We start from the raw sequence: 114,934 nt of genomic DNA on the forward strand, positions 1-114,934 counted from the left end.
ATCAACCCCCAAGGCTCAGGAACGGATCTCCCCAAACGAATCCCCACGCCCAACGGCGGTCCCGGGCTCAATATCAGCACGGGAGAAAGCACCCGCACGGTGTGCACGGACAGTGGTCTCCATCTTCATGGCCTCCAGTACCGCCACGGGATCGCCTTCGGCCAGCTCCGCACCGTCGTCGGCGACCCACTTCACCAGGTTTCCGGCCATGGGAGAGGCGAGCACGGCGTCGTCGACCCCCGTAGCGCCTGCCGAACCCGCCCCAGCACCAGCACCAGAACCACCCGCGCGCAACGCATTCAAAAGCGCAGCCGGAACCCCAACCCGCACAGCCCGGCCGTCGACGTCGATGGTCACCGTTTCCCGCTCGGCACCGGACACCGACGCAGCAATTTCCGGCGAAGCAGCCAACGGTTCGGCAAATTCCGACTCAATCCACGTGGTGTAGACGCCCAACCGATCGGCACGGGTAAACGCTTCAGAGCGGACGACAGCACGATGGAAGGGAACAACCGTAGGTACGCCACGGATCACCAGCTCGTCCAGCGCAGCCCGGGCACGACGCAAAGCCTGCGGCCGGTCCTCGCCCCAGACGATCAGCTTGGCCATCAACGAGTCATACTCGGCAGGCACCACAGAGCCGGACCGCACACCGGAATCCATCCGGATCCCGGGACCGGTCGGCGGCTCGAACGCCTCCACAAGACCCGGTCCAGGCAGGAAGCCCCGCGCGGGATCCTCGGCGTTGAGCCGGAACTCGAACGCATGCCCGTACGGAACGGGATCTTCAGTGAGGGACAGTGGCAGCCCGTCAGCAATCCGGAACTGCTCCCGGACCAGGTCGACGCCGGTGGTCTCCTCGGTGACCGGATGCTCGACCTGCAGCCGGGTGTTGACTTCCAGGAAACTGATCAGCCCGTCCGGGGAGACCAGGTATTCGACCGTCCCGGCACCGGTATAGCCGGTCTCCCGGCAGATGGCTTTGGCCGATTCGTGGATGGTCGCGCGCTGCTCGGAACTCAGAAACGGTGCGGGCGCTTCCTCCACAAGTTTCTGGTTCCGCCGCTGCAGCGAACAGTCGCGGGTGCCGACGACGACGACGTTCCCGTGCGTGTCGGCCAGCACCTGCGCCTCCACGTGCCGGGGCCTGTCGAGGAACCGTTCCGCAAAACACTCGCCGCGGCCAAACGCGGAAACAGCTTCACGCACCGCGGATTCGAACGCGTCCTCCACATCCTCCATCCGCCGGACGATTTTCATGCCGCGTCCACCGCCGCCGAACGCCGCCTTGATCGCCACCGGCAGCCCGTGCTCCTCGGCAAACGCGCGGACCTCTTCAGCACTGGAAGCCGGGCCCTCGGTGCCCGGAACCAGCGGTGCGCCGGCCCGGACAGCAATCTCCCGCGCAGTGACCTTATTGCCCAGGTCGCGGATGGCCTGCGGTGACGGACCGATCCAGGTCAACCCGGCGTCGAGCACCGCCTGCGCAAAGTCCGCATTCTCCGAAAGAAACCCGTAACCGGGATGCACCGCGTCGGCCCCTGCCCGGCGCGCGGCGTCGATCAGCTTCGGAATATTCAGATATGTGTCCGCACCGGAGGCACCGCCCAATGCATAGGCCTCATCGGCGATCCGTACGTGCAGCGCGTCGGCGTCGGGCTCCGAGTACACGGCCGCCGAGACGATTCCGGCGTCCGAGCAGGCACGGGCCACACGCACCGCAATCTCGCCGCGGTTGGCGATCAGGACCTTTTTCATGGGGTTCCTTCCGGAAACAGGGCGGCCGTGTCCTCAGCGCCGAGCGGTGTCAGGGTATCGGGATCAACAAAAACAAAGCGCACCGGGTGCCCGGGCGGCAGCTGCGCGGCCACGGGCAGGTCCTGCGGAACGACGACGGCGATCACGGGGTAGCCGCCGGTGACCGGATGGTCGGCCAGGAAGAGGACGGGCAGGCCCGACGGCGGCACCTGCAGCGAGCCGGCAACCACACCTTCACTGGCCAGTTCCCCGTTCCCGGCGCGGTGCAGCGGCTGCGCCGCGGCGTCCTCCGGGTCGGTCGCCAGCCGCACGCCGATCCGGTTGGACTCGTTGGTAGTGAACCAGACGGAGCGGGTCAGGGCCGCGGCGGCGTCGGGCCCGAACCAGTCCTGCCGCGGGCCGGCGGTGATCCGCAGGAGGGTCGGGGTGGTTCCGTCACCGAGAGCGCCCACGCCGCCGGGCGCACCCAACGACGACGGCTCGGGCGCCCCGACCGGAACCACACCGGACACCGCGCCCACCGGTAGCCGTGCCCCGGTGTCCAACGCCGGCGGACCGATGCCGCTCATGGTGTCCGTGCTCCGGCTGCCAAGGACCGGCGCCACCGCAATCCCGCCGCGCACCGCGACATAGCTGCGTACTCCGCGGAAGGGAGAGCCAAGGGTCAGGATCTCGCCGTCGAGCAAGGCAAAGGGAGCGTTCAGCGGTGCAGGACGGTCCCGGGCACCGTCGGGGGAGACGACGGCGGCGGGCAGCTCCGCGCCGGCAAGGGCCAGGACGGCATCGCCGCGGGCCACCAGTTCCAGTCCGCCGAAAAGGTTCTCGATTATGGCGGCGTCGGGAGGGTTGCCGACCAGCCGGTTGGCCTGCCGCGCGGAACGGAGGTCTGCGGCACCGGACACGGAGACGCCGAGATCGGCATACCCGGGGCGGCCCAGATCCTCGATGAGGGACTGGAGGCCGGGGCTGCGGACCTCCAGCGAGGTGCCGGAGGCAGCAGGTGCGGCAGACGGTTCGGCAGCAGGTGCTTCGGCCGGCTCGTCCGAAACGACAGCGGTCTGCACCAATTCCCGAACCGGCTTAAACCAGACCGAATCGCCGGGCCGGATGAGTGCCGGTGAATCCCGAGCCAGGTCCCACATCACAGCATTCGTGCGGCCGATCAGCTGCCAGCCGCCGGGGGATTCGCGCGGATAGACCGCCGAATAGTCGCCCGCGAGCGCCACCGACCCGGCCGGCACCGCAGTGCGGGGAGTACTGCGGCGGGGAACCTTCAGCACCGGGTCGCCGCCCACCAGATAGGTGAACCCGGGCGCAAATCCGCCGAATCCGCCGGTCCAGGCGGTACCGGTGTGTGCCTTGATCACTGCGTCTTCGGACAGGCCGGTGAGCCGGGCAACCTCGGCGAGGTCCCCGCCGTCGTACACCGTCTCGATGGTCACCGTCCGCGCATCCGGCACCTCGCCGTGCGTGAGGTCCAGCGCCTCAATGAGTCCTTCAGCGGCAACTGTTTCCCGCCGGCCGGCAAACCGGACGAGGACGGTGGCGGCGGCAGCCAGCACATCCACCTGCCCGGGCAGCGGCCTGGCGCGGAGCTCGGCGGAGAGGGCGACGACGTCGGACAGCGACTCGAGCTCGACCAGCAGCGCGCGCGTCCCGGCCGGCCGGATGCCCCGGATGCGCGTGCCCCCGCCCCCGCTCACACGAAACTCGAAATACTCACGCCGGCGTCTTCCAGCCCGGCGCGGACCGCCTTCGCCATCGCGACCGCTCCGGCAGTATCGCCGTGGACGCAGATCGATTCGGCGGACATCGGAATCTCGGTGCCGTCGATAGCGGTGATAGTGCCCTGCGTGGCGAGGCGGACCATGTTGGCGGTGACCGTACCGGCGTCGGAAATCACCGCGTTGGACTCGCGGCGGGAGACGAGCGTGCCGTCGGGGTTGTAGTTGCGGTCAGCGAAGGCTTCAGCCACGCCGCGCAGGCCGGAGTCGGCAGCCATCTCCAGGGCAACGGCGCCGGGCAGCAGCAGGACGGGCAGGTCCTTATTGAAGGTCCGGACCGCGTCGACGACGGCACGGGCGTGCACCTCGTGGCGGACGATGGTGTTGTAGAGGGCGCCGTGCGGCTTCACGTAGCGGACCTCGGATCCCGCTGCGCGGGCCAGACCCTGCAGGGCACCGAGCTGGTACAGCACGTCGTTGAACAGTTCGGTGTAGGAGCAGTCCAGGAATCGGCGGCCGAACCCGGCCAGGTCCCGGTAGGCCACGTGCGCGCCGATGGTGACTCCGGCGGCGACCGCGTCGCGGCAGGTCTGCGCAATGGTGGACGGATCGCCGGCATGGAAGCCGCAGGCCACGTTGGCGCTGGAAACGGACTCAAAGATCGCGGCGTCGTCGCCCATGGTCCAGTTGCCGAAGGATTCGCCCACGTCGCTGTTCAGGTCGATGACCGGCATGGTGGAACCTCCGCGCTGATGGGGAACGCCGAATGGGGAGCATGGTGGGGAGCGTCCGGTATTAGTCTGCCCGGTCGGGTCCGTGTGTTCAATAATCTGCGGGCAGGCTCTGCAGGTTCGTAATTTTATTGATTCGGGGTGGAAATAGCGGTTAATCCAATCGAACAAAGCAGTGCATGGGTTGTTCGGCCCATTCCCGTCTAAGTTCTTTTCCCCTAGGGTTTCTCCACAAGGGGGAATTGGAATGAGGGTAAAGCCGTTAGCTGTGTTGCTGTGCAGCTCAGTATTGCTGTCGGTCGGAATATCAGGCTGTACCGCATGGACCAAGGGTCCTCACAGCCCCGCGGCCGAGGACGTTACGGAGCAAACGTCCCGGGAGTCGTACGACGAGTTCGTGGCGCAGATGGACGAGATTCTGGCGGTGACCGGAGAACCCACGGGATGGACCACGGAATTCGGCAGACCGTGGCCGCTGGAACCCGGCAATGTTCTGACCCCCGACGCCTGCGATCCAGAAAACTGGAGGACTTCGCCGTACCAGATATCGCTGCAGGTCCTTGGACCGGGCACTGACGACCTGCAGGCCGACCGCGATGCCATGATCCGCTATATGGAGGACCAGGGGATGCAGATCAGCGGGGTATTCGGGGATCCTTCGTATCCTGAAGGCGTGGCTTGGACCGTCTTTGGCCGTGCTGCGGACGGACGAACGATCCACTACGGAACAGGCACAGAGCGCCGGTCGGTCATCCTGCACGGAGAGTGCTCCAGCCATCCGTCCATGCGGGACGGCGTTTCGCAGGAAGCACCCTAATCATGGAACGTCTCCGGAAGAGCGGGCGGCTAACGCTTGTGCTGTCGTGCATGCTGACTTCTGTCGCCGCCGGCCTTTCAGGGTGCGCGGGCGGAACGGAGCAGCTCGGGGACCGTTCTGCGCCGCCTTCCACGGACCAAACGTCCCGGGAGTCCTACGACGAGTTCGTAGCGCAGATGGACGAGATTCTGGCGGTGACCGGAGAACCCACGGGATGGACCACGGAATTCGGCAAGCCATGGGGTGCTGACATGGATACCGTCCTGTTGCCGCGGGTCTGCGATCCGGACAACTGGGAGGACTCGCCTCATCGGATACAGCTGACGGTGGTCGGACCGGGTACTAAGGACCCTCAGGCCGACCGGGCTGCGATGATCGAGTACATGAAGGATCAGGGGATGGAAATCACCGGTCTCTTCGGGGACCCTTCCTACCCGGACGGCGTGTCCTGGGACGCTTCCGGCATAGGTCAGAATGGCTTGGAGATCACCTATGGCACGAGTTCCCAGTCACGGGTGGTGACTCTGCACGGAGAGTGCTCCAGTGATCCGTCCATGCAGGAGTCCGTCTCCCGGGAAGCACCCTGAAGCCCAGCTACCCGGTCGGCACAATGTTGTGGTTGCGCCGGAAGAGGTTCTGCGGATCGTAGGCGGTCTTCAGAGCGGTGAGCCGGGCCAGCTTGTCCGGGCCGTAGACGGACGGGGCGGTGCCCTGCGCCACCGGATCCTCGGCGCCCATAAAGTTCACGTACTGCGCGCCGGAGGAAAACGGTTCCACCGCCTTCGCCAGCCCGCGGACAAAAGCCGTGCGGGCGGCGTCGTCCGCCGGGTCCTGCCAGAAGCCGTAAATGTTCAGCCAGTAGGGGGCATCCCGGGTGGGAAAAGCGGTGGCGTCGTCCGCGACCCGGCCGTAGGCGCCGCCCAGATGGTGGATGTCAAAGCCGGTCCCGTGCCAGGTCTGCTCACAGCCGGCACGGACCAGGGCATCAATGGCGGCGTCATCCAGCCGGTCGATGGAGGCGTTTTTCCAGTAGGCGCGGGAGCCTGGCGGGAACGTTGAATCCATGGCCGTCTGCCAGTCCGACCAGGGCACCGCCTCCACTGCCTCCATGTCAGGGGGAGCGGCCGCGGCAAGCTGCCGGATCAGCGCTGCCCCGGCCTCCTGATCCGGGTCCGCCCAGGCGAGTCCGATCACCAGCAGCGGTTGGTCACCCATGTCCCATTCCTCGGTCGGTACCAGGCAGCTGATGATGGTGGTCATCTCGTCGGGCAGGCCGGGCGTCCACGCGTCATAGGCGCGCAGCGCCTGGCGCCAGTGCACATTGCCGTACGCCAGGTTCCCGGTGAGGACCTGCGCTGGCAGCGGATGCGCCCGGAAGGTAAAAGACGACACAACGCCGAAGTTCCCGCCGCCGCCGCGAAGCCCCCAGAACAGTTCCGAATGATCGTCGGCGGACGCGTGGACCTCCTCGCCGCCTGGGGTGACGACGTCGGCAGCCTCCAAGTTGTCGATGCTCAGCCCATGTGCGCGGGTCAGCCAGCCGACACCCCCGCCGAGGGTCAGCCCGGCCACCCCCGTGCCGGAAACGACGCCCATGGGAACGGCCAGGCCGTAGGGCTCGGTGGCGGCGTCGACGTCGCCCATGGTGGCTCCCGCCTGCACGGTGACGGTGCCGCTGTCCGCGTCTACGCTGACGTCCCGCAGGCTCCCCATATCCAGCACGACGCCGTCGGCGACCGTGCCGTTGCCGGCCACATTGTGCCCGCCGCCGCGGACCGCCAGCGGCAGGTCCCACTGCTGCGCAAAGGCGAGGACCGCGGCAATATCCTCGACGGAAGCAACACGCACCACCATCGCCGGCAGGACGTCGATCATGCCGTTCCAGACGCGGCGGGCGTCGTCGTACGTCTCGTCCTGGGGCAGGACAACGGAACCGGACAGGGACGTTCGCAGGGCGGCTACGGCGTCAGGGGAGAGTTCGGGGACCATGGGGTCCACCACCTTTGGGCGGCCAACCGCCGGACGCCCGGATGGTGTTCGGTCACTGTGGTTTCCTGCCGCTCTAAGAATTCTTCGCCTGCCGGCCGGGGGAATCAAGGGGCCGCCCGCTCCCACCCGTGCCGGCGGAGCGCCGCTCCTCCTGCTCCGACTTGAGAGCCAGCAGCACCACCGTCAGTGGAAAACAAAAGGCCTCCCGGAACGATCTTTCGTCCGGGAGACCTCAATGTTGGTGCGGCTCGTTTCTAGCAGGGACGCCAGGATTGGCCGCCGGGCGCGTAGCAGCGCGGCCCGGTGTAACCCGGAGGGCCGCTCTGCGCCGGCGGAGCCACATATTCCGGCGCGGGCGGTGCCACATACTGCGGCGTGGCAGCGCGCCGGTTCGCCTCGGCCTGTTCAGCCGCGATTCGGTTGGCCTCGGCCTGTTCGGCAGCAACGCGGTTCGCTTCAGCCTGCGCGGCTTCCGCTGCCTTCCGGTCTTCCTCGGCCTGGGCCGCCGCTGCCCGCTCCGCTTCAGCTTCGGCAGCCACCCGCTGAGCCTCATCCTCAACGGCCTGACGCTCATTCTGGATGCTGACCAGCGTCTCGTGACGTTCGTGCACCTGCGTCTTGGCAGCGGCGGCACGCTCTTTGAAGGCTGTCTTTTCCGCGTCGGAAAGCGCGGCCCACATCATCGACGTGCCTGCTTTCGCACCGGCGTCGAGCACGTCAAAGGCAGTGTCCGCCGTCCTCGCCAGGGCCAGGACGGCGGCCGCGGCGCTAGCTGCGGTCGCCACCGAAGAACCTTCGGCCTGAGCCGCAGCCTGTTCTGCGGTCTGCTCCAACGCGTCGACCATGGCAGGCACGGTGCAGGCGACGTCGGCGTCGTACATCCCGGCCTGGTTGTCCCGGGCTTCCTCGTAGGCTGCATCCACCGGAGGCCGGAACTTGGCGTTCGGTTCATACGTGACAGGAATGCCAAGACCCTGCCGCGCCACTTCAGCGTTGATGAGACGGTCATCTGCGTCGTAGACACCGGCAAGGGTGCGTCCGTAGCGGTCCTCGCGCTCGACGTCGAACTCCAGGGTCACCGTACTTCCGGGCGGCAGGGCGTCTTCGATGAAGTCGGTTGCTTCCGGGCCCAGGCATTCCACGGGCTTATTGGGGTCCTTGGTTTCCGGAGTGTCAACGTTCAGGAGCCGAACGGTGAGTTCCTGGTCCTCGAAGTTCACCACGAGGGTGTCGCCGTCGATGACGCGGACAACTTCCCCTTGATTCTTGTTCGACGAATCCGCGGTCGAGGCGGAGGTGCACCCCGCCGTAGAGGCGGCAACGACGACGACGGCGGCTGCGGCCAGCGCTGCTTTGCGGCTGATCATAAATTTTCCCCAACTATTGAATTGTCCGAAAGAAATCTATCGGCCGGGTTCAGCTGCCGGGTAGCGGTGGGCAGGTGTTTTGGGTCACAGGTGCGGGGTGTGCCGGGCATCACGGGCCGGGTTCCGTCGTTACACAGTTGGTGCCTCGGGAGGCCCGAAACCGGGTCAATCCGGGGACCGCGGCTGAAATAATAGGAAAGGCGGCTTACTTCCTCGGGGCCGCCCGTGCCACCAGAGTCTCGTGCCCAGGAATGGAGCCCCCCCAAGTGTCTTCCGAATCAGCCCAGCCGTTTGAACTTTCCGCAACGGACCGCGTCACCGTTTACGGTGCCAAGAACTTCCCCGAGGTGGCCGGGCTGCTGCCGGCGTCCGCGTTCCTGGCTGAGGATGACGGGCGTTTCCCGGCCGACGTCGTGCTCCTGTTCGTCGCCTCCGCGGCGGACCTGGCCCATGACCTGGCCACCGCCGCTGCCGCCGTCGAACCCGGCGGAGCCCTGTGGGTCTGCTATCCGACGGCGCAGGTCGACGGCGGAGCCCCGGATCTGAACCGGGACACGGTGGCTTCCCTTTTCGAAACCAATGACTGGGAGCCGGTGGGCGACACCGTGCTCAGCAGCGAATGGTCGGCAGTGCGCGGACAGCCTGCGGGGAAGTAAGACAGGGGAGTAGGGCCGGGTAAGCAGGGCGGAATTAGGTTCGACGGCTTCCGCCGGCACGGCCACCGGCGCATACTCGGGTGCATCCGAACCCTTTTCCCGTAAGGAGACCGCCATGCCCTCGAACATGAATCCGTACCTGAACTTCCGGGACAATGCCGCCCAAGCGATGGCGTTCTACCGGGACGTCTTCGGCGGAACGTTGGAAAGCTCCACGTTCGCGGAAATGAATATGTCCGATGACCCCTCCGAGGCCAACAAGATCATGCATTCCACGCTGACCACGGACAGCGGTTTTGTGCTGATGGCCGCGGATACGCCCAACAGTATGGCCGGCCCGGAAAGCGTGGCACCTGATTCCAGCAACGGGTATGCCATTGCTTTGAGCGGCGACAACAGCGACGAGCTGCGCGGCTACTGGGACAAGCTGCTCGACGGCGGCCAGATGACCCTGCCGCTGGAAAAGGCACCCTGGGGCGACGTGTTCGGCATGGTAACCGACAGGTTCGGGACCAGCTGGATGATCAGCATCGAGGGGGAGGACTCCTAGGATCCGAGATGCCTGGCACTTCAGCCGCCGCCGCGACGACGGCGGCCCGCATGACGGCGGCTCAGTTGTCTCCGCCGGACTGCGTTGCCGCCCACTCCGCGACCCGGCGGGCGCTCTCCTCCTCGGAAAGGTCCTCCACCCGGGACATCACTGACCAGCGGACTCCGAAGGGGTCACGGATACTGGCGAAGCGGTCGCCCGAGACAAAGGTTGTCAGCGGTTCACGGATAACGGCACCGGCCGCCACCGCCCGCGCCACTGTCTGGTCCACATCAGCGCAGTAGAGCCCGAGCGAGTAGCAGTCGCTGTCCCCTTCAGGGGGAAGCACCAGCCCGAACGCGGGATTGGGTTCGCCCAGCTGAAGCCGGCCCATCCCGAAGTCGAGATCGGCGTGCACCACCACCCCGTCCATCTCGGTTACGTCCACCACCCGCGCATCGAACACATCACGGTAAAACGCGATGGCGTTACGGGCCTCCGGAACGGCCAGGAACGGGGTCAGGCTGGTGGCGCCGTGCGGAACCCCGCCGGTGGTGTGTTCGCCGGTGAGCCCGGCAGCGCTTTTGTCTGAAGCGGTGTTGTCTGTGAACGTCATGCTGCAAGGCTAGGCAGCAGCACCAGGGTGGCGCTTGAAGATTCGCGACAATAAGATCTCCGACCGCCAGCAATACACGAATAACCGGAGAAATGAGCAGACTATGGAGGACCAGTGGCGCGGGCTGCTCTACCCCGCCCGGCTGCCTGCGTTTCACCGTCTGCTGCCGCCGGACCCGCTCCGGGACCGCCTGCGCTGGGTGTGGATTCCGGAATGGGATCTGGCACCCGGCAAGGTCTCCCGGCAGGAGGTCCTGCCCTTCCCCGCCCTGAACCTGGTGGTGCAGGAGGACGGTGTCAGTCTTTCCGGTCCCGCCACGCGGCGCTCCTTCCGCGACTTGGCGGGGCGGGGCTGGGCTGTCGGAATGCTGCTGCGTCCCGCCGCCGTACCAGTCTTCACCGACAACCCGGGCAGCCTCCGCGACACGGAAATCCCGTTCCACGCCCCGGACCTGCATGCCGCGGTGACGGCAGCTATGAGTAGCGGCGCCGGCGATGGTGAGGACGGCGGCGCCCTCCGCCGGCAGCGCGCAGCGGAGACGGCAACCGCGTGGCTGGATGCCCGCGTCCCGGTACCAACAGCCGAAGCCGACGCAGCCAACAGGTTGGAGAACCTGATCTCCTCCGACCGGGAGCTGGCCCGGGTCGACCAGGCAGCTCAACAGCTCGGCGTCTCCGTCCGAACCCTGCAGCGCCTGGCGCGCCGGTTTGTCGGCCTGCCGCCGCTGGCGATGATCCGCCGTTACCGGTTGCAGGAGGCAGCGGAACGGCTGCGCGGAAACAGCGGAATCTCCATTGCCGATGTCGCCGTCGACCTCGGCTACGCCGACCACGCCCACCTGACCAACGCATTCCGGGAGGTCCTGGGCTTCACCCCGAGCGGCTACCGGGACTCCGCAGCCCCGTAGGCGCCGCGGATGCTGCGCGGTCTCGATCCTGTAACTTTTCGAGTCTGGCTTGTGATGGAAGACACTTCAGGGATATGTTGTCTTCGCCTACAAATCGTTGATGCCATGCGTCGACAGGGCGCTACAGCGTTGTATCCGCTCGATCCGGCCCGCAGCGGACCCGTGGCCGTTTCCGTCAACAGCGGGCGGAACGGCTCCGCCCCGGCAGGATCCTTTTCGAAGGTTTTCCAGCATGACCAGAATTAAGAATGTTTCGGCCGTTTTCCTGGCCGTTGGCCTGGCGGCAGGCATGTCGGCCTGTGCACCCGCGGGCTCGACCGAAGCTGAAGGCGAGGCCGGCTCCTGCAACGTCGGGATCTCCATGCCCACGCGCAGCCTCGAACGCTGGATCAATGACGGTGAGGGGCTCAAGGAGAAACTCGAAGCCCAGGACTGCACCGTTGACCTGCAGTACGCGGATGACAAGACAGACCAGCAGATCAGCCAGATCCAGAACCAGGTTGCCGGCGGTGCGAAGATCCTTGTGGTCGCGGCCATCGACGGCGAAACCCTCGGCCCGGCACTCGAAGACGCGAAGGACCAGGACGTACAGGTCATCGCCTATGACCGCCTGATCAACGGCACCGAAGCCGTGGACTACTACGCCACGTTCGACAACTACAAGGTGGGCCAGCTCCAGGGCGAGTTCATCGAAGAGCAGCTCGGCCTGGCCGAGGGCAAGGGCCCGTTCAACCTGGAGCCCTTCGCCGGCAGCCCCGATGACAACAACGCCTCGTTCTTCTTCTCCGGAGCCTGGGATGTACTGCTTCCCTACGTGGAAAGCGGCCAGCTGGTGGTTCCCTCCGGGAAGTCCCCGGCGAGCAACGACGAGTGGGCGTCCATCGGCATCCTCGGCTGGCAGTCCGCCGATGCGCAGGCCGAAATGGATAACCGCCTGCAGTCCTTCTACACCGGAGGCGAGAAGGTCGACGTCGTACTGTCCCCGAATGACAGCCTGGCGCTGGGTATCGAGGCCTCGCTGGACTCCGCCGGGTACAAGCCGGGCTCGGACTGGCCGCTCATCACCGGTCAGGACGCCGACGTCGCGAACGTCAAGGCCATGCTGGCAGACCAGCAGTCCATGACCGTCTGGAAGGACACCCGCGAGCTCGGTGCCCAGGTGGAGACCATGATCATGGCCCTCGTCAACGAGGAGGACGTGGAGGTCAACGACACCGACACCTACAACAACGAGGTCAAGGTGGTCCCCACCTACATCCTCGATCCGCAGGTGGTCACCAAGGACACCGTCCAGTCCGCGCTGGTGGAGTCCGGCTTCCTCGAAGCCGGCGACGTCGGTCTCTAACCCCCGGGCGTTACTTTCGACGGGCAATAGCAGCGGCGTGCGACGGCGGAAAACCGCCGCACGCCGCTGCCGCCTGTATTGAAGCTACTGAAGCGAGAACGACATGACTGACGTCATCCTGTCCATGGACGGCATTGTGAAGGAGTTCAACGGCATCCGGGCCCTCGACGAGGTGTCCGTGAACGTTGAACGCGGCGAAGTCCACGCCGTCTGCGGCGAAAACGGTGCCGGTAAATCCACCCTGATGAAGGTGCTCAGCGGGGTCTACCCGCACGGCAGCTTCGCGGGAACCATCACCCTTGACGGCAAGCCCGTCAGCTACAGCTCGATCAACGACAGCGAGCGCGACGGTATTGTGATCATCCACCAGGAACTGGCGCTGAGCCCGTACCTGTCCATCGCGGAGAACATCTTCCTCGGCAACGAGGTGGCGCGCGGCGGAGTGATCGACTGGAATAAGACGAATCTGTTGGCCGCCGCCCTGCTGGAGCGGGTGGGGCTGGACGAGAATCCGGCCACCAAGATCCTCGAGCTCGGCGTGGGTAAGCAGCAGCTGGTGGAGATTGCCAAGGCACTCTCCAAAGAGGTGAAGATCCTGATCCTCGACGAGCCCACTGCCGCACTGAACGACGACGACTCCGCCCACCTGCTGGGCCTGATCGACCAGCTGCGCGGGCAGGGGATCACCTCGATCATTATTTCCCACAAGCTCAAGGAAATCCGCTCGATTGCCGATACCGTCACGGTGATCCGCGACGGGAAGACCATTGAAGATTTTCCGGTGGAGGACACCGACGAGATTGAAACCCGGATCATCCGCGCCATGGTCGGCCGCCCGCTGGACCACCAGTTCCCGCCCCGGGAACCGGACATCGGCGAGGAGAAGTTCCGCGTGGAGGACTGGACGGTGCACCACCCGGTGGATCCGGACCGCGTGGTGGTGAAGGACGCGTCCTTCAACGTCCGTGCCGGGGAGATCATCGGGTTCGCCGGCCTGATGGGCGCCGGCCGCACGGAGCTGGCCATGAGCATCTTCGGCCGCTCCTACGGCACCGGAATTTCCGGGCGGGTCTACAAGGACGGCGTCGAAATCGGCACCCGTACGGTGGGCGAGGCAATCCGCAACGGCCTGGCCTACGTCAGCGAGGACCGCAAGCGCTACGGCCTGAACCTCATCGGCAACGTGACCGTCAACGTCTCCGCTGCCGCACTCGGCAAACTGGCCCGGCTGGGTGTCATTGACCGGCACCGGGAATACGCCGTGGCGGACGACTACCGGCAGCGGATGAACATCCGCACCCCCAGCGTCACCTCGACCGTCGGCAACCTCTCCGGCGGAAACCAGCAGAAAGTAGTCCTCAGCAAGTGGATCTACTCCGGCCCGGAGGTGCTGATCCTCGATGAACCCACCCGCGGGATCGACGTCGGCGCCAAGTACGAAATTTACGGAATCATCAACGAGATGGCGGCCCAGGGCAAAGCCGTAATCGTCATCTCCAGCGAACTGCCCGAACTGATCGGGCTCTGTGACCGCATCTACACCATCGCCGAGGGACGGCTCACTGCAGAAGTGGACCGTGCCGACGCCACCCAGGAAGAACTGATGCGACACATGACCGCCGCCAGGACCCAAGGAGTACAAGTCCAGTGACCACCACAACCCCAGAACAGGCGAAGGCACCGCTGCCGCCGCAAGCCGCGGCTTCGAAGAAGCGCCGCCGGGTAGACCTGCGCCAATACGGCATCCTGGCCGCACTTGTTGTGATCATCCTGCTGTTCCAGGTGCTCACCGGCGGCCGGCTGCTCTACCCGGGCAATATCAGCAACCTCATCCAGCAAAACGCCTATGTGCTGATCCTGGCCATCGGCATGGTCATGGTGATCATTGCCGGACACATCGACCTCTCCGTGGGCTCCGTGGTGGCCGCGGTGGGAGCCATTGCCGCCCTGGCCATGAATGACTGGGGAATGCCCTGGTGGGCCGCCGTAGTGCTTTCGCTGGTGGCCGGTGCGCTGATCGGAGCCTGGCAGGGCTTCTGGGTGGCGTTCGTGGGGATACCCGCCTTCATTGTCACGCTGGCCGGGATGCTCGTCTTCCGCGGCGTCGCCCTGGTCCTGCTGACCGGCGGCACAGTCAGCGGCCTGCCGCGGCCGTTCAACGCCATCGGCTCCGGCGCCCTGCCCTCCACCGGCACTCCGGACCTGCTCACCCTGGGCATCGGCGCCCTGGCATCGATTGCCCTGGTGGTGCAGCAGCTGAAGGGCCGGGCGGACCTGCGCCGGCTCGACCTGCCGCGGGAACGGATGGGCTCGTTCGTGTTCAAGAACGCCGTAGCCGTGTTCGCCATCATGTACCTCTGCTACCTGCTGGCCTACAGCCGCGGCCTGCCGATCATCCTGATCCTCCTGGCCGGGCTGGTGATGGCCTACTCGTTCCTGCTGGGCCGCACGGTGTTCGGTCGCCACATCTACGCCATGGGCGGGAACCTGAACGCTGCCATGATGTCCGGCGTGAAGACCCGGTGGGTTAACTTCCTGGTGTTCGTGAACATGGGCTTCCTCGCCGGACTTGCCGCTGTGGTCAGCACCGCCCGCGCCGGCGGAGCAGTGGCCTCGGCCGGTGAAGGGTTTGAGCTGGACGCCATTGCCGCCGTGTTCATCGGCGGCGCTTCGGTGCAGGGCGGCGTGGGCACCGTGGTGGGCGCCGTGATCGGCGGCCTGGTAATGGGTGTGCTGAACCAGGGCCTGTCCATCCTGTCCGTGGACGCCGCGTGGCAGCAGATCATCAAGGGCCTCGTGCTGCTGCTGGCCGTTGTCTTCGGTCTCAGCCGGAAGCGCAACGCCCGGTAGGTTTTCTCGCAGCGAACGACGACGGCGGCTTACCTCCCGATGGAGGGGCCGCCGTCGTTGTTTATTGCCCGGCTGCGTTTATTGCCCAGCTGCCGAGCGGTGCTGCCCTTACTTGAGGCTGCCCAGGGAGAGCCCGCCCTGCCAGTACTTCTGCAGCAAGAGGAACGAGATGATGAGCGGGATGACCGAGACCAGCGACCCGCTGGTGACCAGGTTCCAGACGAGGCTGTTCGCCGTGGCGGAGTTCGACTGAACCTGCCAGGCATTGAGCCCCACCGTCACCGGAAGCAGCGTCTGGTCCGAGATCATGGCCAGCGGCAGGAAATAGTTGTTCCATCCGCCCACCACGGACAGCAGCAGCACGGTGACAACGGCCGGGCGCATCAGCGGCAGGGCGATGGTGAAGAACGTCCGGATTTCCCCTGAGCCGTCCACCCGGGCGGCATCAAGAAGCTCGTCCGGAATAGCGTCCTGGACATAGACACGCATGAGGTAGACACCGAACGGGCTCAGCAGCGACGGGAGGATGACAGCCCAGATCGTGTTCGTGAGGCCGAGGTTGTTGAACAGCACGTACGTCGGAATGACGAGGGCCGTGGCGGGCACCATGACCGATGCCAGGAGGATCATGAAGCTGATGGTCCGGCCCCGGAAGCGGTACTTCGCGAACGCGTACCCGGCGAGCACAGCAAGGATGGTGGCCCCGAGGCCGCCGGCCGTTGCGTACAGGAACGAGTTGCCCAGCCAGCGCAGGTAGATGCCGTTGTTGTAGGTTGCCAGCTGCTGCAGGTTGTCAAAGAGGGCGAAGTTCTTATCGAACCACAGCGGCCCGCCGCTTCCGGTGAACAGTCCCTGGGTGCTCTTGGTCCCCGCGACGATGAGCCACCACAGCGGAAGAAGGAAGTACAGGGACGCCACCGCCAGGAGGATGTGCAGGCCGACGGACCGCTCACCCTTCGCTTTCCGGTTGACGCGTTGCTTCGTCCGCCCGGAGGCGGTGACGGCCTCGTCGAGAAGCGGTGCAGGTGAAGTTGTCATCAGTTGAGTCCGCTCTTCTTGCGGGTGGCGATCAGGAAAATAATGGAGGCCAGGAAGACCATGAGTCCGAGCGCGAAGGAGATGGCCGAGGCGTAGTTGAACTGCTGGTAGGAGAACGCCAGATTGTACGCATACAGGTTGGGGGTATACGCGGCGTCGATGGCGTTGCCGGCCAGCGGAGCCAGCACCTGCGGTTCGGTAAAGAACTGCAGCGTCCCGATCAGCGCGAACACCATGGTCAGCACGAGTGATGACGTGACAATCGGTACCTTGACCTGCAGGGCGGTCTGGAGCTTGGATGCTCCGTCGATCCTGGCCGCTTCATAGATGGACGGGTCGATCGACTGCAGGGACGCGTAGATGATGATCATGTAGTAGCCGGTCCACTGCCAGGTCACGATGTTGGTCAGCGACCAGAAGATCGAATCCCGGTTGAGCAGGTCGGGCGCCTGCAGGTGCAGGAAATCGAAGAAGGACACCAGCGGACCGAAGGACGGGCTGTAGAGGAACCCCCACATCAGGGCTCCGATCACCCCGGGGATGGCGTAGGGCGCGAAGATGAGCAGGCGGGAGAACCGGGACAGACGGGTTCTGACATCGTCGAGGATCAGCGCGAAGACCAGCGCCAGCCCGATCTGGAGCGGAACGAAGACGAGGGCGAACCCCGCGACCCGCGCCATCCCTGACAGGAAGCGCTGGTCGCTGAAGGCTTTGGTGTAGTTCTCCAGCCCGGCGAACTGCTCGCCTCCCGCGAGGGTATTGGTGTGGAGGCTCATCCAGAACGCATAACAGAGCGGAAGGACGAGGAAGACGAGGAACACGACCGCGAAGGGGGCGAGAAACACCCAGCCGAACCGGGCGTTCTTCCGCTCCAAGGTGCTCTTCCGCTTTACCGGGGCCGGGCGGCCAGCTGGTTTTTGTAGCTGTGAGGTGGCTGAAGTGGCTGACATGTGTCTCTTCCTTGGGGCGCCTATGTGATGACCTCCGGACGGGCGGAGCACAGCTCCACCCGCCCGGAGTTACTCATTTCAGGGTGAAACCCTGCTCGGTGGCGTAGGCCTCCAACGACGCCTGGAGTTCATCCGCCGCTTCATCTGCCGACATGCTGCCATCGATCGCTTCCGAGAGCAGGCGCTGGGACTCGTCGTAGTAGAACTGCGTGAACGGCGAGAACGTCACGCCCTTGTACTCAAGGGCGGCGGGGCCGAACACTTCCTTGTTCAGCTGCTGTCCGCCGTAGAAGTCGTAGGGGCGGTCCTGGAAGTATGCGGATTCGATCATCTCGGGGTCGGCCAGGAAGAGTCCGCCCACCTCGACCCCTAGTTCCTTGTTTTCCTGAGGCTCGTAGAGTTCAGCCGCAACCTTCGTGGCAAGTTCGGCGTCGTCGGCCTGCACGGTCACGCCCAGCGTGCTGCCGCCCCAGTTCACCTGCTTCGGGTTGGCGGCGTCCCACTGCGGAATCGGGGCTGCACGCCAGACAGCGTCCGTGTCAGCACCTTCCAACGCCGGAATGTGGATGTTGTACCAGACCGGATAGATCGCCGTGGCGTACCGGCCGCTGCCCAGGGCGGTGCTGAACTCGGGGGTCCAGGCCTGGTCCGTACCCACAAGGTCCCGATCAACGAGATCGATCCAGTAGTCGAACACCTTCTTGCTGGCATCGTCATTGTGGTTGATGCTGATTTCGGTGGGATTGCCGTTGTCGAAGTCGAACGGTACGGCGCCTGCCTGATCGAGGAAGGCGTAATGCTGGCCCTGTCCGTTCGGTGCGAAGTTGCCGATCAGGGTTTCTCCGCCGGATGCCGCGGCCAGCTGCTCGGCTGCGGCTGCGTACTCATCCCAGGTGGTCGGAATCGGGATGGAGTATTTTTCGAAGAGGTCCTGCCGGTACCACAGGCCCACCGGTCCCAGGTCGACCGGTACGGCATAGACACCGTCACCGCTGGAGACGTCGCGCCATGCACCTTCGGTGTAGTTGTCCTTGTACTCCTCGATGCCGTACTCGGTCATGTCCACGAGTCCGTCCTGGAGGAGGAAACTGTTCAGCCAGTCGTACTCGATCTGGACGATGTCGGGCGCCCCGGATTTGGACTGGAGCGAGGTCGAGAGCTTGGTATACGCATCAGCTCCCTGGCCGGCGTTCGACCAGCAGATCTGCACATCGTCATGGCTGTTGTTGAAGTTATCGACGGTCTGGGCGGTGTCTTCGAACCACGCCCAGTAAGTGACCACGGGGACGTCCTTCACCTTGATCTCGTTGGTGCAGTTCGTTTTGCTGGCGCCGTCCCCGCCTGCGCTGGAATTGCCGCCGCTGTCATTGGAACAGCCGACCATTGCTGCGGCCAATGCCGTTGTTATGCCTGCTGCGAGCAGGCCTTTTCCCTTGATCATTGTTAGCTAGTCCTTTCGCGGTGCAAAGACACCGTTGTCAGCAGCCCGGAATGAAAGCTTTCAACCCCGCTGCTGCTCCGCGGGATGGATGATGGTGCGTTTGGTGACTAGTTCAGCGCGAGTGCAGTCCACGACACCGGAGGAAGGGTCACCGTGACTGTTCCGTTGTCGACGTACGCGCTTTTGTTGGGTTCGGGGACCACACGGTCCTGGTCCTGGAGGGTGTTGGCGGCGTGGAAGTCCTCATGGTGCAGGGTCTCGGCGCTCTGGATGCCGTCGATGCCCAGCTGCCCGGCATCGATACTGATCGTGACGGCTTCGCTCAGGCTGCGGTTGACCAGGAAAACCGAGGTGTTGCCGGTGGCCTCGTCATGGGTGGCGACCGCATCGACCATGGGCACCTGCCCGTACGCGTCCGTGTGCATGCTCGGGGAATCGATTTTCGGATCCAGGACCGTTCCCCGGGCCAGGCGCGAGGTGATGGAAAACGGATAGAACGTGGTCTGCCGCCAGGCCGGGCCCTGCTGCTCGGTCATGATCGGAGCGATGACGTTGACAAGCTGTGCCAGGCTGGCTGCCGTCACCCGGTCCGCATGGCGGAGCAGGCTGATCAGGAGCCCGCCGACGACAACAGCGTCCATGGCCGAGTAGGCATTCTCCAGCAGGCGCGGCGCCTGGGGCCACACGGCGGCGTCGGTGATTTTCTCGCCGTCGTTGTACTGCGACTGGTACCAGACGTTCCACTCGTCGAAGGACAGGTACATGGTCTTGTCACTGCCGCGGACGGCTTTGACATGGTCAGCGCTTGCAACCACCGAATCGATGAAGCGGTCCATGCTCACGGCGGAGGCAAGGAAGCTGGAGAAATCACCGTCCTGCGGCTCGTAGTAGGCGTGGCAGGAAATGAAGTCGACGTCCTCGTACGTCTCCGTCAGGACCGTGCGTTCCCATTCTCCGAAGGTCGGCATGGCGGCACTTGAACTGCCGCAGACAACGAGTTCCAGGGCGGGATCCAGCTGGCGCATGGCCCGGGCCGTTTTGCCGGCCAGGCGGGCGTATTCGGTGGCGGTGCCGTGGCCGAGCTGCCACGGTCCGTCCATTTCGTTGCCCAGGCACCAGATCCGGATGTTGTGGGGGAGGGGGCTGCCGTTGGCAACCCGCCGGTCCGAGAGTGCGGTGCCGGCCGGGATGTTCGCGTATTCGAGGACGTCCAGGGCTTCCTGCACACCCCGGGTACCGAGGTTGACCGCGTACATCAGTTCGCCGCCGATTTCGGTGACCCACCGGGCAAACTCATCCAGCCCGACGTCGTTGCTTTCGATTGAGTGCCAGGCCAGGTCCAGTCTGCTGGGCCGGTCCTGGCGGGGGCCAACCCCGTCTTCCCACCGGTAGCCCGAGACAAAGTTTCCGCCCGGGTAGCGCACGGTGGAAATTCCCAGCTCACGCACGAGGTCAATAACGTCGCGGCGGAACCCGTCGTCATTCGCCGTGTAATGCTCCGGCTCGTAAATGCCGCCGTAAATACTGCGTCCCAGATGTTCCACAAAGGAACCGAAAACCCTGCGGCTGACCGGTCCCACAGAGAAATGGGGGTCAAGGGTAAGGCGGACATTGGGCATAAGGACTCCGTCGTCAAAATGTCACTGGTCGGTGAGGATCTCCGGCGTTGCGAATACCGCGGGAATGGTGCAGCCTAAGGCAGGTACAACGTTGTACCGGAACGCTAAACCGGTAATAGCGGGGCGTCAATAGCCTTTTCGTGGAAATGGAAAAAAGTTTTTGTAACTGGTCGGCCGGGGAAGTACGGGTGGAGGAGCGGGCGGAGGCGCATTTTCACAGGGCTAGGATTTGTACATTGCCCGGCCGGAGATGCTGGAGGGCAGGAGAGGGGCGCGGCGTAGGCATGAGTCCGACAATCCACGATGTTGCCCGGGCGGCCGGCGTGTCGATCAAGACGGTGTCCAACGTCCTCAACGACAGTCCCAAGGTGGGCTCGGCAACCCGGTCGCGGGTCCGCAGGATCATTGACGAACTGGGGTATCGGCCGAACCTCTCGGCCCGGGGACTGCGTTCCGGCAAGACCGGGGTGATCGGGCTGACCGTTCCCTCGCTGCGGGAAAACTACTTTGCCGAACTCGCCGACGCCGTGATCCGTGAAGCTGCCAAGCGGGGGCTGCGGGTGCTGATCGAACAGACGAACGGTGAACGGAAGCTCGAGCTCGAGGCCCTTTCCGGAGGCCAGATCCGCTTCATCGACGGAATGCTGTTCAGTCCCGCAGAGCTGGGCCAGGACGACGTCGGCCTCCTGCCCGCCGGCGGACCCCTAGTGCTGCTGGGCGAGCGGATCTTCGACGGACCCACCGACCACGTGACCATGCACAACACCTCGTCCGCCCGGGCCGCCGTCGAGCACCTCCTGCACACCGGCCGCTCACGGATCGCCCTGGTGGGAGCACTGGATAGCTCCGGGGATGCGGCGAGCTCGGCCAGCCTGCGGGAGCGTGGTTATCATCAGGCCCTCGCCGGTGCCGGGATTTCCAGTGATCCGGCGCTGGTGGTGCGCGGCGGCAGCTGGGGCCGTGAAACCGGAGCCGCCGCCATTGCGGACCTTTGCCGTCGCGGCGCCGCCTTCGATGCCGTATTTGCCATGAATGACACGCTCGCGCTGGGGGCGTTGCGCCGGCTCGCGGAGGAAGGCCTGAGCGTGCCCCGCGACGTCGCGGTCATCGGCTTCGACAACATCGATGAGGGCCGCTATTCCCTCCCTTCCCTGACCAGCGTCGATCCAGGCAGGGAGGAGATCGCGGAGACAGCGGTCCGCCTGCTGGTGGAGCGGATCGGGGAAAAGGAGGAGCCTTTGGCTCCGCGGACGGTGAAGGCCGGTTTCCGGATTGTCCATCGGGAATCCACCGGTTTTGGCGGCAGCGAGGTTCGGGACGACGGGCACTAACGACGACGGCGGCTTACCTCCCGCAGGAGGGGCCGCCGTCGTCGTTGTGGGGGCGCTAGCGCGAGGAAAAAGCCGCGTCGAACGCCGCATCGGGCGGATCCAGCGCCAGCGAACGGACAAAGGCCAGCGCTTCGGGCGCCCCGACCAGCCGGTCCATGCCGGCGTCCTCCCACTCCACCGAGATGGGCCCGGTGTAGCCGATGCTGTTGAGCATCCGGAAGGCGTCCTCCCAGGGGACGTCCCCGTGGCCGGTGGAAACGAAGTCCCAGCCGCGCCGCGGATCGGCCCAGGGCAGGTGCGAGCCGAGCCGGCCGTTGCGGCCGTTGCTCATCCGCTTCTTCGTGTCCTTGCAGTCCACGTGGTAGATCCGGTCCTGGAAATCCCAGAGGAACGCCACCGGATCCAGGTCCTGCCAGACAAAGTGGCTGGGGTCCCAGTTCAGGCCGAAGGCGGGCCGGTTGCCGATCGCCTCCATCGCCCGGACGGTGGTCCAGTAGTCGTAGGCAATCTCGCTGGGATGGACCTCGTGGGCAAAGCGCACGCCCACCTCGTCGAAGACGTCGAGGATGGGATTCCACCGGTCGGCAAAATCCTGGTAGCCGGCGTCGATGGCCTCCGCCGAAACCGGCGGGAACATGGCCACGTATTTCCAGATGGACGAACCGGTAAAGCCGATCACGGTGTCCACCCCCAGCACTGCGGCAAGCCGGGCGGTGTGCTTCATTTCCTCCGCTGCCCGTTGCCGGACGCCCTCCGGATCGCCGTCGCCCCACACCTGGTCGGAAACCATGTCCCGGTGGCGCTGATCGATCGGGTCGTCGCAGACCGCCTGCCCCTTGAGGTGGTTGGAAATGGCGAACACCTTCAGGTGGTACTTCTCCAGAATGTCGCGGCGGCTCTGCACATACTCCTCGTCATCCCAGCGCCAGGGGTCCAGATGGTCGCCCCAGCAGGCGATTTCCAGCCCGTCGTACCCCCAGCCGGAGGCAAGGCGGGCCACTTCTTCGAGCGGTAGATCCGCCCACTGGCCGGTAAACAGAGTGACTGGTCGGGACATGTGCAGGCTCCTTTGCCTAGGGATTCAGGGGCTGGGTGGTCAGCGTACGGGCAACCATACGCTGGACTTGGCTGCACTGCGGGCTACGGCATCGAGGACTTCCTGGACCTGCAGTCCGTCAGCGAACGACGGCGCGGGTGCGGTTCCGGCGGCGATGGCCTCCACGAAGTCCTTTGCCTGGTGCACGAAGCCGTGTTCGTAGCCCAGCGAATGGCCGGCGGGCCACCATGCGGAGAGGTAGGGGTGCTCCGGTTCGGTCACCATGATGCGGGTGAATCCCTGCCGGTCCGGCGGCAGCGTGTAATCCATAAAGCCCAGGAAGTTCAGGTCCTCCAGGTCGAAGCTGATCGCCCCGAGGCTGCCGGAGATTTCCAGCCGGAACGCGTTCTTGCGGCCGGTGGCCATCCGGCTGGCTTCGAAGGAGCCCAGCACGCCGTCCTCGAACCGCCCGGTAAACAGGGCGACGTCGTCGACCGTCACCGGACCTCGGGTGCCGGCTGCTCCGGCGCCTCCGCCCAGTCCGGTGCCGCGCTGTTCCGCGTCGGGCACGGGACGGGTGTGCACGAGGGTGGCGAGGGTGCCGCTGACCTCGGCCAGCGGGACCCCGGTGATGTACTGGGCCAGATCGATGGCGTGCGCGCCCAGATCGCCGAGGACGCCGGACCCGGCCTTGTCCTGCTGCAGCCGCCAGGTCAGCGGGGAGTCCTCGTCCACCAGCCAGTCCTGCAGGTACACGGCCCGGACCTGCCGCACCGTGCCGATCGCGCCCGATGCCACCAGGTTCCGGGCGTGGGTGGTGGCGGGCAGCCGCCGGTAGGTGAAGCCCACCATCGCCTGCACACCCCGGGTTTGGGCACGGGCGGCGGCGTCGGCCATCGCCCGTGCCTCTTCCACCGTGTTGGCCAGCGGCTTTTCGCAGAGCACGTGCTTGCCGGCGTCGAGCGCTGCAATGGCGATCTCCGCGTGGGAGGCACCGGGGGTGACGATGTCCACGACGTCGATGTCCTCCCGGGTGACGGCCTCCCGCCAGCCGGTGGCGGACCCGGCCCAGCCCCATTTCCGCGCGGCATCCTGCGTCCGTTCCGCATCGCGGCCCACCAGCAGCTCCATCTGCGGCTGCAGGGGCAGATCGAAGAACCGGGGAGCCACCCGCCAGGCCTGCGAGTGGGCTGCCCCCATAAAGCCGTGCCCCACCAGTGCCACCCTCAGCGGCTTGTTCATGTTTTCTCCTTTGTGCTGTGCTGCATTTGAGACCGTGCCTAGGAAGACTGTGCGTCAGGCAAAGCCAGCGGAGATGCGCGCCCGCCCGTACCCCTCCATCAAGTTTGTCCTGCGTTGCGATACGCGTCACAATAACAGAAGTCAGGCGATTGCGGTCCAACATACTACTGGCCATCGACATAAGTACGGGACACCTGATGGAGGGGGGATTTACGCTTCCGCGACTGACCATTTCGGGGCAGCACGGCAGTGGCGATCCCATGTTTGAATTGCCCAGTGATCGAACTCAGGAATAACCCCGCCGCCCCCGGCGCCAGCGAACTTGTCCAGCTCCTGCGGGACGGGCAGCCCCGCACCCGCAGCGAGCTGGCCGATCTGGTGGGGGTGGCCCGCTCCACCATCACGCTGCGGCTGGAGGCGCTCATGGACCTCGGACTTGTAGCGCCCCTCGAAGACGCCGTGTCTGCCGGCGGACGGCCGTCCTCCCGGTTTGCGCTGCAGACGGGGGCACGCGTGGTCCTGGGGGTCGACGTCGGCGCGAGCCACCTGCGTGTGGGCCTTACCGATCTGGTCGGTAACGCCCTGGCCGATGCCTCCCGCGACCTGCCGGTCAGCGACGGTCCGGTGGCGGTGCTGGACACCGTGGTGGAGCTCGGAACTGCGCTGCTGGCATCGACCGGGCGGTCTGCTGCCGAGCTGCTCGCCGTCGGTGTCGGCCTGCCCGGACCCGTGGAGCACCGCTCCGGCCGCCCGATCAACCCGCCGATCATGCCCGGCTGGCACGGCTTCGACGTCCCCGGCTACCTGCAGGAATCCTTCCCCGTCCCGGTGCTGGTGGACAACGACGTCAACGTGATGTCGATGGGGGAGCGTGAGGCCGCGTGGCCCGACGTCGAGAACCTGGTCTTCGTGAAGGTTGCCACCGGCATCGGCGCCGGGATTATCAGCAACGGCAGCCTGCTGCGCGGCGCCGACGGGGTGGCCGGGGACATCGGGCACATCCGGGTGCCCAGCGGCGAGGACCTGCTGTGCCGGTGCGGGAACCGCGGCTGCCTGGAGGCGCTGGCTGCCGGACCCGCTGTCGCCGCCCGGCTGCGTTCCCTGAAGCTGGCCGCGCAGGACGGGCGCGACGTCGTTGCCCTGGTGCACTCGGGCAACCATGAGGCAGTGCAGGCGGTGCGTCAGGCCGGCCGCGAGGTGGGCGAAGTCCTCGCCACGTGCCTGAGCATGCTCAACCCCGAGGTGGTTGTGTTCGGCGGGTCGATGGCGCTGGCCGGCGAGCACTTCATTGCCGGGGTGCGCGAAGTGGTCTATTCGCGCACTATGCCGCTGGCCACCCAGCACCTGCGGATTGTGCAGTCCGCGTCCGGGCTCGACGCCGGGATGCTGGGCGCGTCCCAGCTTGCCATCCAGCATGCGCTGTCCGCGGAGAGTGTGGAGCGGATGTTGGCGGGGCGGGTGGGGGTTTAAGGCTGGTTCAATGGCGGCCGACTAAACTGAGGGTGCCTAACCTTCGAGCCGCACCTTTGGGAGAACCACCCGCATGATCACCACCCCCATCACCCCGTCCTTGGTCCGCGGTGCCGCGGAACTGGAAACTACCGCCCGCGGTCTGCGGCCGCACCGGCTGCCGGGCTGGGTGCGTACCCGGTTCCCCGATCCGCAGCTGCTCAAGGTGGAAAGCGAGCCGTCCGGCGTCCGGCTGGCGCTGACGACGACGGCGGAGGTCCTGGCGGTTGTGACGCACCCGTCCCGGGTGGTTTACCGGGGTGCCGACCGGCCCCGGGGCAGTGTTGACTTGGTAGTTGACGGGAAGTTGCTCGAGAGCGACGAGCTCACCGGTGGCGACTACGTCGAGGTGGATATGTCGACCGGGGCCGCGACTCCTTTTGAGGGTCCGTCGCATACCAGCGTCTTCCGGCTGCCGGCGGGTGAAAAGGTTGTGGAGGTCTGGCTGCCGCACAACGAATCTGTCGAACTCGTCGAGATGCGTTCGGACGCTCCTGTGACACCGTATTCCTCGGGCAAACCCGTCTGGCTGCACCACGGCAGCTCGATCAGCCACGGCTCGAATGCCGCCACGCCGTCCTCTATCTGGCCGGTGGTTGCGGCGCAGCTCGGCGGCTTCGAGCTTCATAATCTTGGTCTGGGCGGCAGTGCCCTTGTTGACCCGTTCACGGCGCAGGTGATGCGCGATACCCCGGCCGATCTGATCAGCGTGAAGCTGGGCATCAACGTGGTGAACATGGATTCCATGCGGCTGCGGGCCTTTGTGCCTGCGGTGCACGGTTTCCTCGACACCATCCGCGAGGGACATCCGGAGACACCTCTGATGCTGATCTCGCCCATCTTCTGCGGTATCCACGAGGACACTCCGGGGCCCGGCGCCTTTGACCCGGCGTCGTTCGGCACGGATCAGGTGAAGTTCATTGCGACAGGCTCGCCGGAGGGCGTGGCTGCGGGTCAGCTGACGCTGCGGGTGATCCGCGAGGCGTTGGAGTCACTCGTGGAACGGCGGGCGGACGATCCGAATCTGCACTTCCTGGACGGCCTGAGTCTCTACGGTGCCGAGGACGCTGAGGAGCATCCGCTGCCCGACGCGCTCCATCCGGACACCGCTACGCACCGGATGATCGGGGAGCGGTTTGCTGAGTATGCGTTCGCGCCGGAGGGGCCGTTCGGGGTGCGCTGAACCGGTGGTTTAGGAACGTAATAGGCATTATGTGTCCGAAATACTGACGATATGCGGCAATAAATCGAAAGACGTTCCTATGCTCGCTGCATCACTGGTGCCGCAAGTCACCTTGTCCAAGAACGCATAGACTGTTAAGGCAATTGGGCAGTTACCCGATAGCTACATGGGGAAACTGCACTGACGCTTGAAGTTCCGCCCGCCTGATTCTGGGCGTGCTCACAGCATTCGAATCTGCCGAATCCCTTGTTCCAGTTATCACAGAAACAAGGAGACCAGCATGGCAAACGAAGCAGAATCTCGGGCGAACATCGATGGCGGCAGCGACGAAGGATCACCCGGCACGGGCCCGGACACGACGGAGAGCGTCAGCGCACCCGCGGAAGGTGAAGGACTGGCACCTGAACAGCCCTGGACAAGAATCTGCCCTAAATGCAGCGTGCAGAATTCGATTCCTGGTGACTACTGCCCCAATTGCGGCGCCTCGTACAACCGCAAACGTACCCGGCTGAGCAAGAAAACCATGGCGATTATCCTGGCGTTGGTACTTGTCCTCGGCGCCGGCACAGCGATTGCGCTCTCCGTGCAGCATTCGCAGGAGGTCGCTGCGCAGGAAGAAGCTGACCGGAAAGCGTCAGAAGCTGCGGAAAAGGCTGCAGCCGAACAAAAGAAGTTGCAAGAGGCCGCTGAAGCGAAAGCAGAGGCTCAACGAGCGTTGCGCGCACTCATAGTTGACGGTTTGGAAGAAGCGGTGCAGAAAGACGCCACGGAGCGCGTAGATGCTGGGCGGCTGGACGGACCCATCCAGCGCACCGAGTGCACGCCCCTGGGCGGAGGATCCGTTGACGACCTCACTGCTATAACAGGAACATTTGAATGCATTGCGGTCAACGAGAAGAAGGAGAACGGATCCGAAAGCGGATACGTATTCTCGGCTACCGTCAATTGGGATGCAGCCAGCTACAGCTGGCACCTCGGTCGGTAGCGTCTGCTTCAGGGCTACTGGCTGGGAACCGGAGCTCCCAGCTCCGCCAGCATCTCCCGCAGTCGTACGCCTCCACTGCTTTGAGCTTCATCGTCTGTGAGGCGCTTACCCAGATCCCGCAGGGTTTCCCGCAGGGACCGCTCGGATTCGGTCAATGCTCCTTCGTAGCCCTCGGCCAAAAGGTACGAATGGCTGTCTGTGGACAGGGCTACGAGAAGATCCAGGAAGATTTCGAGGGTCCGTCCTGCCGCGGTACTGGTTTCCTCACCCATAGGGACCACATTGAGTTGGGAAACCATCCGCCGGTCCAGGGGATCCGCGGACAGCATCAGCGCCGTCGCGGATCCATCCTCTGTCTGGGGTTCCGGAGGAAGGGCACGCTTAACGTCGTGCAGGATCTCGTGGAAGTGGTCATCAGCAAGGCCGAAGCCGACGAACAGGATGTGCTGCGTCATGAGGGTGGCTTTCACCAGGGCCGAGAGCGCGTTGCGTGATGCGTTGAAACCAAGATAATCGTCGCGGGTGAGGACGATCGAGTCAGGGTTCGTCACCGAACCATGCAGTTTCAGCAGCCAGTCGTCGTTCTCCCCGCCGCCGTCAGGAATCACCGACCGAGGGACGCCGGCGTCGTTCGAAGCGAATTCAAAAAGTTCGTCATAGTTGAGGGTGATTGCCTCCCGGCTGCCCAGACTGGCGAGGAGAGCCGGTGCCAAACCGTAGCGTTTCAGCTCCACCAGGTCGGCGATGGCCTGATTGAAACTCCGACCGCCCACTTCGGAGCGTTCCTCATAAATAGAGCGAAGAATGCCGGCCTGGTCCAGATGCCCGCGCTTCTTGAGTGACTTACATTCATCGTCTGACAGCTGCGCCGCTGTCGCCAGGCGGGCGAGGAGAGCGTCCCAGCTCGGGGCACCGGCACTCATGCTGACGCCCGCGCCCATGAAGGGAACAAGCTTGCCGTCCCGGGCATGCGCGCCTAATCGTGCAGCGTGCTCCTGCAGCTCCCGATCGAGGGGTTTCCACCAGTCCGGCTGACGCTTCCGAAGCTCCTGGGCGAACGCGAAGTCCTTTTCATTTGTGAGGACCAGCGCTACGTCGACGTCGAACTCGGCCGCCTCACGGCGCGCTTCCTGGAGAAGCCGCTGGATCACGTCGCCGCGCACCAGTCCTGCCCCGCCGCCGCCGGTACCGAAAAGCGGCATGGCCAGCAAGGGAACGGGACGGGACGGGTCGCCGTTCGCAGCCCGCCGGCGTCGTTCACATTGCTCCGCTGCGACTCGAATGAATTCACGCAACGGTGGAACCAGATCCTCGACCGAGGAAATGCCGTAATACGGAACAGCAGTGAGGACCGGCAGGGGTTCCCCGGCAGGCCAGGAGTCGAGAGGCTGCGCTAGCTTGGCCCCGCTGGAGAAATCGACATCCCTGCTGCTGGCTATCACTGCTTCCAGCCTGGGGAGTGCCTCCCGCCAGTGCCCTGCAACGCTGTAGGTGCGATCGGTCGGAAGCAGCCATGCATCGCAAGCGAAGTTGGTCAGGCTGCCTTTGGTCACGAAGACGTGTGATTCCCCCATATGAAATTCCTACCACGGCCGGCCCCTGGTCCACGTATTGGTGGGCCCAGAGGCCGGTTCGGCCCGAATTATGCGGAGGGTCGATCCGCCGCCTCCGCAGCCAACAGCTCCCTGAACGCCGGATTCGGATGTGCGTTCGGGAGTGCGCGTCGCACCCGTTCCAGCGCTTCCAGCGGAGTCGTATCCGTGGCTCGGGCGCCGTAGAGCGCGGCAACCGTCGGCGTCCGCGACTCAGCCCGCACACAGTGCAGCAGCACCTTCTTGCCCTCGGCGCGGAAACGTTCGACGGCGGCGGCAGCCTCCTGCAGCACGTAGCCGGCGTAGGCATTGGAATCCGCGGCAGCCGAATCCACCAGCCAGAACGTCGCATGGTTCTCCGGCGCGATACCGGGGACGTCCGTCGTTCCCAGCCGGCACAGCGAAACCACCGCATCAATGCCCAGTTCGGCAGTCCTGGCCACAGCGCCCACGCCGCCGAGCCAGACGCCGTCGTCGTCGGGGTGCTGGACCAGAACATCGGTCCTGTTCCACGAGCTGTAATCGTGGTGCTCGGCCCGCGGCCACTCCTGCGCGCGACGTCCCGTTCCGGAAGCGAGTTCGACGCCGAGCGTCATCAGGTCGTGCGCCCGCAGCCCCGGCCAGCCGTGCAGGTTGCGGCGCCATTCAAACGGAACGGCAGAGTAGCCGTAGGCGGCGCCCAGCAGGGAGCCGGCGATGGCGGCCACCGTGTCGGTGTCACGGCCGCCGCGGACCGCCTCTTCCAGTCCGGTCCGCAGGTGGTCGGGGCCGGATGCTTTGCGCGTGGTGGCGATGGCGCTCCACGCGCCCTGGAGCGCTTCCACCACCCAGCCGTTCTTCGTGAAGTCGCGGGGCCGGGAGCGTTCGGCGGTTTCGATCCGCTCCAACCACAGTGCGGCACGGTCCGACGGCAGCAGGGGCAGGCCGGTGCGGATTTCCAGCTTTCCGGTCAGGACGGCGTCGCGGATGGCGACGCACCACAGGCCGCAGGCGTCCTGGGCGTCGTCTTCGACGTGGGTCAACGTGCTGAGCACGCCGGCCGCCTCCATGAGGTCGGCGGGCTCCCGGTCCAGATAGGCCAGGGCCAGGGGAGCGGTGCGCATGAGGGAGCCGTTGCCGGCGCTGCGGCCTGCGCGGTTGTGGAACTCCTGCGCGGCACGGGTGAAATCGTCGGCCGTCGGGTCGGTCCGGCCGTCGTCGCTGGCGATGCGGCGGGCGCGGGCGACGACGTTGCTGGTCTGCGCGCCGACGTCCTTTGCATCACGGGCCCAGGCGGTCCAGGCGCGGACCACTGACGTCAGTGCTTCCGGTGTGGTTCCGGCGTCGAGGAATGCTTCGGCGATGGGGATGGCCATAGAGGTGTCGTCGGTCCATTCGGCCGGATCGAACCCGAATGGGCCGCCGCCCTTCATGGTGACCTCGGTGCCGTCCGGCAGCGGGGCGCCGAATTCGTAGCCGGCGCCGAGGGCATCTCCGGCGGCGAGGGCGACGAGGACACCGGCGGCGCGGTGGTTCTGCTGTGAGTTCAGGTTCATAGGGCCTCCAAAAGGGCGAATGGGCGAAGCGACGATTTTGCGCATTTCTGCGCTAACTGTTTCCAGTATGCACGCCTTGCACCTTTTGCGCAATACTGAGATAAATGGTTCCATGAACAAACCTCTGGGCACATCCTCCCTGCTTGCCTATCCGCGGCCCTCGGTGGCGGTGGATACCGCTGTCCTGACCGTGGCCCGGGGGAGTATCTGCGTACTCCTGGTGAGCAGGCAGGTCCATGGTTCGCCCGGGTGGGCGCTGCCGGGAACGTTCCTTCACGAACGCGAGACCCTGGCCCAGGCCGTCCTGCGGAGCCTGCGGGAGAAGGCCGGAGTGGAGGGACGGGTGCCCCAGCAACTGCACGTCTTTGATGACCCGGAACGCGACGACCGGGGCTGGGTCCTGTCCGTGGCGCATGTCGACGCCGTTCCGCTCCGAGCGCTGGAGTCGGCTTTGGTGTCCGACGCCGTCCGGCTGTCTTCGGTCACGGAGGATCGGGAGCTGATCGCCGGGCTTCCGTACGGGCAAGCGGAGATGGTGGACAAGGCTGTGCAGTGGCTTCGGATTGCTTACCGGGACACTCCCGATCCTGGTGGTCTGTTGGAAGAGCCCTTTACGCTGAAGGATTTGCGCGACGTGCACGAGGCCGTGGCGGGAGAGCCGCTGATGCGTGACACCTTCCGGCGGCAAATGGAACCGAAGCTGGTCGGTACCGGACTGATGTCCGACGGTACGCGGGGGCGGCCGTCGCGGTTGTGGCGGCGCAGGGGAGAAGACCCTAATCCACGAATAGACCTAACCAACTAATGAGCAGCGCGCCTTGACGGAATGGTGTGCTGCGACCCGGATAATGAGGACTTTCGTGTAGCGAGATGAAGGGCCGTGATGCAACAGGCAGAAGAGGGAACCATTGGTTACGCTCAGGTTAATGCGTTGTCATGGCGGGTCGCCAGCGAGCTGGCTAGAAGGGATCCCTCCGTTTTCGTAGGACTAACGGGATACGGTGGCGGTGCATCCCATGCTGATGCTCTTATGCTCACCAACGGCGGTGGCATCCGTTATGACGCGAGGCGTATGGGTAGTGGGTTTTCCGCATGCGTCAACCACGGCGACCATTTGATGATCCCCTGGGAAAGAGCACTTCAAATGCGTAGTGCACGGGATATCGCGATAGCTCTCGAGAGGTCCGCCGGTGTCCATCTACCTTCCAAGGCACCCGCCACCAGCGGACGCGCTCTGGGGTATCGGCTTATTGCGTCAATTTTGGAGATGACGCTGGGCGACCGCCGGTCTTGGCAGGTATACGAGACTGAAGGGGGACCTCTTGCTGGGCCCCGCGAGGGGGTGCTCGCCCGCCTGCAGAACTACGAAGACACTCGATGGATTCTGCGGCGCGATGAGGAGCCAGTGGCGACCGTGGACAATTTTGGTTTCCTCAAACTCGACGCGAAGGTCGTTGACTTGAGCGCCAGATACCAAGAGCTAAATCGGAGCATTTTCGCGCTGACCATGGATGTCTTTGGTGGTCTGCTCCCCTAATTCCCTGGTCCGGGCCTAGCCCAATTGCGGAGGTGCCGTGGCGGCGTGCCATTCCATAAAGTCCGGATCGGAACACGCTCGTCCATAACGCAGGCCGTGAATGACCGCTGCCGTGGCAGCCACAGCGCCGGACCGTTGGCTGTACCAGTTGGGGCAGTCCTCGTCCGGAGGGTTCCAGCCGGCTTCGCGCAGAATGTCTCCGTGCAGCGGCCATGTGTCGCCCGGGAGGTAGGTGTTGGAGACTATCTCGCACCAGTAGTAATCGTCTTCCCGGGCGACCTGGGCGTAGGGAGAGACAGCGTCTTCGATTTCCTGTCCGTACTCAATGGACACAAAGTCCCCATCCTTGAGCCACTTGATTTCTTCGTGGATGGATTCGTGGAAGGCGTCCCAGGTTTTGTCCTTCATCCAATCTCCTTTCGTTCACCGTCTGGTGAAGAACTAGTTACCGGTGGCCGGAACCCAGTAGTTGAAGGTGCTCTGGTCGCCACGTAGTTTGCGCGGAGTGCGGTGACCATACGGTCCGATCACCCGTTCGAAAAGTTCCCCTTCGAGAATCGGTTTGACCTGAAAACCTCTCCGACCGCCGTCTGACTCCCACGTTCCCGGGACGATCTCGAATAGTGCCCGGGTCACCCCGCGGTGAACGGCAACTACATGATGGATCTGGTCGCGTTCCACGCGTTCCTGGCTAATCTTCCACCAGCACCGAACAGAGTCGGCGACCTGGTCCATTTCAGCTATGAGGTTTTCCCTGTTGAACCACGCGGCCTTGAAGCCGTGCCCTCTCCGCATGCTGCCGCCGGGGGTATCAAGTGGTTCGTCCTGCCAGTTTTTGAGAGTAATGAGAAGTAAGGGTCCAGTCTCAACACCCAGCTCAGGTGCTGCGAACTCGGCTATCAAGCTGTCCAAAGTGCGGATGCCGTGCCCGGAGTTCGCCTCTCGACGGGCGTTGGTCAGTTGGTCGCCGGCTTCCAACGGACCAGTGGGCTGAGGAGAGGCGAGACGGAAACTTATCAGCAGATCAATCGCAGCTGCTTCTACTGCCGTGTACTCGTTGCCCATGCCGTAGCGGAGAATCCAGATCTGCGGTTCGAATCCCTGTTGACGAATGCTCTGAATACGCTGGATTTTCCGAGAGTGTTCGGCATCCGGCTCATCCGTCTTGGCAGTTAGAGCTTCTGCCTCCAAACCATGGGCCAGCATCCTGCTTCCCGATCCCTTACCCACATAGAAAGGCTCGTTGCTCGTCGGGTCAACCAAGAGATAGACGTAGTTACCGACCAAGGACGCAACCTGCTCAATGATTCTGGGCTCGTGTTTGGCCTGAGTGGTGCTGATCATATCTCCCCATTTATATTGACACTTTTGTACTTAAAACGAGCTGGTATAGGTGGTCTTGCCCTAGCTGGAAAGCGAGCGTTCGTACGCCCAGATGGCGTGGTCCAATTCCGTGGGCGTGGCATCAAGGCGGTCCGCAACCTTATGCAGGAGGGACCGCGCTTCGGTTGATGCCAGTTCCCGGCCGAGTCCTCTGTTCACGAAGCGAAGAATCCATCGGTCTGCCTTCACTCCCGGCTTACCGAGCAGCATGCCGAAGTAGTCCCAGGTCACCGGGCCGAGGCCGTGGACGCATGTGTAGGCCCGTTTCTGGGCAGGGTCGTGCGGATCGAGGTCTGCGGCCGACTTCACTCCGAGAGCCAGTAGATTCCCGGCGGCTTCAACGATCGCCGATGCTTTGGTGCGTCCGCTGACCTTCTGGTCATTGAGGACAGCCTGCAGCTCCTCGGGATCACTGCCGGCCAGCCGCGCCAGATCATTCGGTCGGTCGGTGCCGACTGCCTTTCGGTAGCGGGAGACCGCACCGCGCACACCGTTCTCCGGCGTCCCGTACTGAGCGGCGATGCTCAGTACGGCGTCGATCAGAGCGGCTTCGATTTGCTCCGGCCAGCCGCCGGGCCAAGGCTTCCATGTGTCGCGGGGAAGCTCAGCCTGGACGAATTCAACCAGAGTGGAGATGTCAGATTCAGACAAGGTATTTCCTTTTTCATAGGGGTGTTCGAGGAACCCGGGATCGGCTAGGAGTTTGGACTTACCGTCGAAGATTCGCAAAGGGCAGCTGGCCGTAGGCCACGAAGAACTCTTCCAGTAGCTCGTCCTCCACGACCTTGGCGGACCGGTCGGTTACTGGAAGCCATGCGATACGCAGTTCCCGAGAGTTTGAGAGCTGCCATATGTACCGCCCGCCCCAGTGGCCGACCGGTAGGCCCTGGCCGAACTTAGCGAACTCGCCGATCCGCTTTCGCAGGCCGCGGGTGCCGCTCGTACCCGCATCGGCTTTGCCGATATATATCGTCGGGGCATCCCACAACCGGCCCTTCAGCTTGGCAGGATCATCCGTCGGATCCTTGCCTTTGAACCATCCGCCCACGCTGGTGTCGAACACCTCGTGCGCACTGTTCGTGCTCCGCAGCACTGAGTAGACACCGGGTTCGCGGGGAACAGTCGACAGATCGAGATCACCGAATGCCTTAAAGCCGGTAAACCCCCGCCCTCTCAAATCCGTCTCATCGAATGCAGTTCCATCAACCACGCGTCCTCCTCAGGACTTCGGCACCGCTGGCGCGGCAGAAAATCAACACCAGTTCACTGACCTCTTCCCCGCTGATCCGGCCGATCATCTTCGCGTAGGTGCCCAGTTGCCGCCAGTACGCAGCCAGCTGCTCCTCGTGCACGCTGATATCGGTCTTGAAATCGGCGACCACCAGGCTGCCGTCCTCCTCCCGGTACATCAGGTCGATGATGCCCTCCACGGTGTGGCCCGCCTCGGGCACCATGATCGGCAGCTCCAGCCAGTGCTCGCGTTCGGCAGCCCGCCGGACAGGCGCACTCTCCAGGGCAGAACGGGCGGACGCCTCGAGATCGGCAGCGTTGCGCAGGCCCGCGCTTGCAGCGACGTCGGCCGCCAGAACGGGAAGCGACGGCGACAGCTCCAGATCCGTGAGTTCGAGCAGACGGTGCAGTGCGGTACCGAACACCCTCCCGTGTTCCTCCGGGCCGGCGAACCTGGGAAGCACGTCCTCAACCCCCGCCGGAGCGTAGAAGGCCTCAGCGGCCCCATAATCCGTCGTTACCCCTGCACGTTTGCCCTTCGCGAGTGCGGTGACCGAGGTCCGGGACACCCGCGCCGATTCCGCGGCCCAGCCGGTGCTCGAAGCCAGCCAGGCCCCAAATTCGGGCACCGGATCCGCCGAGGTCCGGGCTTTGGGTAGAGGCAGGAGTTCTTCCGGCAGCTCCAGACTCGGTGCTCGCTCGACGTTGTTGACCCCTTCCAAAAGACCGCTGAGGCTGCTCGAGGACCCGTTGTAATGAGACACCACCAAGTGGCTTTCGGCCCGGGTGCAGGCAACGTAGAGCAGCCGGCGGCGCTCGGCCTCCGCGAACTCCTTCTCCACCGCGTCAGCGTCGGCATAACCGTGCGTCTCTATGCCCTTGAGGAAACGGACAAAAACGTTGCCGGCGTCGTCCCACAACGCGGGCGCAGACGACGCCTTCGGAGCGGATCCGGCGCCCGCCAGAACCACCATCGGGAATTCCAGGCCCTTGGAGGCATGGATGGTCATGATCCGCACGGCCTGCATATCGGTCTCGGGGACCATGGCCTCCTTGACGCGGGCGTTCTCCTCCTGCTGGGAGGCGGCCCAAACGAGGTAGTCCCGCAGCCCGCCGTGGGTTGCCTCGGACCAGGCACGCGCCTGATCAATGACAAACCGGATCCGACGCCACACGTCGCGGTAGCGCGGCGTATCGGTTGCCGCCTCCAGCACCCGCCGGTCCGCAGCGATGCGCTCGATCAGCTCCGCAGGGGAGAGCAGCGGCAGTTGCCGATGCAGGGCGGCCAGATAGCCCAGGGCTTTCCCCACAGGGGAGTCCTCCTGTCCCTCGGGAGCCGGTGCATACAGGTTCCACGCCCCGCCGGACTGCTTCCACCGGAAGAGATCGTCGTCACCGCTGGCAAACAGCGCCGAGCGCAGCGCCAGCACCAGTGCCGCCTGGTCGGCGGTGTTCGCCAGCGTCCGCAGCGCCAGCAGCAGATCGGTCACCTCCTGCGTGGCGTAGACCAGCGAGGAGGCTTCGGCCCGGTATTCGATACCGGCGGCATCGAGGGCATCCTCCAGATAAGGCAGGGCAGTGCGGGTGGGCAGGAGGATGCAGACATCCTGCAGCTCGAGCGTCCGTCGGGCAAACCCTTCCTTATTGCCGGCTTGATGCTGCCACGCCGGCACTCCGCCGGTGCCGGTGGCCAGCCGGATCGCGGCGGCGACGTCGGCCGCTTCCTGCCGATTCCGGTCCGCCGCACTCACCTTTCCGTTCTCGCCGGGAGTAGCGCCGTCGCGGCCGAGCACGACGACGGCGGGTCCGTTGTCGTCGTTCCATACCGGCCGGGCAGGGTCCGGCACCAAGTCGGCGTATTCCGGCTGGACTGTTCCGTTGCCTTCGATCAGTTCGCCGAAGACAGCGTTGATCCAGTCAAGCAGCGTTGTTCCGGAACGGAAGTTGGTCTGCAGGGTAGCCACCTCGGACCCTGGATCCGCGACGGCGCGGCCCCGGGTGGAGAGGAACGTGGCGATATCGGCCCGCCGGAAGCGGTAGATGGACTGCTTCGGATCACCGACCATAAACAGGCGCCCCGGTGCCACTGGAAGGTCTTCCCAGCCGTCGGTGCCGCAGCTGAAGTCCGCGGCCAACCGGACCGCGATCTCGGCCTGGACGGGGTCGGTGTCCTGGAATTCGTCGAGCATGAGGTGGGTGTAGCGCCGGTGCAGGGGCAGGCGTGCGGAGGCATCGGCTTCCGTCTCGCCCACCAGCAGATCGCGGGCGTGGACGAGCAGGTCGTGGTACTCGAGCTCGCCACTGCGTTGCCGCACCTTCGCAGCAGCGAGGAGGACTTCGGCCAGGACCGCGCTGACCGTGTTTACGGCCGGGGACACCTGTCCGGCGGTAAGCGCATCCCGTTCTTCGACCAAGGCGAGGAACTGCTGCTGGACGCTTTTGACGTCGCCGCCCCAGTTACCCTGTTTGCCAACGGAATAGCCTTTTGCGGGCAGGCTCTTCAGCACGTCGATGATGCGGCCCAGATCCCCGGACCCGCGGACCTCCTGCAGCCGGGCCCGCCACTCCTCGACAATGGGGAAGCGGCCCATGAGCTTGTCCGCGGGGTCGGTGCAGTCCTTCTTCCGCTCGAGGACGAGCTCGGCGGCACGCAGCAGCGGTCCGACATCGAGCACCGGAACGGTCTGCCGCTGCGGAGGGTGGGTCCGCAGCCGGTCCCAGTTGCTGTCCAGCGCAGCGGCTACCTTCCGCAGCTGGTCCAGGGTGACGCCGACGGCGAGCAGCACCCGTAGTGCGGTGTCGGCCGACGGGTCGGTGAACAGCGCATGCTGGGCGTCTTCCCACCGGCGTTCGAAAGCGATCTGGGAGCGGAGTTCGTCCACCACGGTGATCAGCGGCGGCACCCCGGCCTCGATGGGGTATTCGCTGATCAGCCGGGCGGCGAAGGAGTGGATGGTGCCGATGGGTGCGGCGTCCAGCCGGTCCAGCGCAGTGTTCCGCCGTTCGGTCTCGACGGCGTCCAGTCCGTAGGTCTTGCCCAGTTCGCGGCGCAGCCGGTCCCGGAGTTCACCGGCGGCCTTCTCAGTGAAGGTGATGGCTGCAATCCCGCCGATGTCGACGCCGCCGTCCACCAGGGCGGCGATGCGTCCGACCAGGGCGTGGGTCTTGCCGCTGCCGGCACCGGCCTCGACGAAGACGGTGGTGTCCAGGGCGGTGCCGATGAGGTGCCGGTCGTCGTCGTCCTTGAGCGCCGGCTTGGCGGGGGAGGTCTTCGGCTGGCTCATTTTTCCTCCTGGAAGAAGCGGGAATAGTCGCTGAGGGCGGGGGCGTCCTTGAGCCGCTCCCAGGTGTGCCGCACGCCGGCGGCGCCCATCAGGGTGGTGTGGTTGGTGTACCCATGACCCTCCGGCTGGGGCTTCGGCGGGAACACCCCGGACTGCAGGGCCGCCATGACCAGTCCGGCGTCCTCGCGGAGTCGGGTTTCGACGTCGGCCCCCACCTCGTAGCCGACCCGTTCGTACTTCCCGTCGGCGGTGATGAACCGGTATTCGGCCCGGACCTCCGCCCCGGGGTCCGCTGAGAAGCGCCGGGCGAACAGGCCGTAGACCGGCAGCTGGAACCGGGTGCCGCCGGCGGTGGGATCCTCGCGGGTCAGCTTCTTATACTTGTCCGCCTTGCCGGTCTTGTAGTCAATGACAAGCACCTGGCCGCTGGAATGCCGGTCCACGCGGTCCACCTTGCCTCGGAAGCGGACGGTGCTGCCGTTGGGCAGGTCCAGTTCCACCGACGGTTCGCCGTCCTCGGCGCCGAACTCGGCTTCCACCGCGAGGTGCTGCCAGTCGTTCTCGCGTGCCTGCTGGTCCGAATCGTGGACCTTCTGCAGGTCGGTGCGGATCCGGGATTTGTCCCGGTCCCAGGTGTGCAGCAGCCAGGCCGGATTGGTGGTGGCCTGGAACGCTGCTTCGGCGATTTCCAGCAGCCGCTCGGAAGACACTGTCTGGCTGCCGTCGGTCAGGCCGCGGACGTAGTCCTCCAGCGCCTGGTGCATCAGGTTGCCGCGCTGCAGGTTGCTGATCTGGACCTCTAGGGTGACGTCCTCGAACAGTTCGGCCTTCAGGACGCGGCGCAGAAAGTAGGCCAGCGGGCTGATGACCCAGTCCTCGAGGTTGGTGGGGGAGATGGGTTTCTGGGGATCGATGATGGAACCGGACACTCCGGTGAGGTTGCCGTTGAAGCGGGAGAAGGTCCCATTCCGGCGATCCGCCCGGACCTTGGACACGGCGTCCAGCACGGGATCGCCGGCCAGAGATCCGGTGCCCAGAAGGTGGCGGACACGCCACTCCTGCCCCGTGGCAGCCACGCCCGTGGGGGAGCCGTGCATCAGGCCGTGCGCGAAGGAGGGCAGATGCCGGACCTTTGTCCCTGCCAGCCAGCGCGAGGGCTGCAGGGTCCCGCCGGCGCGCAGGTTGCCGCGGGGAAACAGGATGGTGCGTTCGACGCCGGTGGCCAGCAGGCGCTGGAACTGGTCCTTCCGTGCGGCGGCACGCTCGTGGATGGTCGGCAGCTTCATCGCGAGCAGGTGGCCGGTGCTGTCGGGGAGCAGCGGGTTTTCCCGGACGCGGGCGGGGGCGAGCCCGTCCGCCGCACCGGTGAGGAAGACGACGTCGAGGTCCCGGCCCACGCCGTCGTCGTACGAGCCCAGGACCACGCCGGTGCCGCTGCTGCCGGTCCAGAACCGACGGGCCTCGATACCGCGGGCGACGGCGGCGCGTACCGCAGCGGCGGTGGGCGCCGGGGCGATCCCGTGCAGCAGTTCGAGGTCGCGGATCACGTCCCGGACTGATTCGCGGGCCTTGCCGAGTTCCGGGCGTTCCGTCGCGGCTCGGGGCCCGAGGAATTCAATGAAGAAGTCCGTCAGGCTGCCCGCAGCCTCCGTCCAGGTCCGGGCGGTAAATACCTCGGCCAGACGTTCCCCCAGGACCGCGATGAACCCAGTGAACTGGGCGTAGTCCTGCTGCCGCTTCTGCTCTGCTTCCGTTGGTTCGCGGTCCTCGTCCACGTCCTCCTGATCAGCCGGGGGAGAGGCGTGCAGGCGCTCGCAGACGGCGCTGCTGGGCAGGCTTTCCTCCTGCCAGTGCAGGACGCCCTGCGCCATGACATCCAGGAGTACCCGGACATCGGGGTTCGCCGGGTCGAGGCTGAGGAGATTCACCAGCCCGCGGGCCAGACGGGTGTCGGCCAGGCCGTGGGCGGACGGGCCGACAAAGGTGACGCCGGCTTCGCAGAGGCGTTGAGCCAGCAGGGTGCGGTACGGCTCGGCGGCGGAATAGAAGACGCCGATGCGGTGGCCGGGAGTGCCTGCTGCCAGCTTTTCGATGACCAGGCGGACGACGGCGCGTGCTTCGTCATCGGCGTCGGAGGCACTCAGGATCTGTTCACCCGGGACGGGGTAGGACGCTGCAGTGAGGTAGACGGTGCCTGCGTACTGTTCCAGCGCGGCACGGAACGCTGCGGCGGACGGGTCCTGCTCGTCGGCGAGCTGGAAACCGATCGCCGGGCCAAGGCGCCTGCGCATCCCCGGCGTCTGCAGGGCGTCGGCGGCAGCGGAGTAGAGGTCATGGCTGGTGTACCAGCCGTCCCCAAGGATCCCGGCGGCGGCACGATGGACGCGGGCGACTTCGCCCACCAGCGGCGACAGTCCGGTCACGTCGTCGGGACAGGTTGCATCCAATGCTGCGGAGGTCGCGGCGATCGCGCGTGCGGTGGCCGGTTGGTCGGACACCTCGGCAAACAGCCCGGGCGCTTCGGCCAGGACTGCGGTGACGGCGCCTTCGCGGACCATGACCGGGAGCGGTGCGCGGCCGGACAGTCGGCCATCTGTGGCCGCGATTTCCTCGGCCAGATCAGCCAGCGTGGTGGTGCGGATGGCGGCGCTGCCGCGGCCGTCGTTGAGGACCCTGCCCAGATAGTGGGACAGGTCCAGGGCGGAGGTGCGGCTGGGTGCGATCACTGTGACCGGCTGCAGCGGCCGGCCTCCTTGGGCACTTGCGACGGCATCGGCTAGAGCCTGCAGTGCTTCGGGCGTGCTGGTGTACGGCTGCGTTCGAATGCCTGGGCCCGGTGCTGAATCAGCACCGGATGAATCTGTACTCAATGAACTCCCCCTTGTTATTAAGTGCACTCAACCTACCAGCAGCTGCTGATGAGTCCTTGCCGGCAGGCCCCGCTATTGCAACTACCAATCCCAGCCGCAGGAACCGTCCATGCACCGCCATTGCGGCTGGGGTCCGTCAGTGATTACGCATCCCGCAGGCCAGACCTTGGGCTTCGATCCATCACTTGGCGGACACCACAGGCCGCGGACGATGGGCCAGGCCTCGTGTGAACAAATGGGACACGTTGCAACCCCTGCTACGACAGTCGTTTCCTCCTTGCCGCTGGCTCCGGGATCTCGAGTAGCGCCATTGTCTGTATCTTCAGCGACTGCGCTCTCTGCCGGTGCTGCGGGATGTTCTTGGATGTAGCGGAGAGCTGCTGTCCAGGAACCGAAGAAATTGCGCAGGGCCGCGGGCGAGGGGTACTCATGGTTTGCAGCATTCATGTCTGCGCACCATTCCGCATAGCGGCCGTGGCTGGGGTACACGTTGCGCGCCTGCATGTCGGTAGCGAAGTCACGGATGGCTTTTTGGTATAGTTTTTCGGTGAACTTCACCAAGCCTGGCGTCCGGCCGCGCTGATTCGCTGCCAGCCCCATGGATTCCAATGCGGCGTTCCAATACGTGTACTTCCCCATGACGGTTTGCCGGGTCGGCGGCCAAGGGGACGCACCCTGGCGGGATTCCCAACCGAGAGCCGGGACAAGTTCATCGCGTAGTTCGTCATAGCGGGAACCGGTAATCGTCGTTTCTGGATGCTCGGCGATGTGGCGCTTGGCAGCGCCAATGATTCCGAGGATCGTTGCGATGTCTTCCTCCGTTGCCGTCCCTTGCTGGAGGACGGCGACCAGTTCCGTCATCATGTCGAGGTCCAGGTTGGCTGCTGCAAAGTGCGGGTCAGGAGCCAGACCCAGCTCGGCCCCCACAAGGTAATACAGGCCCGCTTCAACAACGGCTTTGGAGAATATGTCCTGAGCCCGGGTATCAAACCGGATACTGGACTCCCGAAGGGTCGACTCTGCCAAGTCCTTGTCCATCTCCGGAAAAAGGATCGACAGTCTCAGGACCGTTTCCGTGCGGGTCGATCCGGTTGCAGCGGCAGTCCGCGCCACTGCTCCGTACGATTCCATGAAGGATTGGGAGGCGGCTTTGATGTCCGCTTCCCGTTTTTCCAGCCGGCGTTTGCGGGACTCTGCAGCCATGCTGCCACCTACCTTGCTGACGATTTGCCGGACGCGCTCCCGAGTAACCCCGTAGTCGGCACCGATGGCTTCGAGGGTTTCCCCCTCGATGTACCTCTGCACCATGGCCGCGTCTCGTTCCTGGGCGGTAGGGCGCGAGGGACTGGTCGAAGATGTTTGTGATGTCTGGGTCATGGGATCCCCTAATTTTTGACGTTGACGAGAAATGTGGTCAGGCTGCCAGTGCCATGCGGGAGCGCCGGATGTCGTTCAATACGTCTTGGTGCGCCAACGCTGTGAGGCGCTGTACCTCTTCGAAGCTGAGCTCGGCCTCGCGGGACCTTCGGGCAAGCACGGCCAATCGGTCGGCTGCCATGTTGTGCGGGTCGCCGCTGTGGCCTTTGACCCACAGGAAGCGCACCTGGGCGTCGCGTGTGTATCCAAGGATGCGAGCTACTTCCTCGCGGCAAAAGCGGCTTGCCGACGGCGGTGCGAAACCTGGTTCCGTGAGCATGCGGAGGGCCAGCTGGCTGTCCGACCGAACAGTGATGGCGGTGCCGCCCTGCAAAGCCGATGAATAGACACCTCGCGCAGCCTGCAAGCCGAATCTGATTGACCGTAGCTCGCCTTCCAGGATGCTGTCTCCTTCGGAGACCTTCTGCCCCGGCTTCACGCGTGCCTCCCCGCCGAAATCCAGTACCCAGCCGTGCCCGAGCCAGGGAGAACACTTGCCGCGCGACGAATCGGTGGTGATGGTCAGTTGTGCGAACCGGCCGTTGATTTCCGCGGCAACTGCCTCGTCCAGGGCAGTGATGGCGACGGCTGGAGGGTATTGGAAGCTGGCGGACACCCCCAGAGCCTGGAGACTGGTCGCAGTGTTTTCGTCGTCGCAGTAGATCTCCTGGGTGCCGGCTTCGAGCTGGTAGTTCACTGCCTGGCGCACAGTGCGGTAAAGACTCGGCTGTCCGTCGGGACACGAAGGATTCCAAATCCCGGACTGAACTGCCGCAACCTGGCTGCCCTGCGTTCTGACAACAGCCCAGACCTGCAACCCGTGCTTCGGTGATACACGCACGGAGATACCGCTTCGGGCGCCAACGGCATCGGCGGCGGAAATGAAGGGCCGCGCCGGTGCTACGGGTACGGGAAAACTCATAACTGTCTCCTGATGCTGGGACGGAATTGCTGCGACACGGATCACAGTAGGGTCCGGCACTGACATTCCTAACAGCATCCCGCTTGCGCGGATAAAAATACTTTTTGTAACTGGGACGATGGGATGCTGGGGGCGCGCATGAGGGTGTCTACGAAGTGTCAGTTGCAAAGACAGGAGCGCACCCATTTAGAGAATGTGGCTGCTTGTAGGTAACCTCTTGCTTGCGGTGACTCTAGGAATGAATCTGCAGTGCCGGGTGGGCAGGAAGGGCCAGTCTTGGATCACCAGGATGAGACGGACCCAGCCAAGCGAGCCATGGCCATCATTGATAATGTCGGCGGCGAGCTCGGGCAGGAACATCCCGAAGCCAGCCGAACATACAAACAGATACGCGGCACTGCAAGAAATGCCAACGTTGCGGTCGACCAATAACGAACGGAATACTATGAACCACGCCTATATTCGTGAGCTTATTATACGAGAAGTACGCGAAAAGGCGTCCCAGCTGCCAGACGCAGCTCGCATGGTCATCCGAAATCTTGGCGGCACAGCAACTGTACAGCGAGTCGTACGGGATGTTATTGCGCAAATACTGGCCGAAACGAAAATCAACGAAGGTTGGCCTAATGGCTTTGACGCTCATACCCACTCCCCGTGGTACACAGGAGTCGAGGCAGGGGACAGGCACTGGCCAGCGTACGTGGAAAAGATGGAAGGAGGCTCTCTCGCTAACGCAGTTAAAGAAATCGACAGGACAACCCACGAAATTGTTTCGCGCTTAGCCGATCCGAGGACCTATGGGACCAAGAAGAAGGGACTAGTTCTAGGCTACGTCCAGTCCGGCAAGACGGCTAATTATTCCGGTGTTATAAGCAAGGCTGCTGATGCGGGATATCAACTTATAATTGTACTGGCCGGAACGCACAATAACTTGCGTCGGCAAACTCAAGTGCGCCTTGATAAGGATCTACTCCGAGGTGAATGGTATCCTCTGACAGCCGACGACAGGGATTTCAGAAACTTTGGAGGTGGGCCGGCCCTACTGAAGTCCGGAACAACCAAAGCGCTAGCAGTAGTGAAAAAACAGCGCGACCGGTTGGGCGCTCTGCGCGACTGGCTAACTAACATACCGGCGGATATTCGTCGGACTGTTCCAGTACTTATAATCGACGACGAGGCAGATCAGGCTACTCCAAACACAAAAGCAGCTAGTGAAGAGTTGTCGAAAATCAACGAGCTTCTTCGCGAGATCTGGGGCTTAGTTATCAGTGGAACATACGTAGGTTACACGGCGACGCCGTTCGCAAACGTATTTATGGATCCTAATGATGAGGCGGAGCTCTATCCTTCTGATTTCATCACGTCCCTGCCCAAGCCGGACGGGTATTTCGGCGCAGAAAGGTTGTTTGGGGGATCTGCGGTAATCTCCGAAGAAGACGAAGCGTTGGTGGACGCGATCAGGTACGTACCGGAGTGTGATTCGGAAGTCCTCCGACCTCCCGCGGATAGAGAGGAGCGAGAAGGATTCAAACACGAGATCCCAGCCTCGCTCCAGGATGCTGTCCTGTGGTTTGTAGTAGCGACAGCAATACGTCGTGCGCGGGGTCAGGCCCGCGAGCACAGCTCTATGTTGGTTCACACAACCCATTACACTGCACCTCACACGGTGATGAAGAACTCAATTTGCAAATACCTGCAGGAGCTCCGTAAATCTGTCAAATCGGGTGATTTTGATGCTTTGAAGGTAGCTTACGAAGTGGAAATATCTCGATGCGACAACTTGGCGAGTGAGAATATTCCGATTTGGGAAGAAGTCGAGAATCACATCAACACAGTAATAACCGCTTGCCGTGTAGTTGTAGATAACGGGGAATCTAGAGATCGACTTGATTATGACCGTCGCGATGAGGCTGGAAATCTTATTGTTGAAACCGTCATCGCTGTTGGCGGCGGAACTCTATCCAGAGGGCTCACCCTTGAGGGACTCGTTGTTTCATATTTCCTCCGCACCTCGAGCACGTATGACACGTTGCTGCAGATGGGCCGGTGGTTCGGGTACCGGCGTGGTTATGAAGACCTTCCCCGGATTTGGATGCCGGCCGACTTGAAGCTCGATTTTGAGTTCCTGGCAATGGTTGAAATTGAGCTGCGCGACGAGATTGCACGAATGGCCGCGATGGAAATGACTCCACGCGAGTTGGGGATCCGCATCCGCTCCCACCCAGGGCGGCTGGCTATTACCTCGCGAAATAAACTCGTCCATGCAGAACGAACAAACCTATCATTCACGGGCACTCGTCTTCAAACATTTATTTTTGACACTGATAAGGATGTTATTGCTGATAACCAGAGCGCCCTTAGGGGCCTTCTAATCGGCAAATCCGTAAGTGACCGGAGCGACGAAGTGCCGGCCTTTGCGTTATTTGAGAAACTATCTGCTGATGAGGTTAGTCGGTTCTTCGCTAACTATCAGACACACAAGAACCAAACAAATATGCCGGGTGATTTCATTTCTGAATGGATAACTCAAAAGGCCAACCATACCGAGTGGAATGTTGCCGTAATGGGGCTCAAGGAGGAGTCCACTACACTAGGATCGCTCGACATTGTTCCTGGACTGAGCGTACCCGCAGTCAACCGTGCCCCGCTCGCCTCTTCCTCCGCCGGAGAAGCAAATATCAAAGCGCTCCTGTCTCTGAGTGATTACGTGGCGGACATTTCAACCGCCATCACCGGACAGCAATCGGAATTGGACTCCGCTGCTTTCCAAAAGCTTCGAAAAACTCATGCTGGTGGGCGTGGTCTCTTGATAATCTACGTAGTGAGCGCCAACTCGGTCCCAACACGAGCACCGAAAGCTGGCCAGCCACCTGTCCGCCGCGCGATGGAAGCTGCGGATCACATGATCGGTGTCGGAGTGGTATTCCCAGGCTTTGATCAAATCAACGACGTTACCGACGGAGACTTCTATTCCGTGACCCCGGATTGGGAAGTCCCCGATGGTGACCATGACGGCTTTCCCCTAGGAGATTCAGACGATGAGGACAACGGCGATGCTCTTCCTGATGAGTGGGCTTGGTTGAACGGCGATGTCTGACCAAGTATCTGAGGGCTTCTTCCTTCTCCAAGCTGACCCCCGCCTACGGACAAGCCAACTCTTAACTAGACAGATCTTCATGAGCGATCGTGGAGGTGTTCTGTTGGCCATTGATACTCAAGGGAGGCGTCATCTGCTGGTGGCCCAAGAAGAACCCGGCACGGTCGTCGGCACGGTGGAGTCAGACAACCTTGCGTTGGTGGTGCGTGAACACAACGGTATCGGATATGTCGACTTGGTTTGCAGCGATCAGAGCCTTGGGCTCGTGTTTGAACGCCTCTGTTCGGATGTTGTTTCTCGCGCTGAGGAGCCCCAGGTTACCCCGTATCGCGCGCTGATGTGGGCTCTGGACGAGTGGCAGACGCTATTCGAAAATGTTGTCCAGCTGAGCAGAGAGGAACACGTTGGCCTCTTTGGAGAGCTAGTCGTTCTCGAGAACTTGGCCCGGATCGATCCGATCAATGCCTTGAATGTATGGACCGGACCTGAGCGTACGCTGCGCGACTTCACGTCGTCCAAGGCATTTGTGGAAGTAAAGACCACGACTAGTCAGGATGCGGCCCGCGTGACGATAAGTAGCCTCGACCAGTTGGACCCAGTAGCCGGCGAACCTTTGTATTTAGCCATGGTAAGCCTGAGGAACGATCCGATGGGCGATTCCGTAGGGTCCCTTATGAATCGGTTAGTAGGGATGGGGGTCCCAAAGCATGCGTTACAGAAAAAGATAGCCCAATATGGATTCCGATTTATCGAAAACGGTAAGGACTCAAAGTTTTCTGTAAACGAGGTATTCCTCTGGAGGATTACTGACGAAAGTCCTGGACTGAGACGAAGTGAACTTGGTGCGAGGCGCTTGGCTGGGATAGAGAGCATCAAGTATAGCCTTGCCGTTGAAGCCCTAGGTGACCCCTGTGATATCGATGAGTCTGAGGCGGCGATGAGGTTATGCCTAAGTTGACTGACGCAGAACTGCAAGCTGCTTATTCTGAGGTGCGAGAGCACTATATTGGTGAAGAGTTAACGTCAAAGCGAGTGCTCGCAGCTCATCTCAGGTCCATTGGGCTTACGCCAAACGGGGTTACATGGAAGCTGGCTAAAGCAGCATTCGATGACGGTTATAGTTTCGCTGAGTCCGCTCGGCTTGCACTGGACGGAGATGCATATTCTCCGTGGGAACAATCCGCGACGCCGGCACGGCACGCATCGAAGGTAACTACACCTGATGCAAAGCAGTCGGTGATCCCTGACTTAGCTGATCCACACCACATAAGGGATCTTCCTGTAGCAAGTGATGTTAGCCATTCGGATACCGGTGCCCTCAGCGGATTTCCATATTTTGAAGTGGCAACTCCCCTTCAGAAGGAGACGAAGGCGATCCAGGGGACAAGAGCCAGCGACACCCGTAACACGTATGAGTCCGCACCAATTCTGGAGTGGTTCCCCAAGGTCTGTGGCCCTGGTGATCTTATTGGCGACGGTGCACGCAAATTGTTGGGCCAGCCCAAGCTCTCTTCTATTGCATTATTGGTCCGCGAAACGGCTCAAAATAGTTGGGATGCGCGACTAGGGGACACTGTAGAGTTTCGCGTCAATTTGCGCTGCTTGAGCGAGCATCAGCTTCATCTGCTTCGTTCTAATGTATTGGTGGGAACCCACCACGGACTAGGCATCCGGGAGACCCTGGACAGGGACGAGGTCTGGGTTCTTGAAATTTCCGACCGCGGTACTAAGGGGCTGGGTGGCCCCGTGCGCCCAGATTTACCTGTTCGTGACGGGCAGGCAATGGACTTCGTCAACATGGTTTTCAATATTGGCGCGCCCAGCGATCGCAAGTTGGGAGGTGGGACGTACGGCTTCGGAAAGGCCGTGGGCTATTTGACAAGTGGTTGCGGTACGACTGTTGTCTGGTCCCATTCGAAAGAGCAGGGCGGTATCGAGGCCCGCCTAATTGGATCAGCTATCGGCAGCGCTTTTGAAGATGAGCATAGGCGCTACACGGGGCGACACTGGTGGGGCGTCCCCGATTCCGCGAATCCGAGTGCCTCGCGGATTGAGCCTCTCAGAGGCCCTGAAGCGGATGGCCTCGGTGCAGCATTGTTTGAAAATCAGTTTGCACAGGACGCAACAGGTACATCCATCCTTATCATCGACCCAATGCTTGGAGGGCCCGACCGCGAGTCTGAGGCCGAGCAACTCGCGGAAGCTATCCTATGGAACCTGTGGCCAAAGATGGTGCCTTTGTCCGACGGACGTGTACCAATGGATATCAAGGTGATGCTCAACGGAAAGCCCGTACCAATGCGGTCCCCGGAGGATCATCCTTACCTTCGCGCCTACGCCACCTGTTTGGAAGCAGTGCGTGCGGAGAATAACGGTACGCACGTCGATTTACCTCTCGGTGAAGTGCGTGAAGTACGGCAGCTAAAGCCGAACAAGCTTTTGGGTCATTTAGCTATGACTCGGTTTACCTCATTTGGCGAGGGAACCTCGCCTTTCTCCGACATCGATCCACTCGGAGATTCATCGCATCACGTATGTCTTATGCGGCATGCAGAACTCGTGGTGACCTACGAAGAGCTGCGTCGCTTGGATTCACCTGGCTATCACTGGGCGGCTGTCTTCCAACCACTTGAAGAAACAGACGCAGCGTTCTCTGCCGCCGAGCCGCCGGCGCACGACGAATGGATACCAAACTCTCTGTCAGACCGGGAGCAAAAGAGTATTGTGACGGTTGCGCTAAGACGTATACGCGAGATGTCCAACAACTTTGCCGCACCGCCAGTCGGCTTGGGCGCCAACGAGGCGGATGCAAGTACTCCAGTGGTGCACCTTGCCAATGTGCTCGGGGGGCTCGTGGCCGACTTTGAGGGAATGCCCAAAGTTCCCGATCTGGACCTGGCACCTGGAAAACCGATAGCGAGGAAGAAGTCCAGCCAACCCGTGGTGGAAATCCAAGGGCATCGCCTGATCGGCGTGGACTCTCGAGACCGGATGGGAGTAGAAATCACGGTTCTTCCAAAACACGCCGACTCCAAGCTGGTGTCTCTAAGTGCTGCGATCAGCGCAGTTGACGAAGGTGGAACAAGATATGAGTTAGAAGATTCCGATATTTCGGTTGAATGGGAAAGTACAATCGCAATGACGCTTGGGGTTGACCGCAGGAACAGCATTAGTTTCTCTCAAACGGGAACGCCGATCACTTTAAGAGTTTTCTATCCATCCGATATAACCTTGGATGTGGACTTCTCTGTTACCGAGTTGTCATGAGTAAACGAATAGTTATTCAGCCTTACAAAACGGCAGGTGCCGATTCTGTAATCTGGGGGCAGTGGTACTTCAGCTATGACAGGGACTTTCACAACCGTACTGCGGAGCCGCAGCCATGGGACGCCTTGACGGAGATGTGGATGTCCAGCCGTGTATCAATCCACCCGGAGCGGCTCTTGAGCCAAACCGGTGTTGCACAGATAGCGGATATCACTCTCGTGGGGCAGGTGGAATCGCCGAAAACCTACTTCAGAGGCATAGGTGCCACGGTGCTGTCTCTTGATGACTGGTCAGATGGCGCCAATGAGATTGATGTTGACGTTTCGGTACATCTTCCACCAGGTAGCTGTGCGGCCCGAATAACTGCTTCGATGCAGCTCATCCTCGGAGTGGAGCAAGAAGCTAGCGGCGATCGGACGGTGGCTACCCGCGTCGGATCCAGGCTGGCAGCATCAGGGACTGAGCCTTTCAACCTTGATCCGAAAACCCCCTTGTTCCCGACAGAAGCGATAGCATTTTCCGGGCTGCTGCCCGTGGGGGTTCCTTGGTTCACTAGCGTGATATATGACGATCTGGACGATGCTTTTTATGGGGCTGTGCGCCTTTATATAAATACTGAGCATCCCGGGGCAGGGATCGTGCTAGCAAACGTTGATCCAGTCGCATCCATTATGAACACTGCGCTAAAAGTAGATGTTGTAAGAAGTTTGTTTACTCAAGTATCTGCTCGTGAAGGTAGCAATATTGACGTGCGTCGGTACCATCCTGAATCTGTTGGTAGCGTTCTCGAGTCGATGAGCGCGTCGTATTTACGGTCATCACTCCGCGACGCAATTGGAATGATGCGAACCGACCCGGCCGAATTTGAGTCGCGATTGCAGGCGGCTCTGGAATATATGCGAGGTGTCTAGGGTAGTGGCTCAGTTTATATATCCTCATTTGTCTCGAGTGGCCGCACGGTCACGTGTCGAGGAGGTTCGTAGGGTCAGTGAAGAAAACCCAGAGGCACTCGTGGACCTCGTGGGATTTCATGACCCTAAAGCAGCACTTCCCGCTACAGGTGGTACAAGTGCCTCGGTAGACACGATTGCTGAGGTCCGTAAGTATGTGATGCGTGAGATCCAGCAGTGGGCCGGTCGAGTGGTTGGTTCTGGCTCATCTGAATTCGACCGAACCTTGGGCAAGGCGCTCCACACGGCCTTGGGTGTGGCACCCACTGAAGCTGCCAGCGAGGACTTCTGGACCTTTATGACCGTGGTGGTGTTCCCTGATGTGGCATACCAACGATTCCCCAGCCTCCCAGACAAACGCTTGCTTGGCTTGCCGCGGAACGTACTTCGCAGGGTATGGCTGCGGCACTCAGTTTTGGGCGACATGCTCTTTGAGGGCCATACGCCTCTCCAGGAAGACGAACTTGTTGGGCTCTTTGAACGATCCTCCCTAGCTCGAAATCCTCGCCTTATAAGGGCATTGGCGAACCAGATACTGGCTTACGGAGGGCGCGATCGCACCGCTTACGCACGGGAGCTTATTAAAGAGGCCACGCTGTCCACCGGCCCACTGTTCCTAGACATTTTGGACACGTACGCTCTTGAAGCACATATCCGTGCCTGTGGGCTCAAGGTGCAACGAGCCCGAGACTTAGCGGGCATTTCTTAGAGGATGCGGTTAGAGGTCAAGGTTTGACCGCTGCACACCCAAGAGGGTTGAGCCGAGAACCTCCGCGATCCTCTGCGCGATTTTTGAGGCCAGCAGCGGCGGGACCGCGTTCCCAACCTGCGTGTACTGCTGGGTCCGGTTCCCTAGGAAGATGTAGTTGTCGGGGAAGGTCTGCAGCCGCGCCGCTTCCCGCACGGTCAGACTGCGCATCTGTTCATGGTCAGGGTGAATGTAGTAGTGCCCGTCCTTGGCGATGTGAGACACGACAGTGGATGAAGGTTTCCCCCACGCCTGGACCCGGAACCGATCCTCGAAGGGCACCACTACGTTGTTGATGTTGTTGTGCTTGGGCCAGTGGGCAGTCGGCAGGCTGCGCACCTTCGGACTCGAACCGTCGGCCGTCACCAGCGCAGCCAGCAAGTAATAGCGAACCAAGTCTTCAAGCATGTGGCCACGGGCCTCGTGGTTCCACGTAACAGGTGCGGCATCTTTACGGAGCCATGTTTGGAGCTCACCTGCTGCGGAGGCTTTGTCGAAGGGCTCCGGGGGGCGGACGGAGTTCGACTTGGTCTCGAGTTCGTAGAGGCTGGGAGCGGACGCGCGCTCTTTGCCCGGAAGCGCCTGTAAGAACTTGTGCGCTTGCGCGCGTATCGTCGCCCAGTCCTCCCAAGTGGACTGCGGTCGGCGGGAAATACCCGAGCGCAGATGGGGCAGAGACCAGATGGCGTCCTGCACGCTTACAGGTTCGCGGGATTCGAGGACCTTTGGGGCCGGAAGCTGGGCGTCCCGACGGAGGCCCACGATGATGACCCGGTGGCGCTTCTGGGGGATTCCGAACTGCTCGGACTTGATGATGAAGTCCGTGGGCTTGAGTTCTCCGGTGTCGCTGCTGACCACCATCGAGTGAAGGTCGTAGCCGGGTGCGCGCAGGTCCTGCTCGATCAGTTCAAAGATCTTGCCGTCGCCGCTCTTGGACGAGAGCATGCCTTTCACGTTTTCCATCACGAAGACCGCAGGGCGGAACTCGGTGATGATGTGAAGGTATTCCTTGTACAGGAAGTGCTTGTGATCGTCCTTGAACGTGGCGTCGTGCTTGCGCCGGGAGCGTCCGGCCATCGAGTAGGCCTGGCACGGCGGTCCGCCGATCAGGACCCATTCGGAGGAGTCCTGAAGAGATTCGCGGATTAACGCGTCGGACTCTGGACGGCTGTCCTCACTCAGGGTGAACTGCCGGACTTCGGCTCCCGCGTGCGCGAAAGCCTCAGCCACCTCCGGCGCGGCACGCATTTCGTCGTACGTCACGTCTTGGGAAAGGTACTTCTTATAGATCTCAGGTTGACCTTCAGGCAAATCCAAAAGGAACCGGTGAGCCGCGCGCAGGGTAAGAGTCTTTACCGCTGACGTCTCCATCTCAATCGATAGAACCGTCTTGAAGACCCGCTTACCCTGCTCGTCGCGGATGCTGGAGAAGCCTTCGTTCAGGCCGCCAGGGCCAGCAAAGATGTCAACGACGGGAATCACGGTGTCCTCCAAAATCAGTACGGCTCTCCAGGTTACCAGGAAGGAACGAGGAGCCAAGTAATCTTACCGGCTCTGCGCGTTCATGTTTGCCCAGTCAACTATGCTGCACTGACAGTTTGATTACCGATGATCGGGCTCCACCGGTAGAGGAGCCCACCCCTCCGCCCGCCCCAAGGCCAGCTCCAGCTCCCGCCCGCCGGCTTCGGCAATCAGCACCGGATCGCCAACCACCACCAGCAGGCACCGAGCCCGAGACAGCCCCACGTAAAGCTGCTCCGGAGCACGGGCCATGTCCTTGAACCCGTTCACACAGAGGATCACCACCGAGCGTTCCAGCCCCTTGAATCCCAGGACGTGCCCGTAGAACTCCGCGTCGTCGTCGTCGTGAAAGGACTTCCAGTACTCGCGGATGCGCTGGGAATCGAAATAGTCCTGGTGGATCGGGTGGCGTTTGTTGGTGGTGAGCAGGGCGATCTGGTTGGCCGCCCAGCCCTCGTCGATGAGCGCATCCACGCAGTCGCTAGCGACGTCCAGCGCATCTTCGGTGGCAGAGGCGACGAGGCGCACCGGCAGCCCGTCCCCGCCGCGGGGTGAGAAATGTTCGCCGGCGAACCCGCGGAAGGTCTGTGCGATCCGTTTGGTGTTACGCAGGTTATCGTCGATGTGGAGGGTGACGAGCCCGGCAGTGGGGTCGTCGGCCGTTCCGGCGGTAGCGGCGTCCCAACGGCCGTAGACGTTCTGCCGCTCGTCCATGAAGGCGTACACCCCGCCGTCGTCGGGCTTCTTCAGGCACGCGAGCAGCGCCTCCCACCACAGCGGGGCGAAGTCCTGGGCCTCGTCGACGACGACGGCGTCCAGCTTCTCCTCGACCGGCAGGACGTCGGCGAGTTCCTTGAGCAGGCGCGGCATCTCCTCGTCGAAGTACTCCTGCCCGGACCCGTCGGGCACGCCCAAGGACTGTACATAGTCGTGGAACTCGCCCACGAACACCGGCCGGGCCTGCTGCCAGCCGGCGACCTCGCGGCGTAGGTGCTCGCTGAGTCCCTTGTTGTAGCAGAACAGCCCGACGCGCTGGCCGTCCTTGGCGAGGCGCTTGGCCTTCTCGACGGCGAGCCAGGTTTTGCCGCTGCCGGCGCCGCCGACGAAGCGGGCGCGGGTGATGGAGCGGGTGGAATCCAGCAGTACCTTCTGCCGTGTGGTGAGCCGTTCCTGGTGGTCCTCCAGCTCGGCAGCATCCAGGCTCGGACGGTCAGCAGCGGCCAGATTGCCAGAGAGGTGGGGGATGATGCGTTCCACGTATTTGGGGGAGAGCGGGACGGCGCCCTGCCCTTCCATCTCGATGGCAGCCCGGATCTTTGCGGCGCATCCGTTTGCCAGCTCCGCCTGGTCGATGACGAGGCTGCGCGGCGTGCCGGCCATCTCCCAGCCGGGCTGGACATCCGAATAGGGGAAGCACGCCATGTAAGTGATGCGGCTGGTCAGGGGAGTGCCGAGGCGGCTGCCGATCCAGTCCTTGAAGGCATGCTGCGCGCTCTGGGCCTGGGCGACGGGGCTTTCCATCCGGCGTTTGCCGGTCCGGTCGCTCTGGTACCACTGGCCGTTCTCCACGGACACCCGGCCGCCCTTGACCTCGAGGACGGCGACCCCGACGCCGGGCCAGAGAATCAGAATGTCGATCTCGTGTTCGGCGCGGCCGTGCCGCAGCTGGACCGAGTGGGCCAGTACGACATCGTCGGGCAGCTGGGCGCGCAGGGAGTTCCAGACCGCCTGTTCGGCTAGGTGTCCGTCCTGAAAGTCAGGCTCTTCCGGTATGCAGCGCACGATTCCCCCTTATCGTTCCGGCTGGTGCCGGGGTCTGGTGGGTAATCTACCGGACGGATCCAAAAGACTGGCCGCAACTTAGGGTGTTGCCGTGCCGCCGTCATACTGAAGCACCTTGCCGTTTGCCGTTGACAGTCGTGTCAATGTGCTTTCAGCTCGTTCCCGGACGGCAAGAAGCCGTTCCCGGTGTCCAGATCTAGTTGCACGCGTTCCCTGAATCTCTTCGGCGAGTCTGCTGATGCGATGGAGCTCGGGCCTGAAAAGCTCTTCTAGGCCGTCATTGACTGTCTGGAGCGCCCTAATCACGATGCCGTCGGCTTGGGCGAGTATTTGATCGGTAATCTCGCGACGACGCTGGGTTCGTTCCCGCTCGGCTCTCACTGCTGACCGCTCGTCAGCGACGACACCGTACACCCCCTGCCCGATTGTGATCGCAACGTTGCCCACCCTTGCGACTCTTCCGACGTTATTCGCGAAGCGCACCGCCTCCCACGGCTTGAACTTCTTACCGAACGCCTTGCCGACTTTCAACACCGCTTTGTGTCCCACGCTGCCGGCGGCTGCTTTTGTACCGGTGCCAGCCCCCCAGACCTCACTAAAACTCTTTAGATGCTGCGAGAGCCCATCCGCCCAGGCCGGCATCTGCTGACGCGGAGAGACGCCGCGTCGAACCGCAACGTCCGGTGTTTCGAAGCCGCTCGTTTCGGCCTGGCCAAGGCGAACTGAAATACGTCCGTAGGGGGACGCTTCGATCTCCAGGACTTCTGCAGCTAGGTCGTCGAACTGGACTTCGAGCAGCTGGCGCACGCCGTCCTCAAACCGCTCCAAGGCACCGCTCAGGTCATCATTCAGGGTGGCCTGAGCCTTGTCGTACGCGTCGTCGATGGACCTATGCGGCTCTTGTTGCTCGTTCCACTCAATATGGTCGGCGACCTGGGCGGCGGCCCGAAGCGCCGTTTTGCGAAATTCGCCTGCGCGGGCCTCGAGCAAGGAGTTGAGATGGATACGCTTCTTGGCGAGCGCAGAATGTTGCCGGGAAAGGACAGTGAGTGCGGCGTGTTCGTTGGGGTCATCTGTCTCGGGCCGATCAAAGGCAACCGATGTTCAGTAGGCAACAGATAGAGGGGGCCGCTATGACGGCCCCCTCCGGCTCTACTTGCTGTGCAGTGCGGCGTCCTCATAGGGGCCGAGGAATCGCGACCCATTAAGGTGGATCATGTGAGTCGGCTCGTCTGCCGCCCATGCTTCAGTCTCCCAGGCAAGCTCGCTCAGGAACTTCCGCATAGTGGCTCGGTCTGGAAAGCAAGAGACATATACGAGACCGGCTGTCGACCCGGCAAATATCGAGCGCAGTTCGTCGTAGCGCTTGGCATCAACAGGGCCATGAGAACTGGCGGCTTCCATGAGCACAAGCCAATTCTTCTCCGGCATATGCACGATCAAATCGGGGAACTTTCCGTGCAAGTCCAGTTCCACCCCGAGGGCACCGAGTATCTCTTCCTCGAAGATGCTCAGCTTTACGTCGGCGTCGCCGATATAGAGTACCCTTCCGCCAGGTGTGAAGCGGGAACAGAAGTCTTCAATCATCGATTTCAAGAGCACGTTTTGCCCGCCTGCGCTTAGTGTCAGCTCAGAGCCGTCTGGCATCGTAACAGGCAAGCGGGTCATCTCGCGTTCTGCTGCGTACCTCGTTGCAAGACCCGGAGCCGCGAGGAGGTACTCAGTGAGTCTCGAGTCAAATTCGATTTCCCCAACGAGCCGAAGGAGTTCCAACGCTGGAGGCGCGATCCGGTAGTTGTTGTTTCTGTCGTTCGGCGTGCGTTCAGGCTTGTCGAAGTTGTACTGCACCAGCCCCGCAGCAACAAACTGGTGGAGCGTTTGCCGCCTAAACGTCTCCCGGGTGTTCGGCGCATAGGTCATTCCGTACTCGGCATTGACCCAGTCGAGAATCGCCGATGTGCCAAGCATCGGGTTAGTCGACTCAGACCAAGGCTTTTCCGGTGTGAGTTGAAGTAATCCGAGCAGGATCATTCCGGATCGGTCGTTGAGGCGGCCTTGGTCGAAGCCAAGCTGCCGGAGTACTTCTACGGCTTCTCTGACGCGTGCCGTTGATGCTTGTCCTGTTATGCCGTTGTGCGCTGCAGCAGTCACTTATCTTCTTTCCACCCCATGTTGATCCTGACTAGTTCGTCGAGGACATCTTGCGTCGGGAGCCCGACCTCCCAATCCTCTCCCATCTGAAGCAATTCGTCCGTATTTGGGTAGCGCATTTCGCGAAGGTCGGTGGCATTGACTTGGGTGTGGCCAGAGAACGTACGAAAATACTTGTCTACAAAACTACTGTTCAGCCAGAGCGTTAGTCCGACCGCTAGCTTTCGGTCCAGGCCGACGCCGTTTGCGTGGAAGTAATTGAGCTTATTGTCAAACGCGACGGGTCCGATGTCATTCGAGTCTGGGGACCACACTCCGGCAACAATTCGTCGGCGCTCTTCTTTTGCAGAAAATCGCTTGACAAGTACGTAATGACCGGAAGGCACCAAGAGATTACGGTCGTTGTCCGTCGTCGCATTGAACCATTGAGGCTTACCTGTGACCTTCGGATGCTCCACGCGACCGTTGGAGAGGTTGGCGGGGTACACCATCGGAAACCCAGTGGTAGCCCCAGGGCTGAGATTTTCTCGAGAGCGAAAATCAACGACTCGACCAGTGCTGACGCATATGCCAAGGTCGTCAAGCGAAGTTGGTAAGTCCAGCATCCTGGTTACGGTCTCATCGTCGCCTTGGCCTACAGGTATCCGTATGAATTGACGCCGGTCCGTTGGTCGAACAATATCGAAACTTGGGACTTCAAATGTGCGAATTTCATGTTCGTGACCTATGGACGCCGAGAGGGTGACGCTATCATTGGTTCCGTTTTTGGTAACACTGAAGATGATGTTTTCCTGTAGGACTCCCGTATCGGCGAACACGGTGGACCGGCTATCGAATACATGTATGTGGTCCAATGAAGTATGAGCCAGGATATACGAGCGAAATTGCTCAAAGTAGACACCGTTGGTGAATGACCTGGGCGTGATCGCCACGAGCTGCCCGCCCTTTTTCAGTTGCATGATTCCCCGAGCGACGAACGCGGCGTAGATGTTAGGCGTATGCACGCCAAGTTTGGTCATCACAGTGCGGTAATCAGATTTTGCGGGGAGCTTTTGGTACGGAGGATTCATTATGACAAGGTCATAATCTGTATCGGCCGCGGATTCTATGGCGATGAAGTCACTTTCAATTACTTCAGTGGTGAGCTTGATTCCGGCGCTGGCAGCAACCGTTTGGAGATCTTCCATCGTCTCCCGCAGTTTCTCGGCTACTTCCGAGTCAAGTTCCAGTGCAGTGATATGAACATCTAGTGACGGTGCCTCTTCGATTATTCGTGCATAGAGCGCAGTCAGGAGTGATCCAGTCCCAGCTCCGGGGTCAAGAATCTTCAACGACCCGCTGATCGGCAAGCGGGGGATCGAGGCAATGAGCTTCGCGGCTAGATGCGGCGTGAAGTGCTGGCCCAATCTGAGCTGGGTTGCGGGGTCGAGGCCTTGTTGTGCGGTCAGACGGCGCTTGTCGGCGCGAATAACGAAGTCATGAGCAAGCATGGATTAACCTTATCCGTGCTGCCCGGCAGTTCGGATTTAGTGGGCCAGCGCCGGTTCTCGAATGCGCCGCGTGCCACACAATGCCACCGCCAACCTAATCTCACGCCTTATGGCCTTAGCTTTGACCTTTGCCTCAAGACGCGGGAGTGTAGTGCTCGCCGTTCCACTTACAGCAATCCACGGCGTGGATCAGGGTTTGCTCGTGGCCGGGACGGCCTTACCCGGGCGGCAGGCAAGTCGCTGGAATCACAGCGCCTCGCTGACAGATTTAGTCGCTGGCGGACGAAGCCGGGCTCCGGGCAGCATGGGAGGATCCTGCTCGGGCAACTCGACGGCAGCTGGCGCGGCCCGGAGTTCGCCGGCTACGCGACAGAAACGGAACAGCAGGAGATCCTAGCCGAACATCTCGCACTGATTTAGGGCTCAATGCTTCACATGGCGGGAACCCCTGTCGGTGCAGGCCCTGCCCGCATCGCATTGGTGGGCACCGATTTTCTGAGCAAGATCAGCGGTATTCCCCGCTCCACGCGTCCGTCGGCGAGGACCTGCGAACCACCTTCCCCACGCGTCGGCCCAAAGTGCCCCTGGCATCCCTGAGTGAGGGCTCACTATGCAGGGACTGCGCCTTGAAAATTCTGCGCAGGATGCGGCGGAAAATTGGGATCCAGTAGCGCAATCGTCGCTCTGTGAAACCTGACTCTGTGATGGTGCACCTTGCCAATTCGGACCCGGGCATACCTTCTGCAAAGATGCATGTAAGGCTACTGATAAAAGGGGAACTACTGTGGGCAGCATGCAGGACCATCCGTCAAACGAGAACGCCACGCCATTACGGCAGGACGGCCAACCGGTGATAACTCCCGCCTCCACCCCGAACACCGCCACCTACGGGGTGCACTCGGAGGTCGGCAAACTGCGCAAGGTTCTCGTCTGCGCCCCGGGCCTCGCCCACGAACGGCTCACACCCACCAACCGGGAAGACCTGCTGTTCGACGACGTGATGTGGGTAGAGAACGCCCAGCGCGACCACGCCGACTTCGTCACCAAGATGGAGAACCACGGCGTGGACGTCGTCGAGCTCCATGACCTGCTGGGCTCCACCATGGACCTGCCCGAGGCGCGGACCTGGCTGCTGGACCGGAAAATCGTCGCCAACCGGGTCGGGCTCGGATTGGTGTCCGGCACCCGGGCCTTCCTGGATTCACTCACCGGCGCGGACCTGGCACGCTACCTCATCGGCGGGCTCGCGACGTCGGACCTTCCCGCCGACTACCGCACCGGTTACATCGCCCTGGCCCGGGAATCCTCGGGCCGGCCCGAGTACCTGCTGCCGCCGCTGCCTAACACCCTCTACACCCGAGACACCACCTGCTGGGTCGGCGAAGGGCTGACGCTGAACCCGCTGTACTGGCCGGCACGCCACGACGAGACCCTGCTGATGCAGGCCATCTATCGGTTCCATCCGGAGTACGCGGCGTCCACCGTCTGGTGGGGCGACGGGGAACAGGACTGGGGCCAGGCCTATCTGGAAGGCGGGGACGTGATGCCCGTGGGCAACGGCACCGTGCTGATCGGCATGGGGGAGCGCACCTCCCGCCAGGCCATCACCCAGCTCGCGCAGTCGCTGTTCGCCGCCGAGGCCGCCGAACGGATCGTGGTGGCCGGCATGCCCAAGCTGCGCGCCGCGATGCACCTGGACACCGTGTTCACCTTCGCCGACCGGGACCTGGCCACCATCCACCCGGCCATCGTGGACGGCATCCACGCCTTCACCATCCACCCCTCGGACCGCAGCCCCGGCCTGGAGGTGCGGGACCACCGCGACCGCCGCTTCGTAGACGTCGTGGCCGAATCCATGGGCTACAAAAAGCTGCGCCTGGTGGAGACCGCCGGCGACTACTCCGCCTCCGAACGGCAGCAGTGGGACAGCGCGAACAACGCCGTCGCCCTGGAGCCGGGCGTGGTGTTCACCTATGACCGCAACACCCAGACCAACGCGGCGCTGCGGAACGCCGGGGTCGAGGTGATCCCGATTGTCGGGGCCGAACTCGGCCGCGGCCGCGGCGGCGGGCACTGCATGACCTGCCCGATCATCCGGGACGGCCTGGACTAACGACGACGGCGGCGTGCCGCGGCTGGCATGTGACCGCGGCCCCGGCCACGGTTTCGACGTGGACTCCAGCGAACGCACCGCCTTTGACGGGTACACGCCTTTCCACTGCAGGGACCCCTTCGGCAACCGCCTCGGGGTGCTGGCCGCCGATTCGGACCCTGCCGTCTCCCTCTGAGAGGATTGTGGTGAGCCGCTGACGGAGGAGCCTCCGCAGGAAGCGGTCCGTCCCTCCACAGATGTCTAAGCGGTGTTGCCTCAGTGGCCGCAACATCCGATTGGAAAAGAACCGTGTCTAATGCGCCTGCTTCAGGGGACAAAGCCCCAGCAGCCAAACTCTCCCTGCTGACCCTCACCACTGTGGTGATCGGGTCCATGGTCGGGGCCGGGGTGTTTTCCCTGCCCCAGCGCTTCGCCGAGGAAACCGGGGTGTGGGGTGCGCTGGTCGCCTGGCTGATTGCGGGTTCCGGCATGCTGATGCTGGCCTTTGTGTTCCAGCGGCTGTCCATGCGCAAACCGGCGCTTGATGCGGGGGTCTTCGCCTACGCCAAGGCCGGCTTCGGAAACTACGTGGGGTTCTTCTCCGCAGCGGGTTACTGGGCCAGTGCCTGTGTTGGAAACGTCACCTACTGGGTGCTCACCATGTCCACGCTGGGAGCCCTGTTTCCGCAGCTGGGCGCAGGGGACACCCTCCTGGCCGTCGTGCTGTCCTCGGCCGGGCTGTGGGGATTCTTCTTCCTGATCAGGCGCGGGATCAAAGAAGCCACGGCCATTAACCGGATAGTCACGATCGCCAAGGTTGTTCCGATCCTGGTCTTCGTGCTGTTTGCTGTCTTCCTGTTCGACCCCGCCGTCTTCGCGGGAAACCTTACCGGTGCGGACTATACGGGGCCGCTGTTCGAGCAGGTCAGCAACACGATGCTGGTGACGGTCTTCGTTTTCCTCGGTGTCGAAGGTGCCAGCGTGTATTCGCGCCATGCCCGACGGCGGGAGGACGTTGGCCGGGCCACCGTTCTCGGATTTCTGAGCGTCTTTGCCATCTTTGCCTCGGTCACGATCGTTTCCTACGGCGTCCTGCCGATGGAACAGCTCGCCGAGCTGCGCCAACCATCCCTGGCGGGCGTCCTGGAAGCGGGGGTGGGGGCCTGGGGGCTGGTGTTCGTCAGCGCAGGCCTGATCATTTCGGTGATGGGGGCTTACCTGGCTTGGAGCCTGATGGCGGCGGAGGTCCTGTATGTGGCCGCCAGGGAGAAGGACATGCCGCGGTTCCTGTCCCGGGTCAGCGAGGACGATGTCCCGGTCAACGCCCTGCTGCTGAGCACCCTGCTCAGCCAGCTGGTAATGGTCATCACCTACTTCTCCGGGGATGCCTTCGACTTCGCACTGGACATGACCGCGGTCCTGACGTTGTTTTCCCTCCTTTTCGCGGCCCTCTACGCTCTCAAGCTCGGTTGGAGCGGGGAATCGTATGAAGGAGCCCCGAGCCGCACCCGGCGGGGCGACCTGGCCATTGCCGTCATTGCCACCATTTATTCAGTGTTCCTGGTCTATGCCGCCGGGCTGCCCCTGGTGCTGCTTTCGATGATCTTCTACGCCCCCGCCACCGTCCTGTTCGTGATTGCCCGTCGTGAACAAGGGCAGCGTGTTTTCCGGGGAGGGGAGCTGGTTCTTTTCCTCATTACTTTGGCAGGAGCCGTTGCAGGCGTGCTCGCCCTGACCCGGGGTTGGATAGTGCTCTGAGCAGAGGGCGTGCCGCGCCCTGCGGTATGCACCCGGAGGTGGGCAAGCTGCGCAAGGTTCTGGTCTGTGCCCCGGGTCTGACCCACGAACGGCTCACACCGACCAACCGTGAAGACCTGCTGCTCGACGACGTCATGTGGGTGGATCGTCCAGCGCGACCACGCGGACTTCGTCGCCAAGATGACCAGCCGCGGCTTCGACGTCTCGAACTCCACGACCTGCTGGGCCCGACCCGGGTACCAGCTGCCGCTATGAATCTTCTACTGGCCGGCCCGGCACGACGTAATCCTGCTGATGCAGGCCATCTATCTGTTCCATCCGGACTCCGAACGCCAGCAGTGGGACAGCGCGAACAACGCCGTCGCGCTGGAACCGGGCGTGGTGTTCACCTATGACCGCAACACCCAGACCAATGCGGCGCTGCGCATCTACGGCGTCGAGGTGGTCCCCATTGTGGGCGCCGAGCTCGGCCGCGGCCGCGGGCACTGCATGACTGCCCGATCATCCGGGATGGCCTGGATTAGTGACGACGACGGCGCGCGGCTCGCGGGCATAGTCACCCACCACGAGCTCGTCGGCGGCGCCCATTTGTTTACGGAGCCGGCAGACTTCGGGCAGCACCGGCAGCGTCGACAACCTGCGCGGTGTTTTCATCCGCCGCTTTCCTGGCCGAGATGTTCCGCCAGTGGAGGACCACCGCAGCAATGATCAGCGGGACGTGGATGGCGGGAAGGTTCTTGGCCAGCCACTGCGGGAGATAGATGTCGGTGACAGACCCGGTACTGTCTCCGAGATTTCGTGCCACCGCAGTAAGCGGGCAGTGAAATCCGTTGCCGGCGAAGACCAGTATCTCCACGGCGACCACCGCGGCCGCGATGCCTGCCCTCCGGTCTGACCGCTTCCGGCCGCCGGAGTACAGGACATAAAGCATGCAGCTTTCAATGGTGAACCATGCAAACGTGTGAAACAGCTTCACCGCTCTAAGCAGAGCGCCGCGGTCATCCATGCCCCATTGTCACGCTCACACTCGGGAAAATGAGTCCTGATTCCCTCCTTTCCGGAAACGGGCCGTCATGCAGCTGAACCCGTGTCCACCTCGCCGACCGGGATCTGGCCACCATCCACCGGCCATTGTGGACGGCATCACCATCCATCCCGGACCGCAGCCGGCCTGGCGGCGGCTCGGATCAGACGGTGTTGATCCAGGCACCTCGGTCCGAGAAGAACGAGAAGATTGGCTCGTAGAGGACGATGTACTTGCCGCTCTCCGCCGCAGCGTTGTCGAAACAGACATCGCCGGTTGCGGTGCCGCTCGGTGCTACCTGTCCGCCTGCCAGAATGTTGGAGCTCCCCGTCACGCCAGCGTTGCTGATGGTTCCTGAAGGCGCTTGAAGCTTCCAGTCAAAGGCATTGAAATCGATCGTTTCATCTGACCCATTCTGGATGGTCGCCGTCGTGCAAAGAGTAGGCCCGAGGGTTGAATCGCCAGGGCTCAACGCCGTTGACGTGACGGTGATATCTCCCAAAACCAGCGGGTCGCCTGCCTGGCCAATCACGTCGCTGTCCTGCGCTCCTGGGAAGGCAGGCTCGGAGGTTTCGGTCGCGGTCGGGTCCGAGGATGAATCCGGATCAGCAGTATCGTTTCCCCCGCCGCCCGACATCGTGGCGATGCTGATGATCACGATCAAGACAATGAGTGCCAATGGCAGAATGAAACGCTTTTTCTTGTACCAGGGGCGGCGTGCCTTGGCATAGGCCTTGTCGGCTTTGGCCTGGGCACGCGCGTCGCGCGGGTTCTGGGGAGGTTGGTTTCGGGGATCAAGCGGCTGGTTCTCTGACATGATGGGTCCTCGTCTGTCGAGCCGGTACGGGCCCAGCATGCGCGCAATCGAGAGGGCCTTCACGGATCTCGGCCGAAACCCCGAGCAGGGTAGGAAAGCCGCTCCCATCTGGCTCGGAAGTCCTCTAAAATTGCTCGGTTTTGTTTCCGGGTTTCCGGAGCAGCGAGGTCCCGGCTTTGCTTGAGCGGTGGTGGTGCGGGGGAACCGGCCGGCAGTCGGGCAGCGCGAATGCCGCCCCCAGGGGCGGCTACAACGCCAGTAGAATCGACGGATGCCCGAAACCCTGCAGCCGCCCGCATCGCGCGCCTCCACAGCCTCCACCCGCCTGGCGCGCATCGTCACGGAAGTTTCCGCCCCGACTGTCCTCGTGGGCGTTCTCCTGCTGCTGCAGCCCCTGCTCACTCCGGGCGTGACCTGGCTGCAGGGCATCACAGCGGCGCTATTCACCGTGGGGTTGCCCTTCGCCGGGATCCTGGTGCTGAAGCGGCGCGGCAGGGTGACCGATCATCACGTGGGCGTGCGGACCCAGCGGGCACCGATCCTGGTCGCGTCCGCAGTGTCCCTGGGGATCGGTGCGCTGCTCCTGTTCCTGCTGGACGCCCCGGCCGCAATGTTCGGAGAAATCGGCGCCGTCTTCATCGGCATGATGCTGTGCCTGGCCGCGAACCTGGTGTGGAAGCTGTCGGTGCATTCCGCCGTCGCCGCCTACTTCGGGCTGGCCCTGCTGACACCGATCCCGGCGGTCGGTGCGGCGCTGGCCCTGCTGCTCGCCTCGGCCACGGGCTGGTCACGGGTGAAGCTCGGCGACCACACTCCCACCCAGGTCCTGGCCGGACACATTGCCGGATGCCTGACCTTTACCGCCGCCATGCTGCTGCCCTAGGACCTGTTCAAGCTGCGATAAAGTCGGTGCAGTCTCTTTCCACATTTGCGTAGGAGCGATGGGGAAACCAACGATGGGGAATGAATGACAGCGCGCTATAGGAAGTCCGCCGGCGAACGGACAACCTCAAAAGCAGTGGTCGCCGCACTGAAGCTGGGCGAACACGTCACCTTCGATGAACTGCTCGCCGCCGTGACTCGAATGCACGGCAAACCCATTGAACTGCGCGACATCGACTCCGCCGTCATTCCCTCCGTGACCGGTCTCTGGATCGAGAAGGACACGAAGTCCATCATCCTGCTGCCCTCCGGCGACAACCGGCTGCACCGCACCCACGCCGCCTGCCACGAGTTCGGGCACATCCTCCTGCGCCACCAAGGATGCGGGGGAGTGGACACCACTATGCCCTCCCTGTTCCAGCACATCGGCAGCCGCAAGGGAATCCGGCGGATGCTGGCACGGTCCCTCGCCTGGAACGAGACCGAGCGCGCCGCCGAACAGGTGGCCTACCTGCTCTCGCTGGCCCTGCTGCCCCGGGAACGCGAGAGCCCCAGCACCTTTGAACGGACCTTCCTGTGATTACGCTGCAGATGCTGCCGGCCGCCGCCCTCTGGACGGTGGTGATCATCCGGCTGGTGGGCCTGCGCTTCGGCTGGAAACCGGGCATCCTGCCCGGCATGGCCGCCGTGGCCGTCGGCGCGACCCTGAACATTGACCAGATCTACGTCTTCGTCGACTCCCTGCTGGGGGAGCGGAACCTGCTCAACCTGATTGTCCACCTCTTCATGGGCGCGGGCATGACGGAACTGAGCCGCCTGCTGCTCAAGGCCACCGGCAGGTCGGACGACGACGGCGGGCGGCACATGAAGGCGCTGATCGGCATGGGCATTGTTATGGCCGTGATTCAGACGGCCCTGCTCCTGGTGTCCGATACTCCAGGGTCGGCCACCAACTTCACCGACGCCTTCGCGTCCATCCCCACGATTGCCCCGTACCAGGCGAGCTTCTTCGCCTGGATCGGCGTTGTCCTCGGGTACACCGGGGTGGCCTGCCTGCGCCGGGACAAGAGCGGGGAATCCCGGGAATTCGGTAGGGGACTGGGCGTCGTCAGCGCAGGGTGCGGAGCCGGCGTGGGAGCCGTGCTGATGAAAATGCTGCTGATCGGCCTGGAATATTCCGGTGTGGAGGCGTCCTTCGCCCTCTACATCGGCTACCGGGTCCTCATCGCGCTGACCCTGCTGTGCTTCGCCGCCGGGTTCGCGGTGCCGTCCTCCGCCCGCATGAAAACCGCCGCCGCTGCCCGCCGTCGTCGTGCCGGGGATCTGGACGCTCTGCGCCCGATCGTGCGCCGCCTGGCGACGACCGATGAAGGCAAGCGGGCCATGGACGCGGCCAACGTATCCCTGAACGCCCGCACCTCCAAGACCCAGCTCTACCGCTGGTTCATCCTCATCGGCGACATCCGGGTGCTTCGCCCCGGACTGCTGTCACCGGAGGAAGTACACGTTATTGACGAGATAGGCACACGAATTGAAGACAACGGAACACCGGCCCGCCGCGAAGTTATCGCCGGCGGCTAGCTGGTACTCCAAAATCCTGCCGCCGGCCCTGGTGCTGGCGGTCCTCATCATTGCTGCGGGGATCGAGGCGGGGCTGGGACCGGTGGGCGTCGCCCTGCTCCTGGCCGGCGTCGTCGTGGTGCCCGGAGCGGTCTACAAGGGGACCAAGGGTCTGTTCCGGCGCCGCGGCGTACCGGACAGCCGGCGGACCACCCTCGTGGCTGTCCTGATGCTGGCCGCCGCCGTCGTCTGCTTCCTCCTGCCCGTGGCCGCGCCGGTGCCGGCAACGGTGACCGGGCTGCTGCTCGGCAACGTGGGCCTTGTCTTCTTCCGGCGCTGGCTCAACGTGTCGGCGCATGTGTCGGTGCTGACCTTCGGCGTGCTCTGGGTCATCGCGACATACGGGGCGGGCTGGGCGTGGCTGTTGATACTATCGCCGTTGATGATCTTCAGCCGGGTGTCCCTGGGGGAACATACTCGGCGGGAGGCGCTGTCCGGCGCGGCCCTGGGCCTGGCCACCTTCTGCTGTTTCCTCGCAGTTATGACATGGAGCTGACATACGTGAATGACTTTGATCTTCCCCCGGAGCGCGCTGCGGGCATCCGGCGAGCCGAAACGCTCGCCCGGAAGATCAATCTCCTGCTGGACGTCATCATGTCCGACTCCGGCAAGCCCTTCGACTACCCGGCCATCCGGGACGGGGCGCAGAAAGCCGGCTACTACCTTTCCCGCACCCGGTGGTCGCTGCTGAAATCAGGCAAGGAGCAGGTGGTTCCCGAGGAAGCGCTGCGCGCCATCGCCGCCGTTTTCGACGTCGATCCCGACTACCTGCTGCAGGAGGACGGAAACCTGCCCGAGCGGGTCGAGGCCGAGCTGGAGCTGCTCCGCAGCCTGCGGCGGGCCGAGGTGCGGAACTTCGCGGCCCGGGCCCTGGGGCCGGTGGATCCGGAGGCGCTGAAGGCCATCACGAAAATCCTGGACGAGGATAACTAGCCTTCCGGTCCGGGCTGCTTCGGGACGGGCAGCGGCTTTCTTCGAAGCGCCACCGGGCTCGGAAAACTTTGACCCGGACCATGAGCGGTGGTAGCGTCTCACCCATGTCTCACACATGTGTGAGACATGGAAAAAGTTTCTAGACGGCGGACGGGGCCGATGAGGAATTCGTGCATTTGTGACTGGGGGGTCACGGCCGAAGGCTCCACCTCAAAGGTTTCTCCGTTCCCGTTTGGGGCGCGTCTCGGCGCGTCGTATCTGTAGCATCCGCTGCCTGTGGGGGGTCGGTGGAAGGCTGCAACCGAAGCCAGCGGATTACATCCGCTGGCTTCGCTGTTTCGCGGGGCAAACGCCGGCGCAATCCAAGCGGACGGTTCCCCGGTTAGTGCGCGGCCCGCGAAGGCCGAAGCTCGTCCTCCGTGCCGGTTTTGGTCCGGGCAAGAACTCCGGCCGCGCTGACTCCGCATGCCGCCGCGGCAACGGCAAACGCCAGGCCGAAACCGGACGCCTCAATCAGCCCGCCGGTCAGGGCCGCCCCGGCGGCCTGGCCGAGGATGAGGCTGATGAACAGGGCCGACGTGCCGGCGGCACTGCTGCTCGCCGTGGCGGTGGCCCAGATGATGAGGACCGACGTCGCAGCGGTGTAGGCGAGTCCGAACAGCGCAGCGGCAGCAAAGGCGAGGGCGGTACTTCCCGGTGCAAGAGCCATCGCTTCGGTCGCGGCGGCGGTGGCCAGCACCGTGACCGGCCAGGTGAAGCGGATCGAGTGCAGGGCCAGCCACGGGGCCGTCAGCACGGCGGCGGCGCCGCCGGCACCAAGGGCGATCCATGCCCCGGCCGAGAGGGCGACCGGCATGCCGCCGGAGTCCTCGAGCAGGGTGCGGCCGTACACCCAGACCGCGGCGCAGCCGACGCCGTAGAGGAAGGCCGCAGCCAGTGGCCACTTCAGTGCGGTCAGCACGCCGAGCTCTAGACCGCGGGGTTGGCTTCCGCTGCGTTCCCGGCGCCCGGCGTCGTCCGAGTCAGCGCCTTCGATGCTGTGACGCCGCGAAACATCCGACCGCAGCACCCCGAGCGTCCCCGCCACCGCGATCACGGCAATCAGCCCCCAGGCCAGCCGCCACGAGGATCCCAGCATCAGGGCCAGCAGCCCGGCCGCCACCACCCCGAAACCGGTTCCGGAATTCACCACCGACTGCCGTTTCGCCGCGTGGATCGGCTTCGTGTTGCGCTGCACCAGTTCCACCAGGGCGGGGGAGGCGAAGCCCGCGCCCATCCCCGCCAGCAGTACGGCTGCGGCGAAGAGGCCCGTCGACGGAGCCGCGGCGATCCCCGCGGAGCCGAGTGCCGCCGTCGAGCCGGCCAGAATCGTCATCAGGCGCGGTTTCCGGGGCGCGTAGATGAACCCCAGTCCGGCCGACACGCAGTAGATCACCGAGGCGCCGGAGGAGAGCAGCCCGCCGACGGCCGGAGTCAGCTCGAAGGAGGCGGAGAAGGCCGGCAGGAACAGGCCGTAGCCCAGGCGGGCCAGGCCATAGGTCGCGGCGATGAGGGTCACCGCGGCGACCGCGAAGAGCGGGCCTGCGGTCGGAACGGAAGGCTGTAACGGTCGTTTCATTGAAACGTACGTTATATGCTGTGCAGATGGTTGCACAACCCAGCGCACGAAACCGTCTGCTTGACGCCGCCGAAGAACTCGCCTTCACCCAGGGCGTCGCGGCGACGCCGGTGGACCGGATCCTGCAGCGCGCCAACGTAGCGCCGGCGACGCTGTATGCGCACTTCGGCAACAAGGAAGGCCTGATCGCGGCGGCGCTGCGCCGCCGGCTGGAGAACTGGGATGCGGCCTGGCAGCGGGAAATCGCCGCCGCGGCCACGGATCGGGACCGGCTGCTGGCGGTCTTTCCCGCGCTGACGAGCTACCGTTCGGGCACGTCCGCCGCCCGCTGGTGCGCCGCGCTCGGCGTCGCTGCGGAAACGGTCGACCCGGGCCAGCAGCTCGCGGAGACCCTGTCGCAGGATACGCAGCTGCTGACCGACCGCTTCCGGGAACTCGCGGTGCCCGTGGTCGGAGCCGACGACGCCGACGCGCTGGCGGCCCACCTGCTGCTGATCTTCACCGGTGTCCTTGGCATGCTGCTCCGCGGGGACTCTCCGGAAGCGGCAGCAGCCACCGGGCGCGTCACGGCGGGGTTTGTTATCGACGGGTTCGGGGCGTCCGCTTCGGGCGCGTAGCTTTCCCGGACGACGACGACGACGACTCCGATGCCGATGCCGGTGCCGACGCCGACGGCGCCCGCGACGGCGGCGGCGGCGGCACGCGCTTGCCCGGCGGAGCCTCCCCGGGGCTGAGGTACTGCACGTCGCGGCGGCCGTCGGTGAGGATCCGGAGGTCCTCATCCAGATTCTGCCGCAGCTCCATCAGCCCGAACTGGTACCGCTCCGGATCCTTCGCAACATCGCGCAGGTAGCGGTTGCACACGGCCGCCATGCGCATCAGCACCTCGGTCGCGCCGGAGCCGGGCTCCAGGTGCCCGAGTGTTTCCGTGATGTTCTCGCGCAGGTCCTGAACAGCCGAGCGGTGCCGCGCCTCGGCCGGTCCGGCGGGCGCGGGGTGCGGGTCGATCGGAGCCAGCGTTCGTTTCAGGTGCAGGTCGGTGATCAGCTGGTTGAGTGCCCGGGACTCGTGCCGCCGGTCTCGACTGCGCCTGGTTCCCCAGCCCGCACCGAAGCCGATCAGCACCCCGCCCGCCGGCCCGAGAACGTCCCAGATCCAGTCCATCCCAGCCTCCAGAAGCGGTGCCTCCAAGCAGGTTACGGGGCCGGAATGCGGTTCTGCCAGAGCGGGGACGCCTGCCGGCCGGCGCCACGGGCTATCCGGTGTGCAACTAATCCTCCACACTGCTGTAGCCTGTGGGTCGATGCATTCGCATCCACATCATCTGTCTTGTCCATGGGGGACTAATGCCTGTTTTGCCTGCCGGCCGCACCGCGTCAACGATGACCCGCGGCACCGTTTCATCCGCCCGCACCCGGGCGCTTAGCTTCGGTGCTGTTGCGCTGAGCACCGTCGTCGTCCTGTCCGGCTGTGGCGGTGACCAGGCCGAACCCGCCGCAACCACCACTCCGTCACCGACGAAGACCACTTCATCTCCGTCTCCGTCCCCGACGCCGACGGTCACGCAGATTGCCAACAAGGCCTGCAAGACCTCCGGCGCCACCCGGACGCAGGAGCAGGCAGCAACGGCGACTCCCACCCCCACGCCGTCGTCGTCCACTACGTCCGCGAAGGCATCACCCTCGGCTTCACCGTCGACGACCACGGCCTCGCCGTCCGCCTCCCCGTCCGCAACGCCGTCTGCCACGCCGACGACGTCAACCGTGGTCTACGTCTGCACCGAAAACGACAACGGCATGCTCGTCTGGATGGATGAGGACAGCTCCATCAAACTCCTTGCAGAGCGCCAGGAAGCGGCGGACAAGGAAGCCGCAGACAAACAGGCGGCAGAAGACGCCGCAGCAGCGGAGGCACAGCGAGTGGCGGACGAGGCAGCTGCTGCGGCCGCGGAAGAGCAGCGGCTGGCCGATGAGGCTGCGGCCGCCGAAGCGCAGAGAATTGCCGATGAGCAGGCCCGCCAGCAGTATGTGCCGCCGGCTCCGGCCCCGGCCCCGGAAGTGCCTGCGCCCGCCGCGCCCGCTCCACCGGCAAGCGTGTACTACCCGAACTGCACGGCCGCCCGTAACGCCGGAGGCGCTCCCGTCTACGCCGGGGGACCCGGGTACGGCACGCACCTGGACCGCGACGGCGACGGCGTCGGCTGCGAGTGATCGAAGCAGTTTGCTGAAGCCCTAGATGTTGCCCTTGGACCCGCCTAGCGTGGTTCCAAGGGCAACGTCCGTTAACGGCCCGTTGTCGTTCCAGAAGCCAGCCGAGGTCTGCGGACCGGGGGAGGCAGGCCCGGCACCACACCGCTGAGGCATCATGTCGCACGAATCAACACCAGAAGCAGCTCCCTTCGGTGCGTCTGTGCGTCAGCGAAGTTCCGGCCGCGGGAATCCCCGCTCCGCATGGCTGGTCGTTGGACTGGCCGCCGGATTGCTGTTGGTTGCGGCCCTGCAGGGTCGCCTCGGCATCCTCGTGTGGCTGCTCGCCGCCGGATCCCTACTGGTATTCACTGCGCTCTATGCGCTGGGTTTCCGCCGCCGCAGCTGGGCCAATCTGGCCACGCTTGAACAACGCAAGTTCGCCTTGTCCCTCGGTGCAGTAGTGCTTGTGCTCGGCATGGTGGCTGGCATCGTCTCCACGCCGGAGCCGGGCCGGACCCCGCTGTCCTCGGACGCCGAAGGGCTCCGGCCGCGGCCCGACCTTTTCGCCCTCCCGACGACGCCGATGACGCCGCCGCCCGGTTCCATCCTGCGGCGAGCACAGCAGCCCGCGGCCGACCAGGCAACGGACGAGCCCGGCGCAGGGTCGGATGGGTATGCGCTGCTGGGGGATACGTCCGGCTGGGAGCCCACCGAAGCTGATGATTCCCTTGCCAATAAGCCTTGCGAGGAGCCGGGGGAAGCACGCACCCAGCGGCAGACCGAATACCGCTGCACGCACACCACAGACGGACGGCTGGTCTGGATCGAGAGGTCCGGAGCGGAGCGGCTGGCGGAGGAGTGGGCCGCTGCGGAGACGGCACGCGCGCAGGAACAGGCACGTGAAGCCCAACGGGAGCAGGATATGGCGGAGCAAAGGGCAGCGGAGGAACGCGCACGGGAGGCCGCCCAGACGGTGCCGCCGGCGAATCCGCCCGCCAACCAGCCGCAGCCCGCGCCGAGTGATCCCCCTACGGAACCTCCAAACCGACCGCCGACGACACCGCCGACGGAACCACCTACTGAGCGACCAGCGGAACCGCCAACGGAGCCAACAACACCACCTACCGATCCGCCGACCCGCCCGCCGAACCCGGATCCGACGACGCCGCCCACAGTTCCGCCTACGCTCCCGGGCCAGCCGGACCGGCCGGACCCGCTCGCTCCGGATCCCGATATCCCGGTCCTTCCGCCGGAGTTCCCGGTGCCGCCGGCGCCGCAGCCACCGCAGCGCCCGGCCCCGTCGTCGTCGTTCGCTCCGCACTCATCGCCGGATGCCAGCCAGGCTGCCGTCGACGTAGCCCTGTCGGCGGTCCGGTAACCGCCTACCGGAACGCGGAAATGCCAGTGATGTGCTGGCCCAGGATGAGGGTGTGGACCTCGTCGGTGCCTTCGTAGGTCCGCACCGATTCGAGGTTGTTGGCGTGCCGCAGCGGTGAGTAGTCCAGCGTGATGCCGTTGCCGCCCAGGATCGCGCGGGCCTCCCGGCAGATCGCGATGGCTTCGCGCACGTTGTTCAGCTTGCCCACGGAAATCTGTACCGGCTCCAGCGTGCCGGCGTCCTTGAGCCGCCCGGTGTGGATGGCCAGGAGCACGCCCTTGGAGATTTCCAGCAGCATGTTCACCAGCTTCTCCTGGGTGATCTGGTAGGCGGCCAGCGGCTTGTCGAACTGCAGCCGTTCCAGCGAGTACTTCAACGCCTCCTCGTAGCTGTCCCGGGCCGCGCCCATCGAGCCCCAGAGGATGCCGTAGCGGGCCTCGTTCAGGCAGGAGAACGGTCCGCGCAGTCCCTTCGCGCCGGGCAGCAGCGCCGAGTCCGGCAGCCGCACGTCCGCCAGGGACACATCGCACTGGATCGAGGCGCGCATGGACAGCTTCGGTTCAATCGGCACGGCGGAGAAGCCGGGGCTGTCCGTGGGGACGAGGAAGCCGCGGACGCCGTCGTCGGTCTGCGCCCAGATCACGGCGACGTCGGCAATGGAGGCCAGCCCGATCCACCGTTTGGTGCCGCTCAGGACCCAGCCGCCGCCGTCGTGCCGGGCAAGCGTGCTCATGCTGGACGGGTCGGAGCCGGCCGTGGGTTCGGTGAGCCCGAAGCAGCCGATCAGTTCGCCGCGTGCCATGCCGGGCAGGTACCGGTTTTTCTGCTCCTCGGAGCCGAAGCGGTGGATGGCGGTCATGGCCAGCGAGCCCTGGACCGAGACGAAGGTGCGCAGGCCGGAATCGCCGGCCTCCAGTTCCATCGCGGCGATCCCATACTCGACGGCGGAGCGTCCCGGGCAGCCGTAGCCCTCCAGGTGCATGCCGAGCAGTCCGAGGCCGCCGAGTTCCCGGACAATCTCGACCGGGAACACCGCGTTCTCGTACCAGTCCTTGATGTTCGGGCGGATGCGTTCGTCCACGAAGGTCCGGACTTTCGCGCGGAGGGCGAGTTCGTCCTCGGTGAGGAGACCATCCAGGCCAAGGACGTCCGACGCCGTCCGGAGGGTTTCGAGATCCGGTGCGGCGGTGGCGGCGGGCGAGGCCGCAGGGGACAAAGGCGGCGTAGCGGGCATGCTCATGGTTCCTCCTGGCGCGTGTTGTCCAAGTCACATTACTCGTCCGGCGCGCAGTACTATTTCCAGCATGAATGAGGCCTATCTGGTGTCCGCTGTCCGCACTCCCGTCGGCAGGTACGGCGGCGCCCTCTCGAGCGTCCGCCCCGACGATCTCGCCGCCCTGGTGCTCCGGGAAGCGGTGGAGCAGGCCGGAGTGAGCCCGGCCGACGTCGACGAGGTGCTCCTGGGCAACACGAACCAGGCCGGGGAGGACAACCGGAACGTGGCCCGGATGGCGACCCTGCTCGCCGGCTTCCCCGACACCGTGCCGGCCATGACGGTGAACCGGCTCTGCGCCTCCGGGCTCAGCGCCATCATCACCGCCTCGCAGATGGTTCGCTCGGGTGCCGCGGACATTGTGGTGGCCGGGGGAGTGGAGTCCATGTCCCGGGCGCCGTGGGTGCTGGCGAAGCCGGAGAAGGCCTTCGCCAAGCCGGGGGAGCTGGCGGATTCGGCGATCGGAGCACGGTTCACCAACCCGAAGTTCTACGACCTGCCCGGCACCACCTACTCCATGCCCGAAACCGCCGAGGAGCTGGCGACCCGGGACGGGATCTCCCGTGAGGATTCCGACGCCTTTGCGCTGCGCTCGCATACCCGTGCGCTCGCCGCCGTCGACGAGGGCCGGTTTACTGATGAGATCGTGCCGGTGGAAACCAAGAAGGGCGTGGTGAAGACCGACGAGGGTCCGCGCCGGGAAACCAGCATCGAGGCCTTGGCGAAGCTGCGGCCCATCGTCCGGTCCGACGGCGTGGTGACCGCCGGGAACTCGAGCTCACTGAACGACGGCGCGTCCGCCGTCGTCGTCGCCAGTGCCGACGCGGTCCGCCGGCTGGGGCTGAATGCCCGGGCCCGGATTGTCGACGGCGCCTCCACCGGAGTGGCGCCCGCGGTGATGGGCATCGGTCCGGTGCCGGCGACGCAGAAGGTGCTGGACCGGGCCGGCTGGTCGCTGGGCGATATCGATGCCGTGGAGCTGAACGAGGCCTTCGCCGCGCAGTCGCTGGCCTGCATCCGCGCCCTGAACCTGGACGAGTCGATCGTGAACCGTGACGGCGGTGCCATCGCTTTGGGGCATGCGCTGGGGTCCTCGGGGTCCCGGCTCACGGTGACCATGCTGAACCGGATGGAGCGCGAGGGTGCCTCCCGCGGTCTGGTGACCATGTGCGTGGGGCTGGGCCAGGGCGTGTCGATGCTGCTGGAGCGCGTCTAGGCGCCGCTGGTTTATTGCCAGCTACGGGCGTCAGGCGTCGGCGAGCCTGGCGAGCAGTTCGGCGTCCTTGGTGAGGATGGATTCGAGGGCAGCGTCGATTGCACGCCGGCGCTCGTCTCGATCCAAACCGTCCCGCGGGGCCTCATGCTGCTCAGTCATGCGAGCACTCTACCGCCTGCATGGACAGCAGGGGGTTCCCCACTAATACCCGGCGGCCCGTGCCTCTGCCGTCAGCCGTAACGGCCCGGAGCACCCGCAGTTTTTGCGGGATAGGCTGTGGCAGGTAATCGGTCCGTAGTTATTGGGGGAAGAATGCGTCAGGGAAGTATTGCCGGGGTAGTGCTTATTTGTTCTCTGGGATTAGCGGGGTGCACCTCCTCCAATGAAGGATCCGAACAACCCGTTTCCGCAGCTTCCCCGAGCACATCGGCGTCAGCCACCACGGCCCCCGCCACCACTGGGACGTCGGGCCCGGCCACGCCGGCCCCCGCCGCCCCGACGTCGTCCGCGCCCAGAACGTCCGCTCCGGCCGCCGACGCTGCACAGCCGGTCACTGCTATGACCATTGCCCAGCAGCTGCAGACAGCGGTCCCGACCATTACATTTGTCACCGAAGTGACTGAAGCGAATGATTCAACCGGGTCCATCGGCCAGCCGGGCCAGTACACGTCGGCTGCGTGGATTGCCGACACCGGTGCTGCCGCCCCTGAAAAGAGCGTGGTCGGCGGAGCTGTTGTGGAGGTATTTGCTGTCGAAGCAGATGCCCAGGCCCGCTTGTCCCTTCTCCAGCAGCACATCGGCCAGGGCCCGGCCTACAATGCCGAACACCATTATTTGAAGGGATCGGTGCTCTTACGGGTGTCAGGAGCACTAGGTCCTGAACAGGCGGCTCTCTACGAGCAGGCCTTCAACGGAACCGGTCTCGAATAAGCCTTTCTCCAGCAAGCCAGTCTCAAACAGGGGGTATCGCAATGCCGTTGTTCAGCACCAAACCGATAGTGGAAAAGAAGGAACAGTGGACGTCGGCCCTGCCGCCGCAGGAGGTTCTGGACGCATTGGCTTCGGCCTTCTTATCTCACGGTGAGGACGTTCGACGGGAAAAGTCCTCGGTGGAGGTGCATCTGGGGTCGAACGCGCTGTACCGGACATGGGGCAACATGACGGCCGAGGGCCGCGCGAACATACCGGTCGCCTTGTGCTTCACCGTGGCTGAATCCGGCACCGGAGCTGCTCTGTCGGTCCATGCGTTCGACACCTTCGGTTTCCGGTTCGGCAGCGGAAAGTCCTTCGGTGTCCCGGAGACCTTCAACCGGCGGCTGGAGGAATTCCTCAGCTACGCAGCGGGGGTCGTCGGCATTGACCGGCCCGTCGCCGGACCCGTCCCTGCCCCGCCCCGCTTCAACCTTTAGGCCCGCACCAGTCCCAGCATCCGCCGGACAATCTCTTCGCCGGCCAGGATCCCGCGCGCCTCGGTGACCTGCAGGTGCGGCTCGAAGTAGCCGGCGTCGTCCAGTTCGCCGTGCGCGGGACGGAAGGCGACGTCGGCGCATTCCAGCATCGGCCGGTCCAGCAGTGAGTCCCCGGCCGCGATGATGCGGTCGGCACCGATCCGGCGGGCAACTTCAGCGACGGCCTGCTGCTTGGTGACCGGCGTGGGCACGCAGTAGAGCTTCCGGCCCTGCAGCGACACGGTCCAGCCGCGCGCATCGCACCATTCCTCCAGAGCCAGCAGGAACTCGCCGGGGAGGGCCTCCCGGTCCACAATCGCGTACGCGAACAGGTCCTCGGCGGAACGAAGCTTCAGAATCCACTCATGGAACTCAGGACGGCCCAGGTAAGCCTCAATCTCAGCCAGCGGCGCGCACCCGGTCGTGACAAGACTGCGCACCGACGCCTGCCAGTCAATGTCGGTCTCCCCGTGGTGCAGGATGACGCCGCCGTTGGTGGTGACCGCGTACTCCGGGGTGGGCCCGGGCAGCTGGATCCGCCGGTACTGCGCCACGGTCCGGGTGGTGACGGGGACGAAGACGGACGCTTCGGCGGCGGAGACCAGCAGGGCTTCCGCGGCGCGGGTCATATAGGACAGGGGCTTGCCCTCGTAGACTTCCGCGACCACCATCGCCGGAGCCAGGGCATCCTCGGTGTTCAGGAACAGCGCGTTGGCGGAGTAGATCAGGGTGCGGTCCAGATCGGACGCGAGCATCGTCTTCACGCGTCAGCCCCCGGAACACCGGCACCGGCAGCAACAGCCCGGCCGTCGGCACCCACAGCACCGGCGGTGAACTGCGGATGAATCAGGCCCACGCAGCTGAACGGCAGGTCCGGCACCTCCTCCACCGGCACACCGCGCTGTTCGGCCAGCAGCAGCACGTGCGCCACGTCCTCCAGCGCCCCCGGATGCACCAGGACCTTCCACGGCACCCGGCGCAGCAGCACGCGCGTGGTCTCGCCGACGCCGGGCTTCACCAGGTTCACGTTGAAAATGCCGTATTCCTCGCTGAGGCGCTCCACCGCCTGCCAGCCCACCCAGGTGGGGGTCCGGTCCGCGGCAGCCAACGCAGCCGCAGCCGCTTCCGCCTCGGGCCGCACGTCGTCGAAGTGCGACTCGATCGCGGTCAGGAAGTCGCGGGACACGTCGGCGCCGGCGAGATGCGCGTAGAACTTCGCGCCGTGGAAATCATGCGGCGCAATGAGGTCCTTGTTGAATACCGTGCGGGAAACCAGCCCGGAGACGGTCGAGTTCAGGCAGGCCGACGGAATCAGGTAGTCCTCGCGCGTGCCGAACAGCTCCACGGAATGGCCGGGATCTGCCAGCACAGCCAGTTCCGAGGAGAACCGCACACCGTCGGTCGCTTCGAACCGGTCCAGTGCGGCGGTCAGCTCACGGGTGATGGCGCCCTTGCCGGTCCAGCCGTCCACAAACAGGATTCGTTCGGGGGAGTACGTCCGCGCCAGGTAGCGCAGCGCGGTTTCGTCCATCCCGACGCCGCGGACAATGCTCATGGTGTAGTGCGGCAGGTCCAGGCCGTGCATCCGCTGCGCCCAGCGGCGCATCAGGATCCCGATCGGAGTGCCGGCCCGGGCGAGCGAGACGAGCACCGGCTCGCGGTTCCGGGCGGCCAGCGCCAGTTCCGTCACGGTGCCGACGGCAGCTGCGACGCGGGGCGCGGAACGGCGCAGCGCTTCCTCGTACAGATCCTGGTACTGGGCCGAAGGCAGATACTCCATTGGCAGCGACTCGGCGTAGTTGGCGCCGCCGGACTGGATGGCCGCCTCCCGCTCAGCGGTCGGGGCTTCCAGCGCCGCATCGCGCAGGTCCTTGAGCAGCCAGGTCACGTCCTCGGGTGCATAGGACCCGAAGTCGGGTCCGGTCAGCGGCACGGCCACGGGAACCTCAACGGGTGCGTCCCAGTCTCCGGGGGTGGGGGCATCGGCAGGCAGCAGCACAACGACGACGGCGCCGGTCACCGCGCGCAGCGACTCGGTGACGCTGCCCGGGCCGGTGATCGAGGCAGGGTCGGTGCCGGGTTCGGGCAGCAGGACAATGCTGCCGAAACCGGCCTCCGTGCCGTTTGCGTCCCGGAGGGGACCCACGTTGTAGGCGTGCCGGGGACCGGGGCCGTCCTCGGTGAGGTCGTGGCTGGAGAAGTCCACGGCGTTGCGGATGGCGTAGTCCGGCCGGTCAATCGGCACGATGGGGGAGCGGGTGGTGGTCGAGAACCGGACGGCGGCATCCGGCAGCGCTTCGGCCAAGGCGTTGGCAATGGTCAGCGGCACGTGGATGAACTCCTCGCAGCCCAGCACCAGCACCGGATCCGCCTCGGCGGGCAGGGCGGCGGAGATGCGGGAGGCGATGAGGGCCAGACTCTCGGCGGAGACGGCTCCGGGCAGGGCGTCCGGCAGGGAGCCGAGGTATTCGGAGGAGATGCCGGCTTGGTTGCCGAACCGGTCGCTGTGCAGGCCGCGTGCGGTGCCGGAGTAGTCCAGCACGGTCACGGTGCCGGGTTCGGAAGCATCGGCTTCGGAGGCGGCGGGTGCCGCAGCGGCGGGTGCGGGTGCGAAGGCGACGGCGGCAGCAGCGCCAGCCCCGGGTACGGCAGGCAGCACGGTCGGCAGTGCGGAAGGCACCGGCTCCGCAAGCCCGGCGATCAGCTGCTCCGCCCGGGCGAGGATGTCTTCGCCGAGCTCGATGCTGCCGGTGCCCAGTGCGACCACGCGGATGCTGCAGCCCAGTTCTTCGGCCAGATCGTCGAAGCGGGCCCGGTCGGCGTCGGAACGCAGGTCGATCAGCGAGGCCACCACATAGAGCGGATGCGGTGCGGCGGTGTGCAGTTCGGTGATGGTGTTGATGACGGTGGCGCCGGTGCTGAGCTCATCGTCCACCAGCACCACCGGTGCCGGGGTGTTCAATGCCGAGGCGTCCACGGGCAGCAGCCGGTGGGAGGTGGCATGCGAGTGGGCTTCTTCGAACGCGCCGTAGGCCACGGCACCTGCCGGGGCGTGCCGGGTGGAGTGGATGTAGTAGGAGCCCAGCATGTCGGCGACCAGCCGGCCGAGTCCGGTGGCGGTCTCCGCGTAGCCGATGGTCACCACGGCGGGGTGGGAAATGGGCAGCTCCCAGAGCCGTTCGCGGGCATACTGCAGCCGGGCGCGCAGTGACCGGGCGGCGGTGTGCCGCCCGCCGGCGTCGTTCCCGGTATCGGTGCCGTCCTCGAGGACCGCCCCGAGCTCACCGGCGACACTGCGGAGCACGGCCTCATCCACGGTGCTGCCCAGTGCCGCACCGGTGAGTGCGCCGAGCAGCTCGCCGGCGGCCAGGACCAGGGCGGGTTCGGTGGGCACATGCTTGGCCAGTACGCGGGACACCAGCAGGTGGGCCCGGCGCGGGTTCCGGCGCAGCGCCAGTCCCACCAGGTCCTCCACCGGCAACAGCGCAGCGGGATCCGAGGTGATCCGCACTCCCAGGGCCTGGTTTACAAATCCGCCGGTCCAGGGGTGGTGCTTCAATTCATGCTCGCTTCCAGAAGATCTACATAGGTGATGTCGGGGGCCGCGACGCCGAACGCGGCGGCCCGGACGAGGGTGGAAGCTGCCCACGCCTGATGCGGTTTCATTTCGTTCATCTTGTTGCGGTACGGCGACGCCGCGGCGCCGCCCCCGGAGGCTCCGGAAATGTGCAGGGCATCCAGGTACGCCTCGTGGCTGATCACGGACATGGCGTGGACCAGGGGGACGTGCGAGGGGTGGATGACGGTCTTGCCGAGCAGCCCGTTGGCCTGGTCCAGTTCGATTTCGCGGATCAGTCCGTCCAGGTTGGCGGTCAGCAGCCGTTGGCGCAGGCCCAGTTCGTCGGCGTCCGCGAAGGGGGAGGAACGCAGCATCGGGCGCAGCAGCCGCTCGCCGGAGCTGTAGTGTTCCCAGACCGGACCGCTGATGACAAAACCGTCCGGCCGGCCGAGCATATTGACGATGTCGCCGATCACCGCCGAGACCACCTTGACGTCATAAATGGTGAGGTCCCGGGAGCGGCGCAGCCCGTAGGCGCTGGACATGTCCGTAGCGCCGATCCGCACGGCCAGGATGTCCGGCCGGTTGGCTTCCAGCACCTCGAAGATTCCCGTGAGGGTGGAGGTGCGGGTTTCGGCGTGGATCATCAGGGGGGATTCGAGGATCGGCATGATGCGCAGCGGACGGGCGCCGGGATCGGCAGTCCAGCGGGCCTCGTTCACGGTGTGCAGGGCGTCGAGGAAACGCTGGGCAGCGCCGGTGGTGTTCTCGAACTTCGGAATCACGAACCCGGAGAGGACGTCCAGGGCCGGCCCGCTGCGCTCGGCCAGGCTCAGGAGCTGCTCGGGGGTGCGGACACGGACGAAGAGCATCAGGTCTTCTGGGCCGCCGGGTTCCCGGACACCGGCCGCGTGCAGCTCGGCGAGGGCACCCACTACGTTGGTTTCGGCCGCCGGGACCTCGGCGTCGGCAATGGAATCCTCCAAACAGATGACCATGCTGACGGCTCCGCGGGCGGCCTGCTTGCGGATGTCCTTGACCAGCTCCGGCCGGGTCGCGGGGCTGTAGAGCGTGGCCCCGAGGGCGGTGGCCAGCAGGGCGGCGTCGGAATCAAGGGTCAGCTGTTGGGGCGGGAGGTGGAACAGGCGGGCGGTTTCCGGCTCGCTGAGGTAGGAGAAATGGCGCACGGCGTTACCGCCCCTGGTAGGGGAGACGGGTGGTCATGTGAAACCCGAAGGCCTCCCAGATGGCTTGAAACTCCATTCCGTACGGCAATTCTTCGGCCCGCAGTTCCAGAACGTCGCCGATGCGGATGACGGAGAGCGCGTAGAAGCTGCGCTGGCCTGCCTTTGCCGGGATGGTGACGGACTTGCCGTTGTAGAGCCCCACGCTCATGGGCTGCTTGGGCTTCGGGAAGAACAGGGCGCGGCGCAGTTTCCGGACGTGGCGCAGCGGGATCAGAGCCAGGTCACCCTCGTAGCCGACCAGCGGGCGGTTGCCCGGAGTGGAGACCAGGACACCGTCCAGGTTTTCCGGCTCGAACTCGCCGGAGGAGATGGAACCAGTGCTGTACCCGGGCCCTTCCCAGACCGCACGGACGGTTCCGGCGACCACCAGGCTGCCCACCGCCGATTCCATCGGGGTCAGGCGCACCACCGGGTGCTGCCGGTCCAGGCTGCGCAGGTCGCCCATGCCCGGCGCCGCAAAGAGACGGCTGTGCAGGGGAGCGACGCGCACCGGCTCGGGCGAGCCGGACGGCGACGTCGGCCGCGTGGAAGCGCCGGCTCGGCTGCTGGCTGCCTCGGCATTGGGGGACAGGCCGAGCGAGAGCGACGGGGAGACCGACGGCGCAGCCTCCTGCCGGGGCGGCGGGGACAGCGAGAGGGAACCCGGTGCCGGGGCCGCCGAAGGCGTCCTTGAAGCAGGCCGAGCAGCCGGCGTCGTCCGCGGTGCCGACGGTGCCGACGCAGCGCTCGGTGCGGCGGCAGCCGGGGGTGCAGCCGGAGCCGCAGCGCGCGGCTTGACCCGGCGGCTCAGGAAGGGAAGGTCGGTGCGGACGGCCGACGAACGGTTAACAGCCATCGACTAGAGGTCGAATCCGAAGTCGGCAGCCAGCCCGCGCAGGCCGGTGGTGTACCCCTGGCCCAGGGCGCGGAACTTCCAGTCGGTGCGGTGCCGGTACAGCTCGCCGAACATCATCGCGGTGATGGTGTCCCGGTTGGCCGCGGGCAGGTCAAAGCGGACCAGCTCTCCGCCGCCGGGCCGGGCCACACGGATGTACGCGCTGCGCACGGCTGCGAAGGTGCCGGGTCCGCGCATTTCCGGATCGGCGTACACGGCAAAAACGATCTTCGAAACGGCATCCGGCACCCGGGACAGGTCGACGTCGATCTGCTCGGTATCGTCGTCGCCCTCGAAGACGACGGATCCCTCCGGGCTGGCGATCTGGTTGAAGAACACCAGGTGCGCGTCGGAGAGCACCCGGCCGTCGGAGCCGCACAGCAGCGTCAGCGGAACCAGTTCGGATGCGGGGCCGCGGCTGGGGATCACGTCCCAGCCCAGTCCCACCATGACGGAGGTCAGGCCCGGGTTTTCCGCGGTGAGGGCGGCGTTGGCGCCGGCTACAAGGGTTCCCATCAGTTCTCTCCGAAGGTCAGGGAGGAGGGGGAGAACTTGTCATCGAGGAACCGTCCGTGTGAGGACAGTTCGGCAATGGCGCCGGTGCGGACCTGGTTCTCCAGGTCCCGGGCAATGCCTTCCAGGATGGTCAGCTGGTCAACGAGCAATGTGGTCGCCTCTGAAGTCTCGGTCCGCTCTCGGTCGCTGAGGGCCACGTAGGCGCGCAGGGGAGTGGGGAGGTAATTGGTAATGATGGCGTTGAGCAGCACGCGCTGCTCGGTGGAGGCACCGTGGCTGCCCACGTACTCCACCAGCGGCGCCAGGATGTCGTCGATCTGCCGGACCATGGAGGTCACCGAGGTCGGCAGGGCGCCGCCGGCCCTGCGCACCGCGGTGCGCAGGTTCTCCAGGGACTTTACGGTCTCCTGGTGCTCGGCGTCGGGGCCCGACGGCGAGGCGGGTGCGGACAGCTCCGGCGCCGGGTCCGGTTCGGGCGAGTTGCCGAAGAGGGACCCGAAGAATCTGCCTACCGGCATGGCCGGCTCCTTTCCGCCGGAGCTGTCCTGGGCGGCATCTAGCGGGACTCGCTCTGGCGGGAGCGCTCGAGGTAGGGCCGGGCCTGCGTGATGGTGGACTCCAGGGACTTCACGGTCCCTTCCATGTTGCGGGCCGCCTCGGAGCGGAACGTGTCGATCGCGTCCATGGTCTGGTACACGTTGTCGAAGGCCTTCTGCAGGGTTTCCACGCTCACGCCGGAGGTGGAGGCCTGCTGGTGGATCCGGGCCGTCTGGTCCTTGAGCATTTCGCTGGTGCTCAGGATCATGTTGTTCGTGGTGGTGTTCACCGCGTCGATCTGGTCCAGCACCATCTTCTGGTTGGCCAGGGCCTGGGCCACGATCACTGCGGTGCGCAGCGCGGAAATGGTGGTGGTGCGGGCGCGTTCCACACCCTTGATCAGTTCCACGTTGTTCTTGCGGATCAGGTCCATGGCCAGGTAGCCCTGCACGGAGACGGCCAGCTGGGTGAGGATGTCCTGGCGGCGCTGGCGGATGGGGAAGAGGACATCCGCCTCCAGGGCGTTGGCCTGCTCAATCTGCCCGGCGTTCTTGAGCTTGTCCACCTTCTCCACGCAGGCGGCGTCGAGGGACTCGGCGAGCACGGAGTATTCGCTCAGGGTCTGCATGGTCTTCCACAGCTCCACCTTTTCACCGGCGAGCGAAGCGTTGTCCTTGAGCAGTTCATCCTGGCCGGCCATCAGGGCCTTGATGATCTTGTCCAGCTGCACCTGGGCGGACTCGTACTTCTGGAAGTACTTGGCCAGCTTGTTGCCGCCCGGGATGATGCCCAGGATCTTGCGGCCGGTGCCGAGGTTCGCCTGGTTCGGGGTCAGGTCCTCAACGGTGCTGCGCAGGTCGCCCAGAGTGGTGGCGACCTTCTTCTGCGCATCGTTGCCGGACTTCTTCGCACCGTTCACCGAGGTGGAGGAACGGTCCAGCAGACGGGACGAATACCCGGCGGACTGCACCATTTCGGAGCCGGCCAGCTTGTTGATGGAATCCACCTGCGCGGTGAATTCCGGGCTGCGCGCATCCAGCTTGGACACTTCATCCATGAAGGACTTGGCCTGCGCGGCGATTTCAACGCGGCGTTCCTCCGGCACCGGAACCATGCCCGGAGCGCTCTCGGGAGCGACCGGAGCGGGCGGTTCCGGAGCGTTCAGCACCAGGGCGGCTTCGGTGGCGTCCGGGGGAGTCAGCGGTGTGGTCATGGTCCAGCCTTTTCTTGGTTGAGCTGCGTATACGGAGGCGGGGAGTGTCCCGGACTGCGGAACACTCCCCGCAGGGTGTAGCTGAAAGGGCGAGTCTAGCCCAGCTGAACACCGAAATCGGTCGCGATGCCGGCCAGTCCGGTGGCGTAGCCCTGGCCCACAGCCTTGAACTTCCATTCGCCGTTATTGCGGTACACCTCGGCGAAGATCATGGAGGTCTCCGGAGCGGCGTCCTCGCTCAGGTCGAAGCGGACAATTTCGCTGTCATTGTCCTGGTTGATCACGCGGCAGTATGCCCCGCGGACCTGGCCGAAGTTCTGGTTCCGGACATCGGCCTGGTCGATGGAGACGACGATGACCACGCGGTCGACGTCGTCGGCCATCTGCGACAGGTCGATCAGGATCTGCTCGTCGTCGCCTTCGCCGGCGCCCGAACGGTTGTCACCCAGGTGGGTGACGGATCCGTCCTTGGCGGCGGGCTGGTTGTAGAAGATGAAGTCGTCGGAGGACCGGACCTTGCCGTTGGGCGCGATGATCAGCGCCGAGGCGTCGAGGTCGAAGGGCTCGCCCGTGGTGGTGCGCGGGTCCCAGCCCAGACCGACGACGGCCTTCTGCAGTCCGGGATCGGTCTTGGTGAGGGAAAGGTTGTTGCCCTTGGTGAGGGTCAGACCTGCCATGGTGTTCAGCTCCTTGTAGACGTGGGGGAGATTAGTCGAGGGTGATGCCGAAGTCGGTGGCAACGCCGTACAGCCCGGACGCATAGCCCTGGCCGACGGCACGGAACTTCCATTCACCGCGGTTGCGGTAGATCTCAGCGAAGATCATGCAGGTTTCCGCTGCGGCGTCCTCGCTGAGGTCGTAGCGGACCACCTCTGCATCGGTGTCCTGGTTGACCACCCGGCAGTACGCATCGCGGACCTGCCCGAAGTTCTGGTGCCGGGCGTCCGCCTGGTCGATGGACACCACAATGACCACGCGGTCGACGTCGTCGGTCAGGATGCTGAGGTCAATCAGGATCTGCTCGTCGTCGCCGTCGCCCTGGCCGGTGCGGTTGTCACCCTGGTGGACCACCGAGCCGTCCTTGGCGGACAGCTGATTGTAGAAAATGAAGTCGTCCTGGGAGCGCACCTTGCCGTCGGCACCGAGCAGCAGTGCGGAGGCGTCCAGGTCGAACGGATCGCCGCTGGTGGTGCGCGGATCCCAGCCCAGGCCGATGAGGGCCCGTTCCAGGCCGGGGTCAGCCTTGGACAGGGAAAGGTTGCTTCCTTTGGAAAGAGTGAGGCCGGACAAGGTGCTCTCCTTACGGACGGGCGGGTGGTTAGAGCGTGCGGGCTGCCGTGGGGATCAGGTCCTTGACGGTGCGGCCCTGGGCGCGTTCGCCGATGGCCTTGAAGCTCCAGCCGGAGCCTTCGCGGCCCACCTTGGCCATCACCATGGCCGTGTGGGTGCCGGCGTCGGTCAGCTGGTAGCGGGCAATCTCGGGGCTGCCGGGCGTCGAATCGTCGATCAGGCGGCAGAAGGCGTTCTGCACCTGGTCGAAGGTCTGCCGGCTGTAGCTGGAGATCACGAACACGATGTTCTGCACGGCGGGGGAGACGGCCGAGAGATCCACCAGGATGACCTCGTCATCGCCTTCGCCGGCACCGGTGAGGTTGTCGCCGGTGTGCTTCGCGGAGCCGTCCTTGCTGGCGAGCTGGCCGTACCAGACCTGGTCAACAGCGTTGCCGTTGGCGTCGAAGAAAATAGCCGAGGCATCCAGATCCACTTCGGCGGTCTTCTTGCCGAACAGCCCGCGCTTGGCCGGCGCAGCGGAATCCCAGCCCAGTCCCAGACGCGTCTTACTCAGTGCGCCGCCGTCCTTCTTCGTCAGTGAAAGCGACTGACCTTTCTGCAGGCTCAGGCCCATGATTCTCCCTCGTTAGTTTGTGTAGACAGGTTCTTTGCCTGCGCCGGACTTCGCTGCGCGCTTGTTGCGCACAATCGAGGAAGCCAGCGACGCAAGGATGAAGACGACACCGATCAGGCCGGTGAAGATCTCGTTGATCTCGATTTCGATGGTGAGCAGCAGGATGGTTGCCAGGGCGCCGATGGCCCAGTGCGCACCGTGGTCCAGGTAAACGAACTCATCCAGGGTGCCCTGCCGCACCAGGAACACGGTCAGGGACCGGACGAAGATGGCACCGATCAGGCCGAGGCCCAGAGCGATGATGATCGGGTCCGAGGTGATGGCGAAGGCGCCGATGACGCCGTCGAAGGAGAAGGACGCGTCAATGACTTCCAGGTAGAGGAAGAGCATAAAGGCGGCCTTGCCGGTGGCCTTCACGAGTTCGCCGTTGCCGGACTTCGGAGCACGTGCCTCTGCATCGTCGGCGTCGAAATCGTCGTCGCCGTCGACGTCGAACATGTCACCCAGGCCGGTGACCAGCAGGTAGGTGATCAGGCCGGCAGCGCCGGCGACGAAGACGTCGGTGGTGTGCGAGGGATCCGAGAGGCCGCCGGCGGCCAGCAGGGCACCGAGGCCGACGATCAGGGAAGCGCCGTTGACCTTGCCGATCTTGGAGAACGGGGTTTCCAGCCAGCGCAGCCAGCGGATGTCGCGGTCTTCGAACATAAAGTCCAGGAAGAGCATCAGCAGGAACAGGCCGCCGAAGGCGGCGATCTGCGGGTGCGCCTCGTGGAGGAGGTAGCCGTAGCTGCCCGGCTCATCCGGGTCGCCCTTCTCGAGGGCCAGCTGCAGGGCTTCGATCGGGTTGATGCTGGCGGTAATGCCCACAATGACCAGCGGGAACACGATGCGCATGCCGACGACGGCGATCAGGATGCCCACGGTGAGGAACATCTTCTGCCAGAAGACACTCATTTTTTCGAGGATGCGCGCGTTGACCACGGCATTGTCGAAGCTAAGGCTGATTTCCAGGACGCCCAGGATGGCGCAGAGGATGAGTGCCTCTACCCCGCCGTAGAAGAACGCCGTAACCAGCGCAGCGGCCGTAACAACAAACGACCAACCGAAAGTTTTGAAGAACACTCTGCTTGCAGCTCCTTCAGTTCCTGCGCGCAGCCGGTGGGGGCGGGAAGGGCAAAAACCAAGTAGGGGATGGATGAATCCGAAACGAATTAGGCTTCAGTATGTCGCACCCCGGAGGCCACGGGCAACTACCCTCCGTTGGCGTCGGCGGGGATGCCCGCGCCGATTGGCCGGTGGCACCCGCGGTCTGAAAAGATAATGGAAAGCCTGCTTACGAGGGCACCCATTTGAAGGAGGACTGCATGCAGGACGAAATGTATGGGAACGGCAATGCGGAACCGGTCATGAACATCCCGGCGGCCGACGTCGTCAGCGGCGGGGCATCCGCGGCAGCACCCGCCGAGGTGGATCCGGCCGAGGTCGCCATTCTGGCCCAGGCGGAGGACCCCGGAACAGATCCCCTTCGGCTGCAGGAGCTGGCCACCGACCATCCGCTGGCCCGGCCGGCTGTTGCCGCCAACCCGGCTGCCGGCCCGGAACTGCTCGAATGGCTGGGTGCGCTCGGCGACGCCGGCGTGAACGAAGCCCTGGCCCGCCGCGGCCGCTAAGCCGTTCTTTCCGCTTAAACGGAACATCCCGCTGCACGAAGCCTGTGCGGCGGGATGTTCCGTTTAAGCCGTGCACCTAGATCTCGGCGACGGCGACGAGCGGGAAAGTGGGGGTGCTGGATCCGCCCGCCGGTTCGACGGTCAGCGCCACGGCTCCGGCCCGGGCGACGTCACCGCCAAGCCAGATGCTGACGTCTCCACCGGCGAAGTGCGTATCCGGAACGGGGGTCTCGCCCTCGAGCAGCCACAACTGGTACTCCCGCCCCTCGCCGGGATCGGGCAGGGAGTCCGCAACGAACAAAGCTGCGTCTTCCTCGCGGGAAACGAACAGAGTGGCCGGGTTCCCGTTGACGTCCACGCGGTGCGTGGAAACGTCCGGTGCGGCCAGCAGCCGGTTTTCCCGGTCCTGTTCCTGCGCTGCCTGCTGCTCCTGCTGGCGCTGCTCCGACTGGGCCCCGAGGGTCCATCCGGCCACGGCGATTCCCGGAAGGAGGACCGCGGCTGCAGCTGCGGCCAGCAGGCGGCGGCCGCGGCGGCGTCGTCGTTCATCCAAGGAGACGACGGCGGCTGGCTCGCCCTGGAGGTCCGGCTGCTCTGTCCGGGGATCCGGCTGCTCTGTCCGGGGAGCGGGCAGCGGCCGGGTGCCGTGGACGGCGGAGAGCACGGAGGCGCGCAGGGCGGGCGGGGGAGTTGAGTCCGTTCCGGCGGCCAGATCGGCGGTGACCTCCGCGTACTCGGCCAGCTCGGCCCGGCAGCGGGGGCAGTCCGCCAGATGCTGTTCGAATGCGTCCCGCTCGGCCGGTTCCAGGGCATCCACGGCGTAAAGCGGTGCCAGCTCATGGATATCCCCGCTGTTGTGGCTGTGCTCGTTCATGATTGACCCCCCAATGCCGACCGAAGCTTCTTCAACCCGTCCCGGATACGGGCTTTGGCCGTACCCAACGGAATATCCAGCCGTACGGCCACCTCCTGGTAGGTGAATCCCTGGTAGTAGGCGAGGGCAACCGCTTCGCGCTGGAGCGGCGTGAGTGAGCTCAGACCGTTCCGCACCTCATGGGTTTTCATGCCCTGCTCCACCTCCTGCCACGTCTGGTCCACCGGTGTTCCGGTCGTCCGCTGGTCCTCATAAGTCTGTTCCCGGTCCCGTTCGCGGGACACCTGGCGCACCCGATCGACAGCCCTGCGGTGGGCAAGGGTGCCTAACCATCCAAGCACCGTTCCCCGGGCCGGGTCGAAGCGGGCCGACTGCTGCCAGGCCATCAGGTAAACCTCCTGGACAACTTCGGCTGCGATCTCCGGAGACCGCGTCACCCGCACCGCCAGTCCGTACACCCGGGACGACGTGGCATCGTAAAGGGCCGCGAAACCGGCCTCGTCTCCTTCCCCGCACCGCCGCACCAGCTCCGCGAGCTCGCTCCCGCGGTCATCCGGCGCGGCAGCCGGCACGGCAGCAGGTGCCGCTGCGGGCGAACGCCGGGCGGCGAAATCCGCCGGGCCACTCCCGGGGTCAGTCATGGGCTCCCACAGGTCATCCCTTCGGAGGCGGCGCCCCGCCGAGGCTACGGACGGGGATATGTTCGCTGAGAACACTGCCATACTTTCGCACCAAGCTTCGACCCGCCCGGTGCCGCAAACCCGTGAGGAGTTCTTCATGCCCGGTGTTCGCAGCCAACCGCTTGCCGGACGGGTGCCGCTCCCGTCCCTTGCGTGCAGGTAGCCGGTACAGATTTCAAAGTATTTTTTCCCGGCACCCATCCGGCAGGGGATCGGCTCCGAACCTTCCATGTCTAACCACCGATGCACACACCACGATGTGCACACCGACACGACGAAGGAACCGATCATGAACAAGAAGATGCGCCTGCTTGCCGTTCCCACCCTGGCCCTGGGTGCACTGGCCCTCTCGACGGCCCCGGCCATGGCTCACGGCGAAGACTCCTGGTCGAGCCAGGCCACATTGAACACCATGAATAATTCCGGCACCTCCGGCCAGGCCATGGTGGAGGTACACGGCATGGAAGCCAAGGTAACGGTCAACGTTTCCGGTGCGGCAGAGACGTTCATGGACGGTCCCTTCCCGCACGCCCAGCACATCCACATCGCCGCCCAGGGCGTCTGCCCCGGGCCCGACGCCGACACGGACGGCGACGGCGTCGTCAACACCACCGAGGGCCACCCGTTCTACGGCCACATCGGCAACTCGCTCACCACCGAAGGCGACACCAGCGCAGACTCCGCACTGGCCGTGGAGCGGTTCCCGGGCGGATCCGCCTACACGTACGAGCGCACCTTCGACCTGACGCCGGAGACCGCAGCATCGCTGAAGGACGGATCTGCAGTAGTGGTAGTCCACGGCGTGGATCCGACTCTGATGCCCGCCGCCGCGTCTGAGAAGATGTCCGACCTTGACCCGTCGCTGCCTGCCGCTGCGACCCTTCCGGCCGCCTGCGGCACCCTGGCCGGCTCACAGATGGATGCCATGCCCGAAGGCGGAGCTGACACCGGTGTGGAGGCAGCAGCCAGCAACGGCAACACTGCCGGAATTGCCGTAGCCGGCGCCGGTGTCCTGGCTCTGGGCGGCGCCGCGATGGTTCTCCGCCGTCGTGCCAACGCCTAAGACCGAACCTCGCTGAAGCGCCGATTCCCATGACGGCATCCAGCCACGGCCGCCGCGCAGGACTGATGTCCTGCGCGGCGTCCGCGCTTCTCCTGCTCTCCGGGTGCACCGGCACAGCCAGCCCGGAGGCCGGAGCACCCACGGGTACAACGACGGCGTCCCCGTCGATCACACCGTCCCCGTCGCTTCCGCCGGGCCCGGCCCCCGATCCCAGCCAGTCCGCCGCCCCGGCAGCGGATCAGCCACCGGTCCTGGCCCCGTCCGCCCCCGTGTCCTTGTCCATCCCGGCCACCGGCACCGACTCCACGCTCCTGCACCTGGGGCTGCGGGAGGACGGTTCCCTCGACGTTCCGCCGGAGCAGCCGGGCTCGCCGGCGAGCTGGTACACGGGCTCGCCCACTCCCGGGGAACGCGGCCCTGCGGTCCTGCTGGGTCACGTCAACGCCACTGACGGCGGTGAGGGCGTCTTTGCGGGCCTGCGTACCTTGAAGCCCGGTGACCGGCTCGAAATTGCTCGGGAAGACGGGACCACGGCGGCGTTCGTCGTTGACCGCGGGGAACAGTACGGCAAGGATACGTTCCCGACGCTTGAGGTTTACGGAAACACACCCGGCGCGGAACTCCGCCTCGTCACCTGCGACGGCTTCGACCCCGCGACCGGAACCTTCGACGACAACTACGTCGTGTACGCAACCCTCGCCCGCTGAACCTGTCCCTCCTGGCCGCAGGAGGGACAGCGTCGGATACCCCCTCTCCCGTCCCGTAGCCCGGCCTGGCTGCGTGCTAGGGTCATGTGCGATACGTATCTGTTGGCTCGGGGGGGACCATCACTTACTCCTTCCCGGGTCCTCGCTGACACCTGGGGGAGTCGTGAAACACTGCACGTCCTGCGGCGCTGAACTACAGCCGCACTGGAAATTCTGTACCAACTGCCAGGCGCCGCAGCCTGCAGAGACGGGCAGCGAAACCACCGCAACGCCGGCAGCGGAAGCCGGCTCTCCTCAGCCCGACGAGTTCCAGACGCAGCAGTTCGAGCAGCCTCCCGCACAGCAGGCGCAGCCCACTACGACGGGTATTCCTGCGGCGCCGACCTCGGTATTCGATCCGCCTGTGGCGGCCCCCGCGCCAAGCCTTGCCCACTCCGGGTCAGTCCAGGGCAGTCCAGTCGCCGCAGGTCCTGCTGACGGTGGATCGAACGACGGCGGACCCTCCGGTCCGCAGGGACCCGCCGGATCCGGCGCACCGTCGTCGGGCGGCAAGAAGCGCTCCCGCAGGACGATCATCCTGGTCTCCGTGCTGGCCCTCCTCGTCGTCCTGGGCCTGGGGGCGTTCCTCTTCGTACAGAACATGATCCGCGGCGGCGCCGGGTCCGCGGAAAGCGCTGCGGACAAGATGATGGAGGCCATTGAGTCCAAGGACTTCATCGGACTGGCCACCATGGTCCCGCCGGAAGAACGCGAACCGCTCCAGCGCCTCCAGGAACATCTGATGGACAAGGCCGAGGAATTCCGGCTGGAGGATGCGATCAACAAGGTCGCCGACGAAGAAGCGGAACTCGACGATGACCTGACTTTCGACGGCATCAGCATCACGTTCGACGGCGTGGAGCCCGAGATTACCGAGATTGACGATTCCACCGCGCTGATCAAGTACACCTCCGGTGAGGCACGGTTCCAGCTGGATCCGGCGGAAACCACCGGAGCCATCCGCTCCGCACTCGAGGCCTCCGGCCACGAGGACGAGGGAAAGATCGATGAAACCGTCCAGCTCAACGAACTGGGACCGGACGGCTCTCCGCTGACCCTGGTGGCCACCGAACGCGGCGGCCGGTGGTACGTGAGCCCGATGTACAGCATCACCGAAATGGTCAGCGAGAGCGAAGGCTATGACCATGGCAGCATTCCCGAATCAGCGGGCGGAAGCGACAGCCCGGCTGCAGCAGCGCAGGCCGCAGTGGAAGCAGTACCGGATGTGATGTCCGAAGGAAGCGTGAATCCGCTGGCCGGGACGCTGTCCATCCACGAAGGCAGCCTGCTGTTCCTCTACCAGGATCTGTTCGACGACGCCCTGGCCGGGGCGGGCGGGGAAGAGCTGAACATCGCCGACGTGCGCTTCACGGAAGGCGAGAAGGACGGCGACCGTGCCGTCGCCGTCGTCGAGAACATCACTGTCGAAAGCGAATACGGCGACAAGCTCACCCTGACCGGCGACTGCATCGAGGGCGAGCGGGAATCCGACAGCATCTGCTTCGGCGATTCCGGTTACTCCATTGAGCCTTCCATGCAGATGCTGGGCGGCGCGAAGATCATGAGCCTGACCACCATCAAGGAGGACGGCGAGTGGCGGGTGAGCCTGGGGCACACCGTCACCGACTGGATCATTAACTGGACCGATTCCTTGACCCGTGAGCAGGCCCTGGCCATGCTGCAGCTGGCGAATGCAGAGGACGCCACCGGAGATATCAGCATGGAGGAAACCACCGAGGTGGAGTTCAACTCGGCCGGCTTCGCGGTCCTGGACCTCACGGTGGATGAGGATATTGCGCTGAGTTCGGAAGACGAATATGAGTTCGGCTCCATGTCGGTGTACTCCGCTGACGGCAAGGACTTCGTCGGCGACCTGGGGTACGGCGATGAAATTCCCGCCGGGGATTACAAGCTCGTGGTCTTCGCCGGTTCGGAATGGCAGGAGGAGTTCGCCGAAAAGGGCAAGGACTTCGAGTACTCCTCCGAGCTGACCCTCGTTGAGGATAAGCCGTACGACTTCGACTCTTCGGATTCCTCGTCGGATTCCTCATCGGATGACTCGGATTATTCTGACTCGGCGGAATCCCTGCCGTCCGGCTCGTACATCACCAGCGACTTCGGTGTGCTTACCACCGTGTCCCCGGAAGATTCCGTGAAGAGCCACACCATCCCGGGCATTGACGTTGCAGCCGATTTGGAGATCAGTGCCATCGGCTCATCGAGCGCTTCCATGGTGCTGGGCATCACGTTTGACGGTAAGGAACAGAAGCTTGAAATCCCGAAGGGCGGGACGGACACGACCGAGCTTGCCATTGCCTACCCGAACGACGGCAAGGACCACGAGCTGAAGGTCCAAATACTGTCCACAAGTCCCGAGAGCGAATCCGAGCTTGTGAGTTATACGGTCGCGCTCAAGACGAAGTAGCAGGCGCCCCGGCGCGGGCGGTTCAGCCCGCGCCGGGTCTGCCGGAGAACCGGCCTCAAATGATTTTTGAACATCCAAGGAAGGCGTTATGAAATTCTGTCCCGAATGCGGCAAACAACAAGAACCGGGGGGTCGGTTCTGTGCGGAGTGCGGTTACGCCGTCGGCGCCGCACCCCTTGCCTCCGCGCCTGTTACCTCCGCGCCTGCTGTCGAACCCCAGATACCGGTGGCCGGGACACCGGACGCCGGGCCCACAGTAGAGCCGCAGCTCGCCGCCGTCGGGCCGTCCGGCCAGCCGGTCCAGGGCTACGGTGCGCCCGGCCAGCCGCCTTACGGCCAGCACGGCCAGCCGCCTTTTGGGCAGCCAGGCCAGCCGATCCAGCAGCAGCGTCAAGAGCAGCAGTATCCGGGGAACAGCACCTCCGGTTACGGCCAGGTTCAGGCGCCTACGCAGGTCGGAGCCAAGCGGCCGTCCGCCTTTGCCGGAGTTCCGGTCAGCGATTACGTCCGGGACGGCCTAGCTGTCCTGGCCCTCTTCGCCTCACTGTTCATGACCTGGTCCAGCGGGAGCAGTTACGAGGACGACGGCAGCAAAGCCGGTACCCGCGTTGATGTACTGCTGATTACCCTCCTCAGCATCCTCTCCGTGGGCGTCAGCTACCTGTGGCGTGCCGGCGTATTCGGCCCCACGATCGGCTACCGCAGGATCCAGGACATCCGGCTCCTCGCCAATCTTCCGTACGTCCTTCTGGTGCTGGTCTACTTTGCCCTGAGCATGCTCTCGGAGTTCGGGTTCGACGGCGTCCGTTACCTGGACGGAGCCGTCGCCTTCGGTCTCGCCGGTGCCCTCCTCGCGGCACAGCCACGACGCGGAGAGATCGCTCCCGGCGATGTTGATGCGGCCCGCCACCGGCGCTGGCTGTTCGTGATGCTGGGCATTGTAGGTTTGGCGGCTGTCACCACCATGGTGCAGGTCATCACCTTTGCCCTCAGTGCGGCGGACTACGCCAGCGCGGCCTCCGACAGCTTCTGGGCGTACATGGTCGCGCAGTCCCTTGCCGCCCTCCTTTCGGTTGCGGTCCTTGCACTTGTTGCCCTAAAGGTCTTCCTCGGGTCCGACGCATGGCGCTTCACCGGTGTGGCGCTCGGTGTTGGCGCTGCCTTCCTTTCCGTGCTGGTACTCCTAGGTGTGGACTCGGTTGGGTTGGGCTACTTCCCGGGATCGGCATGGTTCTCCATCCTGTTGTGGATGGCCTTCGGCGCTGCGGTTTCCGCTCCGTCCGTCGCCCGCACCACCCACCGCACTGCCGTAGCCCCGGGGGACCGCCTCACTGCCCTCCGGCCGGTACTGGTCCTGACGCTGATCCTGGCGTCCGCTCTGGCGGTATTAATGCTGGTTGGCCTGGGCCAGACCGTGGTGGAGGACCTGGACGGCGTGGCCACCTGGTCAGTCGGGCTGGTTCTCGCGCTCCTGCTGGCCGCCGCCACCGTGGTGGTCGTCAAGCTCGCTGGCCGCGACGAGCGTTCCGCCTTTGTGATGGGCAGCGTGTATGCCGGTGCCGTGTTTGTCCTGTCTCTGATCCTGATGATCCTTTTCGAAGTGCAGGACTTTGACCAGGCTTCTTCGATGGAATATGTACTGCTGCCCACCGGAAGCGTCCGGCAGCTGATTATGGTGCTCGCCTGGGTGATGCCGTTTGCGGCTCTGGCGGTGCTGTGGCTGGAGAAGGCTTCGCGCGCACACTTCAAATCGCTGCCGGCCTCCGGCAACACCGTCAACGGGTTTGCCTTTGAAGGGGCACCGGCACAGGCTCAGCAGCCGGGCATTCCGACGCCGCAGGCCTTCTATGCAGGTCAGCAGCACCAGATCCCGCAGCAGGGCCAGCCGGTCCAACAGCAGCCGGCTCCCGCCACCGCTGCACAGGAATCAGCAGTTCCGGCAGTAGAGGTGCATGAACCGACAGCTCCCGTTGAGGAGCCGGCGGTTCAGCCGACGCACGCCCAGGAACAGGCTCCGGTTCAGGGATCAGCTCCCGCCCAGGAACAGGCTCCGGTTCAGGACGCCGCAGCCGAGCCGGCCCCGGCGCAGGACGAAGAGGACACCGTTCGGCCTACGCCGGCCGCTGACCCCGATGCCGCACTGCTGGCCGAAGCGGCCGATCCGGCCACGCCCCTCACCCGGCTCCAGGAACTGGCGACTCACCCGCGCGCACGGGTGGCCGTTGCAGGCAACCCGTCCACCTACCCGGCATTGCTGGCCTGGCTGAGCCAGCTCGGGGACCCGGCAGTGAACGAAGCACTGGGTCGACGGTAATCAAGTACTAAGCGGCGGCCGGCGTCGCTGGCACGGGAAACCTCACTCCTGTCAGCGACGCCGGCCGCCGGCGTTTAATATCCACCAGCTCCGAGGGGCGCTTATGAAGAAGTCCATACGACGCGCGGCAGGGATCGCCGGCGCGGCGGTACTGCTCGCCGGGTGCTCGACACCGACTGCAGCCGGACCGCTGCCGAACGGTACGGCAACGGCGTCGCCACCGGCAGCCCCAGGCACGGCCTCCGGCCCGGCGTCGACACCGGCAGCCCCGTCCCCACCGCAGCCGGAACCGCCCCTGCCCTCCGGCTGGCTGGCGCAAATAACGGGCGACGCCGGACGCCTGGCCATTCTCGGAGACTCCTTCGCCGCGGGGGAGGGAGCCGGCGACTACCAGCCGGCGGTGCCCGGCCGCGGGGATTCCTGCCACCGCAGCCTCTACCCGGCGGGGGCCGAGTTGTTTGCCCCGGAAAACATCGCAAACCTGGCGTGCTCACGGGCCACCACCGGGCATCTGGCAGCTCAACAACGCCTGGAAAAAACGAATGAAACCGGCGCGGACACCGTTCCTGCCCAGCTGGAGCAGCTGCAGGGCTTCGACCCCACGCTGGTGGTGCTTTCCGTGGGCGGCAACAACCTCGACTTCGCCGGAATCCTGCAGGCCTGCCTGCTGGAAGCCACACCCTGCAGCGACAATCCCGGACTGAGCGCGCACGCGGAAGCGGAGCTGGCTTCGCTCCTCCCGGACCTTGTCGACGGATATGACCAGGTGGCGGCCGCAGTCCCCGCCCCCGTACTGGTGCTTCCCTACCCCCAGCTATTTGACGAGCCCGACAGCGACTGCGGCCGGCTTACCACCGAGGAACAGCGCTTCGGGAGGAACCTCATCACCAACCTGAATGCCGTCATCCGGTCCGCCGTGGACAGCTCGTCCGCTCCGAATGTGTACTACGTGGACGCCGTCGAAAACGCGCTTGCCGGCCACGGTGCCTGCAGCCAGGAGCCTTTTGTGCATGCGGCGGATGTGTCCGGGCTGCTGCAGGCGGCCGATTCCCCCACCGCCAACCAGGAGCTGCTGCATCCCACGTATGAGGGCTACCGCGCCATGACACGGGAGCTGGTCCGCTGGGCCGCCGTACACCCGGCGCCATAGTGAGCCACATCACGGCAAAGCCCTGCGCCTGCGTAATACTAGGAGCGTCGGCAAGGACGCCGGCAGGAACGAAAGGACAAACGCATCGTGACGGAACCCCCGCAGCAGACCTCGGCGTTCGAAGGATTCACCACGCTCCGGGTCACGGAGAGCGCGGACCGCATCCACGTCCAGCTGCACCGTCCCAAAGTCCGCAACGCCATTGACGCCGCCATGGTGGTGGAACTGCATACGGTCTGCGCCGAACTGGAGCGCCGCCCGCGGGTGCTGATCCTCTCCGGCACCGAAGTCGGCGGAAAAGGAATCTTCGCCTCCGGAGCGGACATCACCGAGCTGCGCGAACGCCGCCGTGATGACGCCCTGGCCGGCATCAACTCCGGCCTCTTCACCCGGATGGGCGCCCTGCCGCTGCCCGTGATTGCCGCACTGGACGGATTCGCGCTGGGCGGCGGCGCGGAACTGGCCTACGCCGCGGACTTCCGGATCGGCACCCCCCGGCTGAAGATCGGCCAGCCCGAAGCGGGGCTCGGAATCATGGCAGCCGCCGGCGCCACCTGGCGGCTGAAGGAACTGGTGGGGGAGCCGCTGGCCAAAGACATGCTGCTGGCCGGGCGGATTCTGTCCGGGGAGGAGGCCCTGGCCGTCCGGCTGATCACTGAACTCCACCACCCGGCCGGCCTGCTGCCCGCCGCCCATGCGCTCGCGGACCGCATCACCGCACAGGATCCGCTGGCCCTGCGACTGACCAAGGCGGCCTTCGCCGCCCCGCGTGAGGCGCATCCGCTGATCGACAACCTCGCCCAGGGCATCCTGTTTGAATCCGAGGCGAAATTCGACCGCATGCAGGCCTTCCTCGACCGCAAGGAGAACCCCCGTGAACAGCGCTGACAACATGCCAGCCCGGGTGGGGGTGCTGGGCGGCGGCCGGATGGGAGCCGGCATCGCCCACGCCTTCCTCCTGGCCGGCGCCGAGGTGGTGGTCGTCGAACGCGACGGGCAAGCGGCCGACGCCGCCCGCACCCGGGTCAGCGGCTCCGCCGCCAAGAGCGTGGAACGGGGAGACACCGATCAGGCTCCGGAGCAGGTCACCGCCCGGGCATCCTATGCAGTGGACTACGCAGCGTTTGCCGGCTGCGGTCTGGTGGTGGAGGCAGTGCCGGAGGACTTCGCGCTGAAGTCCGCGGCCCTGCGCGCGGTCGAGGAACAGCTCGACGACGGCGCCTGGCTGGCCACCAACACCTCCTCCCTGTCCGTGGACCGGCTGGCTGCGGACCTGCTGCGGCCGGAGAATTTCTGCGGGCTGCACTTCTTCAACCCGGTGCCCGCCTCCCGGCTGGTGGAACTGGTCCTCGGCGCCAAGACGTCCGAGAACCTGGCCGCCAGCGCACAGGGGTGGATCGAAGCCCTGGGTAAGACCGCCGTCGTCGTCCGCGATGCGCCCGGCTTTGCGTCCTCACGCCTCGGCGTTGCCATTGCGCTGGAGGCCATGCGGATGGTGGAGGAAGGCGTGGCGTCCGCCGAGGACATCGATGCAGCCATGACGCTGGGCTACCGCCACCCCACCGGACCGCTGCGCACCACGGACCTGGTGGGACTGGACGTGCGGCTGGGGATTGCCGAGTATCTGCATTCCACGCTGGGGGAGCGCTTCGCGCCGCCGCAGATCCTGAAGGACAAGGTGGCACGGGGCGAACTCGGGCGGAAGACCGGCCAGGGGTTCTTCAGCTACGAATAGCCCGCTCCGGCGCCACCGTCTCCAGGAAGGTCCGGACCATGGCGGGGTGGTCCAGAGCCATGGCCACCGAAATGACCGGTGCCGGAGCGAGCAGCCCGTGCACCGCGTCTTCGCCGGCGATCCTCCTCCGGTCCACCAGGGTCTGCCCGCGGCTGTGCCCGGTCAGCTCCACCCGCACCGGATACTCCTCCAGCACCACGGTCTCCGGCGCCGCGATCAGGCAGGCGGCTCCGGCGTCGCCGATCGTCATGGGATCGAGGGTGCCGTCATTCGCGCTCACCCGGGGAAGCGGTTCCGCGCCGATGACCCCGCCGGCGGCCCTGGTCCGCGCGCCCGAGGCCAGCAGTTCGCCCACGAGCCGTGCCCCGGGATCCGACGAAGCTTCCAGTTTCAGGAACTGCGGCGCGGTGAGGGTTGCCAGCATAAAGACGTCCAGCCCGTACATGGTCACCGGCACACCGCTGCCCAGCACCACCGCCAGCGCCTCGGGATCGTGCCAGGCATTGAACTCCGCATGCGAGGTGGCATTGCCGATCCCGGCGGACCCGCCCATAAACACAATCCGCTCCAGCTTCCGGGCGGTGAGCGGGTAGGCGCGCAGGAACACCGCCAGGTTGGTCAGCGGGCCGATCCCCAGCAGGGTCACCGGCTCCGGAGACTCTTCGATGGTGCGGTGCAGCAGTTCGACGGCGGCCAGCGGCGAGGCCAGCGTGCTGCTGGCCGGCAGCTGCAGCCCGCCGATCCCGTTGGCACCGTGGAAGGCGTGCGCATTGCGGGGCTCGTTGATCAGCGGCCGCTCCGCCCCGCGGGCCACCGGCACGTCCGGCCGCCCGGCAAGGTCCAGCACGTCCAGGGTGTTGCGCAGGACCTGGTCGACGTCGGTGTTCCCCGCCACGCAGGTCACGGCCCGCAGGTCGATGCGCGGGCTGCGGGCCAGGAAGGTCAGGGCCAGGGCATCGTCCACTCCGGTGTCGACGTCGGCAATCACCGGGATGCGGCGCGGCTGTTTCGGGGAGGAAGAGGAATGCACGGCGCCGTCTTTCGCTTAAGCTGCTGGGAATTGAAGGTGGTTAGAGAATTAAACACCGCGGTTCTTCGCAAAGGGGAAAAGCATGCCGAATACGCTTCCGCCGGACACCGTTGCTGTCCTCGGCGGCGGAGTGCTGGGACTCTCAACCGCGGTGCAGCTGCTGCGCGGCGGTGCGGATGTGCTGCTGGTGACGGAGGCGGAGGTAGGCAGCGGTGCCTCCGGGCGCTCGCTGTCCTGGCTGAACGCCGGCGGCGGCTACGGGGAGGACTACTACCTGCTGCGGATGGCCGGCATCGACCGCTACCGGACCCTGCTGGCACGGAACCCCGGCCTCGACTGGCTGGCCTTCGACGGCGGCCTGTACTGGGACGATGATCCGTTCACCGTGGTCGAGCGGCACAACAGCCAGACCCGGCAGGGCTACGACGCCCGGATGCTGGAACGCGAGGAGGTCCCCGGCGCCGTAGCCGGAGTGGAGCCAGGTGTGCTGCCGCACCGGGTGCTGGTCAATCCGGGGGAGGGCTGGGTGTCGCTGCCGCACCTGGTCCGGCACCTGGCCGAGGAGTTCACGCTGCGCGGCGGCATCCTGATCGAACACGCGGGTCGGTGCACGCTCACCCGCGGCACTGTTCCCGATGCTGTTCCCGGCGCTGTTCCCGGCGCTGAAGGCACCGACGACGGCATCAGGGTGCGCGGGCTGCGCACCGCCGGCGGGGAAGAATACGCGGCCGGCGCCGTCGTCGTCGCCTGCGGGGCCGGCACCTCGGCGGTGCTGGCCGAGGCCGGAGTGCAGCTGCCCGACGCCTCGGACCCGGCGATGCTGGTGATCAGCGAACCTGTGGAGCACGGGCTGCGGGCTGTGCTGAACACTCCGCGGATCTCGCTCCGTCCGCATCCCGGCGGACGGCTCGCCATGGACTCCACCTGGTATCTGGACCGGGTGGAACGCCGCGCCGACGGCAGCTGGAGCGTGGATCCGAAGTTGCCGGCCGAGCTGGCGGCGGAAGCGACCCGGGTGCTGGCCGGGCATCCCGAGGTGGTGCCGCAGAGCTGGCATCCCGGGCTGAAGCCGGTGCCCGGGGACGGCGAGCCCGTGCTCGGTGAGCTGGCCGCGCTGCCCGGCTGCTGGGCAGTGTTTACCCATTCCGGGGCCACACTGGGCCTGATCGCGGGGGAGCTCGTCGCCGACGAGATCCTCACCGGCCGCCGGCATCCGCTGCTGGCACCGTTCCGGGCCGAGCGTTTCGGCTTCGGCTGGGACTCCTAAGCGGGGGATTCCTAAGCCTGGGACTGCTAAGCCGGATGCGGCGCGGCCAGCACCGGAGCGAAGGCCAGTTCCGCGGCGCCCACCAGCAGCAGCTCGGAACGCAGCGCCGCCCGGCGCAGCTGCACCCGCTCGCCCAGGCCGGCCACCGCCTCGGCGGCAACAGCTCCGGTCAGGCGTTCCGGATTGGCAGCAAACAGGGTGCCGAGGAAACCGCCCAGGACAATCGCGTCCGGGTTGAAGATGTTGACGAAGTTCGTCAGTGCCACTGCCAGCTGATCCAGCTGCCGGTCCACCTCCGCGTTGACGGAATCATTCCGGGGTTCGGCCATTGCGGCGTCCAGGGTGTCCTGATCGGCGCGGTCCAGATTCAGCGCGTCCAGCAGCCGGGCCAGGTTCACTTCGGTTTCCAGGCAGCCGCGACGGCCGCAGTGGCACGAAGCGCCGGCGCTGTTGACCTGCGTGTGCCCGAGTTCGCCCGCGTAACCGTCCGCTCCGCGCAGCGGTGTGCCGGCAACGATGATCCCGCCGCCGATCCCGCTCGCGCTGCCGTTGAGGTACACGGTGTTTTCCGTGTCGACGGCGGCACCGAACAGGGTTTCGGCCACCGACCCCAGCGTGGCGTCGTTGCCGGCGAAGACCGGCAACGCCAGTGCCTGGGCCAGGGGAGCGGCCAGCGGTTCGTTCCGCCAACCCAGATGCGGGGCCAGCAGCACCTGTCCGTCGGAGGTTCGGGTGAGTCCGGGCACGGCCACGCCCACGCCGGCAATCCGGTCCATGGCGGCCAGATCCGGAGCCATCCCGGCGAGCACGGCGCGGGTGATGCTGACTGTTTCATCCACGCTCGGCGGCGAGACGGTGTCATGGCGGACCCGGCGGTGCACCCGGCCGCCCAGGCCCACGAGGCCCACGGTCACGGCGTCGACGTCGGGGTGGACCACCACGGCAGCCACCCGCTCATTGGGATGGACCAGCGGACTCGGCCGCCCGACGCGTCCGGCGGGCGGATCCGTCTCATAGGCCAGCCCCATGGCGGCCAGATCTGTTGCCAGTGCGCCGACGGTGGAGCGGTTAAAGCCCGTGAGGCGGGTCAGGTCCGCGCGGGAAAGCGGGCCGCTCCGGTGCAGCAGGGTCAGGATGCGCGAAAGGTTGGCGGAGCGCAGGTTGTCCGTGCCGCGACCTGCCGGTGCGGACGCGCTGATAATGCTGCGTTCCACTCTGCGTTTCCCCTCCCTGTCGCTGTCCCTTCCAGCCTACCCGCCGGCGGACGCCTTTAGTTGGACATGGCAACAAAATCCTGCGGGAAGCCCGCGACCGTCCGGATTGTCCCGGTCGAAAGCCCGGCAGGCATTGACATGCGAGCAGTGTCACAATATGTTGTTGGTTCCAACTAATACTTCATCTGGAGCTAACGTGACAATGACGCCATCGCCTTCCGACCGTTTTACCTTCGGCCTCTGGACCATCGGCTGGACCGGAACCGATCCGTTCGGCACTCCCACCCGCGCGGACCTGGACCCCATCAAGGGCATGCACAAGCTCGCGGAACTAGGTGCCTACGGGGTGACCTTCCACGACAATGACCTGATTCCCTTCGACGCCACGGCGCAGGAGCGGGAACTGATCCTGAAGAACTTCACCGACGCGTTGGCGGAAACCGGCCTGAAGGTTCCCATGGTCACCACCAACCTGTTCAGCCACCCGGTGTTCAAGGACGGAGGCTTCACCTCCAATGACCGCTCCGTGCGACGCTTCGCACTGCGCAAGGTCCTGACGAACATCGATCTGGCCGCGGAACTCGGCGCCGAAACCTTCGTGATGTGGGGCGGCCGTGAAGGCAGCGAGTACGACGGATCCAAGGACTTCGCCGCAGCATTCGATCGGATGAAGGAAGGCGTGGACACTGTTGCCGGCTACGTCAAGGAAAAGGGTTACAACCTGCGCTTGGCGATTGAGCCCAAGCCGAACGAGCCGCGCGGCGACATCTTCCTGCCGACCATCGGCCACGCGCTGGCTTTCATCAGCCAGCTGGACAACGGCGACATTGTCGGCCTGAACCCGGAGACCGGTCACGAGCAGATGGCCGGGCTGAACTTCACCCACGGCATCGCCCAGGCCCTGTGGTCCGGCAAGCTGTTCCACATTGACCTCAACGGCCAGAAGTCGATCAAGTTCGACCAGGACCTGGTGTTCGGACACGGCGACCTCACGAGTGCCTTCTTCACCGTGGACCTGCTGGAAAACGGCTTCCCCAACGGTGGTCCGCGTTACGAAGGTCCGAGGCACTTCGACTACAAGGCCTCCCGCACCGAGGGCTACGAGGGTGTCTGGGAATCGGCCAAGGCCAACATGGGTATGTACCTGATGCTCAAGGAACGCGCCCTGGCGTTCCGCGCCGATCCGGAGGTGCAGGAAGCCCTGCAGTACTCCGGTGTTACCGAGCTGGGCCAGCCCACGCTGGCTGCCGGTGAGTCGGTTGCGGACCTGCTTTCCGACACGGCGTCCTTCGAGGACTTCGACGCCAACGCTGCCGCGGAACGCGACTTTGGCTTTGTGAAGCTGAACCAGCTGGCACTGGAACACCTGATGGGTGCCCGCTAAGCTGCCTGCGCACGGCGCCGCACACCACTGAATCGTGCTGCCGTCGGCTCTCCTTGGGGGGAGAGCCGGCGGCAGCGCCCTTTGAAAGGCTCACCACCATGCCCCTCGTTGCCGGAGTCGACAGCTCCACCCAGTCCTGCAAAATAGTCATCCGCGACGCACACACCGGCGCACTGGTGCGCGAGGGCACGGCCCGCCACCCGGCGGGTACCGAGGTTGACCCGGAAGCGTGGTGGGCTGCGTTTCAAGAAGCGGCGGCGGCCGCCGGGGGACTGGACGACGTCGACGCCGTCTCGGTGGGCGGGCAGCAGCACGGCATGGTCTGCCTCGATGAAACCGGTGCAGTTGTCCGCCCGGCCCTGCTCTGGAACGATGTGCGTTCCGCTGCGGCTGCGGACAAGCTCGTTGCCGACGCCGGACCCGACGGCGCCCGCTACTGGGCCGAGACCACGGGATCGGTGCCCGTGGCCTCCATTACTGCCACGAAGCTGCGCTGGCTGGCGGAGAACGAACCGGAAAACGCCGCCCGAACGGCTGCTGTCTGCCTTCCGCATGACTGGCTGAGCTGGCGGCTGGCCGGTTTCGGCCCCGGCAGCGGCGCCGAAGGGCTGGCAGCGCTGACCACCGACCGGTCCGATGCCTCCGGCACCGGTTACTGGTCCCCGTCCACGGGGAAGTACCTGCCGGAGGTCCTCGAACAGACCCTCGGCCATGTCCCGCAGTTGCCCCGCGTACTGGGCCCGCTCGAGGCCGGCGGCCGTACCCCGGCCGGTGCCCTGATCGGCCCGGGTGCCGGCGACAACGCCGCGGCCGGACTGGGTGTTGCTGCCGGGGTAGGGGACGTGGTGGTCTCGATCGGCACCTCCGGCACCGTGTTTGCGGTCGCCGACGCTCCGACGTCGGACGCCACCGGTCTGGTGGCCGGTTTTGCCGACGCCACCGGCAACTTCCTGCCGCTGGCCTGCACCCTGAACGCCTCCCGCGTGCTGGACGCCACCGCGGCCCTGCTCGGGGTGGACCTGAATGAACTGACCCGGCTGGCCCTCTCCGCTCCGGCTGGTGCCGACGGTCTGGTGATGGTGCCTTACTTCGAGGGCGAACGCACCCCCAACCTGCCCGATGCCACCGGGTCCCTGCACGGTATGACGCTGCGGAACTTCACCCCGGCGAACCTGGCCCGTGCCGCCGTCGAGGCCGTGGCCTGCTCGCTCGCGGACGGCTTCGCGGCGTTGAAGGACACCGGGGTCTCCGCCCAGCGGGTGATTCTGGTGGGCGGCGCGGCCCGGTCCGAGGCAATCCAGCAGTCCATTGCGGCTGTCTTCGGCCTTCCGGTCACCGTCCCGAGTCCGGGGGAGTACGTCGCGGACGGTGCTGCCCGTCAGGCTGCCGCCCTGCTCACCGGAGCCTGGCCTGCCTGGAACGACGGCGCGTCGGTGGTGGTGACGGCCGATCCCGCCCCCGGGGTGCTGCAGCGTTACCGGCAGGCTGCCGGAACTGCGACGCTGCCGGCAGCCCGGTAGGATCGGCGCATGAGAACCTCTTTCGGCCCCAACGGCCATCCTGTCGAACTGGCTGCCGGGGATTACCGGGCCACCATTTTGCCCGTCGGGGCTGCGCTCGCCGGGCTGACCCGCGGGGGCCGGCACCTGGTGCTGCCGTTGGATCCGGACACCATCCCGCAGGCCTTCACCGGCAAGGTACTGATGCCCTGGCCGAACCGGATTGTCGGCGGCCGCTACACCTTCGAGGGCACCGACTACCAGGTTCCGGTCAATGAACCCGAGACCGGGATGGCCCTGCACGGGCTGGTGGCCTGGGACGCCTGGGATGTTGTTGAATCCTCGCCGGAGCGCGTGGTGCTGCGGCACCGGCTGATGGGCCAGCCCGGGTATCCGTTCCAGCTGGAGCTGGAAGCGGTCTATGCGCTCGACGCCGAGTCCGGGCTGAGTGTGGAGCTCACCGCCGTCAACGCCGGCACCGCGTCCGCGCCCTACGGCGTTTCGGCGCACCCGTACCTCACTGCAGACCAGGTGTCGGTGGACCGCTGTGTGCTGGACGTTCCCGCCGCGCAGGTTCTCGGCGGTCCCGAGCAGCCCGGCAGGCCGCTGGACCTGAGCGAACTGCGGGACACCGCGGGCACCGTGCTGGCCTTCTCCGCTCCGGAACCGATCGGTGCCCGCACTGCGGACCATGCCTTCACAGGCCTGCCCGACGGCGACTGGCAGGTGACGCTCACCGACCCGGAGACCGGCGTCGGCTCCGTGCTGTCCTCCGTCGGCAAGGATGCACCGTGGTTGCAGGTCTACTCCGGCGAGAAGATGGACCGCCTCGGCGTCGCCGTCGAACCGATGACCTGCCCACCGGACGCCTTCAATTCCGGGGAGGGCCTGATTGTGCTCGCTCCCGGTGAGGAGCATCGACTGGCTTACCGGATCGCTGCTGCCTAACCGCCGGGCTGTCCTGTTTCCTGACGGGAAACCGGCCTACCCTTTGAGGTATGACTCAGGATCCCGTCGAGTCCAATCCCGACCATTACAAAGTGGTGTTCGAAAACGATCGCGTGCGCGTGCTTGAGTACCGCGACAGTCCCGGCCATACCAGCGTTATGCATCGGCATCCGGACAGCGTGATGCTCACCGCCAGTCCCTTTCGGCGGCGGTTGCACTCGGGCGGGGGACCCGGGGTAGTACCGGGACCAGGACCCGGAGCAGGTCCGGGAGCCGGTCCCGGGCCGTTGCCGGGGCCGGGCGGACCGGCTCCCGCTCCGGGCGGACCGACTCCCGCCCCGGGCGGCGGAATGGACGTGGAACTGCCCGCGGGTGCCGTTCGTTGGCTTCCCGCCCAGGAGCACTACGGTGAAAACACTGGAGAGACGGACACCCATGTGTTTTTCGTGGAGCTGAAGGAACCGGACCCGTCGGGGGAGATGCCGGGCGGGGCCGGGCCTGCCGGCCTCTGACCTGCTCTTTCAGCCGCTGTAGACTTCCCGGATGCAAACCCTGGAGACCGCTCGGCTGACTCTTCGCCCCTTCACCGCCGAGGATGCGGATTTCGTTCTCGATTTGTACTCCCGCATGGAGGTGCAGCGTTTTCTCGGCGTCGATCCGAAGCTGATGAGGGATCGGTCCGAGGCGACCACCCTGATCGAGGCATGGACCCGCAGGGACGACGGAACCTGCGGCATCTGGGCGGTACAGGAACAGGACACCGGGAAGCTGGCCGGGACTCTGCTGCTCAAGCCCATTCCGGCGTCGGGACCGGAAAGAAAACCCTCCGGCGACATTGAGATCGGCTGGCATTTCCATCCCGACAGTTGGGGCAAGGGGTACGCGTCGGAGGCCGGTGTGGCTGTGCTGGCACACGCGTTCGCTGCGGGGCTGCCGCAGGTCGTGGCCGTGACCAACCCTGCCAACACGGCGTCGATGCGAGTGTGTAAGAAGATCGGGATGATTCCCCGGGGCACCACGGACCGGTACTACAACACCGTCTGCGAGCTGTTCACGGCCGAGAACCCGGGCTAACCCGCCAGCTGCTTCTGCAGAAATGCCAGCGCCGCGACGTCGTCCTCGATTGCTCCGGCCTCGTGACCATTGAACGGCCAGACCGTCAGCTCCTTCGGCCCGGCGTAGGTGTTGTACGCGGCGTAGACCGTGGACGGGGGAGTGGTGGTGTCCATCAGCGCCACCGAGAACAGTGCCGGGGCGGTGGCCCGCGGCACCAGGTTGACGGTGTCGAAGTAGGCCAGCGTCTCCATCACGGTTTCCACCTGTCCGCGCTGGACCGCGAGGTAGTCCCGGATCTCCCGGTACGGATAGGAATCCGTGACGGATACTGCCCTCGGGAAATCGCTCAGGAACGGCACGAACGCGACGACGGCGGCCACGTCCGGGCAGAGCGCCGACACCGCCAGGGCCAGCGCTGCGCCCTGGCTTTGCCCCAGCACTGCTATCCGCATTGGATCCACCTGCACCGAGGACACCTGCGGCAGGGACCGCATCGCCTCCACCGCGCGCACGGCATCGGTGAACAAACGGCGGTAGTAGTAGGTCTGCGGATCAAGCACGCCGCGGGTCATCATGCCCGGGACCTGCGGGCCGGCGCTGCCCGCGCCGTCGGGGGTGGCGCCCTTGCTCCAACCGGCGCCCTGTCCGCGGGTATCCATCTGCAGGTGGGCAAATCCGGCCGAAGCCCAGAACAGGTTCTCGTGCGCATCGCCGCGTCCGCCGCCATAGCCGACAAACTGCACGACGCCGGGCAGCGGGCCGTCGCTGTCCTCGCGCAGGTTCCGGGCCGGCAGCCGCAGCCAGGCACGGATTGGTTCGCCACCGAAGCCCGGGAACACCACGTCGTAGAGTTCCACGGTCCTCAGCCCGCTGGGATAGGGCGTGACCTCTACTGCCAGCGGATACGTCCGTGCCTCATCCAGGGTCTCTGCCCAGAAACGGTCCAGATCTTCCGGTGCACTGGTGCTGCCCCGGTAGGCGGCGAGCTGATCGGCGGGCAGATCGGAGTACATGCAGCTCCCTGGTTTCGGCGGTGGCGGTGACGCGGTGACACAGTCCAGTAGCGCCACATCCGCGAGGCAGGGCAGCCGCAACGGGTGGTCGACCACTCGGATTGATCCGCTCAGGCTAACACCGGCGGTTCGACGGATATCGCAACTGGATGCCCCGAGCCGCAAGTCTCGGTCCCCGGGGCTCCGCACTCGAATTCTCCGGTTGTCAGAATGGCGGTGCGGGTTCCTGGCCAGGTTCGGTCTGCCGTGAATCCTGTTGCTTGGGACGCCCTCGCCTGGGATCCCCGCGTTGGTACAGGTCCGCATCCGGTGGTCCCAGTTCCAGGAACGGTTCGGTCCGGTACACCCGCCCGGCAGGGGACGTCCACTCAATGACCCCCGGTTCAGGTTGGGCGGCTTTCCAGAAGCCCAGGGTTTTGAACCGGTGGTGCCGGCGGCAGAGGTGTTCCAGGTTTCCGTGTTCGGTGTCCCCGCCTTTCGCCCAATCGGTGGTGTGGTCGATCTCCGTGACCGCGGTGCTGACCCGGCAGCCGGGGAACCGGCAGGTTCCGTCGCGGGCCCTTAACCAGCGGGCCAGTCCTGCGGGGATTTTCCGGCGTCTGCCTACCCCGAGGATCTCTCCGGTGGTTGGGTCCTGGGCTAGCCCGGTCCAATGCACAGCGTTGCGTGCGAGTCTGCGGGCTGCGTCAGCGCTGATCGGCCCGTAGCCGTGCAGTTCGGCAGGCTGCTCATCGGCACCAAACAACGTTTCCGCGTTGATTAACACCATGATCTCCGCCCGCGGCAGAACACCTGCGGAACCCTCTTTGCGTGAATCGCTGTCCGACGCGCGACCTGCCTTCGAGGCACCGTTTTCGCGGGACGAACCAAGCCCGCCCATGAGCAGCTGGGACAGGATGTCGGCACGCAGCTGGTCCGCTGTCCTCGGATCCCCGTCAGCCTGCTCACCCCCAGCCGACGTACACAATGCCGTGTAGATCTGCTGGGCATGCTCGGCCCGTAGATGGGCGGAGAGCCAGGACATGCCGTCCTCGTCGCGTTCCAGGACCACCTTCCGTTTCTCGAAGGCCGTCTGATGCCGTTCGGGGATGGTCTCGGGATAGGTCTGCTCCCGCAGCCGGCGGGCTTTGGCACAGAACTGCGCCCGGGTCACGCCTTCGGCTTTGCCCAGCAGCTCCGCCTCAAACCCGGGAAGCTTCGCGTCGGGAATGCTCTGGCACTGATCCAGGACCACCTGGGCGTGCGCGTAACTGAACCGTCCTTCTTCCAGTCCGGTCAGGGTGGCGGTATGGGTGCTGCAGAGCCTGACCGCTTCGACCATCATTCCCTGCGCGGTGGTCTGCGGAACGTTCAGGATCGCGGCGCATTCGGAGGCGGCGAGGCTGAACGCGATCCCCGGTCCGTCCTTCCCCCATGTGGGTGACAGGTCCTTCCGGAAGAGTTCCTCCATATGGTTGATCGCGCGGGCCTGCTGGGCCTGCGTCTACCGAACCAAATGCGACAGCCGGGCCAACACCTCACCTGTGGCATGTTCGTCGAAGGACTCCAGGTTCGCCATCGCCAGCACCCCGGTGAAACCGTCCGGGAAGCCGTCAACTCCGGTGGCACCTGTGGCGGGCTCTGCAGGTTCAGCGGTAGCCGAGCCGGACGCGGAATCAGGTGCGGGCCCGGGGACGGGAATGGGTGCGTCAAAGAGGGTGGCAGCAGGAGTTGCGGCTGATTCGGTAGACCCGGAGTCGCGGTTGGTGTCCGTGGAAGCGTCAGTGTCGACCTGAGTGCCGTCGTCGTCGGAGCCCGTACCGTCACCACTGACAGCCGGAACCGCCCGATATACCGCCAGCGTGCAGGGCGTGCGCGAAGCATCCTCGTTGCCAGCCGGGCCTGGTGGCTGCTGGTCGTCATGATCCTGCTCTTCGGTTGTCGGTTCGGTGTTCCCGAGCTGATCCATACCCTCAGGATTTCACCCGGCACTGACATTTCCGGGCCGAAAACAGGCCAAAACCGACCCTCCCGAAAATCGAGAATACTCGTCTTTAAAACACCACTACCTACTCGCTAAAACCAACCTCACGATCGCTCACACACCTATAAATCAGAGGCGTGGACAGGAGCGCTAAACGCACCACGGACGCAGAACACGGGCGCCACTTACACAGCTCAAGCAGTGGACGGGAAAACGCCCCAGCAAACGAGGGAAGTCCCGGATTGAAGGTGTCCACAAACGAAACGGGGATGGCGCCGGGCGCAATGGTGGGCGATCAACCAGCCGGAGGAGAGAGAATCTCCACCCGGTTTCCGAACGGATCCCTGCAATGGAACCGTTCATATCCCTCGAAAGTGTGCCGGTCCGTCCAGGACACCTCGAATCCGTGCGCCTGCAGCCGGGTGCCCAGCTCCTCCAGCGCGTGGGCAGAGTCCAGCACGAGTGCGGGATGCGCCTTCTTCGCAGGAACAAACGGCGAATCAATGCCCAGATGGATTTCGGCAACCACGGCCTCGCCGTCGAACGCCCGGAACCAGCAGCCGCCACGCCCGGCCAACGAGGGCGGCTTGGGCACCTCAGTCAGCCCCAGCGCCTCGCCGTAGAATCGCCGGGCCGAGTCCTCGCCGTCGGCAGGTATTGAAACCTGGACGTGGTGCAACCGCATATTTCCCCCAGATCGGTATGTGGACTGAAACCCTGCAACAGGTATTCACGCCCCGTCAGCCTAGCGTTCACTGACCGGCAAACGCGGGTAATCAGCGTGGCACACCTGCCTCCGTGGCCACTGACACGGAATTCGGCCGGCTCCACGCGGCAGGTCTAGGATCGACGAGGACAAGCCCCGATTCCGGAGGCGCGGAAAACAATATGTGCGAAGTGTGACGAGGTAGCCGCCAGGTGGCAGACAAAACAGGACCGACGGCACTTCTCATTCCGCTGGTGGTGGGGCACCGCGGAAACAGCGGTTCGGCGCCGGAGAATACGGCAGCAGCATTCATCGAGGCCAGAGCCGCGGGGGCAGACATGGTCGAGACCGATGTGCGCCTGACGGCCGACGGCGAGCTCTTCCTTTTCCACGACAACACGGGCCTTCGTACTACTAACGTCGCGGAGGTGTATCCCCTGCGGGCAAAGGACCCGATCACCTCGTTTACGGCAGGAGAACTCCGGCGGCTCGACGCCGGAGGCCACGTTGCCGGCCAGTACGCAGGGGAGGGCATCATGTTCCTGGCAGACCTGCCGGCAGCGGTGGGCTATGACCTGGGCATCAATCTTGAGGTCAAGGAACCCGCCAGCTCACCCGGCGTTGAACAGGCCATCGCCCGGATGCTGGCTGAACACGATGACTGGCTGCGGCTGCGTGAAACCGAGCGGGTAACGGTCAGTTCCTTCGACCCGGCGGCTGTCCGCAAAGCAGCTGACCTGGGCCTGCCGGCATGGCAGCTGGTAGGCACCGATCCGGATGCCCTGCTCCTGGACGGGCTGGATCCTCGGACGGAGGGAGTGGTAGCCGACCATAGGTCCCTGACCGACGACGGCGCGGCCGCCGTGTGGGCGGCAGGCCTTGGCCTGTGGGTCTACACGGTTAACTCACCCGCAGCCACCGCGGCGGTCCTTGCACTGGGCGTTGACGCGGTGATTACCGATTTTCCGGCAAACCTGCGGGCAACCCTCGGCGGAACCCGGGGACGTTCGGTGGAACCTGCAGCCGGTTAGCAACTCACGGCAGTCCCGCCGGCAAGACAAGGCAGACTGCCAGCCCGCCGGATGTGCCTCCCTTGCCGGAACAAAGGGGGAGTCCACCCCAAGGCCGGAACGTGCCGTTGACCGGCTCCGGAGCTGGTTTCACACTGGGAGCAGCACATGAGCTGTCCGCCCCTCCACTGAAGGCGCTTCCCATGGACAAGAACTTCCTGACCTATCCGGACTGGCAGGCCACGGCCGACACGTTGCACCTGTACCTGCAGGTGGCAGGCAAGGTGAAGCTGGAACGCAGCTATCCGGAACCGGAATGGGGCCATGTACGGATGCCGCTCACGGTCCAGGGTATTGGTACCGGGATCATCCCCGGTCCCGCCGCAAACTTCGAGATTTACTTCAACCTGCGCCAGCACCACGTGGACGTACAGAACAGCAACTACATCCGTACCCGGCTGGAACTCAGTGACGGTCTGAGCGTGGCGGATTTCTACCGCCAGCTAATGGGGGCACTGGATTTCATCGGTGCGCCAACCACCATCAACACCGAGCCGCAGGAATTCTATGACCCGGTGCCGTTCGACGCCGACACCAAGCACGCCACTTACGACAAGCACGCGGTGGAGCTCTTCCTGGACAACCTGCACTTCGCACACCGCAGCCTTGGACAGTTCTTCGGGCCGGTGCGGGGAAAGGTCTTTGCGCCCTCGTACTGGTTCGGCACCATGGACCTCTCGGGGACCATTTTCAGCGGCCAGCCGGAGCCGTACCCGGGCAGTGGCGTAATAGCCGTGAACTGCTTTGACGAGAGGTTCTGCGAGTTCGGCTTCTGGCCGGGGGACCCGTCCTCCACAGAACCCGCGTTCTATGTGATGCCGTACCCGTTCCTCTCCAACATCGGCAGCTACGGGACCATGCTCGCCCCGCAGAAGGCCGAATTCCTCACTCGATCCAGCGAATTCATCCTGACGCTCAAGGACGCCTTCTCCTATGACGATCCGCAGCGGGCGGTAGTGGACTTCTGCCGCACCAGCTTCGACATCCTGCAGCGGATGGACCCCTGGGGAGACATTGAATGGATTACTCAGCCGCTGACCTATGACTGACGGCGCTCGACGGAAAGGTTGATCTTCGTCGCAGGTGCGCCCTGGGTGGGGGTCCGAGGCCAACGGCCGCGGTAGGATTCTGACAACCCGTTGGTAACCCTTGGTTGCCGCGGCAGCATCCGCCACCACCGAGAGAGCACCGATGTCTCCCCGCAAACTGTTCCGCACCCTCGCCCTGGCCGAAGCCGTGACCTGGACCCTGCTCCTTATCGGCATGTTCGCCAAATACGTGCTGGATTTCGAGGCCCTGACGCCGATCTTCGGCGGCCTGCACGGCTTCGTCTTCCTGGCCTACGGCGTTGTCACCCTGTTTGTCTGGGCCAACCAGAAGTGGCCGGCGCGCACCGGCATCCTCGGCCTGGCCACCACGGTGATCCCGTGGGCAACCATTCCCTTTGAGCGGTCAGTGGACCGCCGCGGGATGCTGGCCGGAGGCTGGCGGATGGCTCCCGGCGGCGAAGAGCCGGCCAACGGGGTGGACCGGATCGCCGCCCTCGTGCTGCGCCGCCCGATCGTCGCCGGGATCGTGGCCCTGATAGCCGTGGCCGTGGTCTTCAGCGTCCTGCTCCGCCTCGGCCCGCCCGTTCAGTTGGGGTAAGCGGGGTAAAGTCCTAGGACTCCGCACCAGCCGCCCCGGCCGGCTCGGCCTCCGGACGCAGCCGACGCCGGCCCGGACGGTTGGAGCCGCCGCCGCGGTACGCCGTCGTCGCTGTGGCCAGAATCAGGACAATCAGCACGGCACAGCCGATGATGACCGAAACCATGGCCATGGCTCCGCCGCCGAGAATGCCGACCAGCGGGCTGATGATCCCGGCCAGGCCCACCTGCAGCGCGCCGATCAGTGCCGCTGCGCTGCCGGCCATGTGCCCGTAATTGTTCAGGGCCAGCACGGAGGAGTTCGAGGCAATGAAGCCGTGCATGGCCAGGACCAGCCACAGCCCTGCAACCAGGCCCGCGACACCGCCAAGTCCGGTCAGCACAATCACCGGCAACAGCAAGGTCAGTCCGAGCAGCAGGAGAACAGCCAACCGCAGGATCCCCATGGGGGAATAGCGCCCCACGAGCCAGGCATTGAGCTGCGCGGAAATGACCATACCGACGCCGTTGATCGCGAACACTGCGGCGTACTGTGCCGGACTGAGTCCGTATTCGTCCTGGAAGACGAACGGTGAGCCCACCACGTAACTCATGATCACGGCCATGCCCAGACCGGGAACGGTGGCCAGGGCCAGGAACTGCCGGTCCTTCAGCAGGACGCGGAAGCCGCTGAACGTACTGGCACCGCCCTTGGTCCGGCGCCGCTCCGGCGGCAGCGTTTCGGGCATCCACTTCAGCACAATCGCTCCGAGGACAACACCGATCAGCGCCAGCGCCAGGAACACCGCCCGCCAGTTCCACAGTCCCGAAACGGCCTGCCCGATGCTGGGCGCCAGCAGCGGCGCTAGACCGATGACCAGCATCAGCCGGGAAAGCATGGCCGCTGCGGAGGATCCGGTGAACCGGTCGCGGACCACGGCCAGGGCCACCACACCCGCGGCGGCGTTGAAGAAGCCCTGCAGCAGGCGCAGCACAATCAGCGC

Annotated in this window: 102 protein-coding genes and 1 pseudogene (1 of these 103 running past the window's edge); 50 read left to right on the forward strand and 53 right to left on the reverse strand. The window is 64.9% G+C overall.

Annotation, left to right across the window (positions count from 1 at the left end):
* Nucleotides 1-15: 15 nt before the first annotated feature.
* The 3 genes from N2K95_RS03225 to N2K95_RS03235 are packed head-to-tail and all read right to left on the reverse strand — an operon-like array spanning nt 16 to nt 4,216.
* Nucleotides 16-1,758 (reverse strand): acetyl/propionyl/methylcrotonyl-CoA carboxylase subunit alpha, encoded by a 1,743-nt coding sequence (locus tag N2K95_RS03225; RefSeq protein WP_260652887.1) that lies wholly within the window; start codon nt 1,756-1,758, stop codon nt 16-18.
* Nucleotides 1,755-3,461 (reverse strand): 5-oxoprolinase subunit B/C family protein, encoded by a 1,707-nt coding sequence (locus tag N2K95_RS03230; protein WP_260652888.1) that lies wholly within the window; start codon nt 3,459-3,461, stop codon nt 1,755-1,757. Before N2K95_RS03230 ends, N2K95_RS03225 begins: the two co-directional genes overlap by 4 nt.
* Nucleotides 3,458-4,216 carry a LamB/YcsF family protein gene (locus tag N2K95_RS03235; RefSeq protein ID WP_260652889.1) on the reverse strand — a complete coding sequence of 253 codons (759 nt, stop codon included), beginning with the start codon at nt 4,214-4,216 and terminating at the stop codon, nt 3,458-3,460. The genes N2K95_RS03230 and N2K95_RS03235 overlap by 4 nt, the downstream gene beginning before the upstream one ends.
* Nucleotides 4,217-4,610: 394 nt before the next feature.
* Here N2K95_RS03235 and N2K95_RS03240 point away from each other — a divergent pair, with 394 nt between their 5' ends.
* Nucleotides 4,611-5,030, forward strand: a complete 420-nt coding sequence (locus N2K95_RS03240; RefSeq protein ID WP_260652890.1) for a hypothetical protein — start codon at nt 4,611-4,613, stop codon at nt 5,028-5,030.
* 50 nt (nt 5,031-5,080) lie between these two features.
* The gene (locus N2K95_RS03245) at nt 5,081-5,617 is read left to right on the forward strand and encodes a hypothetical protein (protein ID WP_260652891.1); all 537 of its coding nucleotides are present in this window, start codon (nt 5,081-5,083) and stop codon (nt 5,615-5,617) included.
* 7 nt (nt 5,618-5,624) lie between these two features.
* On the opposite strand, the gene N2K95_RS03250 is transcribed toward N2K95_RS03245, so the two are convergent.
* Nucleotides 5,625-7,019 (reverse strand): FAD-binding oxidoreductase, encoded by a 1,395-nt coding sequence (locus N2K95_RS03250; protein WP_260652892.1) that lies wholly within the window; start codon nt 7,017-7,019, stop codon nt 5,625-5,627.
* A 254-nt stretch (nt 7,020-7,273) separates the two neighbouring features.
* Nucleotides 7,274-8,386 carry a thermonuclease family protein gene (locus tag N2K95_RS03255; protein ID WP_260652893.1) on the reverse strand — a complete coding sequence of 371 codons (1,113 nt, stop codon included), beginning with the start codon at nt 8,384-8,386 and terminating at the stop codon, nt 7,274-7,276.
* Nucleotides 8,387-8,652: 266 nt separating this feature from the next.
* On the opposite strand from N2K95_RS03255, the gene N2K95_RS03260 reads away from it, so the two are divergent.
* Together N2K95_RS03260 and N2K95_RS03265 are read left to right on the forward strand one after the other, a co-directional pair.
* Complete coding sequence (locus N2K95_RS03260; protein WP_260652894.1) at nt 8,653-9,042, forward strand: hypothetical protein; 390 nt, start codon at nt 8,653-8,655, stop codon at nt 9,040-9,042.
* Nucleotides 9,043-9,157: 115 nt separating this feature from the next.
* Entirely contained in the window at nt 9,158-9,592 is a 435-nt protein-coding gene (locus tag N2K95_RS03265; protein WP_260652895.1) for a VOC family protein, read from the forward strand.
* A gap of 61 nt (nt 9,593-9,653) precedes the next feature.
* On the opposite strand, the gene N2K95_RS03270 is transcribed toward N2K95_RS03265, so the two are convergent.
* Complete coding sequence (locus N2K95_RS03270; protein WP_260652896.1) at nt 9,654-10,187, reverse strand: VOC family protein; 534 nt, start codon at nt 10,185-10,187, stop codon at nt 9,654-9,656.
* A gap of 34 nt (nt 10,188-10,221) precedes the next feature.
* On the opposite strand from N2K95_RS03270, the gene N2K95_RS03275 reads away from it, so the two are divergent.
* From N2K95_RS03275 to mmsB, 4 genes are all read left to right on the forward strand, one after another.
* The gene (locus N2K95_RS03275; protein ID WP_313771174.1) at nt 10,222-11,094 is read left to right on the forward strand and encodes an AraC family transcriptional regulator; all 873 of its coding nucleotides are present in this window, start codon (nt 10,222-10,224) and stop codon (nt 11,092-11,094) included.
* Nucleotides 11,095-11,326: 232 nt separating this feature from the next.
* Entirely contained in the window at nt 11,327-12,439 is a 1,113-nt protein-coding gene (gene chvE, locus N2K95_RS03280; RefSeq protein ID WP_260652897.1) for a multiple monosaccharide ABC transporter substrate-binding protein, read from the forward strand.
* Between the two features lie 103 nt (nt 12,440-12,542).
* Nucleotides 12,543-14,090, forward strand: a complete 1,548-nt coding sequence (gene mmsA / locus N2K95_RS03285) for a multiple monosaccharide ABC transporter ATP-binding protein (RefSeq protein ID WP_260652898.1) — start codon at nt 12,543-12,545, stop codon at nt 14,088-14,090.
* Complete coding sequence (mmsB, locus tag N2K95_RS03290) at nt 14,087-15,289, forward strand: multiple monosaccharide ABC transporter permease (protein WP_407080111.1); 1,203 nt, start codon at nt 14,087-14,089, stop codon at nt 15,287-15,289. Before mmsA ends, mmsB begins: the two co-directional genes overlap by 4 nt.
* A 108-nt stretch (nt 15,290-15,397) precedes the next feature.
* Here the strand turns inward: mmsB and N2K95_RS03295 are convergent, their stop codons facing one another.
* The 4 genes from N2K95_RS03295 to arfA all read right to left on the reverse strand — a co-directional run bounded on the left by N2K95_RS03295 (nt 15,398) and on the right by arfA (nt 20,337).
* Complete coding sequence (locus N2K95_RS03295; protein ID WP_260652899.1) at nt 15,398-16,327, reverse strand: carbohydrate ABC transporter permease; 930 nt, start codon at nt 16,325-16,327, stop codon at nt 15,398-15,400.
* Nucleotides 16,327-17,202: a carbohydrate ABC transporter permease gene (locus tag N2K95_RS03300; RefSeq protein ID WP_260652900.1), complete on the reverse strand. Its 876-nt coding sequence runs from the start codon at nt 17,200-17,202 to the stop codon at nt 16,327-16,329. The genes N2K95_RS03295 and N2K95_RS03300 overlap by 1 nt, the downstream gene beginning before the upstream one ends.
* A gap of 148 nt (nt 17,203-17,350) precedes the next feature.
* The gene (locus N2K95_RS03305; protein WP_260652901.1) at nt 17,351-18,718 is read right to left on the reverse strand and encodes an ABC transporter substrate-binding protein; all 1,368 of its coding nucleotides are present in this window, start codon (nt 18,716-18,718) and stop codon (nt 17,351-17,353) included.
* Nucleotides 18,719-18,825: 107 nt separating this feature from the next.
* Nucleotides 18,826-20,337, reverse strand: a complete 1,512-nt coding sequence (gene arfA, locus N2K95_RS03310) for an arabinosylfuranosidase ArfA (protein WP_260652902.1) — start codon at nt 20,335-20,337, stop codon at nt 18,826-18,828.
* A gap of 284 nt (nt 20,338-20,621) precedes the next feature.
* Between arfA and N2K95_RS03315 the strand changes: the two genes are divergently transcribed.
* Complete coding sequence (locus tag N2K95_RS03315) at nt 20,622-21,668, forward strand: LacI family DNA-binding transcriptional regulator (protein WP_260652903.1); 1,047 nt, start codon at nt 20,622-20,624, stop codon at nt 21,666-21,668.
* A gap of 55 nt (nt 21,669-21,723) precedes the next feature.
* Here N2K95_RS03315 and N2K95_RS03320 read toward each other — a convergent pair whose 3' ends face one another.
* Nucleotides 21,724-22,725, reverse strand: a complete 1,002-nt coding sequence (locus tag N2K95_RS03320) for a sugar phosphate isomerase/epimerase family protein (RefSeq protein WP_260652904.1) — start codon at nt 22,723-22,725, stop codon at nt 21,724-21,726.
* A gap of 39 nt (nt 22,726-22,764) precedes the next feature.
* Complete coding sequence (locus N2K95_RS03325) at nt 22,765-23,946, reverse strand: Gfo/Idh/MocA family protein (RefSeq protein WP_260652905.1); 1,182 nt, start codon at nt 23,944-23,946, stop codon at nt 22,765-22,767.
* 276 nt (nt 23,947-24,222) lie between these two features.
* On the opposite strand from N2K95_RS03325, the gene N2K95_RS03330 reads away from it, so the two are divergent.
* The 3 genes from N2K95_RS03330 (at nt 24,223) to N2K95_RS03340 (ending at nt 27,623) form a co-directional block, all read left to right on the forward strand.
* Nucleotides 24,223-25,416, forward strand: coding sequence for an ROK family transcriptional regulator (locus N2K95_RS03330; protein WP_260652906.1), 1,194 nt, complete (start codon nt 24,223-24,225; stop codon nt 25,414-25,416).
* 73 nt (nt 25,417-25,489) lie between these two features.
* The gene (locus N2K95_RS03335) at nt 25,490-26,638 is read left to right on the forward strand and encodes a GDSL-type esterase/lipase family protein (RefSeq protein WP_260652907.1); all 1,149 of its coding nucleotides are present in this window, start codon (nt 25,490-25,492) and stop codon (nt 26,636-26,638) included.
* A 280-nt stretch (nt 26,639-26,918) separates the two neighbouring features.
* A complete protein-coding gene (locus N2K95_RS03340) occupies nt 26,919-27,623 on the forward strand; it encodes a hypothetical protein (protein WP_260652908.1) in 705 nt (234 codons plus the stop codon).
* A 14-nt stretch (nt 27,624-27,637) separates the two neighbouring features.
* On the opposite strand, the gene N2K95_RS03345 is transcribed toward N2K95_RS03340, so the two are convergent.
* Nucleotides 27,638-29,197: an SIR2 family NAD-dependent protein deacylase gene (locus tag N2K95_RS03345; RefSeq protein WP_260652909.1), complete on the reverse strand. Its 1,560-nt coding sequence runs from the start codon at nt 29,195-29,197 to the stop codon at nt 27,638-27,640.
* A 68-nt stretch (nt 29,198-29,265) separates the two neighbouring features.
* A complete protein-coding gene (locus N2K95_RS03350) occupies nt 29,266-30,750 on the reverse strand; it encodes an ADP-ribosylglycohydrolase family protein (RefSeq protein WP_260652910.1) in 1,485 nt (494 codons plus the stop codon).
* A 112-nt stretch (nt 30,751-30,862) separates the two neighbouring features.
* Between N2K95_RS03350 and N2K95_RS03355 the strand changes: the two genes are divergently transcribed.
* Nucleotides 30,863-31,555 carry an NUDIX hydrolase gene (locus tag N2K95_RS03355; protein WP_260652911.1) on the forward strand — a complete coding sequence of 231 codons (693 nt, stop codon included), beginning with the start codon at nt 30,863-30,865 and terminating at the stop codon, nt 31,553-31,555.
* A 78-nt stretch (nt 31,556-31,633) separates the two neighbouring features.
* The gene (locus tag N2K95_RS16310; protein WP_407080112.1) at nt 31,634-32,287 is read left to right on the forward strand and encodes a TY-Chap2 family putative peptide chaperone; all 654 of its coding nucleotides are present in this window, start codon (nt 31,634-31,636) and stop codon (nt 32,285-32,287) included.
* A gap of 15 nt (nt 32,288-32,302) precedes the next feature.
* Here the strand turns inward: N2K95_RS16310 and N2K95_RS03365 are convergent, their stop codons facing one another.
* From N2K95_RS03365 to N2K95_RS03400, 8 genes are all read right to left on the reverse strand, one after another.
* Nucleotides 32,303-32,695, reverse strand: a complete 393-nt coding sequence (locus tag N2K95_RS03365) for a TY-Chap domain-containing protein (protein WP_260652913.1) — start codon at nt 32,693-32,695, stop codon at nt 32,303-32,305.
* Between the two features lie 33 nt (nt 32,696-32,728).
* Complete coding sequence (locus N2K95_RS03370) at nt 32,729-33,631, reverse strand: GIY-YIG nuclease family protein (protein ID WP_260652914.1); 903 nt, start codon at nt 33,629-33,631, stop codon at nt 32,729-32,731.
* Nucleotides 33,632-33,691: 60 nt separating this feature from the next.
* On the reverse strand, nt 33,692-34,321 hold the full coding sequence (locus tag N2K95_RS03375) for a hypothetical protein (RefSeq protein ID WP_260652915.1): 630 nt from the start codon (nt 34,319-34,321) through the stop codon (nt 33,692-33,694).
* A 58-nt stretch (nt 34,322-34,379) separates the two neighbouring features.
* Nucleotides 34,380-34,880, reverse strand: a complete 501-nt coding sequence (locus tag N2K95_RS03380) for a hypothetical protein (protein WP_260652916.1) — start codon at nt 34,878-34,880, stop codon at nt 34,380-34,382.
* Nucleotides 34,873-38,184, reverse strand: coding sequence for a UvrD-helicase domain-containing protein (locus N2K95_RS03385; RefSeq protein WP_260652917.1), 3,312 nt, complete (start codon nt 38,182-38,184; stop codon nt 34,873-34,875). The genes N2K95_RS03380 and N2K95_RS03385 overlap by 8 nt, the downstream gene beginning before the upstream one ends.
* Entirely contained in the window at nt 38,181-40,910 is a 2,730-nt protein-coding gene (locus N2K95_RS03390; RefSeq protein ID WP_260652918.1) for a PD-(D/E)XK nuclease family protein, read from the reverse strand. Before N2K95_RS03390 ends, N2K95_RS03385 begins: the two co-directional genes overlap by 4 nt.
* Before the next feature lie 225 nt (nt 40,911-41,135).
* On the reverse strand, nt 41,136-42,431 hold the full coding sequence (locus N2K95_RS03395) for a sigma factor-like helix-turn-helix DNA-binding protein (protein ID WP_260652919.1): 1,296 nt from the start codon (nt 42,429-42,431) through the stop codon (nt 41,136-41,138).
* 37 nt (nt 42,432-42,468) lie between these two features.
* Nucleotides 42,469-43,179, reverse strand: coding sequence for a ribonuclease HI (locus N2K95_RS03400; protein ID WP_260652920.1), 711 nt, complete (start codon nt 43,177-43,179; stop codon nt 42,469-42,471).
* Between the two features lie 658 nt (nt 43,180-43,837).
* Between N2K95_RS03400 and N2K95_RS03405 the strand changes: the two genes are divergently transcribed.
* The 4 genes from N2K95_RS03405 (at nt 43,838) to N2K95_RS03420 (ending at nt 50,667) form a co-directional block, all read left to right on the forward strand.
* A complete protein-coding gene (locus tag N2K95_RS03405) occupies nt 43,838-46,489 on the forward strand; it encodes a Z1 domain-containing protein (RefSeq protein ID WP_260652921.1) in 2,652 nt (883 codons plus the stop codon).
* 79 nt (nt 46,490-46,568) lie between these two features.
* A complete protein-coding gene (locus tag N2K95_RS03410; RefSeq protein ID WP_260652922.1) occupies nt 46,569-47,447 on the forward strand; it encodes a PD-(D/E)XK motif protein in 879 nt (292 codons plus the stop codon).
* Complete coding sequence (locus N2K95_RS03415; RefSeq protein WP_260652923.1) at nt 47,444-49,756, forward strand: hypothetical protein; 2,313 nt, start codon at nt 47,444-47,446, stop codon at nt 49,754-49,756. Before N2K95_RS03410 ends, N2K95_RS03415 begins: the two co-directional genes overlap by 4 nt.
* On the forward strand, nt 49,753-50,667 hold the full coding sequence (locus N2K95_RS03420) for a hypothetical protein (protein ID WP_260652924.1): 915 nt from the start codon (nt 49,753-49,755) through the stop codon (nt 50,665-50,667). The genes N2K95_RS03415 and N2K95_RS03420 overlap by 4 nt, the downstream gene beginning before the upstream one ends.
* 757 nt (nt 50,668-51,424) lie before the next feature.
* On the opposite strand, the gene N2K95_RS03425 is transcribed toward N2K95_RS03420, so the two are convergent.
* From N2K95_RS03425 to N2K95_RS03445, 5 genes are all read right to left on the reverse strand, one after another.
* Nucleotides 51,425-52,936: a DNA cytosine methyltransferase gene (locus N2K95_RS03425; RefSeq protein ID WP_260652925.1), complete on the reverse strand. Its 1,512-nt coding sequence runs from the start codon at nt 52,934-52,936 to the stop codon at nt 51,425-51,427.
* A 120-nt stretch (nt 52,937-53,056) separates the two neighbouring features.
* Nucleotides 53,057-54,757 carry a nuclease-related domain-containing DEAD/DEAH box helicase gene (locus N2K95_RS03430; protein ID WP_260652926.1) on the reverse strand — a complete coding sequence of 567 codons (1,701 nt, stop codon included), beginning with the start codon at nt 54,755-54,757 and terminating at the stop codon, nt 53,057-53,059.
* A 78-nt stretch (nt 54,758-54,835) separates the two neighbouring features.
* Nucleotides 54,836-55,747 carry a LeoA/HP0731 family dynamin-like GTPase gene (locus tag N2K95_RS03435; RefSeq protein ID WP_260652927.1) on the reverse strand — a complete coding sequence of 304 codons (912 nt, stop codon included), beginning with the start codon at nt 55,745-55,747 and terminating at the stop codon, nt 54,836-54,838.
* A 162-nt stretch (nt 55,748-55,909) separates the two neighbouring features.
* Complete coding sequence (locus tag N2K95_RS03440) at nt 55,910-56,908, reverse strand: BsuBI/PstI family type II restriction endonuclease (protein WP_260652928.1); 999 nt, start codon at nt 56,906-56,908, stop codon at nt 55,910-55,912.
* Entirely contained in the window at nt 56,905-58,398 is a 1,494-nt protein-coding gene (locus tag N2K95_RS03445) for an Eco57I restriction-modification methylase domain-containing protein (protein ID WP_260652929.1), read from the reverse strand. The genes N2K95_RS03440 and N2K95_RS03445 overlap by 4 nt, the downstream gene beginning before the upstream one ends.
* 853 nt (nt 58,399-59,251) lie before the next feature.
* Between N2K95_RS03445 and N2K95_RS03450 the strand changes: the two genes are divergently transcribed.
* From N2K95_RS03450 to N2K95_RS16345, 3 genes and pseudogenes are all read left to right on the forward strand, one after another.
* A complete protein-coding gene (locus N2K95_RS03450) occupies nt 59,252-60,511 on the forward strand; it encodes an arginine deiminase (RefSeq protein WP_407080134.1) in 1,260 nt (419 codons plus the stop codon).
* 288 nt (nt 60,512-60,799) lie between these two features.
* Nucleotides 60,800-62,248, forward strand: coding sequence for a basic amino acid/polyamine antiporter (locus tag N2K95_RS03455; RefSeq protein WP_313771175.1), 1,449 nt, complete (start codon nt 60,800-60,802; stop codon nt 62,246-62,248).
* 321 nt (nt 62,249-62,569) lie between these two features.
* Nucleotides 62,570-62,772: pseudogene (locus tag N2K95_RS16345) on the forward strand (arginine deiminase family protein); the annotation flags it as partial.
* 68 nt (nt 62,773-62,840) lie between these two features.
* Here N2K95_RS16345 and N2K95_RS16350 read toward each other — a convergent pair.
* Together N2K95_RS16350 and N2K95_RS03465 are read right to left on the reverse strand one after the other, a co-directional pair.
* Nucleotides 62,841-63,179, reverse strand: coding sequence for a hypothetical protein (locus tag N2K95_RS16350; RefSeq protein WP_455423616.1), 339 nt, complete (start codon nt 63,177-63,179; stop codon nt 62,841-62,843).
* Nucleotides 63,180-63,435: 256 nt separating this feature from the next.
* Entirely contained in the window at nt 63,436-64,089 is a 654-nt protein-coding gene (locus N2K95_RS03465) for a DUF4352 domain-containing protein (protein ID WP_260652932.1), read from the reverse strand.
* Between the two features lie 271 nt (nt 64,090-64,360).
* Here N2K95_RS03465 and N2K95_RS03470 point away from each other — a divergent pair, with 271 nt between their 5' ends.
* The 5 genes from N2K95_RS03470 (at nt 64,361) to N2K95_RS03490 (ending at nt 67,524) form a co-directional block, all read left to right on the forward strand.
* Nucleotides 64,361-64,972, forward strand: a complete 612-nt coding sequence (locus N2K95_RS03470) for a phosphatase PAP2 family protein (protein WP_260652933.1) — start codon at nt 64,361-64,363, stop codon at nt 64,970-64,972.
* Nucleotides 64,973-65,056: 84 nt separating this feature from the next.
* Entirely contained in the window at nt 65,057-65,551 is a 495-nt protein-coding gene (locus N2K95_RS03475) for a hypothetical protein (protein WP_260652934.1), read from the forward strand.
* The gene (locus tag N2K95_RS03480) at nt 65,548-66,552 is read left to right on the forward strand and encodes a hypothetical protein (RefSeq protein ID WP_260652935.1); all 1,005 of its coding nucleotides are present in this window, start codon (nt 65,548-65,550) and stop codon (nt 66,550-66,552) included. The genes N2K95_RS03475 and N2K95_RS03480 overlap by 4 nt, the downstream gene beginning before the upstream one ends.
* Nucleotides 66,503-67,087: a hypothetical protein gene (locus N2K95_RS03485; protein WP_260652936.1), complete on the forward strand. Its 585-nt coding sequence runs from the start codon at nt 66,503-66,505 to the stop codon at nt 67,085-67,087. The genes N2K95_RS03480 and N2K95_RS03485 overlap by 50 nt, the downstream gene beginning before the upstream one ends.
* Nucleotides 67,078-67,524, forward strand: a complete 447-nt coding sequence (locus tag N2K95_RS03490) for a hypothetical protein (RefSeq protein ID WP_260652937.1) — start codon at nt 67,078-67,080, stop codon at nt 67,522-67,524. Before N2K95_RS03485 ends, N2K95_RS03490 begins: the two co-directional genes overlap by 10 nt.
* Nucleotides 67,525-67,906: 382 nt before the next feature.
* Here N2K95_RS03490 and N2K95_RS03495 read toward each other — a convergent pair whose 3' ends face one another.
* Nucleotides 67,907-69,142, reverse strand: a complete 1,236-nt coding sequence (locus N2K95_RS03495) for an MFS transporter (RefSeq protein WP_260652938.1) — start codon at nt 69,140-69,142, stop codon at nt 67,907-67,909.
* A gap of 26 nt (nt 69,143-69,168) precedes the next feature.
* Here N2K95_RS03495 and N2K95_RS03500 point away from each other — a divergent pair, with 26 nt between their 5' ends.
* Entirely contained in the window at nt 69,169-69,759 is a 591-nt protein-coding gene (locus tag N2K95_RS03500) for a TetR/AcrR family transcriptional regulator (protein WP_260652939.1), read from the forward strand.
* Here the strand turns inward: N2K95_RS03500 and N2K95_RS03505 are convergent.
* Nucleotides 69,722-70,306 (reverse strand): hypothetical protein, encoded by a 585-nt coding sequence (locus N2K95_RS03505; RefSeq protein WP_260652940.1) that lies wholly within the window; start codon nt 70,304-70,306, stop codon nt 69,722-69,724. The two genes, N2K95_RS03500 and N2K95_RS03505, sit on opposite strands and share 38 nt — an antisense overlap.
* Nucleotides 70,307-70,488: 182 nt before the next feature.
* Here N2K95_RS03505 and N2K95_RS03510 point away from each other — a divergent pair, with 182 nt between their 5' ends.
* Nucleotides 70,489-71,352, forward strand: a complete 864-nt coding sequence (locus N2K95_RS03510; RefSeq protein ID WP_260652941.1) for an excalibur calcium-binding domain-containing protein — start codon at nt 70,489-70,491, stop codon at nt 71,350-71,352.
* Between the two features lie 199 nt (nt 71,353-71,551).
* Complete coding sequence (locus N2K95_RS03515; protein WP_260652942.1) at nt 71,552-72,709, forward strand: hypothetical protein; 1,158 nt, start codon at nt 71,552-71,554, stop codon at nt 72,707-72,709.
* Between the two features lie 4 nt (nt 72,710-72,713).
* Here N2K95_RS03515 and N2K95_RS03520 read toward each other — a convergent pair whose 3' ends face one another.
* Nucleotides 72,714-73,943, reverse strand: coding sequence for an acyl-CoA dehydrogenase family protein (locus N2K95_RS03520; RefSeq protein ID WP_407080135.1), 1,230 nt, complete (start codon nt 73,941-73,943; stop codon nt 72,714-72,716).
* 70 nt (nt 73,944-74,013) lie between these two features.
* On the opposite strand from N2K95_RS03520, the gene N2K95_RS03525 reads away from it, so the two are divergent.
* A complete protein-coding gene (locus N2K95_RS03525; RefSeq protein ID WP_260652944.1) occupies nt 74,014-75,198 on the forward strand; it encodes a thiolase family protein in 1,185 nt (394 codons plus the stop codon).
* A 30-nt stretch (nt 75,199-75,228) separates the two neighbouring features.
* On the opposite strand, the gene N2K95_RS03530 is transcribed toward N2K95_RS03525, so the two are convergent.
* Entirely contained in the window at nt 75,229-75,357 is a 129-nt protein-coding gene (locus N2K95_RS03530; RefSeq protein WP_255793073.1) for a hypothetical protein, read from the reverse strand.
* A gap of 399 nt (nt 75,358-75,756) precedes the next feature.
* On the opposite strand from N2K95_RS03530, the gene N2K95_RS03535 reads away from it, so the two are divergent.
* Both N2K95_RS03535 and N2K95_RS03540 read left to right on the forward strand, forming a co-directional pair.
* The gene (locus N2K95_RS03535) at nt 75,757-76,128 is read left to right on the forward strand and encodes a hypothetical protein (RefSeq protein WP_260652945.1); all 372 of its coding nucleotides are present in this window, start codon (nt 75,757-75,759) and stop codon (nt 76,126-76,128) included.
* A 41-nt stretch (nt 76,129-76,169) separates the two neighbouring features.
* Complete coding sequence (locus N2K95_RS03540) at nt 76,170-76,607, forward strand: hypothetical protein (RefSeq protein ID WP_260652946.1); 438 nt, start codon at nt 76,170-76,172, stop codon at nt 76,605-76,607.
* Here N2K95_RS03540 and N2K95_RS03545 read toward each other — a convergent pair.
* The 4 genes from N2K95_RS03545 to N2K95_RS03560 are packed head-to-tail and all read right to left on the reverse strand — an operon-like array spanning nt 76,604 to nt 81,897.
* Nucleotides 76,604-77,401 (reverse strand): HAD family hydrolase, encoded by a 798-nt coding sequence (locus N2K95_RS03545; protein WP_260653712.1) that lies wholly within the window; start codon nt 77,399-77,401, stop codon nt 76,604-76,606. The genes N2K95_RS03540 and N2K95_RS03545 overlap by 4 nt on opposite strands.
* A 5-nt stretch (nt 77,402-77,406) precedes the next feature.
* On the reverse strand, nt 77,407-80,205 hold the full coding sequence (locus tag N2K95_RS03550; protein WP_260652947.1) for a phosphoribosyltransferase: 2,799 nt from the start codon (nt 80,203-80,205) through the stop codon (nt 77,407-77,409).
* On the reverse strand, nt 80,202-81,392 hold the full coding sequence (locus N2K95_RS03555) for an HpcH/HpaI aldolase/citrate lyase family protein (RefSeq protein ID WP_260652948.1): 1,191 nt from the start codon (nt 81,390-81,392) through the stop codon (nt 80,202-80,204). The genes N2K95_RS03550 and N2K95_RS03555 overlap by 4 nt, the downstream gene beginning before the upstream one ends.
* A gap of 4 nt (nt 81,393-81,396) precedes the next feature.
* Nucleotides 81,397-81,897: a hypothetical protein gene (locus N2K95_RS03560; protein ID WP_260652949.1), complete on the reverse strand. Its 501-nt coding sequence runs from the start codon at nt 81,895-81,897 to the stop codon at nt 81,397-81,399.
* Here N2K95_RS03560 and N2K95_RS03565 point away from each other — a divergent pair.
* Nucleotides 81,896-82,294: a hypothetical protein gene (locus tag N2K95_RS03565; RefSeq protein ID WP_260652950.1), complete on the forward strand. Its 399-nt coding sequence runs from the start codon at nt 81,896-81,898 to the stop codon at nt 82,292-82,294. The genes N2K95_RS03560 and N2K95_RS03565 overlap by 2 nt on opposite strands.
* On the opposite strand, the gene N2K95_RS03570 is transcribed toward N2K95_RS03565, so the two are convergent.
* The 7 genes from N2K95_RS03570 to N2K95_RS03600 all read right to left on the reverse strand — a co-directional run bounded on the left by N2K95_RS03570 (nt 82,291) and on the right by N2K95_RS03600 (nt 87,620).
* Nucleotides 82,291-82,842: a TerD family protein gene (locus N2K95_RS03570; RefSeq protein ID WP_260652951.1), complete on the reverse strand. Its 552-nt coding sequence runs from the start codon at nt 82,840-82,842 to the stop codon at nt 82,291-82,293. The two genes, N2K95_RS03565 and N2K95_RS03570, sit on opposite strands and share 4 nt — an antisense overlap.
* Nucleotides 82,842-83,360, reverse strand: a complete 519-nt coding sequence (locus N2K95_RS03575; protein WP_260652952.1) for a hypothetical protein — start codon at nt 83,358-83,360, stop codon at nt 82,842-82,844. The genes N2K95_RS03570 and N2K95_RS03575 overlap by 1 nt, the downstream gene beginning before the upstream one ends.
* Before the next feature lie 38 nt (nt 83,361-83,398).
* Nucleotides 83,399-84,592 (reverse strand): toxic anion resistance protein, encoded by a 1,194-nt coding sequence (locus N2K95_RS03580; protein WP_255793082.1) that lies wholly within the window; start codon nt 84,590-84,592, stop codon nt 83,399-83,401.
* Between the two features lie 95 nt (nt 84,593-84,687).
* A complete protein-coding gene (locus N2K95_RS03585; RefSeq protein ID WP_260652953.1) occupies nt 84,688-85,269 on the reverse strand; it encodes a TerD family protein in 582 nt (193 codons plus the stop codon).
* Nucleotides 85,270-85,300: 31 nt separating this feature from the next.
* Entirely contained in the window at nt 85,301-85,882 is a 582-nt protein-coding gene (locus tag N2K95_RS03590) for a TerD family protein (protein ID WP_260652954.1), read from the reverse strand.
* A gap of 28 nt (nt 85,883-85,910) precedes the next feature.
* Nucleotides 85,911-86,498: a TerD family protein gene (locus tag N2K95_RS03595; protein WP_260652955.1), complete on the reverse strand. Its 588-nt coding sequence runs from the start codon at nt 86,496-86,498 to the stop codon at nt 85,911-85,913.
* A gap of 12 nt (nt 86,499-86,510) precedes the next feature.
* Complete coding sequence (locus N2K95_RS03600; RefSeq protein ID WP_260652956.1) at nt 86,511-87,620, reverse strand: DUF475 domain-containing protein; 1,110 nt, start codon at nt 87,618-87,620, stop codon at nt 86,511-86,513.
* A 242-nt stretch (nt 87,621-87,862) separates the two neighbouring features.
* Here N2K95_RS03600 and N2K95_RS03605 point away from each other — a divergent pair, with 242 nt between their 5' ends.
* Nucleotides 87,863-88,168 (forward strand): variant leucine-rich repeat-containing protein, encoded by a 306-nt coding sequence (locus N2K95_RS03605; protein WP_255793086.1) that lies wholly within the window; start codon nt 87,863-87,865, stop codon nt 88,166-88,168.
* A 76-nt stretch (nt 88,169-88,244) separates the two neighbouring features.
* On the opposite strand, the gene N2K95_RS03610 is transcribed toward N2K95_RS03605, so the two are convergent.
* The gene (locus N2K95_RS03610; RefSeq protein WP_260652957.1) at nt 88,245-89,042 is read right to left on the reverse strand and encodes an anti-sigma factor; all 798 of its coding nucleotides are present in this window, start codon (nt 89,040-89,042) and stop codon (nt 88,245-88,247) included.
* Nucleotides 89,039-89,683: an ECF RNA polymerase sigma factor SigK gene (gene sigK, locus N2K95_RS03615; protein ID WP_260652958.1), complete on the reverse strand. Its 645-nt coding sequence runs from the start codon at nt 89,681-89,683 to the stop codon at nt 89,039-89,041. Before sigK ends, N2K95_RS03610 begins: the two co-directional genes overlap by 4 nt.
* 328 nt (nt 89,684-90,011) lie before the next feature.
* On the opposite strand from sigK, the gene N2K95_RS03620 reads away from it, so the two are divergent.
* From N2K95_RS03620 to N2K95_RS03650, 7 genes are all read left to right on the forward strand, one after another.
* Nucleotides 90,012-90,785, forward strand: a complete 774-nt coding sequence (locus N2K95_RS03620; RefSeq protein WP_260652959.1) for a hypothetical protein — start codon at nt 90,012-90,014, stop codon at nt 90,783-90,785.
* 29 nt (nt 90,786-90,814) lie between these two features.
* Nucleotides 90,815-91,492, forward strand: a complete 678-nt coding sequence (locus tag N2K95_RS03625) for a class F sortase (protein WP_260652960.1) — start codon at nt 90,815-90,817, stop codon at nt 91,490-91,492.
* A 163-nt stretch (nt 91,493-91,655) separates the two neighbouring features.
* On the forward strand, nt 91,656-93,956 hold the full coding sequence (locus N2K95_RS03630) for a hypothetical protein (RefSeq protein WP_260652961.1): 2,301 nt from the start codon (nt 91,656-91,658) through the stop codon (nt 93,954-93,956).
* A gap of 226 nt (nt 93,957-94,182) precedes the next feature.
* Complete coding sequence (locus tag N2K95_RS03635) at nt 94,183-96,270, forward strand: DUF7937 domain-containing protein (RefSeq protein ID WP_260652962.1); 2,088 nt, start codon at nt 94,183-94,185, stop codon at nt 96,268-96,270.
* 103 nt (nt 96,271-96,373) lie between these two features.
* Nucleotides 96,374-97,420, forward strand: a complete 1,047-nt coding sequence (locus N2K95_RS03640) for an SGNH/GDSL hydrolase family protein (RefSeq protein ID WP_260652963.1) — start codon at nt 96,374-96,376, stop codon at nt 97,418-97,420.
* An 87-nt stretch (nt 97,421-97,507) separates the two neighbouring features.
* The gene (locus N2K95_RS03645; protein ID WP_260652964.1) at nt 97,508-98,308 is read left to right on the forward strand and encodes an enoyl-CoA hydratase/isomerase family protein; all 801 of its coding nucleotides are present in this window, start codon (nt 97,508-97,510) and stop codon (nt 98,306-98,308) included.
* A gap of 4 nt (nt 98,309-98,312) precedes the next feature.
* On the forward strand, nt 98,313-99,155 hold the full coding sequence (locus N2K95_RS03650; RefSeq protein ID WP_260653713.1) for a 3-hydroxyacyl-CoA dehydrogenase family protein: 843 nt from the start codon (nt 98,313-98,315) through the stop codon (nt 99,153-99,155).
* On the opposite strand, the gene N2K95_RS03655 is transcribed toward N2K95_RS03650, so the two are convergent.
* Complete coding sequence (locus tag N2K95_RS03655) at nt 99,142-100,185, reverse strand: nucleoside hydrolase (protein WP_260652965.1); 1,044 nt, start codon at nt 100,183-100,185, stop codon at nt 99,142-99,144. The two genes, N2K95_RS03650 and N2K95_RS03655, sit on opposite strands and share 14 nt — an antisense overlap.
* Nucleotides 100,186-100,267: 82 nt before the next feature.
* On the opposite strand from N2K95_RS03655, the gene N2K95_RS03660 reads away from it, so the two are divergent.
* Nucleotides 100,268-101,452: an NAD(P)/FAD-dependent oxidoreductase gene (locus tag N2K95_RS03660; RefSeq protein WP_260652966.1), complete on the forward strand. Its 1,185-nt coding sequence runs from the start codon at nt 100,268-100,270 to the stop codon at nt 101,450-101,452.
* 26 nt (nt 101,453-101,478) lie between these two features.
* On the opposite strand, the gene N2K95_RS03665 is transcribed toward N2K95_RS03660, so the two are convergent.
* Nucleotides 101,479-102,666: an ROK family transcriptional regulator gene (locus N2K95_RS03665; RefSeq protein WP_260652967.1), complete on the reverse strand. Its 1,188-nt coding sequence runs from the start codon at nt 102,664-102,666 to the stop codon at nt 101,479-101,481.
* A gap of 202 nt (nt 102,667-102,868) precedes the next feature.
* On the opposite strand from N2K95_RS03665, the gene xylA reads away from it, so the two are divergent.
* The 5 genes from xylA (at nt 102,869) to N2K95_RS03690 (ending at nt 107,571) form a co-directional block, all read left to right on the forward strand.
* The gene (xylA, locus tag N2K95_RS03670) at nt 102,869-104,050 is read left to right on the forward strand and encodes a xylose isomerase (RefSeq protein WP_407080136.1); all 1,182 of its coding nucleotides are present in this window, start codon (nt 102,869-102,871) and stop codon (nt 104,048-104,050) included.
* A gap of 98 nt (nt 104,051-104,148) precedes the next feature.
* Complete coding sequence (locus N2K95_RS03675) at nt 104,149-105,570, forward strand: xylulokinase (protein WP_260652969.1); 1,422 nt, start codon at nt 104,149-104,151, stop codon at nt 105,568-105,570.
* A 9-nt stretch (nt 105,571-105,579) separates the two neighbouring features.
* Complete coding sequence (locus N2K95_RS03680; protein WP_260652970.1) at nt 105,580-106,497, forward strand: aldose-1-epimerase; 918 nt, start codon at nt 105,580-105,582, stop codon at nt 106,495-106,497.
* 50 nt (nt 106,498-106,547) lie between these two features.
* Nucleotides 106,548-107,009 (forward strand): cytoplasmic protein, encoded by a 462-nt coding sequence (locus tag N2K95_RS03685; protein WP_260652971.1) that lies wholly within the window; start codon nt 106,548-106,550, stop codon nt 107,007-107,009.
* A 31-nt stretch (nt 107,010-107,040) separates the two neighbouring features.
* On the forward strand, nt 107,041-107,571 hold the full coding sequence (locus tag N2K95_RS03690) for a GNAT family N-acetyltransferase (RefSeq protein ID WP_260652972.1): 531 nt from the start codon (nt 107,041-107,043) through the stop codon (nt 107,569-107,571).
* On the opposite strand, the gene N2K95_RS03695 is transcribed toward N2K95_RS03690, so the two are convergent.
* The 4 genes from N2K95_RS03695 to N2K95_RS03710 form a co-directional block, all read right to left on the reverse strand.
* Nucleotides 107,568-108,566: an acetylxylan esterase gene (locus tag N2K95_RS03695; protein WP_260652973.1), complete on the reverse strand. Its 999-nt coding sequence runs from the start codon at nt 108,564-108,566 to the stop codon at nt 107,568-107,570. The two genes, N2K95_RS03690 and N2K95_RS03695, sit on opposite strands and share 4 nt — an antisense overlap.
* Before the next feature lie 205 nt (nt 108,567-108,771).
* Nucleotides 108,772-110,016, reverse strand: a complete 1,245-nt coding sequence (locus N2K95_RS03700; RefSeq protein ID WP_260652974.1) for an HNH endonuclease signature motif containing protein — start codon at nt 110,014-110,016, stop codon at nt 108,772-108,774.
* A gap of 33 nt (nt 110,017-110,049) precedes the next feature.
* Nucleotides 110,050-110,514 carry a hypothetical protein gene (locus tag N2K95_RS03705; protein ID WP_260652976.1) on the reverse strand — a complete coding sequence of 155 codons (465 nt, stop codon included), beginning with the start codon at nt 110,512-110,514 and terminating at the stop codon, nt 110,050-110,052.
* Between the two features lie 310 nt (nt 110,515-110,824).
* A complete protein-coding gene (locus N2K95_RS03710; protein WP_260652977.1) occupies nt 110,825-111,214 on the reverse strand; it encodes a VOC family protein in 390 nt (129 codons plus the stop codon).
* A 233-nt stretch (nt 111,215-111,447) separates the two neighbouring features.
* Between N2K95_RS03710 and N2K95_RS03715 the strand changes: the two genes are divergently transcribed.
* The 3 genes from N2K95_RS03715 to N2K95_RS03725 all read left to right on the forward strand — a co-directional run bounded on the left by N2K95_RS03715 (nt 111,448) and on the right by N2K95_RS03725 (nt 113,952).
* Nucleotides 111,448-112,266 carry a glycerophosphodiester phosphodiesterase gene (locus N2K95_RS03715; RefSeq protein WP_260652978.1) on the forward strand — a complete coding sequence of 273 codons (819 nt, stop codon included), beginning with the start codon at nt 111,448-111,450 and terminating at the stop codon, nt 112,264-112,266.
* A gap of 182 nt (nt 112,267-112,448) precedes the next feature.
* Nucleotides 112,449-113,354, forward strand: coding sequence for a DUF5996 family protein (locus N2K95_RS03720; RefSeq protein WP_260652979.1), 906 nt, complete (start codon nt 112,449-112,451; stop codon nt 113,352-113,354).
* Nucleotides 113,355-113,496: 142 nt separating this feature from the next.
* On the forward strand, nt 113,497-113,952 hold the full coding sequence (locus tag N2K95_RS03725; RefSeq protein ID WP_260652980.1) for a DUF3817 domain-containing protein: 456 nt from the start codon (nt 113,497-113,499) through the stop codon (nt 113,950-113,952).
* A 13-nt stretch (nt 113,953-113,965) separates the two neighbouring features.
* Here the strand turns inward: N2K95_RS03725 and N2K95_RS03730 are convergent, their stop codons facing one another.
* Nucleotides 113,966-114,934: the 3' portion of a multidrug effflux MFS transporter gene (locus tag N2K95_RS03730; RefSeq protein WP_260652981.1), read on the reverse strand. The gene runs 330 nt beyond the window's last position; the window shows 969 of its 1,299 coding nt (coding positions 331-1,299); its start codon lies off the right edge, out of view; it ends in the stop codon at nt 113,966-113,968.

This window comes from Arthrobacter zhaoxinii, from assembly GCF_025244925.1.
In the GTDB taxonomy this organism is placed as follows: Bacteria; Actinomycetota; Actinomycetes; order Actinomycetales; family Micrococcaceae; genus Arthrobacter_B; species Arthrobacter_B zhaoxinii.

Excerpts from the sequence above, each read along its gene's own strand:
- N2K95_RS03305 (WP_260652901.1), bottom strand. The coding sequence starts at position 18,718 with ATGATCAAGGGAAAAGGCCTGCTCGCAGCAGGCATAACAACGGCATTG.
- N2K95_RS03335 (WP_260652907.1), top strand. The coding sequence starts at position 25,490 with ATGATCACCACCCCCATCACCCCGTCCTTGGTCCGCGGTGCCGCGGAA.
- xylA (WP_407080136.1), top strand. The coding sequence starts at position 102,869 with ATGACGCCATCGCCTTCCGACCGTTTTACCTTCGGCCTCTGGACCATC.
- N2K95_RS03545 (WP_260653712.1), bottom strand. The coding sequence starts at position 77,401 with ATGCTCGCGTCCGATCTGGACCGCACCCTGATCTACTCCGCCAACGCG.
- N2K95_RS03725 (WP_260652980.1), top strand. The coding sequence starts at position 113,497 with ATGTCTCCCCGCAAACTGTTCCGCACCCTCGCCCTGGCCGAAGCCGTG.
- N2K95_RS16350 (WP_455423616.1), bottom strand. The coding sequence starts at position 63,179 with ATGCTTTATGTCCTGTACTCCGGCGGCCGGAAGCGGTCAGACCGGAGG.
- N2K95_RS03580 (WP_255793082.1), bottom strand. The coding sequence starts at position 84,592 with ATGACCACACCGCTGACTCCCCCGGACGCCACCGAAGCCGCCCTGGTG.
- N2K95_RS03235 (WP_260652889.1), bottom strand. The coding sequence starts at position 4,216 with ATGCCGGTCATCGACCTGAACAGCGACGTGGGCGAATCCTTCGGCAAC.
- N2K95_RS03505 (WP_260652940.1), bottom strand. The coding sequence starts at position 70,306 with ATGGACTGGATCTGGGACGTTCTCGGGCCGGCGGGCGGGGTGCTGATC.
- chvE (WP_260652897.1), top strand. The coding sequence starts at position 11,327 with ATGACCAGAATTAAGAATGTTTCGGCCGTTTTCCTGGCCGTTGGCCTG.
- N2K95_RS03575 (WP_260652952.1), bottom strand. The coding sequence starts at position 83,360 with ATGCCGGTAGGCAGATTCTTCGGGTCCCTCTTCGGCAACTCGCCCGAA.
- N2K95_RS03265 (WP_260652895.1), top strand. The coding sequence starts at position 9,158 with ATGCCCTCGAACATGAATCCGTACCTGAACTTCCGGGACAATGCCGCC.
- N2K95_RS03680 (WP_260652970.1), top strand. The coding sequence starts at position 105,580 with ATGAGAACCTCTTTCGGCCCCAACGGCCATCCTGTCGAACTGGCTGCC.
- N2K95_RS03245 (WP_260652891.1), top strand. The coding sequence starts at position 5,081 with ATGCTGACTTCTGTCGCCGCCGGCCTTTCAGGGTGCGCGGGCGGAACG.
- N2K95_RS03350 (WP_260652910.1), bottom strand. The coding sequence starts at position 30,750 with ATGAACCTGAACTCACAGCAGAACCACCGCGCCGCCGGTGTCCTCGTC.
- N2K95_RS03525 (WP_260652944.1), top strand. The coding sequence starts at position 74,014 with ATGAATGAGGCCTATCTGGTGTCCGCTGTCCGCACTCCCGTCGGCAGG.
- N2K95_RS03405 (WP_260652921.1), top strand. The coding sequence starts at position 43,838 with ATGAACCACGCCTATATTCGTGAGCTTATTATACGAGAAGTACGCGAA.
- N2K95_RS03315 (WP_260652903.1), top strand. The coding sequence starts at position 20,622 with ATGAGTCCGACAATCCACGATGTTGCCCGGGCGGCCGGCGTGTCGATC.
- N2K95_RS03225 (WP_260652887.1), bottom strand. The coding sequence starts at position 1,758 with ATGAAAAAGGTCCTGATCGCCAACCGCGGCGAGATTGCGGTGCGTGTG.
- N2K95_RS03320 (WP_260652904.1), bottom strand. The coding sequence starts at position 22,725 with ATGTCCCGACCAGTCACTCTGTTTACCGGCCAGTGGGCGGATCTACCG.
- N2K95_RS03255 (WP_260652893.1), bottom strand. The coding sequence starts at position 8,386 with ATGATCAGCCGCAAAGCAGCGCTGGCCGCAGCCGCCGTCGTCGTCGTT.
- N2K95_RS03395 (WP_260652919.1), bottom strand. The coding sequence starts at position 42,431 with ATGACCCAGACATCACAAACATCTTCGACCAGTCCCTCGCGCCCTACC.
- N2K95_RS03470 (WP_260652933.1), top strand. The coding sequence starts at position 64,361 with ATGCCCGAAACCCTGCAGCCGCCCGCATCGCGCGCCTCCACAGCCTCC.
- N2K95_RS03250 (WP_260652892.1), bottom strand. The coding sequence starts at position 7,019 with ATGGTCCCCGAACTCTCCCCTGACGCCGTAGCCGCCCTGCGAACGTCC.
- N2K95_RS03685 (WP_260652971.1), top strand. The coding sequence starts at position 106,548 with ATGACTCAGGATCCCGTCGAGTCCAATCCCGACCATTACAAAGTGGTG.
- N2K95_RS03295 (WP_260652899.1), bottom strand. The coding sequence starts at position 16,327 with ATGACAACTTCACCTGCACCGCTTCTCGACGAGGCCGTCACCGCCTCC.
- N2K95_RS03585 (WP_260652953.1), bottom strand. The coding sequence starts at position 85,269 with ATGGCAGGTCTGACCCTCACCAAGGGCAACAACCTTTCCCTCACCAAG.
- N2K95_RS03710 (WP_260652977.1), bottom strand. The coding sequence starts at position 111,214 with ATGCGGTTGCACCACGTCCAGGTTTCAATACCTGCCGACGGCGAGGAC.
- N2K95_RS03605 (WP_255793086.1), top strand. The coding sequence starts at position 87,863 with ATGCAGGACGAAATGTATGGGAACGGCAATGCGGAACCGGTCATGAAC.
- N2K95_RS03420 (WP_260652924.1), top strand. The coding sequence starts at position 49,753 with ATGAGTAAACGAATAGTTATTCAGCCTTACAAAACGGCAGGTGCCGAT.
- N2K95_RS03500 (WP_260652939.1), top strand. The coding sequence starts at position 69,169 with ATGGTTGCACAACCCAGCGCACGAAACCGTCTGCTTGACGCCGCCGAA.
- N2K95_RS03345 (WP_260652909.1), bottom strand. The coding sequence starts at position 29,197 with ATGGGGGAATCACACGTCTTCGTGACCAAAGGCAGCCTGACCAACTTC.
- N2K95_RS03640 (WP_260652963.1), top strand. The coding sequence starts at position 96,374 with ATGAAGAAGTCCATACGACGCGCGGCAGGGATCGCCGGCGCGGCGGTA.
- N2K95_RS03355 (WP_260652911.1), top strand. The coding sequence starts at position 30,863 with ATGAACAAACCTCTGGGCACATCCTCCCTGCTTGCCTATCCGCGGCCC.
- N2K95_RS03720 (WP_260652979.1), top strand. The coding sequence starts at position 112,449 with ATGGACAAGAACTTCCTGACCTATCCGGACTGGCAGGCCACGGCCGAC.
- N2K95_RS03540 (WP_260652946.1), top strand. The coding sequence starts at position 76,170 with ATGCCGTTGTTCAGCACCAAACCGATAGTGGAAAAGAAGGAACAGTGG.
- N2K95_RS03700 (WP_260652974.1), bottom strand. The coding sequence starts at position 110,016 with ATGGAGGAACTCTTCCGGAAGGACCTGTCACCCACATGGGGGAAGGAC.
- N2K95_RS03495 (WP_260652938.1), bottom strand. The coding sequence starts at position 69,142 with ATGAAACGACCGTTACAGCCTTCCGTTCCGACCGCAGGCCCGCTCTTC.
- N2K95_RS03570 (WP_260652951.1), bottom strand. The coding sequence starts at position 82,842 with ATGGGAACCCTTGTAGCCGGCGCCAACGCCGCCCTCACCGCGGAAAAC.
- N2K95_RS03270 (WP_260652896.1), bottom strand. The coding sequence starts at position 10,187 with ATGACGTTCACAGACAACACCGCTTCAGACAAAAGCGCTGCCGGGCTC.
- N2K95_RS03610 (WP_260652957.1), bottom strand. The coding sequence starts at position 89,042 with ATGAACGAGCACAGCCACAACAGCGGGGATATCCATGAGCTGGCACCG.
- N2K95_RS03690 (WP_260652972.1), top strand. The coding sequence starts at position 107,041 with ATGCAAACCCTGGAGACCGCTCGGCTGACTCTTCGCCCCTTCACCGCC.
- N2K95_RS03660 (WP_260652966.1), top strand. The coding sequence starts at position 100,268 with ATGCCGAATACGCTTCCGCCGGACACCGTTGCTGTCCTCGGCGGCGGA.
- N2K95_RS16310 (WP_407080112.1), top strand. The coding sequence starts at position 31,634 with ATGCAACAGGCAGAAGAGGGAACCATTGGTTACGCTCAGGTTAATGCG.
- arfA (WP_260652902.1), bottom strand. The coding sequence starts at position 20,337 with ATGCCCAATGTCCGCCTTACCCTTGACCCCCATTTCTCTGTGGGACCG.
- N2K95_RS03465 (WP_260652932.1), bottom strand. The coding sequence starts at position 64,089 with ATGTCAGAGAACCAGCCGCTTGATCCCCGAAACCAACCTCCCCAGAAC.
- N2K95_RS03675 (WP_260652969.1), top strand. The coding sequence starts at position 104,149 with ATGCCCCTCGTTGCCGGAGTCGACAGCTCCACCCAGTCCTGCAAAATA.
- N2K95_RS03560 (WP_260652949.1), bottom strand. The coding sequence starts at position 81,897 with ATGGGCGACCTGCGCAGCCTGGACCGGCAGCACCCGGTGGTGCGCCTG.
- mmsA (WP_260652898.1), top strand. The coding sequence starts at position 12,543 with ATGACTGACGTCATCCTGTCCATGGACGGCATTGTGAAGGAGTTCAAC.
- N2K95_RS03370 (WP_260652914.1), bottom strand. The coding sequence starts at position 33,631 with ATGATCAGCACCACTCAGGCCAAACACGAGCCCAGAATCATTGAGCAG.
- N2K95_RS03595 (WP_260652955.1), bottom strand. The coding sequence starts at position 86,498 with ATGGGCCTGAGCCTGCAGAAAGGTCAGTCGCTTTCACTGACGAAGAAG.
- N2K95_RS03625 (WP_260652960.1), top strand. The coding sequence starts at position 90,815 with ATGACGGCATCCAGCCACGGCCGCCGCGCAGGACTGATGTCCTGCGCG.
- N2K95_RS03705 (WP_260652976.1), bottom strand. The coding sequence starts at position 110,514 with ATGGATCAGCTCGGGAACACCGAACCGACAACCGAAGAGCAGGATCAT.
- N2K95_RS03530 (WP_255793073.1), bottom strand. The coding sequence starts at position 75,357 with ATGACTGAGCAGCATGAGGCCCCGCGGGACGGTTTGGATCGAGACGAG.
- N2K95_RS03520 (WP_407080135.1), bottom strand. The coding sequence starts at position 73,943 with ATGCCCGCTACGCCGCCTTTGTCCCCTGCGGCCTCGCCCGCCGCCACC.
- N2K95_RS03445 (WP_260652929.1), bottom strand. The coding sequence starts at position 58,398 with ATGCTTGCTCATGACTTCGTTATTCGCGCCGACAAGCGCCGTCTGACC.
- N2K95_RS03695 (WP_260652973.1), bottom strand. The coding sequence starts at position 108,566 with ATGTACTCCGATCTGCCCGCCGATCAGCTCGCCGCCTACCGGGGCAGC.
- N2K95_RS03535 (WP_260652945.1), top strand. The coding sequence starts at position 75,757 with ATGACCATTGCCCAGCAGCTGCAGACAGCGGTCCCGACCATTACATTT.
- N2K95_RS03620 (WP_260652959.1), top strand. The coding sequence starts at position 90,012 with ATGAACAAGAAGATGCGCCTGCTTGCCGTTCCCACCCTGGCCCTGGGT.
- N2K95_RS03510 (WP_260652941.1), top strand. The coding sequence starts at position 70,489 with ATGCCTGTTTTGCCTGCCGGCCGCACCGCGTCAACGATGACCCGCGGC.
- N2K95_RS03410 (WP_260652922.1), top strand. The coding sequence starts at position 46,569 with ATGAGCGATCGTGGAGGTGTTCTGTTGGCCATTGATACTCAAGGGAGG.
- N2K95_RS03340 (WP_260652908.1), top strand. The coding sequence starts at position 26,919 with ATGGCAAACGAAGCAGAATCTCGGGCGAACATCGATGGCGGCAGCGAC.
- sigK (WP_260652958.1), bottom strand. The coding sequence starts at position 89,683 with ATGACTGACCCCGGGAGTGGCCCGGCGGATTTCGCCGCCCGGCGTTCG.
- N2K95_RS03650 (WP_260653713.1), top strand. The coding sequence starts at position 98,313 with ATGCCAGCCCGGGTGGGGGTGCTGGGCGGCGGCCGGATGGGAGCCGGC.
- N2K95_RS03490 (WP_260652937.1), top strand. The coding sequence starts at position 67,078 with ATGGAGCTGACATACGTGAATGACTTTGATCTTCCCCCGGAGCGCGCT.
- N2K95_RS03385 (WP_260652917.1), bottom strand. The coding sequence starts at position 38,184 with ATGAGCCAGCCGAAGACCTCCCCCGCCAAGCCGGCGCTCAAGGACGAC.
- N2K95_RS03365 (WP_260652913.1), bottom strand. The coding sequence starts at position 32,695 with ATGAAGGACAAAACCTGGGACGCCTTCCACGAATCCATCCACGAAGAA.
- N2K95_RS03475 (WP_260652934.1), top strand. The coding sequence starts at position 65,057 with ATGACAGCGCGCTATAGGAAGTCCGCCGGCGAACGGACAACCTCAAAA.
- N2K95_RS03325 (WP_260652905.1), bottom strand. The coding sequence starts at position 23,946 with ATGAACAAGCCGCTGAGGGTGGCACTGGTGGGGCACGGCTTTATGGGG.
- N2K95_RS03565 (WP_260652950.1), top strand. The coding sequence starts at position 81,896 with ATGCCCGGCGCCGCAAAGAGACGGCTGTGCAGGGGAGCGACGCGCACC.